Origin of the sequence: Blautia sp. OF09-25XD (genome assembly GCF_003482095.1) — a bacterium.
GTDB lineage: Bacteria > Bacillota > Clostridia > Lachnospirales > Lachnospiraceae > Fusicatenibacter > Fusicatenibacter saccharivorans.
The window spans coordinates 1-115,343 of sequence record NZ_QUMG01000008.1 but is presented as its reverse complement, the minus strand read 5'-3'; the positions used below and the strand labels follow the sequence as shown (position 1 = coordinate 115,343).

At 47.2% G+C, this 115,343-nt stretch carries 108 protein-coding genes and 7 pseudogenes (1 of these 115 running past the window's edge); 68 read left to right on the top strand and 47 right to left on the bottom strand.

Annotated elements, in window-relative coordinates:
- The 5 genes from holB to DXA93_RS08675 all read left to right on the top strand — a co-directional run.
- On the top strand, positions 1-335 hold the end of the coding sequence (holB, locus tag DXA93_RS08695; RefSeq protein ID WP_117762179.1) for a DNA polymerase III subunit delta'. The gene continues 655 nt to the left of window position 1, outside the view; only the last 335 of its 990 coding nucleotides appear in the window; its start codon lies beyond the left edge, outside the window; it ends in the stop codon at positions 333-335.
- Between the two features lie 4 nt (positions 336-339).
- Positions 340-1,242, top strand: coding sequence for a PSP1 domain-containing protein (locus DXA93_RS08690; RefSeq protein ID WP_055226011.1), 903 nt, complete (start codon positions 340-342; stop codon positions 1,240-1,242).
- Between the two features lie 169 nt (positions 1,243-1,411).
- Positions 1,412-2,095 (top strand): tRNA1(Val) (adenine(37)-N6)-methyltransferase, encoded by a 684-nt coding sequence (locus DXA93_RS08685; RefSeq protein ID WP_055226320.1) that lies wholly within the window; start codon positions 1,412-1,414, stop codon positions 2,093-2,095.
- Between the two features lie 4 nt (positions 2,096-2,099).
- Positions 2,100-2,945, top strand: a complete 846-nt coding sequence (gene rsmI, locus DXA93_RS08680; protein ID WP_055226013.1) for a 16S rRNA (cytidine(1402)-2'-O)-methyltransferase — start codon at positions 2,100-2,102, stop codon at positions 2,943-2,945.
- Positions 2,946-3,107: 162 nt separating this feature from the next.
- Positions 3,108-4,475 (top strand): MATE family efflux transporter, encoded by a 1,368-nt coding sequence (locus tag DXA93_RS08675; protein WP_119208089.1) that lies wholly within the window; start codon positions 3,108-3,110, stop codon positions 4,473-4,475.
- 114 nt (positions 4,476-4,589) lie between these two features.
- Here DXA93_RS08675 and DXA93_RS08670 read toward each other — a convergent pair whose 3' ends face one another.
- The 4 genes from DXA93_RS08670 to DXA93_RS08655 form a co-directional block, all read right to left on the bottom strand.
- The gene (locus tag DXA93_RS08670) at positions 4,590-5,834 is read right to left on the bottom strand and encodes an aminopeptidase (protein ID WP_119208101.1); all 1,245 of its coding nucleotides are present in this window, start codon (positions 5,832-5,834) and stop codon (positions 4,590-4,592) included.
- A gap of 25 nt (positions 5,835-5,859) precedes the next feature.
- Positions 5,860-6,576: a histidine phosphatase family protein gene (locus DXA93_RS08665; RefSeq protein ID WP_118666953.1), complete on the bottom strand. Its 717-nt coding sequence runs from the start codon at positions 6,574-6,576 to the stop codon at positions 5,860-5,862.
- A 153-nt stretch (positions 6,577-6,729) separates the two neighbouring features.
- Positions 6,730-6,924, bottom strand: a complete 195-nt coding sequence (locus DXA93_RS08660; RefSeq protein ID WP_119208087.1) for a hypothetical protein — start codon at positions 6,922-6,924, stop codon at positions 6,730-6,732.
- Positions 6,925-7,270: 346 nt separating this feature from the next.
- Entirely contained in the window at positions 7,271-7,645 is a 375-nt protein-coding gene (locus tag DXA93_RS08655; protein ID WP_147341994.1) for a hypothetical protein, read from the bottom strand.
- 351 nt (positions 7,646-7,996) lie between these two features.
- On the opposite strand from DXA93_RS08655, the gene DXA93_RS08650 reads away from it, so the two are divergent.
- Positions 7,997-9,340, top strand: a complete 1,344-nt coding sequence (locus DXA93_RS08650; RefSeq protein WP_147399537.1) for a hypothetical protein — start codon at positions 7,997-7,999, stop codon at positions 9,338-9,340.
- Positions 9,341-9,390: 50 nt separating this feature from the next.
- Here the strand turns inward: DXA93_RS08650 and DXA93_RS08645 are convergent, their stop codons facing one another.
- On the bottom strand, positions 9,391-11,019 hold the full coding sequence (locus DXA93_RS08645; protein WP_147397736.1) for a hypothetical protein: 1,629 nt from the start codon (positions 11,017-11,019) through the stop codon (positions 9,391-9,393).
- A 302-nt stretch (positions 11,020-11,321) separates the two neighbouring features.
- Positions 11,322-11,792, bottom strand: coding sequence for a hypothetical protein (locus tag DXA93_RS08640; protein ID WP_117510709.1), 471 nt, complete (start codon positions 11,790-11,792; stop codon positions 11,322-11,324).
- Positions 11,793-12,251: 459 nt separating this feature from the next.
- Between DXA93_RS08640 and DXA93_RS08635 the strand changes: the two genes are divergently transcribed.
- The 5 genes from DXA93_RS08635 (at position 12,252) to DXA93_RS08610 (ending at position 19,265) form a co-directional block, all read left to right on the top strand.
- Positions 12,252-12,860 (top strand): nucleoside recognition domain-containing protein, encoded by a 609-nt coding sequence (locus DXA93_RS08635; RefSeq protein WP_055267272.1) that lies wholly within the window; start codon positions 12,252-12,254, stop codon positions 12,858-12,860.
- 133 nt (positions 12,861-12,993) lie between these two features.
- A complete protein-coding gene (locus DXA93_RS08630) occupies positions 12,994-13,698 on the top strand; it encodes an ABC transporter ATP-binding protein (RefSeq protein WP_118666949.1) in 705 nt (234 codons plus the stop codon).
- A gap of 7 nt (positions 13,699-13,705) precedes the next feature.
- The gene (locus tag DXA93_RS08625) at positions 13,706-15,592 is read left to right on the top strand and encodes a hypothetical protein (protein ID WP_119208083.1); all 1,887 of its coding nucleotides are present in this window, start codon (positions 13,706-13,708) and stop codon (positions 15,590-15,592) included.
- Positions 15,547-17,877: an FtsX-like permease family protein gene (locus DXA93_RS19740; RefSeq protein ID WP_330427307.1), complete on the top strand. Its 2,331-nt coding sequence runs from the start codon at positions 15,547-15,549 to the stop codon at positions 17,875-17,877. Before DXA93_RS08625 ends, DXA93_RS19740 begins: the two co-directional genes overlap by 46 nt.
- A 275-nt stretch (positions 17,878-18,152) precedes the next feature.
- On the top strand, positions 18,153-19,265 hold the full coding sequence (locus DXA93_RS08610) for a Gfo/Idh/MocA family protein (protein ID WP_117762075.1): 1,113 nt from the start codon (positions 18,153-18,155) through the stop codon (positions 19,263-19,265).
- 1 nt (position 19,266) lies between these two features.
- Here DXA93_RS08610 and DXA93_RS08605 read toward each other — a convergent pair whose 3' ends face one another.
- Positions 19,267-20,139 (bottom strand): AraC family transcriptional regulator, encoded by an 873-nt coding sequence (locus DXA93_RS08605; RefSeq protein ID WP_117762074.1) that lies wholly within the window; start codon positions 20,137-20,139, stop codon positions 19,267-19,269.
- A gap of 253 nt (positions 20,140-20,392) precedes the next feature.
- Here DXA93_RS08605 and DXA93_RS08600 point away from each other — a divergent pair, with 253 nt between their 5' ends.
- Together DXA93_RS08600 and DXA93_RS08595 are read left to right on the top strand one after the other, a co-directional pair.
- Positions 20,393-22,417, top strand: a complete 2,025-nt coding sequence (locus DXA93_RS08600; RefSeq protein WP_117510719.1) for a right-handed parallel beta-helix repeat-containing protein — start codon at positions 20,393-20,395, stop codon at positions 22,415-22,417.
- A 125-nt stretch (positions 22,418-22,542) separates the two neighbouring features.
- Positions 22,543-24,531, top strand: coding sequence for a right-handed parallel beta-helix repeat-containing protein (locus DXA93_RS08595; protein ID WP_118640839.1), 1,989 nt, complete (start codon positions 22,543-22,545; stop codon positions 24,529-24,531).
- Between the two features lie 86 nt (positions 24,532-24,617).
- On the opposite strand, the gene DXA93_RS08590 is transcribed toward DXA93_RS08595, so the two are convergent.
- Positions 24,618-25,814, bottom strand: coding sequence for a cation:proton antiporter (locus DXA93_RS08590; RefSeq protein WP_118700630.1), 1,197 nt, complete (start codon positions 25,812-25,814; stop codon positions 24,618-24,620).
- A gap of 257 nt (positions 25,815-26,071) precedes the next feature.
- Between DXA93_RS08590 and DXA93_RS08585 the strand changes: the two genes are divergently transcribed.
- The 10 genes from DXA93_RS08585 (at position 26,072) to DXA93_RS08535 (ending at position 37,171) form a co-directional block, all read left to right on the top strand.
- Positions 26,072-27,910 (top strand): six-hairpin glycosidase, encoded by a 1,839-nt coding sequence (locus tag DXA93_RS08585; RefSeq protein WP_119208076.1) that lies wholly within the window; start codon positions 26,072-26,074, stop codon positions 27,908-27,910.
- A gap of 289 nt (positions 27,911-28,199) precedes the next feature.
- Positions 28,200-29,129 (top strand): calcium/sodium antiporter, encoded by a 930-nt coding sequence (locus tag DXA93_RS08580; RefSeq protein ID WP_117801807.1) that lies wholly within the window; start codon positions 28,200-28,202, stop codon positions 29,127-29,129.
- 372 nt (positions 29,130-29,501) lie between these two features.
- Positions 29,502-29,867: a BlaI/MecI/CopY family transcriptional regulator gene (locus DXA93_RS08570; RefSeq protein ID WP_055226132.1), complete on the top strand. Its 366-nt coding sequence runs from the start codon at positions 29,502-29,504 to the stop codon at positions 29,865-29,867.
- Positions 29,868-29,896: 29 nt separating this feature from the next.
- Positions 29,897-31,111, top strand: coding sequence for a M56 family metallopeptidase (locus DXA93_RS08565; protein WP_119208072.1), 1,215 nt, complete (start codon positions 29,897-29,899; stop codon positions 31,109-31,111).
- 554 nt (positions 31,112-31,665) lie between these two features.
- Entirely contained in the window at positions 31,666-32,397 is a 732-nt protein-coding gene (locus DXA93_RS08560) for a hypothetical protein (RefSeq protein WP_119208070.1), read from the top strand.
- Entirely contained in the window at positions 32,390-32,935 is a 546-nt protein-coding gene (locus DXA93_RS08555) for a hypothetical protein (protein WP_119208068.1), read from the top strand. Before DXA93_RS08560 ends, DXA93_RS08555 begins: the two co-directional genes overlap by 8 nt.
- Positions 32,936-33,320: 385 nt before the next feature.
- Positions 33,321-33,818 carry a family 43 glycosylhydrolase gene (locus DXA93_RS19735; RefSeq protein ID WP_330427302.1) on the top strand — a complete coding sequence of 166 codons (498 nt, stop codon included), beginning with the start codon at positions 33,321-33,323 and terminating at the stop codon, positions 33,816-33,818.
- Complete coding sequence (locus DXA93_RS08550) at positions 33,791-35,113, top strand: family 43 glycosylhydrolase (RefSeq protein ID WP_330427301.1); 1,323 nt, start codon at positions 33,791-33,793, stop codon at positions 35,111-35,113. The genes DXA93_RS19735 and DXA93_RS08550 overlap by 28 nt, the downstream gene beginning before the upstream one ends.
- A gap of 175 nt (positions 35,114-35,288) precedes the next feature.
- A complete protein-coding gene (locus DXA93_RS08540) occupies positions 35,289-35,483 on the top strand; it encodes an LPXTG cell wall anchor domain-containing protein (protein ID WP_117804477.1) in 195 nt (64 codons plus the stop codon).
- Between the two features lie 116 nt (positions 35,484-35,599).
- Positions 35,600-37,171, top strand: a complete 1,572-nt coding sequence (locus tag DXA93_RS08535) for an AAA family ATPase (RefSeq protein ID WP_117804476.1) — start codon at positions 35,600-35,602, stop codon at positions 37,169-37,171.
- A gap of 64 nt (positions 37,172-37,235) precedes the next feature.
- On the opposite strand, the gene DXA93_RS08530 is transcribed toward DXA93_RS08535, so the two are convergent.
- Entirely contained in the window at positions 37,236-38,693 is a 1,458-nt protein-coding gene (locus DXA93_RS08530; RefSeq protein WP_119208066.1) for an alpha-L-fucosidase, read from the bottom strand.
- A 505-nt stretch (positions 38,694-39,198) separates the two neighbouring features.
- On the opposite strand from DXA93_RS08530, the gene DXA93_RS08525 reads away from it, so the two are divergent.
- The 3 genes from DXA93_RS08525 to DXA93_RS08515 all read left to right on the top strand — a co-directional run bounded on the left by DXA93_RS08525 (position 39,199) and on the right by DXA93_RS08515 (position 41,834).
- Positions 39,199-40,191, top strand: a complete 993-nt coding sequence (locus DXA93_RS08525; protein WP_118660273.1) for an energy-coupling factor ABC transporter permease — start codon at positions 39,199-39,201, stop codon at positions 40,189-40,191.
- 21 nt (positions 40,192-40,212) lie between these two features.
- Positions 40,213-40,983, top strand: a complete 771-nt coding sequence (cbiQ, locus tag DXA93_RS08520; protein ID WP_117804473.1) for a cobalt ECF transporter T component CbiQ — start codon at positions 40,213-40,215, stop codon at positions 40,981-40,983.
- 110 nt (positions 40,984-41,093) lie between these two features.
- Positions 41,094-41,834, top strand: a complete 741-nt coding sequence (locus tag DXA93_RS08515) for an energy-coupling factor ABC transporter ATP-binding protein (RefSeq protein ID WP_117804472.1) — start codon at positions 41,094-41,096, stop codon at positions 41,832-41,834.
- Positions 41,835-42,044: 210 nt separating this feature from the next.
- Here the strand turns inward: DXA93_RS08515 and DXA93_RS08510 are convergent, their stop codons facing one another.
- Positions 42,045-43,385 (bottom strand): MATE family efflux transporter, encoded by a 1,341-nt coding sequence (locus DXA93_RS08510; RefSeq protein WP_117804471.1) that lies wholly within the window; start codon positions 43,383-43,385, stop codon positions 42,045-42,047.
- A 225-nt stretch (positions 43,386-43,610) separates the two neighbouring features.
- Between DXA93_RS08510 and DXA93_RS08505 the strand changes: the two genes are divergently transcribed.
- The 3 genes and pseudogenes from DXA93_RS08505 (at position 43,611) to DXA93_RS08495 (ending at position 45,735) form a co-directional block, all read left to right on the top strand.
- Positions 43,611-44,033, top strand: coding sequence for a MarR family winged helix-turn-helix transcriptional regulator (locus DXA93_RS08505; protein ID WP_055226165.1), 423 nt, complete (start codon positions 43,611-43,613; stop codon positions 44,031-44,033).
- Positions 44,034-44,173: 140 nt separating this feature from the next.
- Positions 44,174-44,934, top strand: a pseudogene (locus tag DXA93_RS08500) (sulfite exporter TauE/SafE family protein).
- 129 nt (positions 44,935-45,063) lie between these two features.
- The gene (locus DXA93_RS08495) at positions 45,064-45,735 is read left to right on the top strand and encodes a hypothetical protein (protein WP_227093800.1); all 672 of its coding nucleotides are present in this window, start codon (positions 45,064-45,066) and stop codon (positions 45,733-45,735) included.
- A 146-nt stretch (positions 45,736-45,881) separates the two neighbouring features.
- On the opposite strand, the gene DXA93_RS08490 is transcribed toward DXA93_RS08495, so the two are convergent.
- The 3 genes from DXA93_RS08490 to DXA93_RS08480 form a co-directional block, all read right to left on the bottom strand.
- Positions 45,882-46,538: a DUF1648 domain-containing protein gene (locus DXA93_RS08490; protein WP_117804470.1), complete on the bottom strand. Its 657-nt coding sequence runs from the start codon at positions 46,536-46,538 to the stop codon at positions 45,882-45,884.
- On the bottom strand, positions 46,535-46,804 hold the full coding sequence (locus DXA93_RS08485; RefSeq protein ID WP_055226169.1) for a metalloregulator ArsR/SmtB family transcription factor: 270 nt from the start codon (positions 46,802-46,804) through the stop codon (positions 46,535-46,537). The genes DXA93_RS08490 and DXA93_RS08485 overlap by 4 nt, the downstream gene beginning before the upstream one ends.
- A 224-nt stretch (positions 46,805-47,028) precedes the next feature.
- Entirely contained in the window at positions 47,029-47,391 is a 363-nt protein-coding gene (locus DXA93_RS08480; RefSeq protein ID WP_055226171.1) for a TnpV protein, read from the bottom strand.
- Here DXA93_RS08480 and DXA93_RS08475 point away from each other — a divergent pair.
- Positions 47,361-47,978, top strand: a complete 618-nt coding sequence (locus DXA93_RS08475; protein ID WP_330411409.1) for an RNA-guided endonuclease TnpB family protein — start codon at positions 47,361-47,363, stop codon at positions 47,976-47,978. The two genes, DXA93_RS08480 and DXA93_RS08475, sit on opposite strands and share 31 nt — an antisense overlap.
- Before the next feature lie 215 nt (positions 47,979-48,193).
- Here DXA93_RS08475 and DXA93_RS08470 read toward each other — a convergent pair.
- The 8 genes and pseudogenes from DXA93_RS08470 to DXA93_RS08435 all read right to left on the bottom strand — a co-directional run bounded on the left by DXA93_RS08470 (position 48,194) and on the right by DXA93_RS08435 (position 55,256).
- Positions 48,194-48,939 (bottom strand): annotated as a pseudogene (locus tag DXA93_RS08470) (SDR family NAD(P)-dependent oxidoreductase).
- A gap of 283 nt (positions 48,940-49,222) precedes the next feature.
- Positions 49,223-50,848, bottom strand: coding sequence for a recombinase family protein (locus tag DXA93_RS08465; protein ID WP_002594230.1), 1,626 nt, complete (start codon positions 50,846-50,848; stop codon positions 49,223-49,225).
- 127 nt (positions 50,849-50,975) lie between these two features.
- Complete coding sequence (locus DXA93_RS08460; protein WP_002594231.1) at positions 50,976-51,170, bottom strand: transposon-encoded TnpW family protein; 195 nt, start codon at positions 51,168-51,170, stop codon at positions 50,976-50,978.
- Positions 51,167-52,021, bottom strand: coding sequence for an ATP-binding protein (locus tag DXA93_RS08455; RefSeq protein WP_002594232.1), 855 nt, complete (start codon positions 52,019-52,021; stop codon positions 51,167-51,169). The genes DXA93_RS08460 and DXA93_RS08455 overlap by 4 nt, the downstream gene beginning before the upstream one ends.
- A complete protein-coding gene (locus DXA93_RS08450; RefSeq protein ID WP_002594233.1) occupies positions 52,018-52,758 on the bottom strand; it encodes a replication initiator protein A in 741 nt (246 codons plus the stop codon). Before DXA93_RS08450 ends, DXA93_RS08455 begins: the two co-directional genes overlap by 4 nt.
- A 130-nt stretch (positions 52,759-52,888) precedes the next feature.
- Positions 52,889-53,275, bottom strand: coding sequence for a cysteine-rich VLP domain-containing protein (locus DXA93_RS08445; RefSeq protein ID WP_002594234.1), 387 nt, complete (start codon positions 53,273-53,275; stop codon positions 52,889-52,891).
- Positions 53,265-54,889 (bottom strand): annotated as a pseudogene (locus tag DXA93_RS08440) (relaxase/mobilization nuclease domain-containing protein). The gene DXA93_RS08445 and the pseudogene DXA93_RS08440 overlap by 11 nt, the downstream one beginning before the upstream one ends.
- Entirely contained in the window at positions 54,861-55,256 is a 396-nt protein-coding gene (locus tag DXA93_RS08435) for a plasmid mobilization protein (protein WP_002594236.1), read from the bottom strand. The pseudogene DXA93_RS08440 and the gene DXA93_RS08435 overlap by 29 nt, the downstream one beginning before the upstream one ends.
- A 349-nt stretch (positions 55,257-55,605) precedes the next feature.
- On the opposite strand from DXA93_RS08435, the gene DXA93_RS18925 reads away from it, so the two are divergent.
- Positions 55,606-55,731: a hypothetical protein gene (locus DXA93_RS18925; RefSeq protein WP_007037420.1), complete on the top strand. Its 126-nt coding sequence runs from the start codon at positions 55,606-55,608 to the stop codon at positions 55,729-55,731.
- Between the two features lie 152 nt (positions 55,732-55,883).
- Here DXA93_RS18925 and DXA93_RS08425 read toward each other — a convergent pair whose 3' ends face one another.
- From DXA93_RS08425 to DXA93_RS18415, 3 genes are all read right to left on the bottom strand, one after another.
- The gene (locus DXA93_RS08425; protein WP_243105261.1) at positions 55,884-56,213 is read right to left on the bottom strand and encodes a hypothetical protein; all 330 of its coding nucleotides are present in this window, start codon (positions 56,211-56,213) and stop codon (positions 55,884-55,886) included.
- Positions 56,207-56,371, bottom strand: coding sequence for a hypothetical protein (locus DXA93_RS18420; protein WP_243107688.1), 165 nt, complete (start codon positions 56,369-56,371; stop codon positions 56,207-56,209). The genes DXA93_RS08425 and DXA93_RS18420 overlap by 7 nt, the downstream gene beginning before the upstream one ends.
- A gap of 231 nt (positions 56,372-56,602) precedes the next feature.
- Positions 56,603-56,791, bottom strand: a complete 189-nt coding sequence (locus DXA93_RS18415; protein ID WP_233430224.1) for a hypothetical protein — start codon at positions 56,789-56,791, stop codon at positions 56,603-56,605.
- A 429-nt stretch (positions 56,792-57,220) separates the two neighbouring features.
- On the opposite strand from DXA93_RS18415, the pseudogene DXA93_RS20895 reads away from it, so the two are divergent.
- Both DXA93_RS20895 and DXA93_RS08410 read left to right on the top strand, forming a co-directional pair.
- A pseudogene (locus DXA93_RS20895) lies at positions 57,221-57,544 on the top strand (helix-turn-helix domain-containing protein); the annotation flags it as partial.
- Positions 57,545-57,570: 26 nt separating this feature from the next.
- Complete coding sequence (locus tag DXA93_RS08410; protein WP_242998357.1) at positions 57,571-58,290, top strand: hypothetical protein; 720 nt, start codon at positions 57,571-57,573, stop codon at positions 58,288-58,290.
- A gap of 7 nt (positions 58,291-58,297) precedes the next feature.
- On the opposite strand, the gene DXA93_RS08405 is transcribed toward DXA93_RS08410, so the two are convergent.
- Positions 58,298-59,443, bottom strand: coding sequence for a substrate-binding domain-containing protein (locus DXA93_RS08405; protein ID WP_055226181.1), 1,146 nt, complete (start codon positions 59,441-59,443; stop codon positions 58,298-58,300).
- A gap of 290 nt (positions 59,444-59,733) precedes the next feature.
- On the opposite strand from DXA93_RS08405, the gene DXA93_RS18410 reads away from it, so the two are divergent.
- The 9 genes and pseudogenes from DXA93_RS18410 to DXA93_RS08375 all read left to right on the top strand — a co-directional run bounded on the left by DXA93_RS18410 (position 59,734) and on the right by DXA93_RS08375 (position 69,459).
- Positions 59,734-60,522 carry a hypothetical protein gene (locus DXA93_RS18410; protein WP_243109184.1) on the top strand — a complete coding sequence of 263 codons (789 nt, stop codon included), beginning with the start codon at positions 59,734-59,736 and terminating at the stop codon, positions 60,520-60,522.
- A 5-nt stretch (positions 60,523-60,527) separates the two neighbouring features.
- Positions 60,528-60,881, top strand: a complete 354-nt coding sequence (locus DXA93_RS18405) for a hypothetical protein (RefSeq protein WP_242998355.1) — start codon at positions 60,528-60,530, stop codon at positions 60,879-60,881.
- 17 nt (positions 60,882-60,898) lie between these two features.
- Complete coding sequence (locus DXA93_RS18400; protein ID WP_243109183.1) at positions 60,899-62,482, top strand: glycoside hydrolase family 38 C-terminal domain-containing protein; 1,584 nt, start codon at positions 60,899-60,901, stop codon at positions 62,480-62,482.
- A 178-nt stretch (positions 62,483-62,660) separates the two neighbouring features.
- Positions 62,661-63,509 (top strand): hypothetical protein, encoded by an 849-nt coding sequence (locus DXA93_RS19725; protein ID WP_242998352.1) that lies wholly within the window; start codon positions 62,661-62,663, stop codon positions 63,507-63,509.
- Entirely contained in the window at positions 63,506-64,870 is a 1,365-nt protein-coding gene (locus DXA93_RS19720; protein WP_330427300.1) for a glycoside hydrolase family 36 protein, read from the top strand. The genes DXA93_RS19725 and DXA93_RS19720 overlap by 4 nt, the downstream gene beginning before the upstream one ends.
- A gap of 76 nt (positions 64,871-64,946) precedes the next feature.
- Positions 64,947-65,470: pseudogene (locus DXA93_RS08390) on the top strand (spore maturation protein).
- Between the two features lie 140 nt (positions 65,471-65,610).
- Positions 65,611-66,543: a cysteine synthase A gene (cysK, locus tag DXA93_RS08385; RefSeq protein WP_117804466.1), complete on the top strand. Its 933-nt coding sequence runs from the start codon at positions 65,611-65,613 to the stop codon at positions 66,541-66,543.
- Positions 66,544-66,665: 122 nt separating this feature from the next.
- Positions 66,666-67,574, top strand: coding sequence for a LysR family transcriptional regulator (locus tag DXA93_RS08380; RefSeq protein ID WP_055226191.1), 909 nt, complete (start codon positions 66,666-66,668; stop codon positions 67,572-67,574).
- Between the two features lie 577 nt (positions 67,575-68,151).
- A complete protein-coding gene (locus DXA93_RS08375) occupies positions 68,152-69,459 on the top strand; it encodes an O-acetylhomoserine aminocarboxypropyltransferase/cysteine synthase family protein (RefSeq protein WP_117510022.1) in 1,308 nt (435 codons plus the stop codon).
- Between the two features lie 118 nt (positions 69,460-69,577).
- On the opposite strand, the pseudogene DXA93_RS20555 reads toward DXA93_RS08375, so the two are convergent.
- Both DXA93_RS20555 and DXA93_RS08365 read right to left on the bottom strand, forming a co-directional pair.
- Positions 69,578-69,832 (bottom strand): annotated as a pseudogene (locus DXA93_RS20555) (beta-galactosidase); the annotation flags it as partial.
- Positions 69,833-69,933: 101 nt separating this feature from the next.
- Positions 69,934-70,833: a LysR family transcriptional regulator gene (locus DXA93_RS08365; RefSeq protein WP_158583282.1), complete on the bottom strand. Its 900-nt coding sequence runs from the start codon at positions 70,831-70,833 to the stop codon at positions 69,934-69,936.
- A gap of 229 nt (positions 70,834-71,062) precedes the next feature.
- Here DXA93_RS08365 and DXA93_RS08360 point away from each other — a divergent pair, with 229 nt between their 5' ends.
- From DXA93_RS08360 to DXA93_RS08335, 7 genes are all read left to right on the top strand, one after another.
- On the top strand, positions 71,063-72,532 hold the full coding sequence (locus tag DXA93_RS08360; protein WP_055226200.1) for a UbiD family decarboxylase: 1,470 nt from the start codon (positions 71,063-71,065) through the stop codon (positions 72,530-72,532).
- Between the two features lie 75 nt (positions 72,533-72,607).
- Positions 72,608-73,117: a hypothetical protein gene (locus DXA93_RS18395; RefSeq protein WP_243109182.1), complete on the top strand. Its 510-nt coding sequence runs from the start codon at positions 72,608-72,610 to the stop codon at positions 73,115-73,117.
- On the top strand, positions 73,000-74,007 hold the full coding sequence (locus DXA93_RS08355) for a subtype B tannase (protein ID WP_243109181.1): 1,008 nt from the start codon (positions 73,000-73,002) through the stop codon (positions 74,005-74,007). The genes DXA93_RS18395 and DXA93_RS08355 overlap by 118 nt, the downstream gene beginning before the upstream one ends.
- Positions 74,008-74,025: 18 nt before the next feature.
- Positions 74,026-74,601 (top strand): UbiX family flavin prenyltransferase, encoded by a 576-nt coding sequence (locus tag DXA93_RS08350; RefSeq protein WP_055226203.1) that lies wholly within the window; start codon positions 74,026-74,028, stop codon positions 74,599-74,601.
- The gene (locus DXA93_RS08345) at positions 74,595-74,963 is read left to right on the top strand and encodes a prenylated flavin chaperone LpdD (RefSeq protein WP_082424856.1); all 369 of its coding nucleotides are present in this window, start codon (positions 74,595-74,597) and stop codon (positions 74,961-74,963) included. The genes DXA93_RS08350 and DXA93_RS08345 overlap by 7 nt, the downstream gene beginning before the upstream one ends.
- 147 nt (positions 74,964-75,110) lie before the next feature.
- Positions 75,111-75,542 (top strand): RrF2 family transcriptional regulator, encoded by a 432-nt coding sequence (locus tag DXA93_RS08340; RefSeq protein ID WP_055226207.1) that lies wholly within the window; start codon positions 75,111-75,113, stop codon positions 75,540-75,542.
- A 213-nt stretch (positions 75,543-75,755) separates the two neighbouring features.
- Positions 75,756-76,382: a GntR family transcriptional regulator gene (locus tag DXA93_RS08335; protein WP_055226212.1), complete on the top strand. Its 627-nt coding sequence runs from the start codon at positions 75,756-75,758 to the stop codon at positions 76,380-76,382.
- Between the two features lie 95 nt (positions 76,383-76,477).
- Here the strand turns inward: DXA93_RS08335 and DXA93_RS08330 are convergent, their stop codons facing one another.
- Both DXA93_RS08330 and DXA93_RS08325 read right to left on the bottom strand, forming a co-directional pair.
- Positions 76,478-77,236 (bottom strand): response regulator transcription factor, encoded by a 759-nt coding sequence (locus tag DXA93_RS08330; protein ID WP_055226214.1) that lies wholly within the window; start codon positions 77,234-77,236, stop codon positions 76,478-76,480.
- Between the two features lie 84 nt (positions 77,237-77,320).
- Positions 77,321-78,988 carry a sensor histidine kinase gene (locus tag DXA93_RS08325; RefSeq protein ID WP_158579605.1) on the bottom strand — a complete coding sequence of 556 codons (1,668 nt, stop codon included), beginning with the start codon at positions 78,986-78,988 and terminating at the stop codon, positions 77,321-77,323.
- Positions 78,989-79,392: 404 nt separating this feature from the next.
- Here DXA93_RS08325 and DXA93_RS08320 point away from each other — a divergent pair, with 404 nt between their 5' ends.
- From DXA93_RS08320 to DXA93_RS08300, 5 genes are all read left to right on the top strand, one after another.
- Positions 79,393-80,349 carry an ABC transporter permease gene (locus tag DXA93_RS08320; RefSeq protein ID WP_055226218.1) on the top strand — a complete coding sequence of 319 codons (957 nt, stop codon included), beginning with the start codon at positions 79,393-79,395 and terminating at the stop codon, positions 80,347-80,349.
- 11 nt (positions 80,350-80,360) lie between these two features.
- Positions 80,361-81,251 carry a carbohydrate ABC transporter permease gene (locus DXA93_RS08315; protein ID WP_055226220.1) on the top strand — a complete coding sequence of 297 codons (891 nt, stop codon included), beginning with the start codon at positions 80,361-80,363 and terminating at the stop codon, positions 81,249-81,251.
- Positions 81,252-81,324: 73 nt separating this feature from the next.
- On the top strand, positions 81,325-82,518 hold the full coding sequence (locus DXA93_RS08310; RefSeq protein ID WP_119188770.1) for an ABC transporter substrate-binding protein: 1,194 nt from the start codon (positions 81,325-81,327) through the stop codon (positions 82,516-82,518).
- Positions 82,470-83,024 carry a DUF3502 domain-containing protein gene (locus DXA93_RS08305; RefSeq protein WP_119188771.1) on the top strand — a complete coding sequence of 185 codons (555 nt, stop codon included), beginning with the start codon at positions 82,470-82,472 and terminating at the stop codon, positions 83,022-83,024. Before DXA93_RS08310 ends, DXA93_RS08305 begins: the two co-directional genes overlap by 49 nt.
- A gap of 122 nt (positions 83,025-83,146) precedes the next feature.
- Positions 83,147-84,076, top strand: coding sequence for a nucleoside hydrolase (locus DXA93_RS08300; protein WP_070103170.1), 930 nt, complete (start codon positions 83,147-83,149; stop codon positions 84,074-84,076).
- A gap of 9 nt (positions 84,077-84,085) precedes the next feature.
- Here the strand turns inward: DXA93_RS08300 and DXA93_RS20890 are convergent, their stop codons facing one another.
- Together DXA93_RS20890 and DXA93_RS08295 are read right to left on the bottom strand one after the other, a co-directional pair.
- Positions 84,086-84,205, bottom strand: coding sequence for a DUF6783 domain-containing protein (locus DXA93_RS20890; protein ID WP_368250375.1), 120 nt, complete (start codon positions 84,203-84,205; stop codon positions 84,086-84,088).
- Between the two features lie 57 nt (positions 84,206-84,262).
- The gene (locus DXA93_RS08295; protein ID WP_055267159.1) at positions 84,263-85,555 is read right to left on the bottom strand and encodes an L-cysteine desulfidase family protein; all 1,293 of its coding nucleotides are present in this window, start codon (positions 85,553-85,555) and stop codon (positions 84,263-84,265) included.
- Positions 85,556-85,754: 199 nt separating this feature from the next.
- On the opposite strand from DXA93_RS08295, the gene DXA93_RS08290 reads away from it, so the two are divergent.
- The 3 genes from DXA93_RS08290 (at position 85,755) to DXA93_RS08280 (ending at position 87,997) form a co-directional block, all read left to right on the top strand.
- Complete coding sequence (locus DXA93_RS08290) at positions 85,755-86,150, top strand: BrnT family toxin (RefSeq protein ID WP_330377069.1); 396 nt, start codon at positions 85,755-85,757, stop codon at positions 86,148-86,150.
- A complete protein-coding gene (locus DXA93_RS08285) occupies positions 86,137-86,331 on the top strand; it encodes a hypothetical protein (protein ID WP_055226225.1) in 195 nt (64 codons plus the stop codon). Before DXA93_RS08290 ends, DXA93_RS08285 begins: the two co-directional genes overlap by 14 nt.
- 136 nt (positions 86,332-86,467) lie before the next feature.
- Positions 86,468-87,997 carry an alpha-N-arabinofuranosidase gene (locus DXA93_RS08280; protein WP_119208055.1) on the top strand — a complete coding sequence of 510 codons (1,530 nt, stop codon included), beginning with the start codon at positions 86,468-86,470 and terminating at the stop codon, positions 87,995-87,997.
- Positions 87,998-88,057: 60 nt separating this feature from the next.
- Here the strand turns inward: DXA93_RS08280 and DXA93_RS08275 are convergent, their stop codons facing one another.
- Together DXA93_RS08275 and DXA93_RS08270 are read right to left on the bottom strand one after the other, a co-directional pair.
- Positions 88,058-88,360, bottom strand: coding sequence for an AzlD domain-containing protein (locus tag DXA93_RS08275; RefSeq protein WP_330410127.1), 303 nt, complete (start codon positions 88,358-88,360; stop codon positions 88,058-88,060).
- Positions 88,350-89,093: an AzlC family ABC transporter permease gene (locus DXA93_RS08270; RefSeq protein ID WP_119208053.1), complete on the bottom strand. Its 744-nt coding sequence runs from the start codon at positions 89,091-89,093 to the stop codon at positions 88,350-88,352. Before DXA93_RS08270 ends, DXA93_RS08275 begins: the two co-directional genes overlap by 11 nt.
- 407 nt (positions 89,094-89,500) lie before the next feature.
- Here DXA93_RS08270 and ispE point away from each other — a divergent pair, with 407 nt between their 5' ends.
- The 7 genes from ispE to DXA93_RS08235 all read left to right on the top strand — a co-directional run bounded on the left by ispE (position 89,501) and on the right by DXA93_RS08235 (position 96,857).
- Complete coding sequence (ispE, locus tag DXA93_RS08265; RefSeq protein ID WP_119208052.1) at positions 89,501-90,382, top strand: 4-(cytidine 5'-diphospho)-2-C-methyl-D-erythritol kinase; 882 nt, start codon at positions 89,501-89,503, stop codon at positions 90,380-90,382.
- Positions 90,369-91,082, top strand: a complete 714-nt coding sequence (locus DXA93_RS08260; RefSeq protein ID WP_243109180.1) for a GntR family transcriptional regulator — start codon at positions 90,369-90,371, stop codon at positions 91,080-91,082. Before ispE ends, DXA93_RS08260 begins: the two co-directional genes overlap by 14 nt.
- 145 nt (positions 91,083-91,227) lie before the next feature.
- Positions 91,228-92,760 carry a spore germination protein gene (locus tag DXA93_RS08255; RefSeq protein WP_119208050.1) on the top strand — a complete coding sequence of 511 codons (1,533 nt, stop codon included), beginning with the start codon at positions 91,228-91,230 and terminating at the stop codon, positions 92,758-92,760.
- Between the two features lie 3 nt (positions 92,761-92,763).
- On the top strand, positions 92,764-94,500 hold the full coding sequence (locus DXA93_RS08250; RefSeq protein ID WP_118595252.1) for a GerAB/ArcD/ProY family transporter: 1,737 nt from the start codon (positions 92,764-92,766) through the stop codon (positions 94,498-94,500).
- A 96-nt stretch (positions 94,501-94,596) separates the two neighbouring features.
- A complete protein-coding gene (spoIIR, locus tag DXA93_RS08245) occupies positions 94,597-95,343 on the top strand; it encodes a stage II sporulation protein R (protein WP_117510034.1) in 747 nt (248 codons plus the stop codon).
- Between the two features lie 197 nt (positions 95,344-95,540).
- Positions 95,541-96,365 carry a glutamate racemase gene (murI, locus tag DXA93_RS08240; RefSeq protein WP_055221779.1) on the top strand — a complete coding sequence of 275 codons (825 nt, stop codon included), beginning with the start codon at positions 95,541-95,543 and terminating at the stop codon, positions 96,363-96,365.
- Between the two features lie 39 nt (positions 96,366-96,404).
- A complete protein-coding gene (locus tag DXA93_RS08235) occupies positions 96,405-96,857 on the top strand; it encodes a DUF1934 domain-containing protein (protein WP_022462143.1) in 453 nt (150 codons plus the stop codon).
- Positions 96,858-97,005: 148 nt separating this feature from the next.
- On the opposite strand, the gene DXA93_RS08230 is transcribed toward DXA93_RS08235, so the two are convergent.
- Positions 97,006-97,461 (bottom strand): hypothetical protein, encoded by a 456-nt coding sequence (locus tag DXA93_RS08230; RefSeq protein WP_117510035.1) that lies wholly within the window; start codon positions 97,459-97,461, stop codon positions 97,006-97,008.
- A 243-nt stretch (positions 97,462-97,704) separates the two neighbouring features.
- Here DXA93_RS08230 and tig point away from each other — a divergent pair, with 243 nt between their 5' ends.
- Positions 97,705-98,940, top strand: coding sequence for a trigger factor (gene tig, locus DXA93_RS08225; RefSeq protein WP_158579604.1), 1,236 nt, complete (start codon positions 97,705-97,707; stop codon positions 98,938-98,940).
- Between the two features lie 236 nt (positions 98,941-99,176).
- On the opposite strand, the gene fucO is transcribed toward tig, so the two are convergent.
- The 5 genes from fucO to DXA93_RS08200 all read right to left on the bottom strand — a co-directional run bounded on the left by fucO (position 99,177) and on the right by DXA93_RS08200 (position 105,211).
- Positions 99,177-100,325, bottom strand: a complete 1,149-nt coding sequence (gene fucO / locus DXA93_RS08220; RefSeq protein ID WP_118660605.1) for a lactaldehyde reductase — start codon at positions 100,323-100,325, stop codon at positions 99,177-99,179.
- A gap of 223 nt (positions 100,326-100,548) precedes the next feature.
- Positions 100,549-101,130 carry a TetR/AcrR family transcriptional regulator C-terminal domain-containing protein gene (locus DXA93_RS08215; RefSeq protein ID WP_117813088.1) on the bottom strand — a complete coding sequence of 194 codons (582 nt, stop codon included), beginning with the start codon at positions 101,128-101,130 and terminating at the stop codon, positions 100,549-100,551.
- A gap of 136 nt (positions 101,131-101,266) precedes the next feature.
- Positions 101,267-102,511: a cytosine permease gene (gene codB, locus DXA93_RS08210; protein ID WP_118640879.1), complete on the bottom strand. Its 1,245-nt coding sequence runs from the start codon at positions 102,509-102,511 to the stop codon at positions 101,267-101,269.
- A 66-nt stretch (positions 102,512-102,577) separates the two neighbouring features.
- A complete protein-coding gene (locus DXA93_RS08205) occupies positions 102,578-103,666 on the bottom strand; it encodes a hypothetical protein (protein ID WP_117813086.1) in 1,089 nt (362 codons plus the stop codon).
- 147 nt (positions 103,667-103,813) lie between these two features.
- A complete protein-coding gene (locus DXA93_RS08200) occupies positions 103,814-105,211 on the bottom strand; it encodes an alanine/glycine:cation symporter family protein (RefSeq protein ID WP_118750204.1) in 1,398 nt (465 codons plus the stop codon).
- A gap of 285 nt (positions 105,212-105,496) precedes the next feature.
- On the opposite strand from DXA93_RS08200, the gene DXA93_RS08195 reads away from it, so the two are divergent.
- Positions 105,497-106,480 carry a dipeptidase gene (locus tag DXA93_RS08195; protein WP_118640885.1) on the top strand — a complete coding sequence of 328 codons (984 nt, stop codon included), beginning with the start codon at positions 105,497-105,499 and terminating at the stop codon, positions 106,478-106,480.
- A gap of 2 nt (positions 106,481-106,482) precedes the next feature.
- Here DXA93_RS08195 and DXA93_RS08190 read toward each other — a convergent pair whose 3' ends face one another.
- The 7 genes and pseudogenes from DXA93_RS08190 to DXA93_RS08155 all read right to left on the bottom strand — a co-directional run bounded on the left by DXA93_RS08190 (position 106,483) and on the right by DXA93_RS08155 (position 112,820).
- Positions 106,483-107,214 (bottom strand): ABC transporter ATP-binding protein, encoded by a 732-nt coding sequence (locus tag DXA93_RS08190; protein WP_117510043.1) that lies wholly within the window; start codon positions 107,212-107,214, stop codon positions 106,483-106,485.
- 3 nt (positions 107,215-107,217) lie between these two features.
- Positions 107,218-108,096 (bottom strand): ATP-binding cassette domain-containing protein, encoded by an 879-nt coding sequence (locus DXA93_RS08185; protein WP_118640887.1) that lies wholly within the window; start codon positions 108,094-108,096, stop codon positions 107,218-107,220.
- 1 nt (position 108,097) lies between these two features.
- Entirely contained in the window at positions 108,098-108,901 is an 804-nt protein-coding gene (locus DXA93_RS08180; RefSeq protein WP_022462692.1) for an ABC transporter permease, read from the bottom strand.
- A 77-nt stretch (positions 108,902-108,978) separates the two neighbouring features.
- Positions 108,979-109,922 (bottom strand): annotated as a pseudogene (locus DXA93_RS08175) (ABC transporter permease).
- 256 nt (positions 109,923-110,178) lie between these two features.
- Positions 110,179-110,730, bottom strand: a complete 552-nt coding sequence (locus tag DXA93_RS08165) for a stage V sporulation T C-terminal domain-containing protein (RefSeq protein ID WP_055221761.1) — start codon at positions 110,728-110,730, stop codon at positions 110,179-110,181.
- A 172-nt stretch (positions 110,731-110,902) separates the two neighbouring features.
- Positions 110,903-111,796, bottom strand: coding sequence for a DegV family protein (locus tag DXA93_RS08160; RefSeq protein WP_118601663.1), 894 nt, complete (start codon positions 111,794-111,796; stop codon positions 110,903-110,905).
- Positions 111,797-112,370: 574 nt separating this feature from the next.
- The gene (locus DXA93_RS08155) at positions 112,371-112,820 is read right to left on the bottom strand and encodes an Rrf2 family transcriptional regulator (protein WP_055221751.1); all 450 of its coding nucleotides are present in this window, start codon (positions 112,818-112,820) and stop codon (positions 112,371-112,373) included.
- A gap of 230 nt (positions 112,821-113,050) precedes the next feature.
- On the opposite strand from DXA93_RS08155, the gene DXA93_RS08150 reads away from it, so the two are divergent.
- Positions 113,051-113,677 (top strand): DUF3786 domain-containing protein, encoded by a 627-nt coding sequence (locus DXA93_RS08150; RefSeq protein WP_055226247.1) that lies wholly within the window; start codon positions 113,051-113,053, stop codon positions 113,675-113,677.
- Here DXA93_RS08150 and DXA93_RS08145 read toward each other — a convergent pair.
- On the bottom strand, positions 113,599-114,246 hold the full coding sequence (locus DXA93_RS08145; protein ID WP_019162593.1) for a TetR/AcrR family transcriptional regulator: 648 nt from the start codon (positions 114,244-114,246) through the stop codon (positions 113,599-113,601). The two genes, DXA93_RS08150 and DXA93_RS08145, sit on opposite strands and share 79 nt — an antisense overlap.
- Positions 114,247-114,414: 168 nt before the next feature.
- Here DXA93_RS08145 and DXA93_RS08140 point away from each other — a divergent pair, with 168 nt between their 5' ends.
- On the top strand, positions 114,415-115,185 hold the full coding sequence (locus DXA93_RS08140; protein WP_117762263.1) for an ATP-binding protein: 771 nt from the start codon (positions 114,415-114,417) through the stop codon (positions 115,183-115,185).
- Positions 115,186-115,343: the final 158 nt, after the last annotated feature.

Below are 115,343 nucleotides of genomic sequence, written 5' to 3'. Positions count from 1 at the left end.
CACTCCGCATGGCAAAGTACGCCGACAGTATGCCGCTGTATGAAATCGTGGAGACGATCAAAAAACTGACGGCCGAAAAAGACAATATTGATGATTATTTCGATATCTTTTCTTTATGGTTCCGCGATGTTCTGCTCTTTAAGGCGACAAAAGAGGTCGATTCCCTTGTGTTCAAGCAGGAGCTGAATGGAATCCGTGAGAGAGCAAATAAGAGCTCATACGAAGGCCTGGAGAAGATTATAGAGGCGATTCAGAAGGCGAGAGCCCGCCTGAACGCGAATGTTAATTTTGATTTAACCATGGAGCTTATGTTCCTGACAATGAAGGAAAACTGATAACATGATAACAATTATAGGAGTACGTTTTCGAAACGTAGGAAAAGTATATTATTTCTCGCCGAGAGAGCTGGACATCTGCGTGGGCGACCACGTTATCGTTGAGACGGCGCGCGGCGTAGAGTATGGTTTCGTTGTGCTGGGGCCAAAAGAAGTTGACGATTCCAAGGTGATCCAGCCGTTGAAAGAAGTCATCCGCATTGCAACGCCGAAGGATGATGCGCGGGAGGAGAGCAACCGCAAGAAAGAAAAAGAAGCGTTTGAAATCTGCCAGAAGAAGATCCGGGCGCACAACCTGGAGATGAAGCTGATCGATGCAGAGTATACGTTTGACAATAACAAGATGCTGTTTTACTTTACCGCCGACGGAAGAATTGATTTCCGTGAGCTGGTAAAGGATCTGGCGGCTGTCTTTAAGACGAGAATCGAGCTTCGCCAGATCGGTGTCCGCGATGAGACAAAGATCCTCGGCGGAATCGGCATCTGCGGCAGACCGCTTTGCTGCCATACGTATCTGTCCGAGTTTGCACCGGTTTCGATCAAGATGGCAAAAGAGCAGAACCTGTCCCTGAACCCGACGAAGATTTCGGGTGTCTGCGGACGACTGATGTGTTGCCTGAAAAACGAGCAGGAAACCTATGAATACCTGAACCGCAAGCTGCCGGGTGTCGGCGATATCGTAACGCTGCCGGACGGCATGAAAGGTGAGGTTTCCGGTGTGAATGTGCTTCGTCAGCTCGTAAAAGTGCTGGTGGATGTGAACGATGAGAAGGAAATGCGGGAGTGCCCGGTGGAAGAGCTCAAGTTCAAGCCGAAGCATAAGAAGGAAAAAGGCAAAGAGAAGAAAAAAGACAGAAACAGCTCCGGGGAGCAGGCTTCTTCGGAAGAGGCAAAACAGCCGGAATAAGATTGATTTGGAATGCATTTTGAAAAAAGTAAGCGCCGGGTAAAACTGACGCTTCTTTTTGTGTGATGCGGCGCTGGGCGGTCAGCAGGAGGAGGGATTTTCATTGGATAGAAAAGAAGAATTTTTGAAGCCGGGTGAGCGGCTCGATGATCTGCAGAACGGTTACTGGATGATACAAAATCCATCCCTTTTCTGCTATGGCATTGACGCGGTGCTGCTGGCGTCCTACGCGAAGGTGAAGCGCGGGGAGCGGGCGATGGATTTCTGCACGGGATCGGGAATTGTGCCGATTCTGCTGAAGGCGAAGACAAACGGAGAGCATTTTTCCGGGCTGGAAATTCAGGAGTACAGTGCCGAGATGGCACAGCGGAGTGTGCGGTACAATCATCTGGAAAATGATGTTGAGATTTTCCAGGGAGATGTGAAGACGGCATCGCAGCAGTTTGGAAAAGAAGTGTTTGATGTGGTAACGTGCAATCCGCCGTACATGACGGGGCAGCACGGGCTGACGAATGCGCTTGAGGCGAAGACGATTGCGCGGCATGAGGTGCTGTGCTCGTTTGATGATATTGCGAAAGAGGCATCGGCGGTTTTAAAGACGAAAGGACGGTTCTATCTGGTGCACCGGCCGTTCCGGCTGGCGGAGATTTTTTCGACGCTGAAAAAATATCATCTGGAACCAAAAAGGATGCAGCTCGTTTATCCGTTTGTGGACAAGGAGCCGAACATGGTGCTGATCGAGGCGATGAAAGGCGGGAATCCGAGAATTACCGTGGAGAAACCGCTGATTGTGTATGAGACGCCGGGCGTGTATACAAAGGACATCCGGGAATTATATGGAGACGGGAGATAAGAACATGGCAGGAAAATTATATTTGTGTGCAACACCAATTGGAAATCTGGAGGACATGACCTTCCGTGCAATCCGCATTCTGCAGGAGGTCGATCTGATCGCGGCGGAGGATACGAGAAACAGCATTAAGCTGCTGAACCATTTTGAGATTCATACGCCGATGACGAGTTACCATGAATACAACAAATACGACAAGGGCCGCGAGCTGGTGCAGAAGCTGCTGGCGGGAACGAACATTGCCCTTATCACCGATGCCGGAACACCGGGAATCTCAGACCCGGGGGAGGAGCTGGTGAAAATGGCATACGAAGCCGGAATCGAAGTGACGAGTCTGCCGGGGGCGTGTGCGTGTGTAACGGCACTGACGCTGTCGGGACTTTCGACGAGAAGATTTGTGTTTGAAGCGTTTCTTCCGCCGGATAAAAAAGAACATAAACTGGCGCTGGAGCGGCTGAAAAACGAGACACGAACCATGATCGTGTACGAGGCGCCGCATCATCTGCTGAAAACGCTGCGGGAACTGCTGGAAATCCTTGGCAACCGCCGCCTGACACTGTGTCGGGAACTGACGAAAAAGCATGAGACAGCATGGCAGACCACAATAGAAGATGCCATTACCCGCTACGAGCAGGAAGATCCGAAGGGCGAATGCGTTCTTGTGATCGAAGGCAGAAGCCAGAAAGAAATCGAGGACGAGGCGAAGGCTGCGTTTGAGGAAATTTCGATTGAGGAACATATGAAACGGTATGAAGACCAGGGAATTGCGCGGAAAGAAGCCATGAAACTCGTCGCAAAAGACCGCGGGGTGACGAAGAGAGATATTTATCAGTATTTACTGGGAAAAGAATAACGACACGCTCTAAGAGAAGGAAAGAGAGGAAGAAGTATGAAAATCTGTAAAATTTTGTGTTATTGTATTTGTTTTACAGATTTGGAGATATTCCTTGTCCGGTAGCTACTCCCGTCTGTTATAATAGGAATAATGAAGTATTTTTGAGGGAGGAAATTTTTTATGTCACAGTCACAAACCCAGCGGAGTTCCCGGGTTGATCTGCTTCACGGCTCGATTCTGAAATCTCTGCTTCTTTTTGCACTTCCGATCATGGCATCCCGTGTATTTCAGCAGATTTACAACACGATGGACACACTGATTGTCGGCCATACACTCGGCGATTCGTCGATTGCAGCTATGGGTGCCTGCTCGTCGATCTATGAAATGATGACCGGATTTACGTTCGGCGTCGGAAACGGGCTCGCGATCGTCACGGCGCGATGCTTTGGAAGACAGGAGACGGAACGGATGAAAAAATCCGTTGCATCCTGTATCGTTATTGGTATTACCGTTACACTGGTGGTCACCGTTCTTGCAACGATTTTCATGCATCCGCTGTTGCGGCTGCTGAAAACACCGGCAGAAATCCTCGAAGAATCCTACAGCTACATTTCAATTCTATCCGTTTTTCTGTTTGTCATGTTTGCCTACAACCTGTGCTCCGGCCTGTTGGGAGCAATCGGAAACAGCTTTATGCCGCTTGTTTTCCTGATTATTTCATCGTTGGTAAACATTGTACTGGATTTGCTGTTTATCCGTTCTTTCGGCATGGGTGTTCGCGGTGCTGCAATTGCAACCGTGATTGCGCAGGGAATTTCCGTCGTGCTCTGCCTGATTTATATTGTTACCAAAGCAAAAATTCTGCTTCCGGAAAAACGTCATTTTGAACCGGATCGCGGACTGTACATGGAGCTTCTGGCACAGGGATTTTCGATGGGATTTATGAGCAGTATTATCTATGTCGGTTCGATTGTCCTGCAGCCGGGCATCAACAGCCTTGGCTATGAAACAATTGCGGGACATACAGCTGCGAGAAAGCTGTTTTCCTTCTCGATGATGCCGCTTTCCTCGATGGCACAGGCAGTCAACACGTATGTGGCACAGAACCGCGGCGCGGACAACAGGGAGCGCGTGCGGAAAGGCATTCGCTATGCTTATATTTTCTGCTTCAGCGTGACCGCATGCCTGATTCTCCTTGTCACTCCGCTTGCACCGACGATGGTTCATCTGATTTCCGGATCTTCCGACCCGACCGTCCTCGGAAACGGAGCCCGCTACCTTCGTGTAGCCATTCCGTTCTTCTTTGCGCTCGGCCTCGTCAACTGCAGCCGCCTTGCACTGCAGGCACTCGGAGAAAAGATTCTTCCGCTGCTGTCGAGTTTTATTGAGCTTTTCGGAAAAATTATTTTTGCGATGGTGTTTATCCCGCGCTACCACTACAGTGCCGTGATCTGGTGCGAACCGATCATCTGGTGCTTCATGGCAGCAGAACTTGTGATTTCGCTGTATCGAAATCCTTATATGAGAAAAGGGAAGTCTGGAAACTGATTTTTTTCAAAAACAGAACCCGGGGCAGTCTACAAAAAACGGTAGATTGCCCCGGGTCTGTTTTTTTGACTAAATAAAGGAAGTCCCCTGCTTCTATTGCGAAAAACAGCAGATTTACTCTGCCCAGGTACCATTTACAAAAATATCGGTTTCGCTTCCATCTTCGTGGATACCTACGATGTGCAGGTCATCCGATCCAACCATAAAGTCAACGTGGATTAGAGAATCATTCACACCTTTTTCCAGAATTTCCTCGTTGCTCATCTCCAGAAATCCATCGAGCACCTCAGGGAAACCGGCGCCAGCGGCAACGTGGCAGCATGCGTTTTCATCGAAAAGGGTATTAAAGAACATCAGCCCGGACTGGTTAATCGGAGATTCTTTCGGAACGAGTGCAACCTCGCCGAGCATTGAAGCACCGTCGTCCATGGCGAACATTTTTTTCAAAACCTCTTCGCCCTGCTCTGCGTGGCAGTCAACGACTTTTCCATCCTTGAAATCGACGGTAAAGTTGTTGATGATCTGTCCCGACCAGCTTAAAGGTTTTGTGGAAACGAGACGGCCTTCACATTTTCCTCTCATCGGGCTGGTGAAGACTTCTTCGGTCGGCATGTTTGGAACGTAGAAGGTGTTGTTCATATGGTTGATATCACCGGCGCCGCTCCATTTTGCGCCCGGAATCAGCTCAACGGTGAAATCCGTACCGTTTTTGCTGGTGTAATGCAGCTTGTGGAATGCCTGCTCATTCAGCCAGCTGGCTTTCTGGGTCATGAGGTCGCAGTGTGCCTGCCAGATCCTTTCTGCATCTTCGCCGTCTTTTAAGTAAACACAGTCGAAAATAGCATCCCACAGTTTTTCAACAGCAATATCCTCCGGCTCGCCCGGGAATACTTTTTCTGCCCATTTTGGAGAAGCGGCGGCAACGATCAGCCACTGATGCTTTCCATCGAGCTGGTCACGGTATTTTTTAATGACCTTTCCACGCATCTGACGAACGGTGGAGAGCAGGTCCGCAGGAATGCCGGCGAGCTCGTCCGGATCGGAGGAGTCGATGAAAATGCGAACCGGCAGATCAACCGTCATCTGTTTGAAACGCTCTTCTTCCCAGTGCGGAACCGCGCCAAGCGTTTCTGCGGTGGCATACTGATAATGCATTTTGTTGATCTCACCGCATTCCCAGATCACTTCCACATAGCTTGCGCCCGCCTGATAGCACTCCTCTGTCACCATCTGGGTAAGCAGAACCTGATCGACGCCGGCCTGGAGGCGGACACGCTGTCCTTTCTGTACATTTGCGCCGATTTTTACGATCAGCTTTGCATATTCTCTTAATTTTGCCTGAAATTTTGCTTCATTCATGATAAAAGACTCCTTTTTGTGATTTTTAAAACTGAAATGGATCATTAAAGGCTCCATAGTACGAAACCGGTTCGCCCGCGGAAAGCAGATGATGGACATCGCCGACGGTCTGGCAGCGGAAGTATACTTCACCCGGCTTGCGTTCCTCGCTTCCGACGATTGTGACGGAAGTCGGTGCCAGGAACATGCCCTGCCAGAGCTGTACCGGCGTCATATTCAGCAGATGCGACAGTGCCACACAGGTGACGCCGAGATGGCAGAAGCAGACGATGACGGCTTCGCGGTTTGTTTCATCCGAAGCGTGATAGCGGTAACCGTCGCGTACATAGCCGTAGCGCGCAAGCAGTGCATCGAGTCCGTCGGTCACAAAATGGTAATTCTCGTCCATGTTTCCGGTCTGCATAATCGGATTTTTCGTCCAGAGATCCTGGTCATAGAGATCCCGGTTTGCATCGAGCACATCCGGCAGAAAATCCCATGGAATCCGGCGTTTTCCAGTCTCCGGGTCCAGGACGGGTGCATCAAATTCCCGCAGCCATGGGAGAATTTCAGCTTCACGGCCCGCATTTTTCAGCGTAAAAGAAGCCGTATCTTTCGCACGGCCAAGCGGAGAACAGTAAAAATCGGTGACATTCCATTTTGCTGTGCGTTTCGAAAGCAGCTCGGCCTCGCGCCAGCCTTTTTCGGTCAGAGAATCAATTTCATAATTTGGTTCGCCGTGGCGGATAAAAATAATTTTCATAACGTTCCTTTCTTCGTATGTCGAAAAAATGGTGGATTTCGACATAGAAAAGTAAAATTTCGTCCCGAAAGATCTGTGCCGGAGCATAAAAGAATTCAGAACTAAGAGCATTTCATTCAGTATATCATAAATAGTCAGATTTGTGTGAATTTCTTATCGGCCTCTCCCCCAGTTCAGCTCCCCGTTGGTAAACTCAGCCCAGTTGTACTGCGCCATGTATTCGCCATGGTACTGGTTGATCGCGGAAAGTTTTCCCCCGCACCAGTCAAAATAGTCACAGGAGACTTCTTCCGGGCAGATCCGCAGGCTTCCTCTGGCGGACGCAACGAGCGTTTCACAATGATACACTTTTAACGAATAAAAATTCGTGAAGCGGAAGCTCCCTTTTTGATACGCTGCATCTTGAGAGAGTAGCTAGTAGCAGTCCTGTAGGTAGGTGCAAACAGGAGAAAAATATGCTATAGTAAAAACAGCGTAAGGGGAAACAAAAAGTAATGCAGCAAGAGGAAAGAGGATGATAAACTGTCGGTCATCATGGCCTGTCTGAACGCTCAAAAAGAAACCCATGATGTATTTCTTCAGATGATGAAGACACTATTTGGTGTTGAAATGCCGGAGAATGAATTTTTGAAATTGATGCATACGTAAAAAAACAGGCACGATTCCCGAAAAAGGTGATTCGTGCCTGCTTTTTTTACTTTTCTACTTCTTCATACTGGTTGCCTTCCGGGTCACGCAGGTTATCATCTACATAAATTTTTCTTCCTTTGGTATCCAGTCTTTCTTTGTAGTCCATAGAGAAGGCACCCAGTGAAGCGGCCAGAAAGCTAAAAACAATCGTCGCTTTAGAAAGGTTCTGTAAAAATTTGAGGGCGCCATAAATAATCAGATTTTTGTAATACTCCAGCCGCAGTCCTTTTTCAACACCCCGTGCAGTGAGGCGGCAGATAAGCAGAACAACGGCCAGCATAAATGCACCGATAACCAGAAGAAAAATTCCGGCTTCATGATATTTTCCAGGTAAATAGCAGGCACCGATTACGATCATGATCGGGGCAATTAAGGACATAGTAAAAACCATTTCGGCACGAAAGGTAAAAAATCGATACATCAAAAAGATTAAGATTAGGATAGCGATGAAAAGCATATTAGTTTTCTCCTTCGTAATGTTATAAATGATATAAAGCTTTTTTGCAGAAAAAGCAGATGAATTTGTGTGAAAAAATTTTTGCGTATTTTGGCTTTTTCCTGTATAATTAGATCAATGTCGACAGGAAAACAGCATTCTGCCCAAGCCATCGGATATTTGCTGTTGTCCGGAAAGGAACTTTGATACTACATGAGCGATTTTTCACAAAGGCTTGAAAAGGAAATAAAAAATACAGGAAAAACTTTATATTATCTGTCTGAGGCCAGTGGTATGCAGCTGGATTACATTTCTAAAATGAGTAAAGGAAAACGTATTCCAAAAGAAGAAGAGCGCCTGACCTGTCTTCTTGATGCGATGGAATGCACCGGAAATACAAGAGCAGATCTCCTGTTCCTTTATCGCCAGGAAAAAATGGGAAAGAGCCAGTGGCAATGTATGGAAGAACTGATCCGTATTATCCAGCAGGATGTGGTTGAATTTCCTCAAGTCTCTGTTTCTCCAAGTGTTTCAGAAATTCCGGATACGGATATGACGCTGGACAATATCTTTGCAATTTATGCGTGTATTCGAAAAGCAATGATAAATGCTTCCGATTCCACGATTTGCTTATGTACTCCGGAAATTTCACTGGAACATTTACGATATCTTGTTCAGATTATTCATGAAGTGCCCTATCGCAGATTAGAGCATCTTTTTCCTTTGCTGCAGAATCAGACAACGGAAAATACACTGGATAACCTTCGGAAAATATGCAGTCTGAAACCGGCGATGAACTATGAAAACTACAAACCATTTTATTATTACGTTTCTTCTGCTGAGTCCGAGGCGAAAAAAGCAGGCTTACTTCCCAACTGGCTGATCACAGACCATATTGCAATTGGAATCAATTTTCATACGGCGAAAGGAATTATTCTCAGAGATGCGCAACAAATACAATTACTGAAGAATTCCTTTATTCAGGAAAGAAAAATAGCAAAGGAAATGTTGTTTTGCTCTGATTTAAATGCTTATGTAAAAGATGTCAATGTTATGATGAATGAAGGTTATGTAACGCATAACTATTATATTGAATATTCACCATGTCTTCTGCATCTGATTCCGTTAAATGTACTGAAACAGCAGATCATCCTGGATGGAGTGGAAAAAGAACAGCTCTTATCTTCTCTCTTTCAGCGGATCCGGCACATGGAAACGGAAAGTATGGTACATATTTTCTGCATATCTGGCTTACGACAATTAATGGAGCAGGGACGCATTGCAGGCTATCCGGATATGCTTTATAAGCCTCTTGATCCTGCGATGCGCCTGTGGCTGTTGAAAAGTTATTATCAATATATGCTGCACACACCTCATTCCTGCATTTGTGTAAAAGAAAATTTCGTCCAGCTGCCGAAACATATCTCCATTGTATGTAGCTCTAATGTTCATAATGGAATTGCATTTTGGAACAATACAAGTCATGGATTGCAATATTACATTTTAAAAGAATCCGGCTTCTCACAAAAACTATATGAATTTTGCCAGTTTCTGGAGAATGGAAACATGGCATGGTCACAGGAGGAGACGCTGGATATTATTCGAAACATGATTGTGGAATATGGAGGCACCTTATAAACCGCGCTTCCAGGAAAATAAAGGATTCTTTCGGGACAGCTTTTCTCCTGCTATCTCTGGAAGAGCCGGGAGAAAAGCCCCTTCTTTTTTGCCGGGCGGGATGCAGCAGGTACATTTTGATTGATATATTGCTGAAACATGTTTTTTGAATCCTGAATGAGACCATTTAATTGCGCATTCTGACCAGCAGAAAACAGATCACACAATACAACTCCTTTTTGGGCATAGTACAATGCATTTTCCTTTCGCTCCAGTCTCATATTTGCAATTTGGAGCGTTTGATAGATAGGGATTTGATAGACCGGCATTTCTTCCGGAAGCAAAAGATCGCTGTAATGATACAGAAGTAATGAGATTTCTTCCGCTGCTTCCTGGATCTGCTCGGGATTTATATGTTCTTCCTGTACATTCTGAAGATACATAGATCCACATCCGATACAAATGCGGATGAATGCTTTGGACACAGTTTCTCTGATTTGTGGATTTAGAATTTCTGCATTCCATATATATTCGATACTTTCTGCCAGACGCCAGCTCTTCTCGGCCAATTCGGTGCATTTGTGTCCCTGTATTTTTTCTGCTGTTACGACGGAAATGCATGCCAGCATACATTTCAGTTCATTCATCAATAAAATTTCAGCAGTTTTTTCTTTTGGGATTTTTAACTGCATTTCCTGTTCCAGCTTTTCTTGCTGGTGTTCTGTAAAATCCTGTAATTCTTTGATGCTCTCCGGATCGCTGAACTGAGATTCCTCCAAAGTTATTTTGCAGATCATTACCCGGAGCAGATTCTGATAGGTTTCTTTCCAGATTCCCGGTTCTTCTGATTGATTACTGATGGCCATGCATCTTCTGAAAAGATCTGTTTTATCAAAGGCCGACAGATATGGATTGTTGGAAAATTGCAGAATCTGAAAGGCTGTACAATGAAAATTTTCTTTTGCAGCTGCCTGCATCAGGAGCTCGGGATATTTTCGGGCATTCATAGACGCAACAGAAAATTCCTCTGCCTGTTTTTGAGCAGAAAGCAGCATTTTCTTTGGGGCTTTCTGTAGCAAAAATCCATTTTCCGGAAAGAGATTTCCAAAGATATTTTTAAAAATAGCTTGTTGTACTGCTGCTTTCAGTGTCATTGCATGAGAATGCATCTGCGGGCAATCCAGATTTCCGGCGACTGCTGTAATTTCATATTTTTCTTTGAGTGAAAGCAGCGCCGGAACAAGCAGATATTCTGTATCTGTCAGAATTTCCAGACGATGATAGACATCATGGTACGGCGCACCCGCGAGATCTCCCTTGGAAAACAGGAGCTTCGGGAAAAAATTCCAGCAGATACCTTCTAAGGTATGGTCTGTTACCTTTGCCTGCGCCAGCTCATAGATAGAATCATATCCTTCCTGATTGCTTTTTACTGTAACATGGGTATCGGATTGCACAGAATATAATTGACGTTCATAATAATTGGACAGAAAAATTCTGTCGCCCAAGTGATCCCAGGAATACATATAGTCCATATAGGATTCATACACATGATTTCCAAACATACTTGTCGTTGGTCCGACAAACAGAGAGTTCCACGCTTCGTAAGTATCAAGTTTTTGATTAAAAGCATTTACCATTTTTGCCTGTTCTTCTTTTGTATATTTGGAAATTTCCGTTCGTTCATTTGTCTTTTGCACAGAAGTTCCGCCTTTGCGGCGTCCGTGCTCAACCAGGAGAAGAAAGATGATTTCTTCTTTTTCCAGAAATTCTATTTCAAAAGAAATATCCCATGATTTTTCATCACAATAGGTTCTGTAATTACTACCTGAATTTATCGCTTTTTGTAATATTTCGGGATCAAGAGTTTCCCATGGAATCGAAACAGGAAAGTCCATATTTTATTTCCTCCAGGTGTCTGCTGATAAAATGATGTTGGAGGCAAAAAATATTTTGCCTCCCTTGTCATCCGATTGCTTTGCATGATATGCTTTGGCAATTCTTATTTTAATACTTTGATAGATACTTTTCCGCCAATTCCGGCCTGACACTGAACTTTTAAGATATCTCCGTCTTTTAAATCCAGATCCAGGTAACCATCACCAGTTTTAAACATGGCACCGGCTAAGGATTTTCCTATTTCGCCGACGGATATTTGTTCTGCGAGGCCGCTGCCTGCAGAAAATCCAATGATGGACCCCATCAGATTGACATTCCCTTTTTTGCTGTCTTTTGCCGGATCTATCATAGAAATACGATGAACGCCAGGAGTTAAGCTGATTTCATATGGAGTCTTAGATGCCTCATATAAAGTTCCTTCTTTTTCGTCATCAATAAAGATGCCTATTTTTGCTTTGGAATTCATCATTTTATTGTACTTGAGTGGATGAAACATTTTGTCCATGACGCTCATGGAAAGATCTTTTGCCATTCGATTGGAATCTTTTACTGTTAATACTAATCTTGCACTCATATTTTCCCTCCTGAAGTCAAGCGTTTCAAGTGATGCGCTTTTGTATTTTGGGTATCGGATTGTTGTTTTGGTATGGAATAGAATGATCCGATTCCGGCTAAAATTTGTGTTTATTATACTATTATTTGAAAAACTATATGAAATAGGCATAAAAATTAGACAAAAAATCAGATGAAAACATAAATTAAACTTTTAATGATTCCTATGATCCGATTTTTTTAAAAGAAAATTGATTTTATGGGAAAACAAAACTTATTTTGGAATGGAGAGAAGCGCAGGAGGCTGTGAACGACAGAACAAAAGAAAGAAATGACAGAAAACAGATACCGCGGTGGCAAAGCTGTTCACAAAGCTGGCGGGCGTGACAACGGCGTCTTATCTGTGGGTTGAAACAAAATATCATGAAAAACAGAAAAGAAGCATATCGTATAAAGATAACGGATGAACGCAGGTGAATCCATGAACAGACTCTGGAGCGGTATGCTTCTTCTTGGCATTGCCTACGGTGCTTTTTGCGGAAAACTGCCGGAGGTGACAGACGGTGCGCTGCGCGCTTCAAAAGAGGCAGTTGTGCTGGCAATTTCTCTTCTGGGTGTGACGGGCCTTTGGAGCGGGCTGATGGAGATTGCAAGGAAAGCGGGAATGATCGACAGCCTGGTAAAAAAGATGGGACCGGTCATGCGCTTTTTGTTTCCAAAGGTACCATCGGATCACCCGGCCATCCAATCGGCTGCCACAAATATGATCTGTAATGTATTCGGTCTTGGCGCAGCGGCAACGCCGCCGGGCCTTCTTGCCATGGAACAGTTCGAAGAGCTGGAAGAGGAACGGCGGAAAAACAAAAACCCGGCTGCTGTTCCGAAAGGCACTGCAAACCGGGAAATGTGCACCTTTCTGATTTTAAATATTTCTTCCCTGCAGCTGATACCGGTCAACGTGATTGCATACCGCAGCCAGTATGGCAGCGTGCATCCAACGGCCATTGTCGGACCGGCACTGGCAGCGACGGCAGCAAGCACGGTAGCGGCTGTTTTATTCTGCAAATGTATGGAAAAATGCAAAAGCTGAGAATGCGGTCTGCCCAGGAATATTTATAAAAAAACAGTAAATTCGCCTTCTTAGGACTAGCCGCCGCGGCAACGGCTTGGTACAATAAAAGAAATGAGGGATATTGAATTTTACATAGGAGGAACACAAGAGCATGGCAGGATATGTGAGTCTTCAGGATGTAACCAAGACATACAAAATGGGTGAAGTCACCATCAAGGCCGCGGATGGAATCAGTTTTGATGTGGAAAAAGGTGAGTTTGTGATCGTTGTCGGTCCGAGCGGTGCGGGCAAGACGACCGTTCTGAATATCTTAGGAGGCATGGACACGGCGACTTCCGGAAAGGTGCTGGTGGACGGCGCGGAAATCAGCAAATACCGCGGTAAGAAACTGATCCAGTACCGGCGGGAGGATATTGGATTTGTCTTTCAGTTTTATAATCTGATGCAGAATCTGACGGCACTTGAAAACGTGGAGCTGGCGATGCAGATCTGCCGGCATCCGCTGGATGCGTCGGAGGTGCTTGCGGAGGTTGGGCTGGAAGAGCGAAAGAATAACTTCCCGGCGCAGCTTTCCGGCGGAGAACAGCAGCGTGTGGCGATTGCGCGTGCGCTGGCAAAGAATCCGAAACTGCTGCTCTGCGATGAACCGACCGGAGCGCTCGATTACGTGACGGGAAAAGCGATCTTAAAACTGCTGCAGGATACCTGCCGGGAAAAGGGGATGACGGTCATTGTCATCACTCACAACTCGGCGCTGACACCGATGGCGGACCGCGTGATTAAAATCCGAAACGGAAAAGTGGCGGGAATGAAAACAAATGAGAACCCGACGCCGGTGGAAGAGATAGAATGGTAGGTGGACGATGAGAGCATTTCGAAAAGACTTTATCCGGGAAATCACAAAGAACAAGGGGCGGTTTCTGTCAGTCTTTTTCATCGTGCTTCTTGGCGCGGCGTTTTTCTCGGGCATTCGGTCGGCGGAAGGAGATATGAAGGTTTCGGCGGACCGGTATTATGATGAAGTAAATTATATGGATTTGAAAGTCCTTGGAACGCTGGGGCTGACAGACGATGATCTGGCGGATATCGCGAAGACGGATGGCGTGAAAGCGGTCTACGGCGGAAAAACGGTGGAAGTGCTGCATGACATCGGCGAGAGCGAGCAGGTTGTGAAGCTGATTGCGCTGACGGACGGTGTGAATGAGCCGCGCGTGGTCGAGGGACGGATGCCGGAGAAAGAGGATGAAATTCTTGTTGATACGCAGTTTCTGAAAAGTTCCGGCTGTGAGATCGGAGATCAGGTAACGTTCACTTCCGGAACGGAGGATCCGCTCTCAGATTCGCTGACCGGGGACACGTTTACGATTGTTGGTTCGGCGACACTCCCTTATTATATGGATCTGAACCGGGGAACGGGCTCGATTGGAAACGGAAGCATCAACAGTTTTGCACTGCTGCTTCCGGAGACATTTACCTCGGATCTCTATACAGAGATTTACGTCCAGGCGGACGGCGCACAGGAAGAGGCGAGCTACAGCGATGCGTATGATGAGACGGTGAAGGCTGTACAGACGAAGATTGAAGCGCTCGAGGATGCGGCGTGCGACCGGCGGTATACGGCAGTCAAAACCGAAGGACAGGAAAAGATTGATGATGCAAAACAGCAGGTCGCTGATGCAGAGCAGAAATTAGCGGACGCAAAAACAGAGCTGGATGACGGTGCACAGCAGCTTGCCGACGCGAAAGTGACGATTGCGGACAAAGAGCAGGAACTTCTCGACGGCGAACAGACGTTAAAGGACAAAGAACAGGAGCTTCTTGACGGAAAGCAGACGATTGCTGAGAAAGAACAGGAACTCCTTGACGGAAAACAGACCATTGCAGACAAAGAGCAGGAACTTCTCAGTGCGAAAGCAACCATCGCCGATAAAGAGCAGGAACTGGCATCCGGCAAGGCAACGCTGAAAGATAAAGAGGCGGAACTTGCGAGCGGAAAAGCGACGCTGGAAGCAAAGGCGGCAGAGCTGGAAAGCGGAAAAGCGGAGCTGAATCAGAAAGCCGATGAACTTGCAAGTGGAAAAACCACACTTGAGGCAAAAGCGAAAGAACTTTCCGACGGAAAAGCACAGCTTGCAGAGAAAGAAACAGAACTGGCATCCGGCAAAAAAGAGTTAGAGGAAAAAATGACGCAGCTTTCGGTGGCAAAAACCGAACTGACTCGGAAGCAGACGGAGCTGAATACTGCAAAAGAGCAGCTTTCCAAAAAAGAAACGGAATTGAATATTGCAAAGGAACAGCTTTCCGCTGCACGCGAGGAACTGGACAACAAGAAAGCAGAAACCGCTGCAGGACGCACACAGTATGAAGCGCAGAAGGCAGCGTATGAAGAACAGAAGAGTCAGTATGAGACAGCCAGGGATCAGTTAGCCCAGATTTCCAGGCAGCTTCCGATGGTGGAGGCTGCGCAGACAGAAGTGACTGGTCAGATCGAGGTGATTGAGGCTCAGCTTGACGGACTGACAGAGGAAGATGAAGCATATGTATCCCTGTTGGAACAGAAAACTGCGCTGGAAGCAAAACAGACAGAGTTAGCACAGCAGCTTTTCACGATGCAGGAGCAGAAAACATTTCTGGAACAAAACATCGCAGCGTTTGAAGCAGCAAGCGCTGATGCGGAAGCCCGGCTTGCGGCTGCAGAGCTCAGATTACCGACGCAGAAAGTCAGCTTGCCGCTGCAGATGCACAATTAACAGAAAAAGAGCAGGAATGCGCCGCAGGCGAGGCACAGATTGCTTCTGCAAAAGAAGAACTGGAAAGCGGCGAAGCTCAGATTACAGAGGCTCTTGCCCAGCTTCAGGATGGAGAAGCACAGGCAGAAGCTTATCAGAAACAGATTGAGGATGGCGAAGCCCAGCTTGCATCCGCCAAAGCAGCGATTGCCGACGGAGAAGCTCAGATTGAGACGAACCGCAGTAAATTAAAAGACGGAGAAACTCAGCTTGCGGCTGCCAGAGCCCAGCTTGCTGATGGGGAACAGCAGATTGCATCGTACCGACAGACGATTCAGTCGGGTGAGGCCCAGCTTGCCGCTGCAAAGCAGACAATTTCCAGTGGAGAAAGTCAGCTCGCCGACGCGAAACAGACGATCGCCGATGGCGAAACCCAGTTAGCAGAAGCAAAGCAGACGATCGCCGATGGAGAAAGTCAGCTCGCCGAAGCCAAGCAGACGATTGCCGACGGAGAAACCCAGCTTGCCGACGCGAAACAGGAAATCGCCAACGGAAAAATCTCCCTTGCGGATGCGAAACAGGAAATTGCCGATAAAGAAAAGGAACTTGAGGACGGCAAAGCCGAATATGAAAAAGCAAAAGCCGACGCCGAACCAGAAATCGCGGATGCGAAGCAGGAAATTGCGGACGGTGAGAAAACACTCGCAGACCTGAAAAAACCAACGTGGTACGTCTGGGGACGGAATAAGGTAACGTCAACTGAGAGCTTCGGTCAGGATGCCGGCCGTATCTCGAATATCGGAAAATTCTTCCCGGTTATCTTCTTCCTCGTGGCTGCTCTCGTCAGCCTGACGACGATGACACGAATGATCGAGGAACAGCGTCAGCAGATCGGAACGTTAAAAGCCCTCGGCTATTCCGACGGCGTGATCGCCTTTAAATATTTCGCATACGCGATGCTCTCCACCGTATCCGGCGCTCTCGCGGGCGTGGTGGTTGGAGAAAAAATCCTGCCCTGGGTTATTATGAATGCCTACGGCATGCTGTATACCGGACTCCCGTATTACATGACCCCGCTGAACTGGGAGCAGGGAGGCCTTGCGATTCTGGCGAGTGCAGCCTGCACCGGCGTGGCGACGATCGCGGCATGCTACAAAGAACTCGCCGCAGGTCCGGCAGAGCTGATGCGGCCGGAAGCACCGAAAAACGGCAAACGGATTTTCCTGGAACGCATCGGCGTACTCTGGAAACATCTGAACTTTACGCAGAAATCAACCGTGCGGAATCTGGTGCGGTATAAAAAACGATTCTTCATGACCGTTATCGGAATCGGCGGATGCATGGGTCTGATCCTCGTCGGTTTCGGCCTTCAGGATTCCATCACCGCGATTGCGAAAAACCAGTTCGTCAGCCTCTTCACCTATCAGGCGAATGCTGTGCTGAATTCAGATGTGGATGAATCCGAAAAAGAAGCATTGCAGACCGATCTGGAAAACTACAGCGGCATCGATGAGCTGCTGGAAATGTACTGCCAGAACATCGAACTGCAGACCGACAAAAAGACCGTGGATGCAGTGCTTGAAGTGCCGAAAGAACTGACGAATTTCAATGACTTCTATGCCTTCCGAGACCGGAAAAGCGGAGAAGTTTACGAATTCCCGACCGACGGCGGCGCAGCCATCAGCGAAAAGACAGCAACGATGCTCGGCGTAAAAGCAGGCGACACGGTTCAGCTGAAAAAAGGCGATGATATTGTGGACGTAAAGATTTCGATCATCGTCGAAAACTACGTGCGCCATTACCTGTATTTGGCCCCGGATCTCTACGAGGAGCTGTTCGGCGGAGCGCCGGACTACAACCAGCTTCTGATGAAATATCAGGACATGTCGGGCAATTATGAGACAGCACTCGGAGAAAAAATCATGACGTACGACGGTGTAGCGGCAATCTCGTTCACATCCGACCTGATTGATCAGATTGACAACATGCTTCGTTCCCTCGACATCGTCATCGTGGTGCTGATCGTATCGGCGGGCCTGTTGGCGTTTGTGGTGCTGTACAACCTGAACAACATCAACATCACCGAACGACAGAGAGAGCTGGCAACGCTGAAAGTGCTCGGCTTCTTCGACGGCGAGGTGGCATCGTACGTGTACCGGGAAAACATGGTGCTGACACTGTTCGGCGTTATCGCGGGCATGGGAATTGGAACGTTTTTACATCATTGCGTAATTCAGACCGTCGAGGTCGATATGATGATGTTCGGACGAAACGTGTTCCCGCGGAGCTACGGCTGGAGCGCCTGATTACCCTGGCGTTTGCTCTGTTCGTCAATTTTATGATGTTCTACCGGTTAAGAAAAATTGATATGATTGAATCGCTGAAAAGCGTGGAGTAAACAACAGAAAAAGGCCGTCCGCGGTGATGCAGAGAATCTGCAGAAACCGTGGGTGGTTTTTTCATTTTGAAAGTGAAATATGAGCCGGAATGCTTGTTTTTTCAGACATTTCGTTGTATAAAAAAAATAAGGGTTTTTATTAGAACAGAATCAAAAAACAAAGAGTAAAGGGGATTTTTACAAATGGGAACAACAGAAACGAAAAAAATGAGAGTCGGCGTTGTCGGCTGCGGAGCGATCAGTGATATTTATCTGACGAACATGATTCATAACTTTGAGAATCTTGAGGTAGCAGCATGCTGCGCAGGCCATCTTGAACATGCGAAAAAGAAAGCAGAGCAGTATGGCATCAAGGGCTGTACCTACGAGGAAATTCTGGCAGATCCGTCGATTGAAATGGTAGTCATTCTGACACCGGCACCGACCCACGAGGGGCTGATCCGTCAGGCACTGGAAGCCGGAAAACACGTTTACACTGAAAAAACAATGACCCTCGCACCGGAAACGGCAGCGAAACTGATCGAGCTGGCAGAGGAGAAACATCTCTATCTCGGTTCCGCACCGGACACCTTCCTTGGATCGGCACTGCAGACCGCAAGAAAAGCGATCGACGACGGGCTGATCGGCGAGGTGACATCTTTCGAAGCATGCGCAAACCGCGATCTTGATTTGCTGGCGAGCATCTTCCGTTTTCTGCGGATGCCGGGCGGCGGTATCTGCTACGATTTCGGTGTTTATTATCTGACGGCAATTGTGAGTCTTTTTGGTCCGGTGGATCGCGTTGTATCGTCCGTGCGAAACCTTGCGGCGAAGCGTGTGAACATCATTCCGGGCAGCCCGGAATACGGACAGGAATTTGACTATACAAACGAAAGTCAGGTCTTTACCATTCTGGAAATGAAAAACGGTGTGACCGGTACATTCTGCGTCAATGGTGACAGCGTCATCAATGATCAGGCGGTATTCACCATTTACGGTAAAAAAGGTATCTTAAAGCTTGTTGATCCGAACAATTTCGGCGGCGATGTTGTCTATATTCCGGGTGTAAAAGACTGGACACAGCAGACTGTTCCGGAAGTTTTACATTATGGCTTTGATTACAGCGAAAACAGCCGTGGTCTTGGCCCGTCTGAGATGGCAGAAGCAATTGCCGAGGGCAGACCAAACCGTGCGAGTGCCAAAATGGCATATCACGTACTCGATACGATCGATCAGATTATGAAGAGTGCGGAAACGGGTGCATTTGAGAAGGTTCCATCCACCTGCGAAAGACCAGAGGCCATGCCGAATTCATAGCCTATTTCTGATAGGATTGCAGGTACATCTGACGGAAGTCGGTAGGGCTTACATTTTTTGATTTCAAAAAGACTCTGTTAAACGTAGAAATACTGTTAAAACCGGATTCGAGCGACACTTCGGTGATCGTGAGATCCGGTTTTTTTAACAGGTTTTCGGCGATATGGAGCCGTTCCCTGGTGACAAAATCCGTGAAGGAGAGACCGGTGTATGCGCGGAACAGCTTGGAAAAATGGCAGCGGGAGAATCCGGCGACCTTTGATGCTTCTTCCAGGGAAACCGGTTCGGTGCAGTGACTCGAGATCCAGGTACATGCAGCAATCATCTGGCGGTGTACCTGTGCGGAATGGCCTGTTTTTTGCGGTGTGGCAGTTTCGGTCGGCACGGAGAGATTTTCGCCGAGCAGAATAAAAAACTGATACAGCAGAACGCATCCGCGCAGCTCGGAAAAACTGATACCGGAGAGGGAGAGCCTGCGCAGTTCTGTCAGAAATCCGCGGAGCTTTTCGATTTCCGGGAAGTTGTTCTGATTCAGAAGACGGATCTGATAAAAAAGATAAGCAACAGACTGGAAATCCACGCGTTTTTCCAGAAAATCTGCATCGAGCTGAAGCATGATCAGGCGATGTTCTTTGTTGGTTGTGGAAACAGCGTGCAGCTCGCCGGGCCAGATAAAAAGAAGATCACCGGGCTTTAGCGGAAAGGTTTCTCCATTTACTTCATAGATAATGCCGTTATCCTGTGCAAGCACAATTTCGATATAGTGATGCCAGTGCAGACCGAAATAGGCGGGGACATGCGAAATAGAGATATCGTAAACATAGCTGTTAGCAAAATGATTGTTTTCGAAAAAAGAAGTCGAATCGTTTTTCATGGCAAAAGAATCCTCCGTATCTGATAAACGGTATTATACAACAGAAGAGAGAAAAAATATAGAAAAAATCGAAACATCTGGGCAATGATCGGCAATATATAAGTAGTGTTTTACGAGGATCTGTATTATGGTTAAGATATGAAAATTGTGAAGAACGGCAGAAATTGAAAAAAGAGTGATGCGGTTTTGGCGAAAATTCACAAAAAAACAATAAAAATTTATGAAAAGTGAAGAAGTGGGAGGTAAGCAAAAAATGCAGATTTATGTAGATGGAAATGCTGTGCGAAGCGGAAATGGGCAGAAGGAATATCCATTTCAGACGATTTCCGAGGCGGCAAAAATTGCAATGCCCGGCGACGAGGTGCTTGTAGCGCCTGGCGTATATCGGGAATATGTAGATCCGGCGAATGCGGGATGTGAGGATGCAAGAATTGTGTACCGTTCTGTGGAACCGGGAAAAGCTGTGATTACCGGTGCGGAAATTGTGGATAACTGGGAGCATTTGGAAGGTGATGTGTGGACAGCGCGCGTTTCGAACGGATTGTTTGGGGATTACAATCCATATACGACACTGGTCAGCGGTGACTGGTTTATCGCATCCTACACGGCACACACCGGAGAAGTGTATCTGAATGGAAAATCTATGTATGAGGTGACAAGTCTGGATCAGGTGAAAAAGCCGGAGATCTATAAAAAATCCTGGGATCAGGCATTCACGGTTTACACCTGGTATGTGGAGCAGGACGAAGAGAAGAATGAGACCGTTTTCTATGTGAATTTCCAGGGGAAAAACCCGAATGAGGAAACGGTGGAAATTAATGTGCGCGAGAATTGCTTTTATCCATCGAAGGAGGGCATTGGTTATATCACGCTGTCCGGCTTTGTTGTAAAACAGGCGGCAACCCAGTGGGCTCCGCCGACGGCATATCAGGAAGGAATGGTCGGCCCGCACTGGTCAAAGGGATGGATCATCGAGGATTGTGAGATTTCAGATTCGAAGTGCTCGGGCATTTCACTTGGAAAATACAGACAGCCGAACAATGACAATAAATGGCTCAAATGGAAATTCAAAGATGGCACACAGACGGAGCGTGACTGTATCTGCCAGGCGCAGCGGGAGGGATGGACAAAGGAAAACATCGGAAGCCACATCATCCGCCGGTGCAACATCCATGACTGTGGACAGACGGGTATTGTAGGCCACTTAGGTGGTGTGTTCTCGATCATTGAGGATAACCACATTCACCATATCAATAATAAACAGAACCTTGCGGGTGCGGAGATCGGCGGCATCAAGATGCATGCAGCAATCGATGTGATCATTCGAAGAAACCATTTCCATCACTGTACGAGAGGCCTCTGGCTCGACTGGCAGGCACAGGGCACACGTGTTACGCAGAACCTGTTCCATGACAATACGCTGCCGAACGAGGAAAATGCAAATCCAGAAGGTATGGACGGTATCGGCGAGGATATCTTTATTGAAATTTCCCACGGACCGACACTGGTGGACAATAACGTACTGCTTTCGGACCGCGCGATGAAGCTGGCAACGCAGGGTGTTGCGGTAGTACATAACCTGATCGCGGGATCGTTTACTGCTGTCGGCCGCGGTGTCAACAATGGCTCCGAAAAGCTGCCGTCGCCACGCTACACACCGTACCATGTGCCGCATCGCACGGAGATCAACGGATTTATGACGGTTCTTCACGGTGACTGCCGGTTCTACAATAATATCTTCATCCAGAAGCCGGTTCGTGCGGGAATGGAAGAAATCCGTAAACTGACCGGAGATAATGAGTGGGATGACGGAAATCTGACAGCAGGAACCGCACCGTACAGCGGATATCCGACATTGGAGGAGTACGTGGCAAGATTTGAGGGCTACTGCGGAATGGGCTCCGGAAAGTCACCGGATCTGTATTACGAGAAGCTGCCGGTATGGCTTGGCGGCAACGTTTACTTCAATGGGGCGAAGCCGGCAGAGCAGGAACAGGACGCTGTAGTGGATACCGAGCATGAAATCACCATCGGTGTAAAAGAAGAGAACGGAAAATGGAAACTGGAGACCAATGTTTACGATTATCTGCCGCAGAATGCCTGTGCAGTGATCTCAACGGAGACGCTTGGCATGGCATTTGAGCCGGAACAGAAATATGAGAATCCGGATGGAACGCCGATCGTGTTCCGATATGACTACTTCGGAAACCGTCAGGGCATTCATCCGCTGCCGGGCCCGTTTGCATCAAAAGAGGCTGCGGAAGAAGCATTATCATAAAGAAATTCTATAGACCCGCAAAAAAATAGCGTAAAAAATTCAGCGCCGCAGAGAGTGAATGATTGCGTCACAGCCTTTTTTGCAGTGTTTTCGGGTTTTACTATAACAAAAAGGAGTATAGAGAAATGATTTACTATGTCAATAATTCCGCTCCGAAGAATGGAAACGGAACAAAAGAGATGCCGTTCAAGTTCATCAACGATGCGGCAAAAATTGCAAAGGCAGGAGATGAAGTTCTGGTTGCACCTGGTATTTACCATGAATATGTTGATCCGGTCAACGGCGGAACCGAGGATGCGAGAATCGTCTATAAGAGTGAGAAGCCGCTCGGCGCAAAGATCACCGGTGCGGAAACGATGAATGACTGGGAGCATTACAAAGATAATGTGTGGGTATGCCGTGTAGACAACGGAGTTTTTGGCAATTATAACCCATACACGACAATGGTCGGCGGTGACTGGTATTTTGCACCGGTGGTACGCCATACCGGCGCGGTTTATCTGAATGACCGCCAGTTATACGAGACAGAGACGCTCGAGGAGTGTATCAAGGGCGAGGTTTATGCGCCGTCCTGGGAGCCGGAGTGGTCGGTTTACAAATGGTATACCGAGCAGGACAAAGAGAAAAATCAGACGGTCATCTACGCAAACTTCCAGGGTAAAAACCCGACGGAGGAAAAAGTAGAAATCAACGTGCGCCGGAACTGCTTTATGCCGTCGAAAACAGGCGTAAATTACATTACGTTCAGTGGATTTGATGTCAGCAAGGCAGCAACGACATGGGCGCCGCCGGCTGCTTATCAGGATGGTATGATCGGTCCGCACTGGTCGAAGGGATGGATTATTGAGGACTGTGAGGTCAGCAACAGCAAGTGCTGCGGTATTTCGCTCGGAAAATATTACGATCCGGAGAACGACCATTACTTTACCAGAAAACACGTAAAAAGCCCGACCCAGATGGAGCGTGATGCTGTGTGCCGCGGCCAGTATCACGGCTGGACGAAGGAGAACATCGGAAGCCATATCATCCGCCGCTGCCACATCCATCACTGTGAGCAGACCGGTATTGTCGGACGGATGGGCGGTGTGTTCAGTATTATCGAGGACAACCACATTCACAACATCAACAATATGCAGCAGCTTGGCGGAGCCGAGATTTCCGGTATCAAGATGCATGCAGCGATCGATGTTGTGATGAGAAGAAATCATATTCATCATTGCACGATGGGCATCTGGTGCGACTGGGAGGCACAGGGAACACGCCTGACCCAGAACCTGCTGCACGACAACTGCCCGCCGGAGGGAACACCAAAGGCAGAGGGCGCAATGATGAGTCAGGATATTTTCATCGAGGTTGGCCATGGTCCGACACTGATCGATAACAACATTATGCTCTCACCGGTCAGCGTTCGTATGGCGACCGATGGTATTGCCTGCGTACACAATCTGATGCTTGGCTCATTAACTGCAGTTGGCGGCGGAACAGGAGACCGTTACACGCCGTATCACATCCGTCACCGTACCGAGGTTGCCGGATTCATGACATTCCTGCATGGCGATGACCGGTTCTACAACAACATCTTTATCCAGAATTACCCGGTTGAGGAAACAGAAACGGTTGAGGACATGGGCTTCAAGATGGAGGATAACCAGGAGGTCGGAACGCATGTGTTCGACGAGTATCCGACCTATGACGAGTGGATCAGCCACTTTGAGCTGGATAAACCGGCCGACATGAGCAAGCTGGAGCCGTATCACAACAAGTGCCATCTGCCGGTTTGGGTAAACGGAAACGCTTACTTTAACGGAGCAAAGGCGTGTGTGAATGAAAAAGAGAATCTTATGGATAACGAGAACCAGGTTAAGGTGGAACTTGTGGAAAAAGACGGCCACTATTCCATCAAGACGAACGTGTATGAGTTCCTGAAGGATTTCCGGACGGGAATTATCAACAGTGATATTTTAGGATACGCCTTCGAGCCGGAGCAGAGATTCGAAGATCCGGACGGAAGCACGATTATCTTCGATCAGGACTATCTTGGCGAGCACCGCGGCGTGGCAGCAATGCCGGGACCGTTTGCGGATGGAGCTGAGGCAGAGAAGATTCTGTGGTAGAAAAAATCAGAACTTACCGGTTGATATGAAAAAAACAGGGCGCTGTGCAGGAAATGGCACAGCGCCCTGTTTTGGTAAAAGGAAAGTCAGGATGCCTTTGCAGAATCTTTTGCCGTCGGCATTTTCTCGTATAAGATTTTCAGCATAATCGGTGTTGCAATACTCGAGAAAAGAATCAGCAGAATCACGGCACTGAAGAAATCGCCGGATAAAAAGCCTGCATTCAGACCCTTTTGCGCAACGATCAGACAGACTTCACCACGGGTCATCATACCGACACCGATTTTCAGGCTGTCGCCCCAGGTAAAGCCGCATCCCTTTGACATCAGGCCACAGCCGATAATTTTTGCGGCAAGGCCGACGATGACGAAACAGATGGCAAAGAGTACGAATTTCTCGTTCATGCCGCTGAGCGTTGTTTTGAGTCCGATACTTGCAAAGAAAATCGGTCCGAAAATCATATAGGAGCTGATATCCATTTTTTCTTCGATGTAATCGGAAGAATCGAGGGAACACAGGATAACGCCCGCAACGTATGCACCGGTAATATCGGCGATGCCGAAATATTTTTCGGAAATGTAGGACAGTCCGAAGCAGAGTGCAAGACCCAGAATCGGGAGACGGCGGGTGTGCGGAAATATGGAGTTCATGCGGTTGAACAGCTTAAAGCAGAGAAAACCGAGCACAATCGCAAGGGCAAAAAACAGAATGGTGGAGGCTGCTACTTTCAGCGGATTGGATGTCGGATCTTTAAAACCGATGACAACAGTCAGCACAATGATACCAATGACATCGTCGATGATGGCTGCATTTAAGATGGTTGTTCCAACCTCTGTTTTCAGCTTGCCGAGTTCTTTCAAGGCCTGTACGGTGATGCTGACCGATGTCGCAGTCAGAATAACACCGATAAAAACAGCGTGGTAAAATTCTTCCGTTCCGACAGCAGAGAAGCCATAAAAGCTCATGTATAAGATGGCTCCAAGAACGAGAGGAACAAAAACACCGGCACAGGCGATCAGCAGGGATTTCACTCCGGTGCGGAGCAGATCCTTCAGGCTGGTGCCAAGACCTGCGGAGAACATCAGCAAAATGACACCGATCTCCGCCATCTGTGCGAGAAAGTCAGATTGCTGAACGAGTCCCAGCACACTGGGTCCAAGGACAATACCGGCAATCAGCTCGCCCACAACCTGCGGAGCCTTGCATTTTCTGGCAAGAATACCAAACAATTTTGCGAATACGATAATGATTGCCAGGTCTTTTAAAATGACATACGTATCCATGAAAAAGATACCCCCTTTTATGAAGTTTATGTATGTGTCGGCAGCTTGAAAGAGCAATGCCGGAGTTTGATACGCATACATTTTCAGTATAACAAAAATTGAGAAAAAATACTATCGGCAAGAAAGAAAAAATAAAGTAAAACGGAAAAAGAGATATAGAAAAGAGCATGTAGATATAGTATGATCAAAGCAGCAAATAAATTTTACATGGAGTTCAAAAAGCGGGATCAAAGAAAAAACGAAAGGGGAAATAAAAAATGAGAGTTGGGAACGTGAAAGAAATTGTATTTTCCAAAGATCCAAAACAGATGAACTGGCTGCGGGAGGATTTCCCATACGCCGAGGTGAAATGCCCGCCGGAGTTTTCGGCTGAGGTGCAGAATGAGAAAGACGGAGATGTGCTGACAACGAAGATTGTGGTTTCTTACAACGGTGCGCATCCGTATTTTACAAATGCCGGAAGTATTGGGGTTTCATTTCCGTTGCAGGACCGCTACACGGACAGTGTGACCTGCCGTGACTATCGGTGTCATGCACATGTTTTCTGTGGGGAGAATACCAGTTATATTATGGCGCTCCGCATGGGCGGTGCGGCTCCGCATCTGGGAATGGTGCTCACAAAAGGCAGTCTTTCTGCTTACAGTATTGAGCGCGATCTGAAACTGCAGAGCAATGACAGAGGCTGCTTCTGGCTGCACCCGTCCGCACAGGAATTTGCGCCGGGAGACACGATGACGCTGGAGTGGAAAGTATTTCCGCATCAGGGACGCGAAGATTTCCGGGAGAAATTAAGAGCATTTTCCCAGGTGATTCTGGTGGATGCGGAGCAGTATGTGATTTATCCGGGAGAGACGAGTAAGGTAACCATTGAACCGGTATTTCCGGCGGAAAAAGTGACGGTAAACGGAGTATCGCTGGAAAAGACGGAAAAAGGTGTTTATGAATATCTGTTTGAAAATGAAAAAACAGGGGAGTATGTACTTTCAATTTGTGCCGATGAGGTGAAAACTATTTGCCGTCTTCTCGTACAGGAGCGGCCGGAAACACTGGCTGCAAAACGGTGTGCGTTTATTGTCGATCACCAGCAGTATCATGGAAAGATCAAAGAACTGCAGGGTGCCTATCTGCCGTATGATAACGAAGAAAAAATTCTCGTCTGCACGCCGGAAAACGATTTCAATGCCGGACGGGAGCGTACCGGTATGGGTGTGCTGATTGCACGGGCACTGCAGCAGAATCTTTTAAAAGACCGGGAAAAAGCGGAGCAAAGCCTTCGTGAGTACCATGCATTCTATCTTCGCGAGCTGGTAAATGCAGCAACAGGTCTTGTTTGCAACTGCTCAGGAAAAGACAACAGCTATTTCCGGCTTTACAACTACCCATGGGCAGTGACATTCTTTCTTGAATGCTGGAAGCTGTGGGGAGAAAAAGAAGATTTGAAGACAGCAGTTCATATCACAGAGAAATTTTATGAACAGGATGGATTCCGTTTTTATCCGATTGAAATGCCGATTGTGATGCTCTGTCAAGAGCTGGAAAAAGCAGGAGAACAGGAGGATCTGAAAACAGTAAGAGATCTGTTCCGACGTCATGCTGATCAACTGATTGAGATTGGAACGGCTTATCCGGCTTCGGAAGTAAATTACGAGCAATCGATCGTACAGCCGGCGGCTGAAGTCATTCTTCAGGTTTATGAAGTGACCGGGGAAGAAAAATACCTGCGCGGAGCCGAGCAGCAGATCGCCGTCCTCGAACTCTTCGACGGCCAGCAGCCGGACTACCATCTGCATGAAATTGCAATCCGTCATTGGGACGGCTACTGGTTCGGAAAACGCAGAGTCTTCGGAGACACTTTCCCGCACTACTGGAGTGCAGAAAACGGTCGAACCTTCAAGCGCTACGCCCGCCTGACCGGAAACGAAGAATATAATATTCGCGGTGAGCATTCCCTGCGCGGCGTGCTGTCCATGTTCTTTGAGGATGGAACAGCGACCTGTGCGTACCTGTATCCGTATTCCGTCAACGGCCAGAAAACCGATTTTGCCGATCCGTATGCCAATGACCAGGATTGGGGTCTGTGCATGAATCTGGAATAAAACCAGAACCGGACAAAGGAGTTGTGAGAATCAAAAGTGGCTGTAAAACATTTCCAGGAGCTGAGAAATAAAAAAACGTTGACGTAAAAAAAGAAATTTGATAAACTGGAAAAATAAAAGGGAGTAGCTAGCCAACCGTGTTCACTTCTTCGTCAGTACAGCTATTGACATTCAATAACTCGGAAAGTGATTAAATAGCGAGACTTTTACTGTAGATGCAGTAGGAGTCTCTTTTTTATGCCTATAACACCTGCTGCAAAGAATGCAAAAGAAAGAGAGGAAGATACGTATGATGTTACAGGCAGGGATTTTGATAGTGGGTTTCCTTTTTCTGGTAAAAGGAGCAGACTGGTTTGTGGAAGGGTCTGCAAGCATAGCAAGAAAGTTTGGAATTCCCCAGCTGATTATCGGACTTACCATTGTTGCAATGGGAACGAGTATGCCGGAGGCTGCTGTAAGTATTACCGCAGCGATGCAGCAGAACGCAGGAATTACGATAGGAAATGTGGTTGGAAGCAATATTTTGAATATTTTTATTATTCTCGGACTTACGGCATTAATAACAAATGTGGCAATACAAAGGTCTACCTTGTTTTATGAAATACCGTTTATGATGTTTGTTACGGTAGTTTTAATGATATGCGGAATGACAGGAGGAAAAGTAACGTTTGCCGAGGGCATAGTCTTATGGGCACTGTTTCTTGTATATCTTGGCTATTTGTTTGTAATGTCGAAAAAAGGGGAAAATCCGGAAGAGGAGGAAGCGAAAAATTATCCTGTCTGGAAATGTCTTCTTTTGATGGTGGCAGGCGGCGTCCTGGTTGTAAAAGGAAGTGATTTTGCCGTCAGCGGGGCAACCGAGATTGCCCGATACTTTGGAATGAGTGAGCGTTTTATCGGACTGACGATTGTTGCTCTCGGAACATCTCTTCCAGAGCTGGTAACATCTGTGACAGCGGCAAAAAGAGGAAATGCAGGGATTGCAATCGGAAATATTGTCGGAAGCAATATTTTTAACATTTTATTTGTAATTGGAACAGCCGCACTGATCTGTCCTGTGCCATTTGAAACTAAATTTATTGTAGACACAGGAATCGCAATTCTGGCAGGTCTGGTTTTATGGATTGGGACGTACAAGAATAGGGAATTACGGAAAACGTGTGGTGTCGTTATGCTTTTATGCTATGCAGGATATTTTGCATATTTATGTGTGGTATAGGATGAACCATTTTTGATGAAACCATTATTTAAGCACCGACCATTTGGCCGGTGCTTTTGAAGTGCATTCAAAGCTATGCGAAACGGAAGAAAAAATCAAGAATCATGCTAGAATCTAGTACATCGTTTTGTAAATAACTATACCAATCACGCAGGATGCAGATTCGAGTGTGCAGGTATAAAAATGTAGGCGTAGTGGGCTACGCCGAGGCTTTTATGCCTGTGCAATCAGATTTGCAGACAAGTGAGTGGTATAGTTATTTCGAAAACGATGTACTAGCTTCGGAAGGCGGAAAACAGTCCCAAAAAGTGCAACAATTTTCTGGAAAATATGCTATAATCTGATCAAAGTAGAGAAAAGCGGAGAGTAGAAATGAAAAAATTACCAGAATCAGAACAGGAAATTATGATGATTGTATGGGAATATGCGGAACCTGTCAGCCGATTTCAAATTGAAGAGAAATTGAATGTAGAGAAAAACATTGCACCGAGTACCATTTTAACATTGCTTACTCGTTTGGAAAAAAAAGGATTTATTCAAAAAGTGAGGAATGGGAAATCAAATCTTTATGTACCATTAGTAGAAAAAGAAAACTATATAGGCACAGTTGGAAAAAACATGTTAGATAAAATGTTTCAAGGGTCATTAGCAAAATTCGCATCGTCATTGTATGATGGAGAAAAACTTAGCTCAAAAGAGGTTAAGCAATTGCAGGAATTTATTGACAGACAAAAATAGAAAAAGTGGTGTAGAGGACATAGTTACAGATGGCATTTATCATAAAGTGGAATCTTTTCATAGGCATAGTCGCATTTATGGCATATGTTGTACAAAAAATAATGGGGAAAAGACTCGGTCATTACTGGAGAAAGGTAGTCTGGATACTTCTGACACTTAAAATGTGCTTTCCATTTTGGAGTGTGACAGAGAAATTTCGGCAACATCCTTTTATGATTTCTATGCCGGCATATTATATCGGGGAACAAAATCAAAAGACCGCGATCATGACGAAAATGGGAAACGTTTCAATTCGAAGGTGGATGTCAGGCGAAAAATTTTTGCTGTATATATGGATTGCAGGGATGATTTTATGTCTTTTGTTTCACGCAATACAATATAGAATATGGAAAAAAAGAATATTTGCAGAATGTAAAAAGATGCAAAAAAATTCCGTATTAGAAGCTCTAAAAAAAGCAAGCGAAGTTTGTAAAATAAAAAAAACAGAAATATGGGTCTGTGAAAATCAAGATTTTTATTCTCCTATGTTGTTTGGTGTACGAAATACAAAAGTATTGATTCCACAAGAAATGCTGGAAACGGAAAATTACTCCTATGAAGAATGGTATTTGATTTTTTTACATGAATTGACACATCAGAAAAAACACGATTTATGGTATAAAAGGTTTCTTCAAATTATAAGGGATGTTTATTGGTTTTGTATCCCAATGCTGTGGGTGCAAAAAATGGCAAATATAGATATCGAATGTGTCTGTGATGAGACTGTTACAAAACATATGAATCTGACGCAACGGAAAGATTATTGCAATGTTATTTTAAAAGTGGCTTCAAAACAAACGAAAAAAGAATTGTCTGGAGTTGTTTCAATGGTATCAGAAACAGAGATACTGAAAGAACGATTTTACAATGTGTTTTTAGCAAGAAAAAAACTTCGAATATACGTCACTGTTTTTCTTTTTGGAATAATTATTTTGAGTTTTTCGGAAATGCAAATAGCGCGACAAATATGGTCATCATCGCATATAGAAAATTGTCCCAAATGCAAAGCTGCGGTACAAGGAGAAGTGGTTTGGAATGCATGGGAAAATGAAAAAAATGTAGTATGTACACATCAATATGCATGGGGAGATGACTTACAGAAAGCCAGATATGGAGTAGAAAAAATCAGGTGTAATGAATGTGAAAATTTTTTTGAGATAAAGATCAGGCAAGAAAAAATAGTCTGCCATGGGTATAATGATTAATTAGACAAATGTAGAAAAAGATTGACAAAAAGTAGGAAGTATGGTATTTTTGTTATACAAATGTAGAACGTATGTTGACAGGTATAATAAATTTTTAAGGAGAAAAGTATGAAAGCGGTAAAGAAAAAATTTCCATTTTTCTAATGACCTTAATGTTGGCCAGTACATTTTCTGCCAATGTAACAAAAGCGGATGTTATCGAAAGTAAGAATATTTTTGCGTATGAAGAAATTATGCTGTATGCTGCAGTTTGCCCGAGATGTGGAGGAAGAATAACATCGTCAACCGTATGGGGAAGCTGGATAAGCAGTGGTACAGTTACATGTACCCATGGTCACGCATGGGGGACTGATTTGAAGCAGTATAGAACAGGAATAAAAACTACAAAATGTTTAAATTGTAATGCAGGAAATACTGCTAATGTGAAAGAAACAAGAACAATTTGTCACGGATATGATAATTAATGGTTAAAACACAAGGCTGTTGTATGATATGTAAAAAAACAGAAGTCATGCAATAGCCTTGTGCTATATAGAAACATAGGGGGTAGCATAATGATGGGAAAAAGGTTGAAAGAAATTTTTGGTTTGATTCTGATTAACATCACATTAGTCAGTGGGAGCTTAAATGCAGAAACGGTATATGCAGATACGCAAGCCAAGATTGAAATTGAGAAAACGGAAATGCCATTAAAAATTTGTGTTGATGAAGAAAATAAAAAAACGGTACTTCAAATAGTGGCAGCCTGGAAGAAAATATATAAAAATAATGGAGTGGAATTAATGGTAATCCCATCAGGGCAAAAGGCTTCGGAAGAAAAAGTACAGGAGATCCAGAATGAAATTACGACAGGAGAAGGGCCGGATGTATTTTTGGCAGAGGGGCCGAATCCGACCTGGAGTGAGCAAAGAGCAGTTGTTTTTGAGGACCCCAAAAAAGAAATGTATCAGGGAACCTTTCTTTCGTTGAAACCATACATGAAATATTTTGATATAGATATTTTAGAAGAGAGGATTTTGTCTGCAGGTATGGCTAATGAGGAACAAATACTGCTTCCTATGACATACGATTATTTTCTATATGCATTTACAACACAGGATTTACCGGAAAACACAGAAATATCAAGAAACTGGCTGGAATTAGCCAGACAAAAAGAAAAAGCAATTCAACAGATTGTAGGGCAAAGAAGTGGGGTTCAATTTTTTGATACATTTAGTGAGGTAGTTGATTATAAGAAAAAAACACTTCTATATTCGGAAGAGCAGATAAAAAAAAGTTTTGGATGAAACAGTAGCATTAAAAACAAGATCATTAGCTTTAAACTGGAAAATAAAAGATACAGGAGTAGTAAGTCTAAATGATTTGGAAGAACTTGGAGGTGAAAAAACAGTTCATACGGTATTTGCAATGCCGAATCAGGAAGGCGGATTCACTGCAAATGTTACACTTTATGCAGGAATTAATAAGAACACAAAGCAACCTTTAAAAGCAGTCTCCTTTTTACAAATGCTATACAGTGAAGAAGTTTTATCAGGAAAAGGAATAGAGTTAGAAGATAGAAGAGAGGCAAGCAATATAAGATTTCCGCAAGGGGTTTCTATTTACAAAAAGGAACTGGAAAAACGAATGCGGAGTCTTTCAAGACAAGATCAAAAACAAATCAAAACGATACAGGAAGAAGTAAAAACCGTTCGATTTTATTCGATATGGGACAGGGAACTTAATTCCTTACTATCTAAGTATGAGGCGCAGGAAGATGAAAAGCAAAAAGAGCATGTCTTTACAGAAACAATACAGAAATGGAAGGAAAAGATACAAAAATGACATAAAAAATCAGTTCTGTGGAGTGAGAGTTGCAAGAAACAGATTTTCCGGAATACTGTGGAACAGTCTGTAAATGAAATCGTTGTTCTATGATATTCAAGGGTGAGAGCTCAAAAAATAGGCTTTTCACCCTTGCTTTAGAGATCAGTTAATGATCTGCGCTGTTTAAATGCTAAGCAACATATATAAAGATGCATATCAAAGAGTATTATTTTTGACAGGAATTTGTCCAATACATGAGACAAAAAACAGTCCAAAAAGTGCAACAAAAAAGTCAAATCAGAACATTTCCTTTCCGCGCAGGATATGCTAAACTTTTTTTATAATGAGAAAAAAGGATGTACGAACAGGGGTTTTTACGTACGGTCCGGAAAGAGGAAACTTCATGAAAAAACAGTATTTCTGCAATCCATTAAACATGGATTACCGTTACCAGTTTATCGAGGATATGAGAAGCGGCGAGGACAAGATTTCCCGCGAGGCCGCCGATCCGTCGATGATTTTATTTCAGGGAAAATATTATATTTTTGCATCCATGACGTTGAGCGTCTGGGTTTCGGAGGATATGGTTCACTGGGAGAGCCACCGTCTGCCGGACAGCCTGCCGCTGTATGACTATGCGCCGGATGTGCGCGTGGTCGGCGATTACGTCTATTTCAGCGCATCCCGCCGCGGCACGATCTGTGATTTTTACCGCACAAAAGATATCCTGAACGGTCCGTTCGAGCGCATCCCGGGAACTTTCGATTTCTGGGATCCGAACCTGTTTCTCGATGATGATGGAAAACTCTATTTTTACTGGGGCTGCAACAACGTGACGCCGATCTGGGGCGCGAGCTCGACAAAGAGACAATGGTGCCGAAGACCGAGCGGATCGAGCTGATTTACGGAAATCCGGAAAGAATCGGATATGAGCGTGTGGGAGAAAACCATTCCAAAATGCCGCTCAGCGAAGAGGAAGCTGTAGAAAAATTTAAAGAATTTCTGAAAGCACAGGGAAAACCGGTCGATGAACTGACGGAGGAGCAGATTGGATTTGCCAAAATCATGTTCAGCCAGAGACCATTCATCGAGGGCGCATGGATGACGAAGCATGACGGAACCTATTACCTCCAGTATGCCGGCCCGGGAACGGAATACAACGTTTACGGTGACGGTGTTTACGAGAGTGATTCCCCGCTTGGCCCGTTCCGTCTGGCAAAGAACAATCCATATTCCTATAAACCGGGCGGATTCCTGCGCGGTGCAGGCCACGGTTCGACGATGGAAGACCGCTATGGAAACTGGTGGCACACCGCGACGATGCAGATCAGCAAAAACCACGATATGGAGCGCCGCGTCGGCATTTGGCGGGCTGGCTTCGACAAAGATGGTGTCCTGTTCTGCAATCAGCAGTTCGGCGACTGGCCGATGGCGGTGGAGCAGGCAAAAGAAGACCCGTGGGCAGAACCGGAGTGGTATCTCTTAAGCTATCAGAAAGCAATGACGGCATCGTCCTCGGAAGAAGGCAGAGAACCGTCGTTTGCGACAGATGAAAATATCCAGACCTGGTGGCGCGCAGCCGGAAATCAGCCGGGTGAGTGGATTTCGATGGATCTTGGTGAGGTAAAAGATGTCCGCGCCGTACAGATCAATTTTGCAGATGACAAAATCGATGCACCTCTGCCGGGCGAGCGTCAGGGGGAACGATATATCGACCCGAGCCAGCATAAGACCAGATGGCTCCTTGAGGCATCCGCCGATGGCACGAACTATTTTGTATTAGAAGACAAATCCAACGCAGAGACAAACCTGCCGCATGATTTCGTTGTAAAAGAAGAAGGCGTACAGATCCGCTATCTGAAACTCACCGTCTTTGAAGTACCGTACAGCCAGAATCCATGCGTTTCCGGTCTCCGCGTCTTCGGCCTTGGAAACGGCGAAAAACCAACCGAGCCGCAGTACCAGGCAGAGCGCGTTGGAACAATGGATATGCGCATCACCATCGAGCCGCAGGCAGATGCCGTCGGATACAACGTCCTCTGGGGATTTGCGCCGGATAAACTGTATCACAGCTGCATGACCTTTACGGCAGAGCAGAACATCGGTGCACTGGTAGAAGGGGAGACGGTGTATGTGAGAGTGGATGCATTTAATGAGAATGGAATTACCGAAGGAACGAAAGTCATCAAATTATAAAAACGATTCGAACATGGGAAGAATCCTCAGCAGCTGAGAACTACTGAGGGTTCTTTTCGTCTCCATATAATAATACCGAGGCATAAAACACCCCGTTCACGCACCGGAACTGCGCTGTTCCGTGGTATCGTTCGGCTGTGCTCTGCACCGATGAGGTTCCCGTTCCAAAGCCTTCGTGTTTGGTGGAAAGAAAGCATCTGTCTCACCAACCCTGTCTCCAACCAAGACCCCAGACAGCCAGACCGGAAAAGACAATCCATCCACCGGCGACCAGACCTCCCCGGGAAAATGGATCTTCGGTGTAATCGCATCAGGCATTGGAATCGCGGCGGCATACAGGAAAAAGAAAGAAGATAAGCAGGAATCATAAACATAAAATACCGGAACAATGTCAAAAGAAAATGATATTGTTTTGGTATTTTCTTGATAAAGTTCGTGTGGAAGAATATACTATAACTATTAAACAGGAGAAGGAGGAGCAGCAGATTGGGAACCTATTTTAATCCGGATGGGGAAGCGTTTCGAAAGATGATTCAGTCCGAAATTTATGTTGATAAAACAGGGCTGCTGAATTACACGAACAGCGTTCTGAATACGATGCAGGGATACTTATGCATCAGCAGACCGCGTCGTTTTGGAAAATCAATGGCTGCCAATATGCTGGCTGCCTATTACAGTCGTGAGAGCAGGGCGGAGGAACTGTTTTCGGGGTTTAAAATTTCCGAAAGTCCAGATTTTCAGAAGTACGCCAATCAATATAACACGATATTTCTGAATATGCAGGATTTCCTGAGCCAGAGCGGGAATGTCACGGAGATGATTGCATTGCTGCAGAAAAGCGTTCTGTGGGAGCTGCTGGGCGAGTATCCGGATTTTCGATATTTTGACGAGACCAACCTGGCACGGACAATGCAGGATGTGTATCAGCAGACGAAAATACCGTATGTAATCATTATCGATGAATGGGACTGCGTGTTCCGGGAATTTAAAACAGACCGGGAAGCGCAGGAAAAATATCTGGATTTTCTGCGGAATCTGATGAAGGACAAGAGCTATATTCATCTGGCATATATGACAGGAATCCTGCCGATTAAAAAATATGGAACGCATTCTGCTTTAAACATGTTTGATGAATTCTCCATGATCAGCCCGGGACCGCTGGCGGAATATGTAGGGTTTACGGAAGCGGAAGTGAAACAGCTCTGCGAAAAGTATCAGATGGATCTGGAAGAAGTCAAAAATTGGTACGACGGATATTCTTTCGAACAAGTGCCGTCTGTTTACAGCCCGCGATCTGTCGTAAACTGCATGCGCTTCCGCAAAATCGAAAATTACTGGAATCAGACGGAAACATTTGAAGCACTGCAGGTCTATATTGATCTCAACTTCGATGGCCTGAAAGACGACGTACTGAGCATGATCGCCGGCGAAACCGTACCAGTCAATACCGGCAGCTTCACAAACGATATGACGACGTTTCGGACAGAAGATGATGTGTTTACACTGCTGATTCATCTTGGTTATCTGGGATATGACGAGAAAAATAAATGTGTTTTCATTCCGAATGCGGAAGTGCGGGCGGAATATATCAACGCAGTCTCAGTTTCAGATTGGGGTGAGATTTCAAAAGCACTTAAAAACTCAGCAGACACCCTGCAGGCAATCTGGCAAATACGCCCGGAGCAGGTAGCAGAAGGAATCAAAGAGGCACATTTTGAGACGTCAATGCTTCAGTATAATGATGAAAATGCATTAAGTTATACCGTTTCCCTTGCACTTTATGCCGCAAGAAATTTCTATCAGGTATACCGGGAACTGCCGGGCGGAAAAGGATTCGCCGATCTGGTCTTTGTCCCGAGAAAAAAATTCGCAGATAAACCAGCATTGGTTGTAGAACTGAAATGGGATAAATCAGCAGAAGGTGCGATTCAGCAGATCAAGAAAAAAGAATACTGCCGAAGCCTGGAAGAATACCAGGGAAATTTGCTGCTCGTGGCGGTTAATTATGATAAGGCTACGAAAGAGCATGAATGCAGGATAGAAAGATATCAAAAGTAGAATATTGGGAAATTATTGAAGCCCCAGAGTACACAAAAATAAGTGTCTATGGGGCTTCTGTCGTTTATTTCGCTTTCTTCATCTCAAACACCAGCGCAATCGGTGCTGAGCCTCTTCGGTATCCTGCCGGAACGGTGATGCAAAGTCCGCTTTCCACTTCTCTGAAAGCAACCGTTTCCCCATTCTCCACCATGCAGATCTCCGAAATCTTCTCTTCTGTATACGGCACGAAAATCTCAGCCTCTACCGATTCCTGCACCGTCGGATACAGCCGGAATACATACACGGAGTCACCCTTCTGTGTGAACGAAAGGTTTCCGCTCTGGTACGGTGCGCAGATGCGGGTTCCGTAGATGGCGTCGCCGTATGTTTTCATCCACTGTCCAAAGCCGTTCAGGCTGTCCCAGGCGTCGACCGGGATACGGCCGTCTGGCTGCGGGCTGACGTTCAGTGCCATGTTTCCGCCTTTGGCAACGATGTTGACAAGCAGGCCGACAAGTTCACGTGGAGATTTGTAGTGATCGCCGTATTCGTACGTAAAGTCTACGCCGAGTGTCAGGCAGCTCTCCCACGGAACACCGAGCGGCTCTTCCGGAATGCAGAGCTCCGGGGTAACGTAGTTCTCATAAGCGCCGCCGATCGTACGGTCAACGGAGAGAACCCATGGCTGAATCTTACGCGCTTCGTCAACGATGTCGCCAAGATCAATATCCTGTCCGTTATGCTCGCACACCCAGCCGGCATCGAACCAGAGAATATCCAGCTTGCCGTAATTCTCGCAGAGCTCCAGCACCTGATTCTTTGTATATTCTTTAAAACGGTTCCACACTTCCGGGTACTCCTTCGGATCGTAGGATGGTCCGCGGGATGTCATGCCGTCTTTTCTAAGCTCCTCATTCCAGTAGTCCGGGCAGTGCCAGTCTGCTTTGGAAAAGTAAGCGCCGATGCCGATGCCTTTCTCACGGAATGCATCAAACATGGATTTCACGATATCCGCATTCTTGTGCTCATGGAACGGGCAGTCCTCTGCGGTTGTCTTATAATCGGTATATTTCGTATCCCAGAGGCAGAATCCGTCGTGATGCTTTGTGGTCAGAATCAGATAGCGGAACCCGCAGTCCTCTGCCATCTGTGCCCACTCCTCCGGCTGGAAGCGGACTGGGTTGAACGAACGGTTCAGATTAAAATACTGTTTTTTGAACGTTTCTCCGTCTGCCCAGTTTACCTGGTGGCGGGACCAGTCAGAATCCTTGTCACTTAATGCCCAGGAAGCAACCATACCCGGCTGGCAGTACAGACCGAAATGCATCATCAGTGCCAGTTTTTGGTCCTGGAACCACTCAAGCTGCTGCAGAATGGCCGGATCGGTCGGACGCACATACGTTTCAGCGGCGCTGTAGTTGTGAACACCCTGGGAAACAATTTCCTGTTCCGGATCAGCGGGTGCTTCATTGCTCCGGATATCAATGGTCGGTTCTGGTGTTCTGTTTTGATCTTCGTGTTCTAAGTTCTCTGTGCTCATAAGAGAGTCTCCTTCTCATCAAGATAAAATTCACACCAATACTCGAAAATACAGCCAGAACCCGTAAAGAACCGGTTTTGGCACTACAATTAAGAAAGAATCCTGCTTTATGGGATTCTTTGGCTGCAGCGGGTTGAAAAAGCGACATAATTCCTCGCTTCCGCAGTGCGATCCTGCCCGGAGGGCTTTTTTCTATAGAAAAAACCGCGGCGACCCGATGACGTGCAGGCGGCCGCGGATCGGACAGGAATCCTGTCCTCGAGATAGTGTGTGTACGGACTCCCGACACCGGGGTATCCGTCTGTGTTGTCTATAGAATACCATATAAATGTTAAAAAGTCACCCTTTAATTTTAAACAAAATGTTCATAAAAAATCGGTAAAAGTGAACAAAAAGGATCGTGGAAAAATCTGAAAAAATAACCCCCACGGGGGCTTGCAGGACGAATTTTAGCGTAGTAAAGTAAAAAAAGAAAAAAACAGAAAACGAAAAGGAGGAGAACATTATGCATATGGCTGATGCGCTGGTTGCGCCTGCAGTGGCTGCAACAATGTATGTCTGTTCCGGCGGAGCAGCTGGTTTTTCTGTAAAAAAAGTACGCCTGGAGAGCGACCCGAAAAAGATCCCAGTGATGGGAGTGATGGGTGCGTTTGTCTTTGCGGCGCAGATGATTAACTTTACAATTCCGGGCACAGGATCGAGTGGTCATCTCTGCGGAGGGATGATGCTGACTGCATTACTCGGACCGTACGCCGCATTTTTAACAATGATCGGTGTGCTGCTGATCCAGTGTCTGCTGTTTGCGGACGGCGGTCTTCTGGCGCTTGGGTGCAACATCTGGAATATGGCGTTTTATGGGTGCTTTCTCGGCTATTTCCTGTTCTGGTGTCCGATGATGAAAAAGGGAATGTCGCGCGGAAAGATTGTAGGTGCTTCCATCCTTGGGTGCGTGGTGACGCTGCAGCTTGGTGCTTTCAGTGTGGCGCTGGAAACACTTGCATCCGGTATTACGGATCTGCCGTTTTCTGTATTTGTGGCAACAATGCAGCCGATTCATCTCGCGATTGGTCTTGTAGAAGGCCTGATTACAGCGGCCGTTCTGCTGTTCGTCTATGAAGCGCGTCCGGAGATGCTTTCGTGCAGCGAAGAAAGGGCAAAGAGCCGCTTTTCTTTCAAGAAGACAATTGCGATTTTAGGCATCGCAGCACTGGTGATCGGCGGAGCTGTTTCTCTTGCGGCATCCTCCAATCCGGATGGACTTGAGTGGTCCATGGAGCGTCTGACTGGCTCGACGGAACTGGAAAACGACGGAACCGGCGCACATGCAACGGCGGAAGAAATTCAGGAAAAAACGGCACTTCTGCCGGACTATGGATTTAAAAATTCCGATTCCACATTTGGAACCAGCTTTTCCGGAATTGCGGGATCCGCAGTCGTTCTTGTTGTCTGTGTCGGTGCATGCTATGCATTCCGCTTCTTTAAAAAGAAAAAGTCATAAGCTGCACGGAACAGGAGAAAAATGAATAAACTTGGCAATGCATTATATGAAATTCATCATATGGACATGCTTGCGGCGAAAGACCAGTGGGTGAACAAAATTCATCCACTGGTTAAACTCGTTTTGACGATTGTTTTTCTGACCGTAACGATGTCCTTTCCAAAGTACGATCTGACCGGCCTGCTGCGCATGGGAATTTATCCGATTGTGCTCTTTATTGTCGGCGAAATTTCGTTAAGCGACAGCATCCGGCGGCTTCGGATTGTTCTGCCGCTTGTCTGCTTTGTGGGGCTGTTTAATCCGATTTTTGACCGTCAGGTAATCGGGTATATTGGTACCGTTCCGCTGACAGCAGGGATGCTTTCCATGGTGACGCTGATGATCAAAGGCATTTACAGCGTACTGGCGGCGTATCTTCTGATTGCGACAACATCCATCGAAAAAATCTGTTATGCACTGCGTCTGCTTCACATCCCTGCCATTCTGGTGACACAGGTGCTGCTGACGTACCGCTATGTTACAGTGCTTCTCGAGGAGGCAAACCGCATGACCCAGGCGTACAGTCTGCGCGCGCCGAATCAGAAGGGTGTTCAGTTCAAGGTATGGGGAACACTGGCCGGCCAGCTGCTTCTGCGCAGCATGGACCGCGCAAATGAGGTGTATGAAAGCATGACTTTGCGCGGCTATCGGGGAGAATTTTACTATACAGCGAAGGAGCCGTGCAAAGCGAAGGACTGGCTGTATCTGGGTGTGTGGCTTGCACTTTTTGCCGTGCTGAAGGTAACGGGATGAAATGCTATGTGGGGAGACATCTATTTGCAACGAGTCGGAAGATGTAGAAAAGCAACCCGGTGCAGTGGCCTGCATGCGGAAGAGGAAAGAATTGTCGGGAGATATCAAAAATGAGCCATATTCACATCAATTTTGAACATGTTAATTATTCTTACGAAAAAACAGTCCCGATTCTGCAGGATATCACATTTACTGCACACGAGAATGACAGCATCGGGCTGATTGGAGCGAATGGTGTCGGGAAATCCACGCTGCTGAAATTGCTGGTCGGGCTGAATCCGGATTACGAAGGCAGTATCCGTGTAGAGGAGATGCCGGTTGTAAAGGAGATGCTTCCGAAGGTGCGCGAGAAAATAGGCTACGTCTTTCAGGATTCGGACAGTCAGCTGTTTATGTCGACGGTATTCGAGGACGTGGCATTTGCACCACGCAATTACGGACTGCTGGAAACAGAAGTGGAACAGCGTGTCAGCCATGCATTGGAACAGATTCATATCGGGCATTTACGGGATAAGCAGATTTATAAGCTGTCGGGCGGTGAGAAAAAGATGGCATCGATCGCCACGATCCTCGCAATGACACCGGATATCATTCTGATGGATGAACCATCGATTGCACTCGATCCAAAAAACCGTAGAACGTTAATTCATATACTGAACGATTTTGAACATCTGAAAATCATCGCATCGCATGATCTTGATATGATTCTGGAAACCTGCAATCGCGTGATTCTGATGGCCGGTGGACGGATTGTCTGCGACGGGGATACGAAAGAAATATTGACAAACAAAGAGCTTCTTGAGGCAAACGGACTGGAACTGCCGTTCTGCCTGCAGAAGCCGGTGTGGTAGAAAAGGCCGAAAAAAACAAAAGAAAACAACACCCGGGGATATCTGAAATCAAAAAATCAGATATTCCCGGTTGTTGTTTTTAAAAAGAATCCGAAGGTCGAATCGGGATTCGGATTTCTGTTACAAATTTTTCTGGATCGCTTGTCATTCCGTTGTCAATTAAGGTGATTTCCTGCGATCGTCTGTCATAAAGATATCTCCAAAGAAAATTTATACAGCAGTACGAATCGGTTTCTTCTTTAAGTACCGAAACACCAGCAGGCAGAGGATAATAGAGGTCAGAGATCCACATGCCGTTGTAATGCCCATCGGGAACAGCGTGTCCGGGAACCAGATGGAAGTCAGATACACACCGGGGATTCTAACAAGCAGAATGGCAATGATATTGTGCAGGAAGGAAAATTCCGACCGTCCGCAGGCACAGAAATAGCCGCTGAAGGTGAAGTGGACTCCAGCAAAAATGCAGTCCCAGATATAACCGCGGATATACTGACCGCCGAGGCGTGCAACCTCCGCATCTGTTGTGAAAAGACCGACCACAGGAACGGAAATAAACTGAATCGTAATAGCGACGATCAGTCCGAAAACGACAGCAATCAGTGCAGCACACCACATGGTCTGTTCGGCACGCTTCTGCTTTCCAGCACCGATGTTCTGCGCGCCGAGCGCCGAAACAGTGGAAAGCATGGAAGATGGAATCAGGAACAGGAAGCTGATGATTTTCTCTACAATACCGACTGCAGCCGCTGCTTCCAGACCGCGCCGGTTAGCGATGATGGTAATGATGATAAAGGCGATCTGAATAAAACCATCCTGCAGGGCGATCGGAACACCGATTTTAAGAATCTGTCCCATCACAGCTGTCTGAGGGGAGAGATCCGACCGGGTAAGACGGATGCCAGTATCACGTTTGCGGATCGCAATCAGTGCCAGAATGACGCTGAGTGTCTGGGAAAGCGTGGTTCCAAGCGCGGCACCGGATGGACCAAGATGCAGGGCGCCCATAAAGAGATAGTCGAGTGCGATATTGGCCGCACATGCGACTGCGATGAAGTACATCGGGCTTTTCGAATCACCAAGTCCACGGAAGATGGAACTGATGATATTATACGCGGTGATGAATGGAATACCAATGAAACAGATCGTCAGATAAGCGACGGTGCCGGAAACGGCTTCGGATGGTGTGGACATCACAAGTACGATCGGCTTTACCAGAAGAAGCAGGATTACCATCAGCACGACGGAAACACCGAGAAATAAAGTGATGGTATTTCCTGTGCAGCGTGATGCCTGCTTTTTATCTTTTGCGCCGACGGCCTGCGCGATGCTGACAGTCGTTCCCATGGCAAGTCCCACGATGATAACGGTAATCATATGCATAACCTGACTGCCGATGGAAACGGCTGTTGTACCGGCCGCACCGTCAAACTGACCGATGATGAAAAGATCTGCCATGCCGTAGAGCGTCTGCAGAAAATACGATAAGAGATAAGGCAGCGAAAAATAGAAAATATTTTTCCAGATACTGCCGGTTGTTAAGTTTCGTTCCATGATAGGGAAACCTCCTGTTGTAGAATGTTACGATTATAGTAAACCCTACAATAATTATAGAGTCAAGAATATAATTTTCTGCACTTTATAAAAATACTTTAGATTTATAAGTTCGAACGTTTTCCGTGTACACTCCTTGACAAATGTTCAAAAAAGAACTATTATACAAAAAAGTTCAAAATAGAACAAATAAGAATATCAAGTTAAAAAAGAAGGTGAAAAAGTATGTTTGATGAACAATGGCAATTTGCAGTGGAGGTAGAACGAAAATACAACCAGTACCGAAAAAAGGTCATGGTGCGTTATGATCTGTCAGCTGCGGAAGTGGATGTTCTGCTGTTTCTTGCGAATAACAGCCAGTTTGATCTTGCAGTGGATATTGTGCGTGTGCGGAAAATGCAGAAATCGCATGTTTCACTGGCAGTGAACAAGCTGTGTGAAAAAGGATACATTCAAAAAGAAACAGATGCGGCGGATCGCAAGAAAGTGCATTTGAAGCTAGAAGAAAGTGCATCAGAAATTATCCGCTTTGGACAGGATTGCCAGAGAGCGTTTGGAGAATCGTTGTTTTCCGGAATTTCCAGAGAAGACAGGGAAGAATTTCTCAGATTATGCGAGCTGATTCGGAGGAACGTGACGGAAAAATAAAAACGCTGAAAGCCAGAGAGAAGAACATAATAGAAAAATAAGACAAAACAAAAACAGAAAGAGGAGGAAAACAGTCATCTGCCCCTAAATGGCAAAGTACAGGAAAAGTGCAACGGATCTAAGCGGATGACAGAAAAACTATGACAATAACACAACTTATCGTATGTATTGTGGCTGGTCTTGGCGCCGGCCTTGGCACGGGACTTGCGGGACTCTCCGCAGCGGCCGTTGTTTCACCGATGCTGATTACCTTTTTACACATGCCGGCTTATCAGGCGATTGGCATTGCGCTGGCATCGGATGTGCTGGCATCAGGAGTAAGTGCCTGGACTTATAAAAAGAATAAAAACATTGATATCCGCCACGGCGTGATTATGCTGATATCTGTTCTGATTTTTACACTGGTCGGCAGCTTCGTATCTTCGCTTGTGCCAAATGGAACCATGGGCGGATTTTCGAAAGTGATGACACTGTTTGTCGGACTGAAATTTATCATCCGTCCGATCATGACGACGAAAGAAGTACAGGCAAACAAATCAGAAAAACAGAAAATCCAGCAGTCGATTCTCTGCGGTGTTGTGATTGGATTTATCTGTGGATTTGTCGGAGCAGGCGGTGGCATGATGCTGCTTCTGGTGCTGACAAGCGTGCTCGGATATGAGCTGAAAACAGCAGTTGGAACGAGCGTCTTTATTATGACCTTTACAGCTCTGACCGGTGCAATCTCTCATTTTTATATCGGCGCGCGCCGGACATTCCAATTCTGATTGCCTGTGTCATCAGTACCCTGGTCTTTGCACAGATTGGAGCGAAATGGGCCAACGGGGCAAATGTGAAAATGTTGAACCGCGTGACGGGAATTTTGCTTTGTGCGCTGGGAGTGGTGATGTTGTTTTTCTAACTACGTCAGAAAGTGTTTGATAAGAACAGCGTGTATCTCCCCACAAAAAAGATAGGTAAGAACAATCCCAAGGCTGCCGAAATCGAAGCAGATAACACCGCAAGGCAGGAATGGAACAGAACAGCGGATTTGGCTCTCATATCGGGCATTGAAGAAGCAAAGATACTGGAAATCAAGCAGACCGAAATCCACGACAAAGCCGGTCAGTCCATCCGTGAAAACGGTTGGCTTCCAAACCTGTTCCGAGGTATCGTAGGCAAGGCAAAGGAATTTCTGCAAGCCATCATCCGTGAAAAGGATATGCCACCCAAGCCAGTCCTCAATATGGATATGGACGAGTTCCGCACAATGCAGACCCTTATGCTAAAGGTACAGAAACAGGCGAAAGCAATCAAGAAGATACAGGAGGTCACACTCCCGAATCTGCGACAGCAGCTTGCGGAAACAACGGGTATTTTCAAGGGTAAGGAACGAAAAGCTCTGGAAAAACAGATACAGCAGATCGAAGCCGAACTTGATGAAAAACTGGATAAACTCCCCGATATTCTGACCGATGACGGTTATCCTGATGTACAGGCATTTATGAAAACTTACCGCAAAGCAGAGGCTATTGTGACACAGTATAACCAAGACCTTGCAGAATGGGAGCAGGCAGTTAAGAACGGACAGAAACCTGCCGAGAAACAGCACAGACCGCCCGAAAGACAAAGTGTGCGAAACAGGCTCAGACAGCTTCAGGAAGAGGGGAAACAGAACTCTCAGCCGAAGCAGAGAAAGAAATCCCAAGACAGGGACAGATAATCACGACATAGGAAACATCACCGCAGGGCGACCTGCCTTGCGGTCTTACATATATTTTGACAGTAGAACACCCTGCAAGATTTTTACATTTTGCAGGGTGTTTGATAAATACATATAAAAGTTTTCAATAAACACGTATTACTATATCAATATTTTTTGGATAATGTGTAGGTATAGTAGGTGTCAATAATCAAAAGAATTGCTACGATGCCCATTGTCCACCAGAAACAAGAAAAGCCTTTCGTTAAAAAGCATACTATGATTATAATAACCCCGCCTACAATAAATGAAATACCGCCAAAGCGTTGGCTTTTTTTCCACGTTGTTTCATTTTTCATACTCCATACTGTTCTCAGTCCTGCGATTGAGTTCATTCGTAGTTTTGGCATAATATTGCCTAATATAATCATTGCAACACCAAGCAGTCCAAATAAAAGTTGATTAATATCAAGTGCAATTGAAGAAAGATTTTCAATCGAATTGAAATCAGCATACAAGAAATAACCTGTCATAGCGTTAAAAAGTGTAAGAGATACAATTCCTGCCACAATACATACATTTTCGTTGTTACTCCCATTTTCTTCTTGTTTTGAAGAGAATTTAGCCATACCAAGCATAAAGTAGCCAAATAAAACTGTGATCACAGGGAAAATTAATGTTTCGTATTTACTGCCCCAACGTGTTACTTGATTATTAAAATCATAATGAGCTGGAATTCGCTCTGGTAAGAAATGTAAGGCAATCAAAACAACTATCAATGGCAAAAACATAAGACTATAAAAAATGATTTTTTTCTTTTTCATTGTTGACCTCCACGTAATTTACTTATCCACATAATTGTTTCATCAAGGATAGACAAATTTAATTCATAGTAAATAAAATTTTTATATCGAGTTTCGTAAATCAAGTCTGCCTTTTTTAGCTTTGATAAATGATAGGACAATGCCTGTGGTGTCATATCCAATGCGATAGCTAAATCGCCTGAGCTTATTTTTCCTTCCTGTAACTTTAGCAGAATTTTTCGACGAGTATCGTCTGCTAAAGCAGCTAACACTTCATTTATAGCCAATCTTCCACGCCCTAATCTATTTCAAATAATTTTTAAATAGATTATATCAGTTTAGCATTTGTTTTTCAATGGCTATTTCAAAATATTTTTAAATAGCAAAACAAGAAATACCGTCAATGGTCTTGATGAACAGTGCAAACACTGCCATTGACGGTATTTCTTTATTTTGCTTATGAGCAGACAAGGGCAGTAAGCCAAAAGCTGGCTTACCGCCCTAATTCTTACTATGCGTAGATAATCTCGTTGTAAATGATTTCTCTAACTCTGGACTGAATTTCATTCATTTTCTGCACCCACAACATAGCATTGTCGGCTTTCAGTTGTTCGGTAACATTTTCCTGCTCTGCAATTTGCTTTGTCAGCAGGAGCAAGCGTTCCTGTGCCTGTTTGTCAATGTCGGCAAGGTAAGAGTTCAATGTACCCTCAATAAGCATTGTAGTGTAAAGGAGGTGTTTATGTTCCTTTAGGTACTGCTTGTGGCGTTGTCCCCACAGTCCGATAGGCTGCGTTTCTTCTTCGGAAAGTATCAGACAAGGGATATAATAATCGTCCTGCAATTCATACCATTGACTTTGAACCGGAACCACGCCCCAATCAGGGTGGAACGATTGGGATTGATGTTGGAATCAAAACATTCTATTCTGACAGTAACGGAAATACCGTATCGAATCCAAAATATCTGGAACGCGCGATGCAAAAACTTGTAAGAGAACAGCGCAGACTTTCCCGAAAACAGAAAGATTCCCATAACCGCAATAAGCAGCGGATCCGGGTTGCCCGGGTACATGAGAAAGTAACGGATCAAAGGAATGATTTCCTGCAGAAGCAGTCAACGATGCTGGTGCGTGAAAACCAAACCATCTGCATCGAAGACCTGCATGTGAAGGGAATGATCCGGAATCATAAACTGGCAAAATCCATAGCCAGTGTTTCGTGGGCAAAGTTTTTTGAAATGCTGGAATACAAAGCTGCCTGGTATGGAAATGAAATCCGCAGAGTGCCAACCATGTATCCGAGCAGCCAGACCTGCAGTGCATGCGGATATCAGAATCCGCTGGTGAAAAATCTGCACATTCGTATCTGGGAGTGTCCAATCTGTCATGCAGTTCATGACCGGGATACGAATGCAGGCATCAATATTTTAAAGAAAGGACTGCAGGTGCAGTCTGCATGAAGATAAAAAACTGTACCGCAGGGCATGCGGGAACAGGATAAATATAGCTTGTGGACACTGTGTAAGACATTGCAGTACCGTAAGGTATTTGCCAATGCAGTAGTGGAAGAAACAAGAATCCCCCTGCTTTAGCTGTGGGAAGTGTCAAAAAACTATAGATTTTACGCAGATAATCCCAAAATCAGAAAATGGTGTACAACTGGATGAAAAATAAATCAGGATCTCATCGCCCCATCCACAGAAAGAATTTCTCCGGTTACATACGAAGCCATATCGCTTGCCAGGAAGAGGAAAGCGTTTGCAATGTCTTCTGCCTCACCAATTCTTCGAAGAGGAATGCGGTTGATGAGTGGATCGATCATTTCTTTTGGAAGTGCGGCAACCATATCGGTACGGGTGATGCCAGGCGCAACCGCGTTTACACGGATATGGAAAGGACCAAGTTCCCGTGCGAGGGACCAGGTCAGACCGTTGACCGCATATTTACTGGATGGATAGGCAACGCCGCCCGGCTGGCCGCAGATGCTGACCATTGAGCTGGTATTTAAAATACAGCCGCCGCCCTGTTCTTTCATAATAGCAACGGTTGGAAGGATGCCGTTCATCATGGCGTTGACATTTAGATCCATGACACTGGCAAAGCGCTCTGCGGTATACTTGTCAATTGGCGTACTGTCTGAGACACCGGCGTTGTTCACAAGAATATCGATTTTGCCGTATTTTTCTTTGACTTTGTTGATCTCATCTACCATGCAGCTGCATCGGTCAGCTTTGGCCATGCACCGGAAACTTCCCAGTCCGGGTTTTCTTCTTTTAAAGATGCAACCGCTTTTGCAACGGTCTCTTCCCGGGATCCGAACAGGACGACTTTCGCGCCGTTCTGCAGAAATTTGTGCACAATGGCATAGCCGATTCCTCTGGTTCCGCCGGTAACAATTGCAACTTTATCTTTTAACATCATACCATTCACCCGATCCCGTTTTTTTATATCAATGAAAACTGATTATGCAGGCTGTAGTTTTTATTTTTTTAACGATTCGGAGAAAAATGAATTTTGCATGAAAAATCATTTGACTCTGAATGACGATTCGTTTTGGAGAATACAAAAAACGGGATATTTCCTTTCTCTTAAATTTTGTTGCAAATCTTTTCCTTTTGCTTATGTGTGATAAAGAAGTAATAGAAGTGTAAAAAATTTTGCCGTTCCTATCCGGCACATGAGGTATGTCGGATAGGTCGGGCGGTTAGGTGTCGGGCAGTTCTACCTTGCCGACAAAAGAATAATAGATTTCGATTTCCTGTCTGCGTAACTTGCCCCGGCGTTTCCCGTCAAGGGCAACGCTTTCATGGACAACGATTTTCTCCACAAACTCCCGCAGCAGAGTAGGGGTAAGTTCTTCAATGGTAGTGTGCCTGCGTACCACATTCATAAACTTTTCAGCGTTTGCGGTGGCTTCCTGCGCTTTGGAAAGTTCTTCCCGCAGTCTGGCGGCACGTTCTTTCAGTTCTTTCTGCTCGGCTTCATAGTCTGCCGACAGCTCTGTGAAACGCTCGTCCGATATGCGCCCGGTTACGCTGTCCTCATACAGCCGCTTGAAGATAGCAGATAACTCGGCTATGCGTTTCTCGGCGGCTTCCAGCTCCTTTTTCTTGGCGGCGTTCCTGCGTCTGTCCCCGTCCTCATTCTGCTCGATTAAAAGCTTCATAAACCGGGCTTCATGCTTTGCCGCATAGCTGGTAACTTTCCGCAGATTGGAGAGTACGCCAGCGGTCAAGAGGTCAGTGCGGATAAAGTGCGCTGTGCAGTCGGCGGTGCGTTTCTTGTAGCTTCCGCAGATATAACAGTCCTGCTTGCGCTTGTCCGTCTGGTATCGCTGCTGGTACATGACGCTGCCGCAGTCGGCACAAAAGAGTATGCCGGAGAACAAGCCCACTTCGTCATAACGGTTGGGGCGTTTGCGCTGCTTGCGTAACTCCTGCACCCGTTCCCACGTTTCCCGGTCAATGATAGGCTCATGGTGGTTCTCAAAAACCGCCTGCTTTTCCGGGGGATTTTCTATGCTGTGTTTCAGCTTGTAGGACGGCTTCTCGGTCTTAAAGTTTACCAGACAGCCCGTATATTCCCGGTTTTCCAGCAGATGAACCACGGTATTGGTCGCCCACTTGCACTCATAGCCGGGGTGGTAGCGGCGGGTGCTGCCCGTCCTGCGGTATTCCAGCGTCCCCGGCGTGGGGATTTGCTGCTCGGTCAGCATACGGGCTATCTTGGTCGGACCGTTCCCGGCAAGGCAAAGGCTGTAAATCTGCCGTACCACCGGGGCGGCTTCCTCGTCAATGATAAAGTTTTCGTCCTCGTCCATGAGGTAGCCATAGACGGGCTTGCTTGTGATGGGCTTTCCGCTCATGCCCTTAGAGCGTTTTACTGCCTTGATTTTCTTGCTCGTATCTCTCACCAGCCATTCGTTAAAAATGTTCCGCAGCGGGGCAAAATCATTTTCCCCCTGTGCGCTGTCCACTCCGTCATTGATAGCGATGAAGCGGACACCTTTCTGTGGGAAAATCATTTCTGTGTACATTCCCACCTGTAAGTAGTTTCGCCCTAACCTCGACATATCCTTGACGATAACTGTCCCGACTTTCCCTGCTTCAATGTCTGCAAGCATGGCTTGAAATCCGGGTCTTTGAAAGTTCGCACCGGAATAACCGTCGTCGGTGTACCAGCGCAGATTAGAAAATCCATTCTGTTTGGCATAGGTTTCCAAAATCCTCTTTTGGTTGGAAATGGAATTGCTCTCGCCTTGCAGCTCGTCCTCATGGGACAGTCTTGGGTAAAGGGCGGTAATGAGTTGCTGGGTGGTCTGTCTTAACATAAATTCCTCCGTTTCCGACAGCCAGCCCCACTATTCCGTACCTTGATTGTACCACATGGGGCGGCTGTCTGTATAGCGGCAAAAGCGTCAAATCTGCTTCTTTACGGTCGGTAAAAATGACGGTTTTTCAATCAGGCTTATCACAGGTCAAATATCCGGCGGCGGCTTCTGCTTCCAGCACTTTCATCATCTTGTCAGCGGCGGTGTCGGTCGCCCCCTCCTTGAAAAAGCCAGACACCACAAGGATTGTGTTGCCTATCCTCGTTTCGGTCACGCAGTCCGGGCGGCGGGCAGGGCGTTTGTTTCTCTGGGTGTCGGTCATAGGCAAATCTCCTTTCCGGCAAGCAGCCGTTTCAGCTGTTCCATTTTTCCCTGTGCGGCGGCTTTCCTCAAATTCTCCCCGGTAAAGCAGAGAGGGGAACACATTTCAAGCAGGCGGTCATAAATCCGGGCGTGGGCGGTGTCCTCCGGGTGCTGCAATTCCTCCAGCGTGAGGTTGGTCGTCACAATCAGCGGCTTCCTGCTCCGGTAGCGGCTGTCAATCACATTGTAGACCTGTTCCAGACCGTATTCTGTGCCACGCTCCATTCCAAAATCGTCAATGATGAGCAGGGGGAAGCTGCAAAGGCGGGAAATATATTCGTTCCTGCCCGCAAAGCTGGCGGCAAGGTCGTTTAATATTGCTGCAAAGTTTGTCATGCACACCGGGACTTCCTGCTCCATGAGGGCGTTTGCAATACACCCGGCAAAATAGCTTTTCCCAGTGCCTACCCTGCCCCACAAGAGCAGCCCGTAGTTCCCGTCCTTTATCTGTTCCCAGCGTGCCACATATCCGGCGGCGTTCTTCATCTGCGGGCAGCTGCCGTTATCGTTGGCAAATGTCCAGTCCTGCATGGTCTTGTCTGTAAAGCCCTGCCGTTTCAGCCGTTCCACCGTTTCAAGGTGGCTGCGCCGCTTCTCGGCGGCTTCCCGTTCCTTACGGGCTGCCCGCTGGCAGTCGCACTCTGACGGGTGGCGGTCACGCCCGAAAAAGGTCTTGCCCTCCGGGAAATAGGCTTCTTTGGGTTTCCGGCATTTGCCGCAGTATAAAAGCCCGTCCTCCCCGGTGTAATCCTCCGGCTCGGCTGTGGTGTCGGTCATAGGCAGTATGGTGTTGTGGATTGTATCGGTCATAGGCTTTCTCCCTCCTTGAATGAATAGTCCGGTATGCCTTTCTTTGGCTTCTCTTTGGCAGCGTCCTCCTGCGCCCACTTGTAAATGGTGGCTGCATGGCTCTGGTACTGCTTCCCGGTGGAAGCGATGTGGCAGGAAAGGCGGTCAAGGTAATACTCCCACTTGCCGGGGAAGTCCTGTTCCAGCTCCAAAAGTTCTGTGTCAGAAAGAAATACATTTTTATATCTGCCATAAGCGGCGGGGGGCTGCCCCTCACTCGCTCCTTTTGTTTGGCTCTCTATTAGGTTGTTTATATTAGTTTGGTTAGGGGACGGTTTTCCGACCGTCATAAGGTCAGTTTTCCGGCTGTCAGTTGGTCGGTTTCCCGCCCTTATGAGGGGCGGTTTTCCGTCCGTCAGTTGGTCGGAAAACTGTACCACTGGGATAGGCGGCACTTTCACATACAGACGGTTGGCGGCAGAAAAGCCCGTCCGTCTGCGTTCCAGCAGCCCGGCAGCGTCCAGTTCGTTCAGTGCGCCCTTTATGGTGGTGCAGCCTTTATCCAGCATTTCCGCTATCTCTGCTATGGGGTAGACAATGTATGTCCGTCCCTCGCTGTCCTGCCAGCCGTTCTTCTGCGAAAGGGTGGAACGGTCTAACAGCAGCGCATATAACTCTCTTGCGGTGTGGGATAGGTCTGTTTCCAGCAGGAAACGGGGGTAAGGCAGGTAAGCGGGCAGCTCCGTTCCTGCGGTCATATAATCAGCGATAGGGTTCACCTCCTTGTGGTGTCTGTCTGTGGGTTCTGTTACGCTTTTAGGGGGCGTTTTTAAGGGAAAAGGATAAATGTATCACGCACCCTTTGACACCCTCCAAAAAAGCCTTGATTTATGCGGGTTTGAAATGCCCTAAAGCGTGACATTTCTCCCTTTGTTTCCGCTTCCGTTTGGCGGCGTTTATCCGCTTCATGCGTCCGGCGCAGTCCGGGCAGTATTTCCCCCGGTTGGATTTTGGGAAGAAGAACGCCCCGCAGACAGCGCAGCGTTTCCGGCTTCCCCGGCGCAAGAGGGCGGCTTCCAGTGCTTCATCAAGGGGCAGGACAGCGGCGGTAAACCAGCGGCAGAGCAGCGAATAGCTGATACTCTGTACACACACGCAAGGCTCGCCGTCCTCCAACAGCAGGCAGTTCCCGCTGTCATAGTTGCAGCACTCATGCACAAGGCGGCGGGCTGCCCGGTACTGGCGGTAGTCCATGCGGGGGATATTACCGTTCATGGCTCTGCTCCTTTCTGCGCTGCGGCTCGCTCCGGCGTAAAATCTGGTCGATATTGCCCTTGACAGTCTGCAAGCGGCGGTACTCCTCCCGTTTTGCCCGGTAATCGTTGTAGCCGCTGTTTTTCTCTTTGATAAGGCTTTCAATCTCTGCTTGCAGGGATTTATAGCTCGGCAGCTTGGAAATGCCGTTCTCCCTGAAATAGCGGGCGGCTGCGTCTGCTATGATAAAGTCACTTTCATGCTTCTGACGGTAGGCTGCTTTTGCTTTGGCGTTTTTCTGCTGTTTCAGCCCGTCCCGGACAGGGCGGGTCTTGGAATAGGCAAGCACCTGCCGTTGCAGCTCCTTTTTCCCGTTCAGCGTCTTTTCCACCTGCTTCAACCACGCAAGGCTTTCCTGCATGGCGGCATAGGCGGCAGAACAGGCTTCGTCCAGTTCCTCCGGGGAGGAAAAGCCGTACTGCTGATAGGCGGTAACGGTAGCTGCCATTTGCTTTAGGTTGTGCTTTGCCGCCCAGCGGTCATAGCCCACGCCCTTGCCCTCGGCTCGCTTGGCTTCCCGGTCAACCATGCGCTGCAAGGTGTTGTCTGCCGGGGTGGTTTTTGCAGCTTTTTCCCCTTGTAACGGCTTTTTAACTGCGGCAGGGTATTCGGGTATGGCTTTGGTCTGTTCGGCAGCTCTGTGGGCGTTCTGCGTGAGCAGGGCAAGGACAGCAGCCTTGTCAAAATCGTCCCCCAGCTTTCGGGCTGTGATAGGCTTTGTCCTGTCCGGCGTGAGGTAGGAAAGCCGCCCCCGGCTCTCCTTGACGGTCACACCCTCCCGCAGCAAAAGGGAAGAAAACTCGTCAAAGCTGCCAGCTTGGGAAAGTGCCTGCCGTATCGTCCGGCGCAGCTTCGCCTTGTCCGTTTCAAACTTGGTGGGCTTGGTCGGCTGTCCGGCGGCTTCTCTGGCGGCGTTCTCTTTGTCAAGGGCAAGCTGCCCTTTCTTTGCCGCCCAGTATTCCCGTTCGGTTATCCGTTCCTTGCTGCCGTTCAAGAGGTCGATTTGGTAAAGCCCCTCCCGGTGGCACATTTCCATGACTTCGCTCTTGAAATATTCCATAGCGGCGTTGGTGCAGCGGTGCTTGCAGCCCTCCAGCGTGTCGGCTGGTCTGTCCATGTAGGGCAGAAGCGGGACTTCGTAAATCCGCAGGGAGTTGATGACGATATGCACATGGATATTCCCGCTGTGGTTATGCCCGTCCGGGTGGGTGCAGATTAGGCTTGGTGTCCGGGGAAATGCTCCTTGCAGAACTGCTCGCCCAGCTCCTGCGCCCGGTCTACGGTCAAGCCGTTGTCTGTCCCGTCCCGTGGGTCAAAGCTGATGATATAGTGGTGGCTTTTCACATCTTCCCGTTTTTGGTTTTTCTCATAGCGGAGATTGGCTCGCATACAGGCAACAGCGAAATCCTCGCCCCCGCAGTTGAGGGAAGAAATGCGGTAATCCTCCCTCGGTATCAGCCGCCCGTTTTCATCAAGGGTGGCTTTCATGGTAAACTCGTCATGCTCAAATGTGAGATAGGCTTCCGCTGCGCCATAGTCGGCGTTTTTAGAGCTGATATGTTTGAATGTTGCCAACAGCGTCACCCACTTTCTGCAAGACTTCAAACTTTAGGGCAGCAAGGTCGGAAACCGCCGCCCGTACCTCCCCGGCAAGCTGCGGATAGGGACTGTGCCACTCGTTCAGCGTCCGGGCTATCTGGTTTAAGTTGCCGCCGATCCTCCCGTATTCGGCGGTCAGCTTCCCGACAGCGGCAAGCAGCTCGTCATTGATGGGGGAAACGGTTATGATGGGGCGTATGGCTGCCCCGGTTATGGCTTGCCGGATAAACTCGGCTTGGCTCATGTGGTAAGCAGAAAGCCGCTGGGCAAACTCGGCGTATTCTTCCTCGGTCATGCGTGTTTTGACTACCCGGCTGCGGTGCGGCGTGTTGTATCGTTTCATAGGTGGTTGACCTCCTTTCTGTGCGTGGTGTCCTCTCACTAATAGGAGAAAAACAGGGTGTGAAGCGGAACTGTTTTTGAAAAATCCGAAAAATATTTTGAGGGGTTTTTCAGCGGCGCAAGCCGCATAAGCAGGGTTTGGGGAAGGCACTCCCCAACAAGATTCCCGCAGGGGCAAAATGAGCGATAAGCGAATTTTGGCACCTCGGTAGAATCTTGCTCTAAGAAACTGCCGGCCTGCCGTTCACTTGCTACTGCCACTTTTTCAGAAAATCTATAACCAGCTTTTTTTATAAAAGGCTGCGGGCTGGCGTTTTTCCCTTACTCCCTACAAACCACAAAAGAGCAGAATGGACGGACTTTCCGGCAAGAACTTTTCCGGCGGCTCGGTCTTTCCCGACAATAAGGCGTTTCGGAAGCTGCGTTTTGCCCGCTGTCTGAAAAAAATGGCAGCCTTTTTTGGTTTCACTGTCTAATACGGAACTTTTGGAAATTTGCCAAAAATGGACGCAAAAAAAGCAGCAAATCTTTTTCGGATTTACTGCTTCATGTGCCGCTGCGGTGCGGCGGGATGGATATTCAGTTGAAATAAAAGAGGATGGTGGTACTTTAGTCTATCGACTCTTTACTAACTATTAGGTAATCTTGAAAGATTTTCCTTGAATTTATCTAAAGAATGTTCATTGTTTCCCGCAAAAATAAGTGGAATTGTATATTCATATGATATGCCATTTTCATAGTCCGATAATTGTATTTTTATAGTATCATCCCTCTCATCTTTAGGTGCTATATATATGAATGAATTTTTATTTATATCAGATATTTTCCCTTTTTCAGAAGAAACAGTATAACCCCAGTCTGTTAAATTTGTCTTTATTGTAACTTCTGTTTCTGTTTCTTTTCTAGTCTGCAATGCTGTTTTATCGATTTGGATATCAAAAGGAGTCGAACCTAACAATTCACTGTTATATTTACAAGTTCTTCTCCATTTGTTTTAGAAATATTAGATTCATCTTCATAATTTTGTTGAGATTCATCTTTTGGTGTTTCTCTGTTACATCCTAATAAAAAGCATAAAATAATTAGTACTAATACAGAAAGTTGTTTTTTTTGCATTTATTTCTCCTTTCATATTATCAAAGAAAGCACTGAGAGTACTTTCAAGAAATTTTGAAATATTCTCAATGCTTTCTATTTTTTGATCATAAACTTGCCGGTAATGATACTATGTTAATTTATCTCTTTCGCGTAACCTTTGTTGCAATATACACATGCACCATTCACCCATTTGTGAGACATTTCAATCGTCTCAACTTCATAAATGCTTACTTCTCCACAAATTAAACATTATTTGTAATTATATACATGACGTGTCGCACATTTATCCCAGTCATCATATATACCAGGCATTTCATCTTCATATCCATAGTACTGGGGAGAACCCCAACTATGAGTATGAGCGGCAAATACAGTCATTGGAGCAGCTACAATTCCAGCTACTACTGAAAGTGCTAAAATAGATTTTCTTAAATTCATAAGTTCCTCCCTTTCCTTAAAAATACATAGCTCTTTGTTACATTGTCATTTTAACATAATAATTGGTAAAATGCAATAATTTATTTTCTATTTACGAGAAAATACTGTGCATATTATCTTATTTAGGAATAGTTAAGGCGGCTACCTAAATCTTTTTATTACTTTACCGCACATGAGCATTATTATACGGGATATCGTTGGTGGACAGTCAATGCAAATTTTTTCAGAAATAAACAGCATTCTTTTCTCAAAAGCAGAAGATTTCTATGGAAAAAGAGAATTGTTACGTGGCTTTTTGAGGGAAAACAGGATATAATAGGAAACAAAAGTATACACCAGGTGTATGCTTTTATAAAATCAAAACGAAAAAAGCGGAAAAACAGAAAGAAAAAGAGTGAAAAAAAAGAGAAACAGTCAGAATGCGGGGGAATGACTGGACAAAAGGAAAAACGGGGTGCAACGATGAGAATTCAGGAAGTAATCAAAAAAACAGGATTGTCCAGGAGGACGGTTTATTATTATATCGATCAGAAGATGATCTCGCCCGTTGTTGATGAACATAACGGTTACCATGATTTTTCAGAAGCAGATATTCAAAAACTTTTTATCATCCGCAAGCTGCGCGAGGCAGGACTTTCACTGGCGGATATCCGCGCGATTCTTCACAAGCCGCGCACAACACCATTTTATCTGCATAAACAGCTGAATGCACTCCAGTCGCAGATGCTTACCATTCAGCAGACGATCAGCGAAATGGATCGTCTGAGCGGACAGCTCCTGTGTGCCAGTCGCTTGACCAGCTTGCGGGGATGCTTGCAGATACCGATTTTTGCCCGGAAGATCCTACCCGGAATCAGATGGAATCCCGGGATGCCCGGCTGCTGGCACAGTATTTGTGGATGGCATATCTGGATACGCCGGTTACGGAATATCAGCAGTTTTTGTGGCAGAAAATCACACAGCATACGATTGAGCACGCAGGTACGGATTTGAAAATGATGTCCCGTTATTTACAGTACATTTCTCCGGAGCAGATTGATGCGACGAATATCAACCAGTATCTGCGCAATCAGAAAATTATCTCTCTGACGGAGGAAGATTATCCGGGTTTTGTGGAAGAGCTGAAAGTTTCTTTGCTTGCATTTGCGGCAGATCCGGTACAGCAGGAAAAATGGCGTCTTTTTTATCAGCCGGTGATCCATCCGACGGCGTTGTTCTGTGTATCCGTGAGCGGATGGATGCGGGAATTTCATCCGGCATACCGCCGCTATTATGAAAACACGCACACCTGCTGCCGGATGCTGAAAGATTTTATGGACAGTGATGAGGGAGCAGCGCTGAATGCGACACTGCGGGAGGCATTCCAGGGAAATTGTGATGTGCGTACAGGATATTACGGAGAACTGGAAGTGGCGGCAACATTCCATAAAAGTATTTATGCATTGCTGCCGCCAGAGAAGATCCGAAAATTTCTGGAAGAAAATTCAGATGAAAAATGATCTGGTTTTAGGATTCTGTTTTTATCATTCGAAGCGAGGATGCCCGGGGAACAAGTGTCACCGGCAGTACAATTTTTTCCGGTTCCGCCGCAGGGTTTTCCAGTGTGGAAAGGAGAATCCGGCTGGCTTCCCGTCCGATGCTTTCAAAGTCCTGATGAATAGAGGTAATTTCAAGACTCCGGCTGAGACTCGTGTCATCAAAACCACAGAGGCAGAGATCTTCCGGAATCCTAAGGCCAATGGTACGGCAGGCGAGAAAGATGAGTTCGGCAACCTGATCATTTTCTGCGAGAAGTGCAGTAATTCCATTTTGCCGCAGGGTAAGGAGCTGCTGTTGAAAAGGTGTGATTTCTGTTGAAAGGGCATCTTCTGTAGAAAGTGCATGTGGCCAGGTGATAAGCTGCCGGGAATCGGGCATGATTCCGGCGGCTTTTATTTCGTGCAAAAATCCGCCGAAACGATCACGGACCGACGAGGTTTCGGAAAGGGGAGCTGTTGTGAAAAAGGCGATGTTGCGATGCCCTTGTTCCAGAAGGTGGCGGGTGAGCTGCCGTCCGCCATCGTAATTGTCGCAGACAACATTGTTTAAATACGGACAGTCGGTCTGCTTGTCGATGATGACAACCGGGCGGTTTGCAAACAGGAAATCGTTTAACTGTTCCAGGTGGATATTGTCACGCTTGGGATAGTAGACAAGTCCGGCGATATTCTGAGAACGGAGCAGTTCCAGTGTGGCACGTTCCTTCGGAGAGGAAGAGCCGGTGATATGAATGCTTAAAAAGTATCCTTTTTCCGCCAGTGCGGCACTTAAGGAACCAATCGTTTCCGAAATGTTTCCCTGTGTTGTGGCAAAGGGAAGTAGCAGGGAAACCATTTTTGATTTGCTGTCGGTTTCTGATGCGGAGGAGGAAACCGGTGGGATTTTCTGCGAGACAAAGCTTCCAACGCCGCGTTTTCGATACAGGATTCCCTGCTGTTCCAGATCTTCAATCGCCCGCTTTGCTGTGATGCGGCTTACCTCATATTGCTCCGAGAGCATTTTTTCCGTGCAGAACACGGCATCGGAAGAAAACTGTCCGGTGCGGATGCGCTCTAAAAGAGCTTCTTTGATGATTTCATATTTGGGTTTCGTTATTCTTTTATTTCTATCCATGTCTATAAAATTCCTCAAATAGTATGATTGGTGACAACTGTATTTGTAAAAGTGTGATATCGACTTGCTTTGTATTATAATCTCGGGAAAAAGATAAGTCAAACTAAAAATAATATATCAAATAAAAAGAAAATGATATAAAATCATGGAAAAACGTAGAAATACTTGACAGAAGCATTGCGTTTTTTATGATATGATATATCAAATCAACACGGCAATACAGGAACAAGACTTAATATAGAAAGAGTTTTAAGTTTGAAAATCATTTTTATAACAGGAGGAAACACATCATGAAAACAACTGTTCATATTATTTCCCATTCCCACTGGGACAGAGAGTGGTATCAGTCTTTTGAAAAACACAGAATGAAACTGATTGAGCTGGTAGACAATATTTTGGAAAAAGCAGAGAACGATCCGGAATTTGGTGGATTTTTCCTGGATGGACAGACGATTGCCCTGGACGATTACCTGGAAGTGCGCCCGGAAAAACGCGAGCAGGTGGAAAAATGCGTCCGTGAAGGAAAAATCCAGACTGGCCCGTGGTACATTCTGCAGGATGAGTTTCTGACCAGCGGTGAGGCATGTGTCCGCAATCTTCAGGTCGGCATGCAGGAAGCAGCGCGTTACGGAGCGATCGGAAATGTCGGTTATTTCCCGGATGCATTCGGAAATGCGGGACAGATGCCGCAGGTGCTGAAGCAGGCGGGCATGGATGCGGTTGTGTTCGGACGCGGTGTAAAACCGATCGGACCGAATAATGAGGTAACCGGAGGACAGTATGAGTCCACGTATTCCGAAATGATGTGGGCATCCCCGGACGGAACGAAACTGCCGGGTATTCTGTTTGCAAACTGGTATAACAACGGAGTGGAGATTCCGGTGGATGAGGCAGAAGCAAAAGTTTACTGGGACAAAAAACTGGCCGATGCGAGAAAATTTGCGGCAACACATCAGCTTCTGATGATGAACGGATGCGACCATCAGCATTGCAGAAGGACATTACCGAGGCAATCCGTGTCGCACGGAAACTATACCCGGACATTGAATTTATTCATTCGGATTTCAAAACCTATGTAAAGGCAATGGAAAAAGAAATTTCCGAGAATTTCTCTACGGTAAAGGGCGAGCTGACAAGTCAGGAAACAGACGGAAGATGGACTCTGGCAAACACCGCTTCTTCCTGGATGGGACTGAAAGTGGACAACCGTGCCGGCGAAACAGCGCTGGAGCGGAAAGCAGAACCGGCGGCAGCCATGGCAGAGGTGCTTGGCAAAGCATACCCGGAAGACCAGATGATTTACAGCTGGAAAAAGCTGATGCAGAATCATCCGCATGACAGCATCTGCGGCTGCAGCGTCGATGAAGTAAATGAAGAAATGAAAACCCGCTTTGCGAAGAGCAGACAGGTGCGGATGCGATTTACGATGAGAGTGTAGAATACCTGACCGATCAGGTGAATACCGCGGCACTTCCTGGAAACAGTGAAAAGATTCCGTTCGTTGTATGGAATACTTCTGGCACCGCGAAAAAACAGGTCATTGCAAAAGAACTGCATCTGTTCCGCGATTACAATCTGTTTGTATGGGATGGTTATGAGGCGGCCGAGGCGGTAGAAATGCCAAATCTGGTGCTTCGCGATGCAAACGGAAATGCAGTTCCGGCAAAAATCGAAAATGCAGGAATTTCCTTCGGGTACGATCTGCCGGATGACCGGTTCCGTCAGCCATATATGGCAAAGAAGGTGCTGGTAACGTTTGAGGCAGAAGTTCCGGCGATGGGATATGCAACATATTATCTGGAGCAGGCAGAGCCGGATCAGAACCAGGAAACCTCTGCAGATTTTGCGAATGAGCGCGTTCTGGAAAATGAAAACCTGAAAGTTACGGTCAATGAGGACGGTTCCTACCAGATTCTGAATAAGGAAACCGGAAGAACGTATGAAAATCTGGGACTCTATGAAGATACCGGAGATATGGGAAATGAATATATTTATATTCAGGACTCTGGAAAACAGACAATCACAACGAAAGGCATGAAAGCTGAGATTCGCTGTGTGGAGAAAAATGCATTCCGCACGGTAGTTGAGATCTGTCACGAAATGATGATTCCGTCCGGTATGGGAGAGGAACTGCAGAGACAGCGTGAGATGTGTATTGACCCATATACGCGTGTGGCAAACCGTTCGAAGGAACTGGTTCCGATGGAAGTAAAGACGGTTCTGACACTGGAAAAATCGGGAAAAGGCCTGCACGTTGCAACGACAATCTGCAATCAGGCAAAGGATCACAGAGTCCGCGTTGTAATGCCGACGGGTCTGAATACGTCTACGCATCTGGCAGATTCTGCCTTTGAGGTTGTAAAGAGAAATAACCGTCATAATGATACCTGGACGAATCCCTGCGGATGTGAAAGACAGCAGTGTTTTGCTGCAATGGAAGATGAGACAAATGGTCTTCTTGTGGCAAACCGCGGATTGTATGAATATGAGGTTCTGGCGGATGAGGAGAATGCGATTGCGGTAACGCTGCTTCGCTCCGTTGCGGAGATGGGTGACTGGGGTTATTTCCCGACGCCAAAGGCGCAGCAGATCGGAACGTTTACCCTGGAGTTTGAAGTTGTGCCGTATGCAGCCGGTAAGACGGGCGAGGCATTTACCGAGGGTTACGCATTCCAGCAGGATCTGACAGCAGCACAGGCCGGTCTTTCAAAGGCATGGCTCAGAAAGCCGGGTCAGGTAAAACCGGAACTCGTATCGGGCGAGATGCCGCTGGAAATGAGCTTCCTCCGCTTTGAAGGGGAAGGAATTCATCTGACGGCGTTTAAGAAGGGACTTGCAAAGGACGATCTGTTTGTGCGGTTTGTGAACAATATGCCGCAGGATGAGGTACTTTCCTTCCGAAAGGAGAGCTGGATGAAAGAGGTTTACCGCAGTAATGTAGTGGAAGAGAAGGGTGAGGTACTTTGCCCGGATGAGAACGGGGTGTATCATGTGACACTCCTAGAGTTTGAGATTGCGACGTTTGGGGTTGTGAAATAATGGCTGGCGCGTGAGCTGGGAGTGAGAACGGGAGGAAAGTCTGGATCCGCCTGAAGGGCGGATCGGCGCAAGATGGTTGAAAAGAATAGGATGGAAAAAGCAAGAATGTGCTGGACTTTAAAGGGGACAAGTTATATGCTGGAAATATGAGAAAAATTTCCAAAGGAGGGTTTTTAAGATGCAGAAATGGACGAGCAGGATTGAGACCCCGATCAAGGCAGAGCTGATTTGTTATGATGTGAATGGAATTCATATTGTGTTTGGGGTGACGGAAGAGAATCAGCTGAAGCTGTTTCATTTTTCACATGCACCGTTTGACGCGGAGAATCTTTGCCGGAAGCCGGATGGAGTGTGGATGATGGAAGGAATGCGGGAAGCTCAGATTAAGGAGAGCTTCCAGCTGGTGCAGGTGAATTTTTCGGGGTATAACCGGCCGTATGAGAAGCATGGAAATAAGTATATTGTGACGGCTCCGGGCTTTATGCTGAAGTTTGATTCGATTTCGGAGGAGAGAAATGAGAACGGGGATCTGCTTCGGATTGTGCAGTCGGATGATGTGACGGGCGCGAAGGTGGAGTCTGTGATGCAGTTTTTTGATGGGATTCCGGTTGCGAGAATGTACAATACAGTGACGAACGAAGGAAAGGAAGACCAGACACTGGAGTACATTTCGAGTTTTAGTTACTGGGGTATTGAGAAGGAACAGAAAGAGGGAATTCCAGAGCTTGTCAGCTCGGATGACAAGATGTCGATGGTTGTGGTTCACAATGGATGGCAGAAGGAGCTGACGGTGAAGAAGTACCGGTTTGCAGATCTTGGCATGGCGCAGACGCAGCCGCATAATTATCAGAGAACTTCGAAGACGATTGAGATTACGAATACGGGCAACTGGTCGGCGAAGGAATATGTGCCGATGGGATATATTGGAAACAGTGCGGCAGATTCGAGTCTGTTTTTTGAAATTGACACAGTGGTTCCTGGCATTATGAGATCGGAGATCAGAACTGCCATTTTTATCTGGCGGTGAGCGGTCCGACAGAGATTCAGTCACACTGGTCGAAGAACCTGAAGCCGGGAGATTCCTTTACAACGGTTCCGGTGGCTGTCGGCGTAGGTCATGATGATTTCGAGGAAGCGATTGGTACTTTGACGAAGTACCGCAGAAAGATCCGCCGTCCGAACAAAGATAATGAAAATCTGCCGGTTATTTTCAATGATTATATGAATTGTCTGTTTGGAGATCCGACCACAGAAAAAGAGTTCCCACTGGTGGATGCGGCAGAGAAGGCCGGATGTGAGTATTTTGTCATTGATGCCGGCTGGTATGCGGACGGCAACTGGTGGGACAGTGTCGGTGAGTGGCAGGAGAGTAAAAAGCGCTTTCCGAATGGAGTGCGTGAGGTGACGGATTATATTCGTTCGAAGGGCATGATTCCTGGTGTCTGGCTGGAGCTGGAGGTTATGGATATCAACTGTAAGAAGGCTTCCATTCTGCCGGATGAGTGCTTCTTCCTGCGCCACGGCAAGCGTGTGTATGACAGAAGCCGTTATCAGCTGGATTTCCGTCATCCGCTTGTGATTGAGCATGTGACCGAAGTCATCGACCGTGTGGTACGGGACTACGGTGTCGGCTATATCAAGATGGACTACAATATTGAGCCTGGTATTGGTACGGAAGTGGATGCAGACAGTTTTGGAGACGGTCTTCTGGAGCATGAGAGAGCGTATCTGGCATGGCTGGATGGCATCTACAAAAAGTATCCGGATCTTGTCATTGAGAACTGCTCGAGCGGCGGTCTTCGGATGGACTATGCGATGCTGGCGCGAAACAGCATTCAGTCGACGAGCGATCAGGAGGATTACCGCAATTATGCGACGATCTCGGCGAATGCAGCCATCGGCGTGACGCCGGAGCAGGCGGCGATCTGGTCATATCCGCTGCGGGACGGCACAAAAGAGGAAGTTATTTTCAATATGGTTAATGCGCTGCTGCTTCGTATTCACCAAAGCGGCCATCTCGCAGAAATTTCGCCGGAGCGGTTTGAACTTGTAAAAGAGGGAATTGACTGCTACAAAGAGATCCGCAGCGGCATCAAGGACGGCGTTCCGTTCTGGCCGATGGGATGGGCAGACAATGAAGAAAAACACCTCGCAGCCGGAATCCGTGTGCCGGGAGATGTAATTTATCTTGGTGTGTGGAGACGCGGCGGAGAGGCCGGTTTTGAGGTTCCGCTTGACCGTGCATTCCCGGGAAAAGAGCTGGAGGTTTCCTGCATTTACCCGAAAGCATGCGGTGATGTGTTCCATTACGATGACTACAGCAAGACGCTGCAGATTCACTTCCCGGAGACGTATATGGCGCGTCTGTTTCAGATTAAAGTGAAATAAAATTACATAAATCCCCGCCCGCGGAATAAATTGTATCGGAGTGTATCTGATAGGATTTTTCTGGGGAGGGGATTTTTTGCGTTTTCTTTCGGCGCTTTCAGATCTGATGGTTCCCGTGCTGATTTTTTATGTGGTCGGACTGGGGCTTTTGATGAAACAGGATGTGTTCGGCGATTTTCTGAACGGGGCGAAGGACGGCATGCGGACAGTGATCGGTATTGTGCCGACTCTGATCGGGCTGATGGCAGCGGTCGGTGTTCTGCGGTCATCGGGATTTCTGGAGGAATTTGGAAAACTGCTTGGAACCGTGCTGGAACCGGCGGGAATCCCGTCTGCGCTGGTACCGCTCGGTGTTGTGCGTCTCTTTTCCAACAGCGCGGCGGTGGGTCTTCTGCTGGATCTCTACAAAGAGGCGGGCTGTGACTCCTTGCCGGACGGGCGGCTTCGATTATGATGTCGTGCACGGAGACGGTTTTTTATACGATGGCGGTCTATTTCGGAGCGGTCCACATCAAAAAAACGCGGTATACACTGGCGGGTGCATTGCTCTCTTCCCTGGTCGGAATGGCGGTCAGTATTGCCCTGGCAAAGGGAGTGTAAGGATTTTTTCTAATCATACCAGTGAAATGTGTTGACATTTCCATCCAACTGGAATAAGATGGAACCAACTTAAAACATACAAACTCAATAGGAAATAAGGAAATAGAGAAAAGAGCGCAAAAGTAAGGAGGAAATCAACGATGGCAAAGGTATATGACAGCATTCTGGATCTTGTAGGAAAAACTCCGCTGGTAGAACTGAAACGAATTGAAGAAAAAGAAGGACTGCAGGCGAAACTGATCGCAAAAGTAGAATCCTTCAATCCGGCAGGAAGCGTCAAAGACCGTATTGCAAAAGCGATGATTGAGGATGCTGAAGCAAAAGGTCTCTTAAAAGAAGGTTCCGTTATCATTGAGCCGACTTCCGGAAACACCGGAATCGGACTGGCAGCGGCAGCAACCGTAAAAGGCTATCGCATGATCCTTACCATGCCGGAGACAATGAGTGTGGAGCGCCGCAATATTGTAAAAGCATACGGCGCAGAAGTTGTTCTGACCGATGGAACGAAGGGAATGAAGGGTGCAATCGAGAAAGCCGATGAGCTTGCCAAAGAGATTCCGAACAGCTTTATCGCAGGCCAGTTTGTGAACCCGGCAAACCCGGCAACCCACAAAAAGACAACAGGACCGGAGATCTGGGAAGACACCGACGGAGAGGTTGATATCTTTGTTGCAGGTGTCGGCACCGGCGGAACCATCACCGGAACGGGTGAATATTTAAAAGAGAAAAAACCGGAAGTAAAAATCGTAGCAGTAGAACCGGCATCCTCCCCGGTACTGTCCGACGGCGTTTCCGGACCGCACAAAATCCAGGGAATTGGCGCAGGCTTTGTGCCGGATACACTGAACACCAGCATTTACGATGAAATCATCAAAGTAGAAAATGAGGACGCTTTCGAGACCGGAAGATATCTGGCAGCCGAGGAAGCGATTCTCGCAGGAATTTCCTCCGGAGCAGCTCTGTATGCGGCGATCCAGCTCGCAAAACGAGAGGAAAATAAAGGCAAAACCATCGTTGTGCTCCTGCCGGATAACGGAGACAGATACTATTCCACAGCCCTGTTTGCCAAATAAAAGGGAACAGCTTCAGATTTTAAAATAATAGATATCAGCGAACACTGCCATCCGCGGCATTTTCTCTCCACCGCGAATGGCAGTTTCGCATATTAATTTATACCAGAAAGGGAACTTTACTTATGACATTACAACAGCTTCGCTACGTAATTCGGGCCGCAGATTCCAGATCCATGAATGAGGCGGCAAAGGCACTCTATATTTCACAGCCGAGTCTCTCCGGAGCAATCAAGGAGCTGGAAAAAGAGATTGGAATTGAGCTGTTCAAGCGCAGCAGCCACGGAACAGTACTGACCCCGGAGGGCGAGGAGTTTCTGGGTTACGCACGTCAGGTCACAGACCAGTATCAGCTTCTCGAGAACCGCTATATTTATCGCACCAAGGGAAAGAAAAAATTCAGCGTGTCGATGCAGCATTACAGTTTTGCCGTAAAGGCGTTTGTGGAGCTGGTGAAGCAGTTTGGTATGGATGAGTACGAGTTTGCGGTTTATGAGACGAGAACGTACGATGTGCTGATGGATGTAAAAAACTTCAAGAGTGAGCTTGGGATTTTGTATCGGAATGACTTTAATGCGAAGGTGCTGAACAAGCTGCTGAAGGACAATAACCTTGAGTTCCACGACCTGTTTTCCTGTGGAACGTACGTCTATCTCTGGAAGGATCATCCGCTTGCAGATCAGGCAGAGATCACTATGGAGGAGCTAAAGGAATATCCGTGCCTGTCCTTTGATCAGGGAAGCAACAATTCGTTCTTCCTGGCAGAGGAAGTGCTTTCGACGTATGAATATAAGAGAATCATTAAGGCAAATGACCGTGCGACCATGCTGAATCTGATGGTCGGACTGAATGGCTATACGCTCTGCTCCGGCATTATCTGTGAGGAATTAAACGGCAGTGATTACCGCGCGGTGCCGCTTCATGCAGAGGAAAACATGATGATCGGTTATGTTTCCAGGAAGGGTATGTCGATCAGCGCACTGGGACAGCAGTATTTGGAAGAAATTCGGAAATATAAGGAGCTTGTGCTGTAAGAAAAGGGAGAAACAAGAAGACTTTAACCGAATCAAGTAAGTCCCCTGCTTCCATTGCGAAAAGCAATAAGCAGTGGTGGGGACTTGCTTGTATCAGGAGTGGTACAAGCCACTCCTGATAAGCTGCGAAGCAGCTATTCGGTTATGAGCAAGCTGCGAGTCCCAGCCTGTGGGAGATGAATTGCGTTTGTTACCTTGTTTTATGCAGCGTGATTGGATATAGGAATTTTAGAAGAAAAAAGAGTAGAGATAAAGAATGGTTATAGGAAAAACCTATAACTGGCCATCAATTTTCTATATTGGACAAAGCAGAAGACTGTCGCTATAATAATCCTTGTAAACAGATAGGAAATATCACAAAAACGAGAGGAAGCGAAGAGAATGAGAGCAGTTTTCGCAGAGAATCGAATCGTGATCTATGATGTCATGTGTTGCAGCGTAAGCAGATAAGACCGAAAGAAAACGGAGCCGCATTGCAGCATAGACAGAACAGGATGACAACCGGTTCCGATAGATAATAGAAAATCGAACATGAAAAGAAATAGAAAAACGAAAAACAGAACAGGAGAATACAATCATGAGCAAAAAAACAAGAGCAGAAAGAAATCTTAAATTTGAAACCTTACAGCTTCACGTAGGACAGGAAAATCCGGATCCGGCAACCGGAGCAAGAGCAGTGCCGATCTATCAGACCTCTTCTTTCGTATTCAACAACTCCGATCACGCGGCAGCAAGATTCGGACTCCAGGATGCAGGAAACATCTACGGTCGTCTGACCAACCCGACAGAGGATGTTTTCGAGCAGAGAATGGCAGCACTGGAGGGCGGCGTTGCGGCACTTGCAGTAGCTTCCGGAGCAGCAGCTATCAACTACACCATCATCAACCTGGCTCAGAAGGGCGACCACATCGTATCCGCAAAGAACATCTATGGCGGTTCCTACAACCTGCTGGCACACACCCTTCCACAGTACGGCATCAGCACCACATTTGTTGATGTATTCGATCTGGATGAGGTTCGCGCAGCTGTTCAGGAGAACACAAAAGCCATTTATATCGAGACCCTCGGAAATCCGAACTCTGATGTTGTCGATATCGAAGCACTTGCAAAAATTGCACATGAGAACAAAATTCCGCTGGTTGTCGATAATACCTTCGCAACTCCATACCTCGTTCGTCCGATCGAGTACGGCGCAGACATCGTTGTTCATTCCGCAACTAAATTTATCGGCGGTCACGGAACTACCCTTGGCGGTGTGATCGTAGACAGCGGTAAATTCGACTGGGAGGGATCCGGCAAATTCGCATCCCTGACCGAGCCAAACCCGAGCTACCACGGCATCAGCTTTACAAAAGCAGTTGGACCTGCTGCATTCGTTACAAAAGTACGTGCGATCCTTCTTCGTGATACCGGAGCTACGCTTTCTCCGTTCAATTCCTTCCTGCTTCTGCAGGGACTTGAGACACTGTCTCTCCGTGTAGAGCGTCATGTAGAGAACGCGCTGAAGGTTGTAAAATATCTGGAGAGCCAGCCACAGGTAGAAAAAGTACATCATCCGTCTGTATCCGATGATCCGGAGCAGCAGGCACTGTACGCAAAATACTTCCCGAACGGCGGCGGTTCCATCTTCACCTTCGAAATCAAAGGCGATGCACAGAAAGCAAAAGATTTCATCGACAATCTGGAGCTGTTCTCCCTGCTGGCTAACGTTGCTGATGTAAAATCTCTGGTGATCCATCCGGCAACCACTACACACAGCCAGTGCACCGAGGAAGAACTGCTGGATCAGGGAATCAAACCAAACACCATCCGTCTTTCCATCGGTACCGAGAACATCGACGATATCATCGAGGATCTGGATGAGGCATTTGAGGCAGTTCAGTAAAAAGGATACAAAGTAAAAGAGAATATAAAAAAGCATACAAAAAAAAGAAGCGTGTTTGAAAAAACAAACATGCTTCTTTTTTGGGCTTAGATAAACCGCATGGGAAATTATGATGCCAGAGCGTATTATGAATCGAATGCCAGTGCCAGTACATGACGCTGTTTGCACCGGAGGCAAGATGGCTGTAAGCCTGCTGGCGGAGCTGGCCCTTGTATGGCGTCCATCCTGGAAATCCCTGTGCCTCGGTTTTCATAACAAGATAGTTGTCGTTTTTCAGAGAACGAATCATATCACCGCCAAACGCGATTTCCGCACCGGTCAGATCATCCTGGGTCGGATAGTAAATATCGGTTCCGGCGATCGTCAGACATTTTACCAGCTATTTTTGTTTTTGCCTGCTATTAACCATAGGTCTGTCTCATGCTGCGTCAGCGTTACGCCGCTGGCATGTTTGAAAGCACCAGAAGCGTGTTTTTATACGGGATTTTGAATAAAAAAGACAAATGATTTCAGCGTCTGTGCAGAGATATTTCCCGGCTTTTTTGATGCTTTCATTTTGAGCGGATACGCGGCACCGATCACAAGAGGCGGTGCGTCGCGCAGAGGAACGGCGGTGACGTTTGGGTGGTGGAACAATGCAAAGTTACTCCAGGCAAACAGGCTTAAGGCTTCGCCGACTTCCACGGAGCTTATTATGGATTCCAGGCGGGCAGTGCGCAGGATGTGCGGTTTTTGGTCTGCCTTTTCAAATAGTTGCATACAGAGCTGATAAATCGAGGTATAGGGATGCATAAGAATCAGAGGTTCTCTGGCAATGTCAGCGATTGTCAGGGAAGATTTTTCTGCAAGCGGATGATCGATGGGGAGCATCACACAGAGACGATCCTTTGCGAGAGGTACAAAGTGATATTTCTGCGGTGAGATCATGGAATCCCGTGCAATGACAAGATCAAAACGACCGGACTGCAGACCGTCCATCAGCTCGTTTTCTTCACACTCTTCCAGCATCAGTTCAACCTCCGGATGCGTATGTGCGAAAGCGCGGATGCGGGAGGTGAGATGATACTGCGTCAGAAACGGAAGAGAGCCGACGCGGAGCGGCTGGCGTTCCGACTCTTTAAAGTGGCGCATTTTCTGCAGCATCTGATGATACTGGCGGGAGAGCTCTGAGGCTTCCTGGCAGAACAGCTCGCCTGCCGGAGTCAGAACCGCCTGGCGGCGGGTGCGGTCGAAGAGGGTGAGATTCAGTTCGGATTCCAGCTTCTGGATCTGCTTCGAGAGCGTGGACTGTGCGATATGAAGATTTTCTGCAGCTTCTAAAAAAGTGTCGCATCGGACGGTCATCAGAAAAAAGTCGATCTGTTCCATGGTCATAAGAGAGAACCTCCTTTTGAAAATCATTCTATTTCATTCATTCCATTCTGGAAACAATTGTACCACAGATCGAATTGATTCCACAAAGGTTTCTTTTTAAAATAAAAAAGGATAAAACATGCAGCAGGGAAAGTGGATGGAGAGGATCCGATGGATTTGCTGGCTGAATGGAGTACAAAAAAGAACATTCTATGAGACAGTTTTGATTTGGGGAATAAGGAGAATGATTATGGCTGAAAAAGTAAGAGATCTGCGCAGTGCGCTGGAACGATTGAAAAATATGCCGGGACAGCTTGCCGAGACGGATGTTGCAGTTGATCCGATGGCGGAGCTTGCCGGAGTTTACCGCTATGTCGGCGCGGGCGGAACGGTAAAACGTCCGACGAAAGAAGGACCGGCAATGATTTTCCGCAATATCAAAGGCCACCCGGACGCAAGTGTTGCGATCGGTGTCCTGGCGAGCCGGAAGCGTGTGGCTGCACTTCTGGACTGTGAGCCGGAGAATCTTGGGAAAATGCTGTATCACAGCGTGGAAAAGCCGGTTGCACCGGTGGAATTTCAGGGTGCGCCGCCGTGTCAGGAGGTTGTGCATCTGGCGACGGATCCCGATTTTGATCTGAACCGCCTCGTCCCGGCACCGACCAACACGCCGGATGACGCAGGCCCGTACATCACGCTTGGCATGTGTTACGCTTCCCACCCGGATACCGGGCTGCACGATGTGACGATTCACCGTCTCTGTATTCAGGGAAAAGACGAACTTTCGATTTTCTTCACGCCGGGTGCACGCCATATCGGCGCGATGGCAGACCGTGCGGAGGAGCTTGGCCAGAAACTGCCGATTTCCATCAGCATCGGCGTCGATCCTGCGATTGAGATCGGTTCCTGCTTTGAGCCGCCGACAACACCGCTTGGTTACGATGAGCTTTCGGTTGCAGGTGCGCTGCGGAAAGAGCCGGTGGAACTGTGCCATTGCGTTTCGGTAAATGAGATGGCAATTGCGAATGCAGAGTATGTGATCGAGGGCGAGGTTATCCCGGGCGTGCGTGTGCAGGAAGATCAGAACAGCCACACCGGTTACGCCATGCCGGAATTTCCGGGTTATACCGGTCCGGCGAGCGATCAGTGCCGCCTGATTAAAGTAAAAGCGGTAACACACCGGCGAAATCCGATCATGCAGACCTGCATCGGACCAAGCGAGGAACATGTTTCCATGGCGGGCATTCCGACGGAAGCGAGTATCTATGGCATGGTAGAAAAAGCAATGCCGGGACGACTCCGGAATGTGTACTGTGGTTCTGCGGGCGGCGGAAAATATATGGCTGTTCTTCAATTTAAAAAGCTTGGTCCAAGTGATGAGGGAAGACAGCGTCAGGCGGCGCTGCTGGCTTTTTCTGCATTCAGTGAACTGAAACATGTATTTCTCGTGGATGAGGACGTGGACTGCTTCGATATGAACGATGTCCTTTGGGCAATGAACACACGATTCCAGGGCGATGCGGATATCATCACGATCCCAGGTGTCCGGTGTCATCCGCTCGATCCGTCAAACGATCCGACGTGTTCGCCATCGATCCGCGATCACGGAATTGCATGCAAGACAATTTTTGACTGTACCGTGCCGTATGATCAGAAGAAAAGATTTGTGCGGGCGAGGTTTCTGGAAGTTGATCCGAAACACTGGCTGGACGAGGAATAAAAGCATGTTTTGCAAAAAAAATGTTATATTGTGTTCTAAAAAGTATATTTTGTCAAAAAAGGAGAGTAGCCTGGTATGCTGAAATTTGAGAAAAATGATTATACAATAGAAGAAGTAACACTGTGTGGCGAGACGATCCGGTTTCGGGCGTTCCGCGACCTGATTTATGTGGAAAAACCGGTTAATGAAGAGTTTCAGAAGATGAATCTTTTTGTGCCGGAATGCTATTATGAGGGAGCATCCCTGCATGGCTATGATTTAGGGAGCGCGCCGGTTTTCATGCCGAATACGGTCGGCGGCTACATGCCGGGTCCGGCGGATGAGCCTGGAACGAATCCATTTTTACAGGGCAGACCCAACACGATTTTTCGTGCACTGCAGCACGGCTATGTTGTGGCATCCCCGGCAATCCGCGGCAGAGTGCAGAAGGGGGCAGATGGCCGGTACAACGGAAAAGCACCATCTGCGTGGTTGATTATAAAGCGGCCGTGCGATATCTCCACTTCTTCGCGGATGAGCTGCCTGGCGATGCGAGCAAAATTATCACCAATGGAACGAGTGCCGGAGGTGCGCTGTCATCCCTGATGGGAAGCACGGGAAATCACCCGGACTATGAGCCGTATCTGCAGGCACTTGGCGCGGCGGATGCCGGAGATAACGTGTTTGCGGCTTCCTGCTACTGCCCGATCACAAACCTTGAACACGCAGACATGGCGTATGAATGGGAATTTTGCGGAGTAAATGATTTTCACCGTGCCAACATGAAAATGGATGAGGGCGGCCGCCCGGTTTTCACACCGGTGGATGGCGAGATGACGAAAGAACAGATCCTTGTTTCAGCAGAGGAAAAAGCAATGTTTCCGGCATATGTAAACAGCCTTGGATTGAAGGATGAAAACGGAGATCCACTGACACTTGATGCAGATGGAGAAGGATCCCTGAAGGAATATGTAAAACGCGTTGTGATGGAATCTGCGCAGAGAGCGTCTGACCAGGGTGTGGATTTATCAGATAAACCATGGCTGATCGTCGAGAACGGCAAAGTGCAGGGCATGGATTTTACCGCTTATGTCAAAGACATCACCCGGATGAAAACGGCACCTGCTTTTGATGCGCTGGATCTGGAAAGCCCGGAGAATGATCTGTTTGGAAACGAGACGACAAACTGCCGTCACTTCACGGAATACAGCACAGCACACACGAAAGCACAGGGCGCGTGTGCGGAAGCAGAAGTTGTGAAAATGATGAATCCAATGGAATACATTCTGGATGAAAAAGCAGAAAAAGCACAGCATTTCCGCATCCGCCACGGCGAGTGCGACCGCGACACCTCTCTGGTGATCTCGGCAATGCTGACGGCAAAACTGCGCGAGGCGGGCTGTGAGGTTGATTACCATTCCCCATGGAATACGCCGCATGCAGGCGACTACGACCTCGACGAGTTATTCGCATGGATCGATGGAATCTGTGGATAAAAGGAAGGAACGAGACGGATGGCTGTGGAAAAACGGATTGTAGTTGGCGCTTCCGGGGCGAGTGGAATGCCGCTGCTGATGAAGTGCCTTGAAATTCTGCGGGATAGTGAGGAATACCGTTCCCTTCTGGTGATGAGCCGCAGTGCAAAGCTGACGCTGGAACAGGAGACAGACTGGAGTGTTTCGCAGGTGGAAGCGCTGGCAGATGAAGTGCTCGAGCAGGACAACATCGGTGCAGGCCCGGCGAGCGGGTCGTACCGGACAGAAGGCATGGTGATTGTGCCGTGCAGCATGAAAACAGCGGCAGGAATTGTAAGCGGATACACCGACAATCTGCTGCTGCGTGCGGCGGATGTGACGATCAAGGAGAAACGCCCGCTTGTACTGGCAGCACGGGAGACACCGATGAGTGAAATTCATCTGCGGAATCTGTACGAACTGTCGAGATTGTCAAATGTATGGATTGTTCCGCCGATGATGACCTTTTATCAGAAACCGGAGTCCATCGACGATATGGTGACACATCTTGCGGCCAAACTGCTTTTGCCGTTCGGCGTGGAAGTAAAGGAGTACCGGAGATGGAAAGGATGCTGACAAAAAAGACAACAGCTACAGGATGCACGATGGAAGTGACGGTAATGAAGATCGGTGAAGATTTTCAGATCTGTCTCGCCGGAGGAGAAAAGCCGCATATCGGCTGTGTGGTGCAGGCCGTACCACGGGAATCGCTGACCGGAGACGGGAGCTGGAGTGCGACTTCCTCGGTATGGAACCGCACCGGACATAAAGATGAGGTACTGTGCCGGATGCTGGCGGAAAAAATCTGTTGTGCCTGCCGTACCGTGACCGTCTGCACCGGTGGCGTGCATATCGATGGAATTACCGGAGAGCAGATCCGGGAGATTGTGGATGCGGTAGAGAAGATGGGAGAAGAGATTGCGCAGGATTTGAGATGATAAGTAAGCATGGAAAGCGGATAAAAAGTTATTGCATTTTTCGGACATGCTTTGGGTTTGTGTTATATTTCCTATTGAATATGTAGAGAATATGGAATAAAATAAAAGAAGGTATTTTTATCATGACATATATTCGGAGGAAATAAAATGAAAGTTTCGACAAGAGGACGGTATGCGCTTCGTCTGATGCTGGATCTGGCACTCAACAATACCGGCGAACCGGTGCGATTGAAAGATGTGGCAAAGCGGCAGGAGATTTCGGAAAAATATCTGGAACAGATCATCTCGATTTTGAATAAAGCTGGTTTCGTAAAAAGTGTGCGCGGCCCGGCGGGCGGTTATTCCCTGAAACGAAAGCCGGAAGAATATACCGTGGGCATGATCCTGCGTCTGACCGAGGGCAGCCTTGCGCCGGTGGACTGTGTAGAAGACGGCGCCGACTGCGGCAGGGAAGATCAGTGCGTTACGGTGATGCTCTGGAAAAAACTGAACGATGCCATCAACAGTGTGGTGGACAATATTACGCTGGCAGATCTGGTGGAATGGCAGATGCAGAAGTCGAATGAGTATGTAATCTGACGGCAGACAGAATAAGCGATAACGTCCAATGAGGGAACAGAAGAGGGAAAATGGTGAAAACATCATTTTCCTTTTTTTACCGGTAAAAATCTGGGAGCACGGCATTTACAAGCAAAAAAAAATTTGTTAAGATAAAAAACAGGGCGCATTTGGAGAAGAAAAAAATCAGGATGCGCAAAAGTGAAGAAAATAAAAGATAAGGAGTTTCCCCTTATGAAAAAACAACAGGAAAGCCTTAAAAATATGGTATATCAGGCCATTTTGAACGGCATTTTTACCGATGAATATAAACCCAATCAAATTATCAACGAGCAGGAGCTGGTACAGAAATTCGGCTGCAGCAAGACACCGATCCGTGAAGCCCTTGTGACGCTCTGCAATGAGGGAATCCTCCGCAGCTTCCCGCGCTTCGGCTACCAGGTTGTCAGCGTGTCCCGCGAAGAGGCACAGAATATTCTGGATTTCCGCCTTGTTCTCGAGGGCGGATATCTTCGTCAGTCGATCGGACATATCACCGAAGAAAATCTGGCGGAGCTTGCCGAGATTGATGAGAGATGCAAACAGAGCACCGACAGCGTATGGGATCACTGGGAGGCAAATACAGCATTCCATCTGAAGCTGATTTCCTTCTCCGGCAACGCTTACGCATATCAGGAGCTTGAACGCACCATGAACGTCTTAAAACGCGCTTACGCCCAGTTTTACTGGCAGACCTGGTCCAACGTAAACCCGGCACTGGACATTGCGCATCATAACGATATTATGCAGAGTATCCGGGAGAAAGATCTGGAGAAGACGCAGAACTATCTGAAAGAGGATCTGGCGGATTTTTGTGGGTAAGAAATGAGACAGAGTGTATGGAAACGAAGAATTCCAATACACTCTGTTTTTTTGTGCGCTGGAGACCTTTTCCAGGCACGCTCCAGGGCTCGTGATTATCCATGAAAATGCTTCTCCCGATACTGCTGCGGTGTCACTCCACTGCTTTTCTTGAACTGCCGGTAAAAGTAGGAAACGTTTGCGATTCCGATCTGGTCACAGATTTGCTGGGGGGAGAAGCTGGTGGTGGCAAGCAGACGTTTTGCGGTTGTCATACGTTCGTCCATGATGTAGCTACTGAGCGACGCTCCTGTTTTCGTACTGAAAATGTGGGACAGGTAGTCCGGGTTCATGTGGATTTTCTCGGCGATGGAGGTGCGGCCCAGTTCAGGATCGGAAAGATGCGAACGGATATAGTCCTTGATGACGCTGATCGGGTCCGAGGCATCGGTGGAGAGGTGCTCTTCCATATTCAGCCGCTCTTTCTCATACCATGCATTTTTTTTTACCTCCTGCACAGCCGCCGCCAGCTTTTCCATAAGCTGATCCGGGTCGATTGGTTTTAACAGGTAGGAGAAAATATGTAAATTCAGCGCTTCCTGCGCATAATCAAATCGCTGATGGCCGGTCAGAACGAGTACGATGGGATGAAAATTGTTCTCATGCAGCCATTCCACTAACTGCAGACCGGTTTCGCGCGGCATTTCGATGTCAGTCAAAAGAATATCAATATCCTGGGAACCCTCAAAAATTCGTTTTGCCTGGCTGGCACTGTAGGCAGGAAACGCCTGCTCAATCCCGAGCGCCGACCAGTCTGTCGTTTCGATAATGTTTTTCACAATATAATATTCATCATCCACTACTAAAATGTTCATTGTAAAAGCCCTGTTCCTTTCTTCCGTTTCGCATGGATTTGAATCGTTACAAAAAGCAAGCCGAAAGCCTTTTTCAAACAAGCTTTAGCTCTCGTTTCTTTTGCCGGGGACCTGAGGTGTGTCGGAAGCATGTGAAAAAAGAGGTTCCGATGTTTCAATTTTGTTTTCCGGCGGATTGCCATCCTCCCGGTATGGAATGTATGGAATCGTAACCTCTGATCTTGCACCCCATCCGGGTTCGTTGGAAAAATGCGCATGGGCTTTTTCTCCATAAACAAGATAAAGCCGTTTGAGCAGATTGTAGGTTCCGATTTTTTTTCCATCAAAGTCATGAACCTGCTGGGAAACTGGCCGGTTCAGGTATTCCAGATCCTCTTTAAAATAACCACTGCCGGAGTCGAGATGAGTGAGAACCACATATTTTTCACCATTGCGCTCCACAAGGCTGCCGGTGATACGGACACGGAGCTCTTCGCCCATGATCATGTTGTGCTTGATGGTATTTTCTGTAAACATCAGCAGAATGATCGGAAAAACAGAAGCATTCCTGCATTTCTCATCCACATGGATTTCCCAGTTCAGACAGCCTGGAAACCGCAGTTCTGTCATCTCCAGAAAATTTTCTACGTATTTCAGTTCTTCTTTCAAAGGAACGGCTGTCTTATCCTGCAGGGTGTACCGCAAATGATTCGAAAGTGTGCGGACGAATTCATTTGTGAGCCGCCTTCCTTCTTCCGTGAATGGCATTGATGCGATTGCGGAGAGACAGTTGATCAGAGAGTGCGGCGCTACCTGGGATTTCAGATACTGAATCTCCAGTGCCTTCAGATTTAATTTATCCTCATAAACATTGATTTTTAACTTCTCAATTCGATTCATCAGCTTATTCAGTGTTTCACCGATTTCCAGAACCTCCTCACACCGCTCATTGGAAAGATCCGGGTGCGGCACCTGTTGTTCCTCTTTGACCTGTGATGCCATTTTCCGGATCAGATCAAGAGGCTTTGAAATCAGGTGTTCATAGGAAACGGTCCATAAAAGAGAAACCACGAAAATCAGCAGAGCACCCCCGAGCAGAAGCTTGAGCATATTGTAAATAGGAGTGTTGACTTCTTCGGAGGGGATGAGTGCATTTAAGGAGCAGGTAGAAGAAGGAAGCTTTTCAGCGACCTGTAAATATTGTATACCGTCCTTTCCGCGGATCCGATGAGGTTTCTGGGTAGAAAAGTCGGTAGACAGTTTAAAATCGGACCAGCTTTCGTTGTCGTATGGAATACCATTTTCATCAGCAAACAGAAAAATGGTATTTGAATCATCGAATGGAGTATTCAGTTCATCCAGACGGATCCAGGCACCAAGATAGCCATGGAGATCATTGATAATTCGGATCAGATAGGTATGGCGTTCCAGCTCTATATAATACCAACTCTTGAAGTTGAGAGCGGAGGCGTCCTCTCCCGACTGACGTAAAAGCTTTTTCATGTAGGAACTACAGTCATTGGAGCCCCCGTTTTTATAGCGGCAGACAAAATGGTCGTTTGCTTTTCCATAAACAAACATACCGTCAATGTCTGTCATGTAACTTAAAGTATTATCCAAAAGCCTGGAGGCTTTAATCTGGGAAATTGCTGCGTTTGGGTTGTTTTTGGAAGTGATGGTATCGACAACATCGGTATTGTTGTTGGCGAATTCCCAGAGACAGTTTTCTGCGATTTCCATACTTTTATTTAATTGCTGTACATAAAGATCCATTGTCTGATGAATTCCCTGGTAGGTTTCATGCTGAAGCTGTTTGGAAATATAAAAAATTAAAAACAGCAATAAAATACTGAATATTATTAAAATACGCATCCAATACCAAAATGCTTTTTTCTTTAGGGAATATATTTTGTGTTTGTGCATAGTGTGGTCAAAAAAAATTGAAGTTTAGTGAAAAAGTACGATGTTTTGATGAATTCAAGAAGGATGCCTCCGTAATTATATATAATTTGCACATAGATTCTAAGAAAAGTGCAATAAAACCTAAGCAATGTGAATTGCTAAAAAGTTTATTAAAATTATATAATAACAACAGTTGATAGTCAAAGCAATTTTGTTCGAACATACTTGCAACGACAAAAAAACGAGAAAACAAAGAGGAAACGAGGAGGAAAAACATGGCATCTTTAAAAAAATCCCATGCATCATCCGGGAGCAGCCACAGCAAAGCAGCAAAATTCAAACGATACCTTCCGCTGTATCTGATGTTCCTTCCAGGCGCGATCTATCTGCTCATTAACAATTATATTCCGATGGCAGGCATTATCGTAGCATTTAAGAAGTACAATGCCCGTTTGGGAATCTGGAAGAGCCCGTTCTGCGGACTGGCGAACTTTGAATTTCTGTTTGCATCATCGGATGCATGGACTATTACAAGAAATACGTTACTTTACAATCTGGCGTTTATTGTTCTGAACACGGTAGTCGGAATTATTTTTGCAATCTTTATCTGCGATACGTTTAATAAAAAATTAAAGAAAATTTATCAGAGTGCAATCTTGTTTCCATATCTGATGTCGGCTGTTATTCTTGGCTACATTGTATATGCATTTTTAAGTCAGAGTACAGGTATTGTAAACAATTCGATTTTAAGTGCACTTGGAAAAGATGCTGTGAACTGGTATGCAGAACCGAAATACTGGCCGTTCATTCTGATTTTTGTAAATACCTGGAAGGGTGTAGGATATGGATGTCTGATCTACATATCTACCATCAATGGCATTGATCCGTCTCTGTATGAGGCAGCTTCTCTGGATGGCGCAACCAAATGGCAGCAGATCAAAAACATTACGCTTCCATTCCTGAAACCAACCGTAATCACCCTGACATTGATGAGTGTCGGCCGTATCTTCTATTCCGATTTCGGTCTGTTCTATCAGGTACCACGTGATTCAGGACTTCTGTACTCGGCAACCAATGTTATTGATACCTACGTATACCGCGGCCTGATGAAATCCGGAAATGTCGGAATGTCTGCAGCAGCCGGCTTCTATCAGTCCATCATCGGATTTATCATTGTCCTTACCGCAAACGGAATCGTACGTAAAGTCAGCAAAGAAAACGCAATGTTCTAAGGAGATCACGTATGAAAGAAAAACCATTTTCCAAATATCAGATTTTAGCAAACGCTGTCATGATTATCTGGACGCTTGCCATTATCTTACCGTTTATTCTGTTATTTATGTCTTCTATTACAGATGAAAACACACTGGTAGCGAATGGATACTCCTTCTTTCCGAAGAAGTTCTCCCTCGCGTCCTATTCCTACATCATCAAATCCGGAGGTCAGATTTTGAAGGCCTATGGAGTAAGTATTGGTGTCACGGTAGTCGGAACTCTGTTGAATGTCCTTCTGTCTGCTCTGATGGCCTATCCTTTGTCAGTAAAAAATCTTCCGGGCAGAAATGTGATGATGTTCTTCGTGTTCTTTACCATGCTGTTCAACGGCGGTATCGTTCCATCTTACATTATGTGGACAGGTACCTTCCATATCAAAGATACGATTTTTGCACAGCTGCTTCCAAACTTCCTGCTTTCTGCATGGAATGTTATGATGATTCGAACTTATTTTACCACAAGCATTCCGGATGGATTATACGAGGCGGCAGAGATTGACGGTGCAAGCCAGTTTACCATCTTCTGGAAAATCGTACTTCCGCTTGGAAAACCGATCTTGGTAACAATGGGCACCTTTGCAGGCCTTGCTTACTGGAATGACTGGACCAATGGTCTGTACTATATCGTTAAGAATACAGGTCTGTACAACGTACAGAACCTTCTGAACCAGATGGTACAGAATATTCAGTTCCTGACACAGAGCTCCAACTCGAATGTGACAGCAGCTGCATCGACCATTCCGGCAACGGGAATCCAGATGGCAATTGCATTCGTAGCAATTCTGCCGATTATGCTGATTTTCCCGTCTTTCCAGAAATATTATGCAAAAGGTATCGCTCTTGGCGCAGTCAAAGGCTGATACAGATGGAATGAATCATTAGCAGCGAAAAGGGCTGCTTCGTGATAAACTTATTTTAAGGAGGAATTTTCATATGAAAAGAAAAATGCTTGCTGCTTTTCTGGCAGCGACAATGGTGGGCGGCCTGCTTGTCGGCTGCGGAAACAGTGGAGACACTTCCGGCTCATCCAAGAGCTCTTCTGGAACAACATCAACAGCATCGGCATCTGGCGAGGTAGATGCTTCCGTAACAAAAACAGAGCTTGGTGAGTACACGGAAGAAAATCCTTATCATCTCGTGTTTGCCTTCGTCGAGTTCTACGAGCAGGATGACGCAGCACGTACCGCAGTGCAGGATGCATTGAATGAATACATGATTCCGAAATATCATATTGAAGTGGAATTTCTTCCATTGCAGTATGCAGAATATCAGCAGACGATTCAGCTGATGATTTCCGGTGGTGATGAGCTGGATGTTATGCCAATTTATTACAGCAATGCTTCCAGTTGGATTGCAATGAATGGTATTGTCGATATGAACCAGTATATGGATACTCCGGAGGGACAGGCTATTAAAGATGTGCTTGGTGAAGCAAATGCAACGGTAGGTTCCATGAATGGTATTCTGTTCGGTTTTCCGGCACAGAAGGAATCGGTTGAACTTGGTGGTCTGACTATGAGAGCAGATATCTGTGATGAACTTGGTATCGCAGAGGAATACGGACTGGAGCTGAATCAGGATGAATACACCGGAAAAGTGTATGACTGGTCTGTTGCAACTGAAATTTTCAAGAAAGTAAAAGAAGCACATCCGGAAATGACACCTCTGTATCTGCAGGGAAGTGCAAGCCCGATGAGACGTCTTGCATTTTTCGACGAGTTAGCGGATCAGTTCGGTGTTCTGGATTGGGAGGCTGATCATGACTCCACAACCGTAGTGAACGAGTTTGAAACCGATACTTACAAAGAAGCAGTAACCCAGCTGGCGGAATGGTTTGATGCAGGATACATTTATCCGGATGCGTTGACGGATACACAGGGAGCTGCAGTTATGATGAAGGCTGGAAATACGTTCTCTTATATGTCAGCAATTAAGCCGGGCTATCTTGTTGAGGCAAAGGCATCTACAGGAACAGACTGCTATGCAATGTATTTTGGACAGGATGTAGAAGGTGGATATTCAACTACAAACGTAAGTTTTATGATACTGGCATCGCAACCAACAGTGCGGATCCGGAAATGGCCTTTAAGTTTATCTCCGCGCTGTATACAGATCCGGAGGTTATGAATCTGTGGCAGAATGGTATTCAGGATGTAAACTATAAAGTTTTGGATGATGGTACTGCTTATTATGTAGATGGTGAAGATGCTTCTAACTTTAAATATCATCAGAATACAGGATGGTTTATGGGCAATCAGTTTAACACATACGTATGGAATGATGGTTCCAAGGATGCAAATTACTGGGATAAACTGCAGCACCATAACGACTGGGCACAGTATTCACCGGCATACGGATTTATGTGGGATTCTTCTGAATACTCTACACAGATCACAGCTCTGCAGAATGCACTGAATACGTATCGTCCAGCACTTGAGACAGGCTCTGTCGGAGTTGCTGGTGTAGAAGAAACACTCCAGAAACTGAATGATGCGCTGTATGCAGCCGGACTGCAGACTGTTATGGATGCAAAACAGGAGCAGCTGGATAAATGGCTGGATGAAAACGGAGGAGCTACAGAAACTCCGCAGTCTAACCTTGATACGATTGCAGCAGCAAAAGAAGCAAACTAACGAAAGATCAACATTAGGTATAATTAGATCTAAGGCAAATCCGCCCGGAAACCGTAAAGCTGTGCGGTCTTCGGGCGGATTGCTTTGTATGTTTTTGGCTTTTACAGCAGAAAGGATTTACTATGAAAAAAATGAATTACACATTTTCCGTGCCGGACAACAAACGCGTGCGTATGATTGTCAGCACAGACTGCAAAAATGAGGCGGACGACCAGTTCGCACTGGCACATCACCTGATGACACCGATGTTTATTCTGAAAGGCATCGTTCCGTGTCACTTCAACATGTTCTCCCGCGATTACGGCGATGGCCACACAGCACAGGCGAGCATGGACGAGGTCAATAAAGTGCTGGATCTGATGGATCGGCAGGGCGTATGCCCGGTCTGCAAAGGATCGGAATTTCCGATGAAGGACGAGCAGACTCCGGCCGTGTCGGATGGCGCAAAGCTGATCGCCGAAGAAGCCATGAAAGATGATCCGCATCCGCTGTTCATCGCCTGCCAGGGAGCACTGACCGACGTTGCCTCCGCACTTCTGATGAAACCGGAAATCGCAGACCGCATGACCGCCATCTGGATCGGCGGAGCACCGTATCCGGAAGGGGGAGAAGAGTTCAACCTCCGCCAGGATATCGCAGCTGCAAACGTTGTGATGAAATCCGGCATGAAGGTATGGCAGGTTCCGTCTACCGTATACAAGAAAGTAACAGTTTCTCTTGCCGAGCTGCAGCTTAATGTTCAGCCATGTGGAGAAATTGGAAATTATCTGTATCAGCAGATGGTAGACTTTAACAACACCTTCTATCAGTTCCAGGAATGGCCGCACGGCGAAATCTGGGGTCTCGGCGATTCTCCGACAGTTGGGTTGCTGCTGGCAGAGGTACAGCGTACCGACCTCTATGAAATGGTAGAAGCGCCGGAAATCAGCTATGAGGACATGAGCTATCACTTCACCGGAAAGAACCGCAAAATTCGCGTTTACCATGATCCGAATGCGGAGCTGACGTTGAGAGACTTTTTTGCGAAACTGAAATTGAATTATGGGATGTGACAGGGACTGCTAATCAAAATCAGAGCCTGTTTGAAAAAAGCTTTCCACAAGATGTGTGTCACAATTTATCGGAAATTTTGTTCGACAGAGGGCGTCGCAGCGGGTTTTTGTATGGACAGAAAGAGCAATATAAAAACAGCCATCTGTGCAAGTTTGTCCAGATGGCTGTCTATCGTAATACTTTCGTTATTTACACACTTCGTCAATATCCACACGGTCGATCATAATATTCAGGATCTCCGTATCGGTATCTTTCATGCCGACTCTTCCGATGTATCCCATACTCTTGATCGTATCCTCGACATCTTCCCGCACGATACCTTCGCCCGGCTGGAAACTTCTGTGATGCTGGCCCATGTAGTGGGCGAGAATAGCAGCGTCAACAGCGGATGCAATTTTCGCCGCACAGGAGGATTTTGCGCCGTCGCAGACAATACCGCCGACGTTTCCAATGGTGTTGACGATCGTCAGACTGACATCTTCATAAGTTCCGCCAGAAAGATAGGTAATGGCGGCACCGGCTCCACAGCCTGCGCTGACGGCGCCGCAGTAAGCGGAAAGACTTCCAATATATTTTTTCTGATGAACCGCAATCAGGTTGCTGACAACGAGTGCGCGGTACAGTTTTTCCTGGGAAACGTTCCATTCTTTTGCAAACTCAATGACAGGAAGGGAAACGGTCATGCCCTGGTTTCCGCTGCCGGAATTGATGACGACCGGAAGAGAGCAGCCGCTCATACGCGCATCGGAGCCTGCCGCTGCACGGGCGCGGGCGCGGATTTTTACGTCATTGCCGTATTCATTCAGCAGCGTGCGGCCAACCTGTGCACCGTATGGATGACGGAGACCTTCATCGGAAATGGCAGAGTTCATGGTGATCTGACGGTCAAGAATTTCTTTGATGTCTTCGATCTTCACAGTATCGGCAAATTCAAGAATATCCTTGACGTTCAGCACACTTTTATCAACGTATTCAGGGGAATCCTCATGAGCCGCAATCTGATAAAGTATCTCACCATCTTTTACGATGCGTGAAATCAGAGTATGACGGTTTACAATTGTTACTTCTGCACTGTGCTCTCCGGCAATGACTTTTGCAACAATGTAGAGATTTTCTACGCCTTCTTTTAAAGTACAGGTACAGAATCCCTGCTGTACCAGCTTTTTTGTATTTTCAATATCTGCTTCGGTCACATCTTCAAGTACTTCAAGTTCACGTTCGGCACAGCCTCCGACGACGCCAAGCGTTGCCGCAACATCAATTCCCTTCAGGCCATTGGAGTTTGGAACTTTAACACCCTTTACGTTTTTGATGATGTTTCCACTGCAGCAAAGCTCGATCGATTCCGGCATCTGTCCGAGTACTTCGCGTGCTTTTGCTGCCGCATATGCAATGGCAATCGGCTCTGTACAGCCAAGCGCCGGAACAAGCTCGTTTTTTAAAATCTTTACATAACTGTCATATAATTTCTGATCCATGAAAATTCTCCTGTATAGTTTTTTATGCGTTATCAACTGGTAAATCTTGCATTTCTTTCTGATTATACTATTGATATATCACTGATAATATCAGATGTCAAGTAGAGAATTGCAATTTGTGAATTAACATCATGCATTGACGCAGAAAAGAAAAGATGATACGATAAAAACAGTAAAATACTGAAATCGGAGGTAATCATTGGAGAATAGCAAAACTGTAACATTTTCACTTGGTGGAATGATTTTCGAATATGATGAGAAAAAGAATAAAATTAATATAGAAAAACATGGAATTTCATTTAAAAGTGCTGCCCGTGTATTTTTTGATTATGATCGAATAGAATATTATGATGAGGAAAATAGTAATGTTGAAGATCGATATGATATCATAGGTGATTTATCTGCAGGGACAGCGCAAATAGAGCGTAATACAGAGATTATGATCGGAAATATAAAAAGTGATGATGTTTTGTTTGTAGTGTATACGGAAAGAATACGGAAAAATGAAAATGGGGCAGAAATAGATGTGACAAGATTAATCTCCGCAAGATATGCAACCAATTTTGAAAGGGGGCTTTATTATGGTAAATACTAAAGAAATGACAGAAAGCCTGATAAAAGAACTCGCTTTTTCAGAAGAAGAATTAAGGGAACTAAAAGCAGCAAAAGAAAAACCTATTGTATTTGATGAAGATTGTCCGGAAACGACTCCAGAACGGGCGCTAAAATTTCGACGGGTAAATCCGCCGAGGGGAGCAGGCAAAAAAAGAGCATAAAAATTTGTGATCTCCGTAAAACCAGAAAATCCTAGTTTTACGGAGATCTTTTCAGAATAAATTGTATTTTCCTTTAAAGTGTCCTATACTGAAAAGTAGCAAAAATACACACCACCCTTTCATTTGGAGGATTTTTATGCAGAAGATTACGTTTCGAAAATTAGCTGGAGAAAAATATATTTACCCGGAACTGCAGGGACACTTTATCGAGTTTCTTGGCTCCTGTATTTATGATGGAATCTGGGTTGGAGAGGATTCGGAAATTCCGAATTATCATGGAATCCGAAAAGACCTTGTGGATGCATTTCAGAAGCTGCACCCGCCGGTGATCCGCTGGCCGGGCGGATGTTTTGCGGATGTATATCACTGGCGGAACGGCATAGGTCCGCGGGAGCAGCGGCCGGTTACATACAATGAAAACTTCGGTACTTTCGAGACGGATCCCAATCAGTTCGGTACGCACGAGATGATGGAATTCTGCGAGATGATCGGCGCGAAGCCATGGTTTAATATCAATATGATGACCGGCTCTCCATCCGAGATGCGAGAGTGGATGGAGTACTGTAACCGCAAAGAGCCGACGGCACTTTCGCAGGAACGAAAAACAAACGGCCATGAAAAACCGTTCGAGATTGAATACTGGGGTATCGGAAATGAAGTATGGGACGGCGGCGGAAAAATGACGCCGCAGATGTATGCGAACGAATACCGGAAATTCAGTTCCTCCTGTCCGTCGTTTGGAGGCGGCGATCAGACATTTTCCATGAAATGCATCGCCAGCGGCCCGGATGGAAATAAGCCGAAAGAACGTGCTGCGTGGACAAAAGATTTCTTTAAGGAAATGGGAAAATACCGGATGCCGTCTCTCTATGGCTACGATCTCCATTTTTACAACTGGAATCTGAAACAGCTTCAGACAGAGAAAAAGTTTGATGAAAAACAGTGGTATGATGTGATCAATGGATGCAAAGAGCTGGAAAATGTCATTCACGAGCAGCGCCGCCTGATAGATGACGGTCTTGAAGCACTTCCGAAACCGGAGGGGCCGTTCCGGGCGGCACCGAGAAAATGTGAACTGATTGTCGGTGAGTGGGGAAACTGGCACAGCAGTGCGTTTAATGCACGCCCGGCGCTGTATCAGCAGTGCACGATGCGCGATGCCGTTACAACCGCACTGACACTCGACATCTTCCACCGCAATACCGGGGATGTGCGCATGGCATGTGTAGCACAGTCTGTCAATGTCCTGAATTCCCTGTTCCTGACGGATGGCGAGCATTGCATTCTGACACCAAACTACGATGTGTTCGATATGTATCAGGTGCATCAGGGTGCGTATACGCTTGGCTTTGAGGAAAAGAACAAAGATCCTGAGGTCTGCATTTTTGCCTCGATCAAAAATGATGATATCTACGTCAATCTCGTAAATACAAGCTACAGCGAATCAAAGAAAATCGAATTGAAATTCAAACAGTGTCCGGAATTTGTTGAGGCCAAAACACTGTACTCCCAAGATCCGCAGAACTACAACGATGCGAAACATCCGAACCGAGTCCGCTGCAAAGAAGGAAAAGCACCTGCACGGGAAAAAGACTCCTTCCAGATTGCACTGCCGGCGGCTTCGGTCAGCGTTTATCATTTCAGAAAAACAGAAACAGAAAAGTAATACATACAAAACGGGCCGCCCCGGGGAAAAGGATTGTTCCCACAGGGCGGCTCATTTCTATTACAAAAATAATTCAATCACAAACACCACGGCACAGCATGCCACCGAAACCTGAAACAGGCTTGCACCGAACCATGCGGCTGCGATGCCGACGACAAGCGCGAGTGCGCCGGAAACAGGGCTCTGTGTTGCATGGACAATCGCCGGGAAGGTCATGACGGACAGCGTCACGTATGGAACGTAGTACAGAAACGACTGAATAAACTGATTTTTAATCGGCTTCCGAATCAGCGTCAGCGGCAGAATCCGGATTGTGTAGGAAACCAGAGCCATGACGGCGATATAGATATAATTATTGTACATCAGCATTTTCCTCCTCTGTCTTTACCGGGAACAGGATAGCTCCGGCGCAGGAAATCAGAACGGTGAGCAGAATCGTTCTGGTTCCGTCGGAGAGAGTGGAGATGCCCGGGAGATAGCTGCAGATAAAGCTTAAGAAAAAGCTGACGGCAACAAGACCCGCTACCACACGGCTCTTTCTCGCCGGGGGAATGATGATTGCAAGGAACATGCCGTACAGCGCCACGCTTAAGGCACTGACAGCGCGCAGCGGCAGCAGATTTCCGGCAATAATGCCAAGAGCCGTGCCGATCGACCACGCGGGAGCAGCGACGAGAATGGCACCGTATGTATAATACGGATTCAGCCAGCCCGGGCGCGCGATTGTGATGCCAAACAGTTCATCCGTTACATCGTAACCAATGAGAAAACGGTGGAAAAACGGCGTGTCCGGTGAAAAACGCTGGGCAAGCGCACAGCTCATCAGCAGATACCGCGCATTGGCGATGAGCGTAATGATGGCGACCTGCAGATAGCCTGCATTGGCGGCAATCAGTGTAAAGGCGGCGTATTCTCCGGCGGAAGCATTGTTAAAAAGACTGGCGAGAAAGCCCTGAAAAGGACTAAGACCTGCCTTACGCGCCGCAATGCCGAGCGAAAACGAGACCGCAAAATAGCCAAGCCCGATCGGAATGCCATCGCGGATTCCGTTGACCAGAGCCTGGCGGGAAAATGAATAAGATCTTTGTGAACTCATAAAAAGCTACTTCCTTTTCTTTCGCAGAAGCTAGAGCATGTCTGAAAAAATCATTTCCGTAATCTGAGATTCGCAGCTTACGAAAAGTTTTTTTCAGACATGCTCTGGCTTCTGACAAAAATGTTGGGGTCAAGAGATCAAAAATCCTCTTGCAAGCGAGCTTGCACCGGCTTTTTGATCTTTTGCCCTGATATCTGATGAAAATTATAGCAAGTTTCGACAGGTTCGTAAACTCTTATTTTGCTCTTGTTCGTTTCCATTAGCCACCGCTTACGCCTGCGTTTCTAAGTCTGTTGAACTGAATTGTATAAAATTATGTACAAAAACAGAAGATAAAGCTTGAAAATAGAAGAAAAATCCATTAATATCTATGTATACAAAAAACATTACCGAAGGTGGTGCCTACGATGAAACTGCGTGCGCTTGCAAAAATAAATCTTGGTCTTGATGTGACCGGAAAAAGAGAGGATGGTTACCATGAAGTCCGCATGGTAATGCAGACGATCCAGATGTACGATCAGCTGGAAATAAAGGAGAGCAAAGAACCCGGAATAAGGCTTACAACCAATCTGCCGTTCCTTCCGTGTAATGACGGAAATCTCGTATACAAAGCGGCCAAGCTTCTGATGGATGAATTTGATATCCGTCAGGGCGTTGATATGAACCTGACAAAATTTATCCCGGTAGCGGCCGGCATGGCGGGCGGAAGCTCGGATGCGGCAGCAGCACTGGTAGGAATTAACCGCATGTTTCAGCTTGGTCTGACAAAACGCCAGCTGATGGAGCGGGGTGTGCAGATCGGTGCGGATGTTCCGTACTGTGTGATGCGCGGTACAGCGCTGGCAGAAGGAATCGGCGAAAAGCTGACATCCCTTCCCGGCGTACCGATGTGCTACGTGCTGATCGGAAAACCGGGTATCAATGTTTCGACGAAATTTGTCTATGGAAACCTGCATCTTGACGAGGTGACGGAGCATCCGGATATCGACGGCATGGTAGAGGCGATCCGAAATCATGACCTGTACGGCATCACGGACCGCATGGGAAATGTGCTGGAATCCGTGACGTGTCCGGCGTATCCGGTGATCGATGAGATCAAGGCACAGATGATGAAAAACGGTGCGGTCAATGCGATGATGAGCGGCAGCGGCCCGACCGTATTCGGCATTTTCGACGATCCGGACAAGGCAGAATTTGCCCGCGCTCAGTTAAAAATAAGCGGACTGTCGAAACAGACATTCCTGACTACAGTATCAAAACCGGGAGGTACAAAGTATGGTAAAAAATGAGTTAGACCTGCAGATGGAGGATTATCAGTACCTTCCGCTCCGTGATGTCGTGTTCCGCACGCTGCGCCAGGCGATTCTGCGCGGGGAGTTAAAGCCGGGAGAGCGGCTTATGGAAATCCGGCTGGCAAATCAGCTCGGCGTTTCACGTACGCCGATCCGTGAAGCGATTCGCATGCTGGAACTGGATGGCCTTGTAATCATGGTGCCGCGCAAGGGTGCACAGGTGGCGCAGATCACGGAAAAAGATCTGAACGATGTGCTGGAGGTGCGGCTCGGACTCGAGGAGCTGGCGGTAAAACTGGCGTGTCAGCGGATTACAGAGAGCGAACTGCAGAAGCTTTATCAGGCATCGCGCAGCTTTGAACAAATGCTGGAGACAACAGAGACGGATGATCTGCAGAAGCTTGCACAGGCAGATGTGGCATTCCATGATGTGATTTATCAGGCGACGAACAACGAGCGCCTGATTCAGCTGCTGAACAATCTGCGGGAGCAAATGTACCGTTACCGGATTGAATATTTAAAGGATGTAAAATCCCGACGTTCCCTGGTCGAGGAGCACGATGCCCTCTATGAACGTATGAAAAATCGGGATCTTGCAGGCGCACAGAAGATGATCCGCGAGCATATCGAGCGACAGCAGGAGAGTATTATGCAGACCGTACATCACCAGAGCATGACGGGTGTAGAAGAAAAATAAAAGCGTATAAAATTTCGAAAAAGGAACATTCTGTTACAGAGTAAAAAAATCGTGACAGAATGTTTTTTTATGGAATTTTGCAGAGTATATTTCTCCAGATGGTTTTTCGGAAGCTTTCAAAAGGAGGAGAAGGAGGGACGCAGGCATGGAAGAAGAGAAGACGCAGATTTCACTCACACTGGCGGAAAATGAAAGCGTGATCCGTACATGGTGTGAAAATTGCGATGATATTCAGATCCGCCCGATGAAACTCGGCAAAACGGGCGGAACCGGTGCGCTGCTGATCTACGTAGAAGTGGCGGTGAGCTGCGTTATGTTGAAGGATTCCGTGATCGGGAAGCTGTTGAACCGTCTGATGGAGGTTCCCGAGGCAGATATCCCGGGGGTTCTCTCGGAAAATCAGCTCGGAATTTCGGACACGCTGGAATTTGACACCCTCGAGGATGCCTTTGCCTCGATGCTGGCGGGAAACGCCGTTCTCTTTGTGGACGGTTACGACTGCGCCGTCAAAATCGGTTCGAAGGGATATCCAAATATGGGAGTCCAGAAAGCCGAGTCCGAGAAAGTGCTGCGCGGCTCAAACGAGGGCTTTTCCGATTCCGTCAAAACCAATACGGCACTCGTCCGCAAGCGTCTGCGGACCACCGATCTGAAAGTGGAGGAGATACATTTTGGTGCGCATTCTGATACGGTTCTGGCTCTGGTGTATGAGAAAGAGCTGATTTATCCGAAATTTCTGGAAGAGGTAAAACAGCAGATTGCCGGCTGGGAGGTGGACGGCGTTTTTGACAGCGGCATGGTCGAGCAGCTCTGCGGACCGCAGTGGAAATCGCCGTTCCCGCGCTTCGAGACGACTGAACGGCCGGACCGCGCGGCGATGGAGATTCTGGACGGAAGAATCCTGCTTTTATGTGATAATTCCCCGGTCGGGATTCTCTTCCCGGCATCATTTGACAGCTTTTTAAAGGTCAGTGAGGACCGGTATCATCATTTTCTGATCGTCTCATTTGAGCGGCTGCTGCGGTATGCGGCGGTCTTTCTCGCCCTGTGGATTTCGGGCGGATACCTGGCTGTCACGGGCTTTCACACACAGGTGCTTCCGACCAAACTCCTGCTGGCGTTCGCCGAAGCGCGGAAAGGCGTTCCGTTCCCCGGCATTCTGGAAATTCTTCTGATGGAATTTGCTTTTGAACTGATCCGCGAGGCCGGTGTGCGCATGCCGGGGCCGCTTGGCGGGACGATCGGAATTGTGGGCGGGCTGATCATCGGAGATGCAGCGGTTTCCGCCAATCTGGTGAGCCCGATGACCGTCGTTGTGGTTGCGGTTTCGGCGCTCTGTTCGCTGGCGATTCCGAACGAAGAGTTTGGTGCGCCGTTCCGGCTGCTGAAGTTCGGCTTCATTTTGCTCGGCGGATGGATCGGCATTTTCGGCATGGTGCTCGGCACGTTTCTTCTCGCGGGTCATCTTGCCGGGCTTACGAGTTTTGGCATTCCCTATCTGATGCCGTTCGTCGGGAAAGGACTTGCGGGCTACCATGCGCCGAAGGATTCCGTATGGCGGCCGCCGCTGCATCAGATGCGGGAGCGGCCGGTCTTTACAAAGCGCAATCAGAGAGTGCGGCTGCGGAAAAACAGAAAAGCTGCGGAGCCGGAAGAAAAACAGGAAAGGGGAGAGTGACGCATGTTTTCGGAAAATGACAGAATTTCACAGCGCCAGATGGAACGCCAGATCGTGCTCGTTCTGCTCTGCCCGGCGTTCTGGCAGCTCGCAGCGTACGGCGCATCGGACGGCCTGCCCGGTATGGCAGGGATTTTCGTTGGATATGGGCTGCTGGCGGTGTGGTGCATTTATCTCGTGCGCCTTGGCGGGCTTTACTGCCGCCTGGAAAGCGTGATGGGAAAGGCTGGGAAACTCCTTCTGGCAGTGATGTATCTGTGTTATCTGCTTTTCCTCGGCGGAACACTGCTTCGCAGAATGGCAGAGCTTGCCGCCGCGTATCTGACAGCGGGTGTACCGCAGGAGCTCTGCGGACTGTTTCTGCTCGCGGCGGCCGGGTTTGGTGTCGGCAGTGAAGTACAGAAAAGAGGACGGCTGGCGGAAGCACTCTATCCGTGGATTGTGGGCGGGATTTTGATTCTGCTTCTGCTGACGGTTCCGCAGATGCATTTTTCCTCGTTTGAGGATGCCTGGAAGACAGCAAAGTCTGTTGAAATTGTGGATAACGGAATACTTTTTGGGTGGAATGTGTGGAGAACACTGGAAAATGGAACACCGATTGCGCTGCTGCCGTTTTTACTGGGGCATGTGCAGAAAGAGCACAGGAGTGTCATTCTTCCGGTGACGCAGAGTATCTGGAAAACGGGGCTTCTTGTAATTGCAGGAAGCATGGCGCTGCTCGGCGTTTTCGGCCGGCGCGGCACGGCTGCGGCGCAGGACCCGCTCTTACTGTTAATGGCAGGAACGAGCCTGCCAGGTGGATTTCTGGAGCGGTTTGATATTCTGTGGATGGCATTTCTTTTGATGGGACTGCTGTTCACACTGGGAAGTCTGCTGTTTTACGTATCGCTGATCGGAGAGAAGACGGGACTGTGGAAACCGCAGAATCTCTATGTACAGATCGGTACAGTGCTTTTTATATGGCTGCTGTCATGCGCGGAAAGCGGCTGGTCGGTCCGATACGGTTACTTTCCGTTTTTCCTTGCCATCACGGTGCTGCTCGGCTTCTGCCAGAAGCATATGAAAAAACTGCGGCTTGTGTGTCTGGCGCTGGGCAGTATGATTTTCCTGTCATCCTGCGGGGCAGTAGAGCCGGAAAAGCGGCTGTATCCACTGGCGGTTGCCTTTGATTATATGTCGGAAGAGGCGACTGCGCCGGAAAACAGTGAAACTGGGGAAGAAACCGGGACGGCGGTCAGTGAGAGCGGCGGAGAAAAGGAGACGGCTGGCGGTAAATGGCGCGTCTGGTATGCGCCTGCGAATCTTGCGGTGGTGACCGGCCAGGGAAAGGATGAGCAGGAGGAGGGAACCGACGAGGACCCCGCATCGCTGTTCTTTGAAGCGGAGACGTTTGAGGAGATTGCGCAGCAATATGACAGCACAGAGGAATATGATCTCGACACCGGACACGTCCAGGCGATTGTATTTTCCGATGCACTGCTCAGTGACCGGGGACGGATGGAAGAACTGTTGAAGTACCTGGAACAGGACCGTGCGCTTGGGCACAGTGCCTATCTGTTTCACGCAGAAAAACCAGAAGATATCATGGAGCAGAACGGAAAACAGGTGGAGTCCGTCGGTGAGTACCTGTGCGGAATTTATGACAACCGGGTGAAAAGAAAAGAGGCGGTGACACTGGCGGACTTGTGCTATGCGTTGGAAAACGAAAGGAGCATTCCGTGGATTCCGAAAGCGCCGTAAAAGGTTTAAAGTGTATGGAATATCGGAGCGGGTAGTGAGTGTCTGTGTATAAAAGTTTTGAAATCCGGCAAAACTGGAAAAAACAGGAGGCAGCATATGAATGAGAAAAAAGTACAGAGCCGGAAACGGAATCAAAATCAGACACAGAAGAAATCCAGGGACAGGCAGGCGCAGCCCCGAAATACATTTGGGAACCAGCATAGAAGTCAATTCCAGGCGGCATTTCAAATTTTCTGCCGCCGCTGGCTCCCCGTCTGCATTGCGGCGCTGATCCTTTCCGGAACCGCCAATCTTCTCCGCGAGTCCCGTCTGCAGCAGGAAGTCGCTGCAAAGATCGTGCGCTTTCACGTAAGAGCCAACAGCGACTGCGCCTCCGACCAGCAGATCAAGCTTCAGGTACGCGATGCCGTTGCCGAAGAACTGCAGACGATCCTGCACGGAGCCGAAACAAAAGCAGAAACCGAAGAAATCCTGCGTGAAAACGAGCCCTCCATCCGTGCCGCCGCCCTTCAGACGCTGCGCGCAGGAGGCAGTACTGACGATATCACCGTAACGTACGGAAAAGCCAGTTTTGAGGAAAAAGAAACGGGCAATTATATTCTCCCCGCCGGAACGTACGACGCTCTTCAGATCAACATCGGCAGAGCCAAAGGGCACAACTGGTGGTGCATGCTGTACCCGTCCATCTGCTTTTCGGATGCCCTGCGCCCCGTAAACGAGGATGGCGAAAGTGCAGAAAAAGTCGAAAAAAGCCGGATTCCGCTGCAGAATCTGTTGAGTGACGCCGCCTACCGCGAAATTCTGAAAAGTGACCGGATTTCGTTCCGGTTTTTCTGGCGTTAGGCGGATTTTTCGAAAGACTTTCAAGAGAAATGATTGCAATATTCCTCCATTCGGGTTAAAATAATGTATCAGCGACCTATTTTAACCAGGGTCGTGAAATGAAAAAAGAAATGTAAAAATTCAGATATATTAAATATAGAAATGAACCCCATTCGGCATGACAAAAAAGTAATGCCGGATGAAAAATGGAGGAAAGTATGAAAGCAGACAGACAGGCGCCGATCGGCGTCTTTGATTCCGGTGTCGGCGGACTGACCGTAGTGCGTGAGATTATGCGAAACCTGCCCGACGAACGAATCGTATATTTTGGAGATACCGCGCGTGTGCCGTACGGTTCCAAATCGAAAAATACCGTCATCCGTTATTCCCGCCAGATCGTACACTTTCTGGAAACCCAGCAGGTCAAGGCAATCGTCATCGCCTGCAACACCGCAAGTGCGCTGGCACTCGATACGATCGAAAAAGAGATTGATCTCCCGATCATCGGCGTGGTAAAACCGGGCGCACAGATGGCCGTCGAGACGACGCAGAACAAGCGCGTCGGCGTCATCGCAACCGAGAGCACTATTCAGAGCGGCCTCTACCAGCAGCTCATTACCGAGGCAGATCCGGCGATCACCGTTTACGGAAAACCGTGTCCGCTGTTTGTGCCGCTCGTGGAAGAGGGCTGGACAAAAGATCCGATCACCGAGGAAGTGGCGCGCCGCTATCTGGCAGAGATTCTGGATAAAGACATCGACACGCTGATTATGGGATGCACCCACTATCCGCTGCTGCGTTCTCTGCTGCGGAAAGTAGTCGGAGAAAAAGTAACACTCGTCAACCCGGCATACGAAACCTCACAGGCACTGCGCAGACTGCTGCGGGAGCTGGATCTGGAGAATCCGGGAAACGATGAGCTGGGCCGTCAAAAATACCAGTTCTTCGCAAGCGACGGCGTGGAGCGGTTCAATGCCTTCGCACATTCCGTTCTGCCGGAGCAGATCAGCGATACGAAACAGGTACAGATTGAAAACTATTAAAAACGACATACAGAAAAGAGAGAGGAACATCAGAAAAGGATGGAAAAAGACGTACTCATCAGCATCCGCGGACTGCAGTATCTGATGGATGAGGAATCCGGCGAACAAGAACCGGTGGAGGTTATGACGACGGGTTCGTACTACAAGAAAAATGGCCATCACTTTCTGATCTACGACGAGGCAACCGAAGGCTTTGACATGATGACGCACAACATGATCAAATTTACGGAAAACGCCCTCGAGGTGCGCAAGCGCGGCCTCATTGATGTCCATATGATTTTTGAGGAGGATAAAAAGAACATTTCGTTTTATCACACGCCATATGGCATGATCAACATGGGAGTTGCGGCGACGAAGGTCAGAATGAAAGAGACGCCGGATCAGATTTTACTGAAGGCAGAATACGCGCTCGACATCAACGACAGCTACGTGGGGGACTGCGTAATCGATATCGAGGTAAGACCGCGGGAAGGCGGAAAACTGAATTTATAAAAAAATACCCGGGAAGAATGAAAATCATTCAACTCGGGTATTTTCGCGAGCAACGAGCCAAAGTCCGGGCTTGCACGAGACCTTGGAGACTGCCGCGAAAGCAAAAAGAAACACGCAAAGCGTGTTTCTTTTTGTTTCAGATGAAATTTTATTTCTCCTCGCCGCGTGCCTTGCGGAGCATTTTCTGCCAGAAGCCGTTTTTCTTTGCCGGCTGCTCTAAAGAACCGCGGATGCCGCGAACTCCGGTGATATAGATACCGCTTACGGTAGCCTTGACTTCTTTTTTTACCGGGATCTGATCGAAGATAGCAGCGTCGCAGATCAGGGTCATGATTCTCGGACCGACTTTTGCTTTGACGATCGGCAGTTTTGCGCGACGCATCATTTTCGGTGTCTGGTCAATGACCATCTGTGGGAGTCCGGAATCTTTCATGCGAAGCTTTTTCTTATCTATGATCAACATGGAGACAGTCTGTTTCATGGCCTCCATTTGTTCCTGCTGTGCGGCCTGTTTTGTCTGTGCTTTTTTACCGAAGTAATACAGCAGACCAAGGATGACAGCGATGACAGCTAATACGATTAATACGATAATCCAGGGTTTCATCCCTCTATTCCTCCTCTGCAAAAAATAATGTGGGCATCGGAACATACAATGCCAGTCTATGAACATTCTAACATTGATTTCGGCAAAACGCAAACACATTTTAGCGCAATCCAGGCGATTTTACGGTTGAAAATCATAAGAATTTCTAAAATCGGAGCCCCAGCCTTTTTTTTACCAGACAAGTATGGTAAAATGAGATTTACAACGCGCCGGGAACGGCGTAGTATGGAGGAAAATTCAAGAATGAAAAGAAAAGCAGCAGTCATGCTTCTGCTCATGACACTGGGAGCAGCCAGTGTGAGCGGATGTGGAAAAAACAATACAACAAGCAGCAGTTCCGTATCAAGCGCAAGCAGCACAAGCGCTTCCTCAGCATCCGATGCGTCGAGCGCAGGCAGCACATCGTCCGACAGCACAGCTTCTGAGGAATACGCTTCCCCAAGTGATGTAGACGGGATTCCGGTTGTCGATGAGGAAGTTGATCCGGCAGAGTGTGTAACGCTTGGAGATTACAAAAAGCTGACACTGGAAAAGAAAGTAGAGCAGGTAACGGATGATGACGTACAGACGGCCATTATGGCAGAGACAGCTGTCACCATGGACGATCCGGACGCCACCGTACAAAAAGGCGACACCGCCGATATTGCCTATGTTGGAAAAGTTGACGGCAAGGAGTTTGACGGCGGAAGCAGTGATTCCTACAATCTGGTGATCGGATCCGGTACCTTCATCGATGGATTTGAGGATGGTGTCATTGGAATGAAAACAGGGGAGACAAAGGATCTGAACCTGAAATTCCCGGACAGCTATCAGAGTACCGATCTGGCAGGAAAAGACGTTGTGTTTACCGTTACGGTAAATGCGTTTACCCGCCCGGCAGAAAACATTGACGGATGGGAACTCGACGATGCATGGGTAGCAGAGAATACAGATTACAGCACTGTGGAGGAATACCGTGCCGGAAAACGCGCAGAGCTGGAGGCTGCAAATGAGACGACAGCGGAAAATAATCTGCAGAATGACGCGATGCAGCAGGTGGCAGACGGCTGTACGTTTCACAAAATTCCGAAATCCTATATCACCCTTGGCGAAGAGGATTACGATAAACGGTATACCACTTATCTTCAGAATTACGGCATTTCCCTGGACGACTATCTGGAGCAGTATGCGGACAGAGCAACCTACAATCAGGAGAAAGCAACGTATGCAGGAACGATGGCAAAAAGTGCCCTTCTTCTGGATGCCGTAAAAGAGGCAGAAGGCTGGACGACAGATGACCAGGATTACCAGCAGATCTTAAACGACGAGGCAGCCAATGCCAATATGTCGCAGGAAGATTTCCTGAAAGCGGCCAATGATTATTACGGGGAAGATACGGTAGTGCGCAATATCATGATGGAGCGCATGATCAATATGGTTCTCGACAATGCAACAGTCAATACTGTGACTGTGGATGCAGACGGAAATACAGTAGAATAAAAAGAAAAATCACCCCGAAACAGGATGAAAATTTCTGTTTTCCGGGGTGATTTAACCGAATCAAGTAAGTCCCCTGCTTCCATTGCGAAAAGCAATAAGCAGTGGGTGGGGACTTGCTTGTATCAGGAGGAGTGCAAGCTCCTTCTGATAAACTGCGGAGCAGTTATTCGGTTATGAGCAAGTAGCGAAGCGGATTGCGAATATCCGCTTGACATGTGGGAGACGAACTGTGTTCGTTATGCCATGATTTTGCGGAACAGATCCTTCAGATCTTCTACGCTTGCATCCTTCGGGTTGCCCGGTGCGCAGGCATCTGCGTGTGCGGAATCTGCAAGGAACTGCAGGTCCTCTTCTTTGACTGCCTCGAGAACAGACGGGATTCCAACGTCTGCGGACAGCTTCTTAACAGCATCAATCGCTGCTTTTCTGTACTCTTCCTGAGACATTTCGTCTACACCTGCAACGCCCATGGCACGTGCGATTTCACGGTATTTCTCACCGGTGCACTCCTGGTTGTATTCCATAACGATCGGAAGCATCATGGCACATGCAACACCGTGTGGGGTATCATAAACAGCACCAAGGGTGTGTGCCATGGAGTGAGCGATTCCAAGACCCACGTTGGAGAAGCCCATACCTGCGATGTACTGGCCAAGAGCCATTCCTTCGCGTCCCTCTTTGGTGTTTGCGACAGCACCGCGCAGAGATTTGGAGATGAGTTCGATGGCTTTGAGATGGAACATGTCAGTCATTTCCCATGCAGCTTTTGTGGTGTAACCCTCGATTGCGTGGGTCAGAGCGTCCATACCGGTAGAAGCGGTCAGTCCTTTTGGCATGGAGGACATCATATCCGGGTCAACAACTGCGATGATTGGCATATCGTGCGGGTCAACGCATACGAATTTACGTTTTCTTTCAACGTCTGTGATAACGTAGTTGATGGTAACCTCTGCAGCAGTACCGGCTGTGGTCGGAACAGCGATGATCGGTACGCATGGATTTTTGGTCGGTGCAGTGCCTTCAAGGCTTCTGACATCCTCAAACTCCGGGTTTGCGATGATGATACCGATTGCTTTGGAGGTATCCATAGAAGAACCGCCGCCGATGGCGATCAGATAGTCAGCGCCGGATGCCTTGAAAGCTTCTACGCCGTGTTTTACGTTTTCGATGGTCGGGTTTGGCTTGATATCGCTGTAAAGCTCATAGTCGAGTCCGTTTGCGGTCAGAATATCGGTTACTTTGGAAGTAACGTTGAATTTAATCAGATCCGGGTCAGAGCATACGAAAGCTTTCTTGAAGCCGTGTGCCTTTGCTTCATTTGCGACCTCGGCAATAGCGCCTGCTCCGTGATAAGAGGTTGCATTTAAATTAATACGATTTGCCATGATTGAAAAACTCCCTTCTAAAATGAATAAATGGTTTTACTGAACTTGTTATTATATTAACAAATCCGGAAGGGAAAAAGAAAGTGACAGAAGAAGCGAAGTGTAACACTTTAAAAAAAATCGCCATTGTGACAAAAACAACAGAACAAAATTTGTGAAAAATAACCAGAGAGTGTCTGAAAAACCATTTCCGCAATCTGCAAGCCCCACTTTGACACGCGCTCTAAGAGAGCAGCTGCAGATTCCGGAACAGTTTTTTTAAGTCTTCCGGCATTGCCCGGACGAGAAGAGCTGCAAACTCGGAAGGTGTCAGATCCATGCCGGTAAGCACCCATTTTACGGTCATGGTGATGGAACCCTGACAGTACATTTCGAGAAGAAAATGCATTTCCGGTGAAACCGGGCTGCCGCTTTTTTCGTGAATCAGATTTTCGTAGAACGCGAGAATCAGGTCAAAATCGTGCTCACGCAGAGAATTCTGCTTGTCGTAGCGGAAGGCAGCGGCGAAAAAAGCTTTTTCTTTCTGAATATAGGTAAATTTCTTTTCCAGACTGTCAAAAACGGTCGTTCCGCGACCCATATGTTCGAAGGATTTTGTCAGTAATTTATCAAAATACCAGTTGATCAGATCGTATTTGTCGAGAAAATTGCGGTAGAAGGTCTGGCGGGTAACACCACAGATTTCACAGATCTGGCGCACGGTGATCTCTTCGACAGGGGTTGATTTCATGCACTCCTTCATGGATTCGGCAAGACGGTATTTTGTTTTTTCTCCTTTGGGAGCAGATACGGTGGAATGGATCATCCGGGCAGTTTCCTTTCGCTTCGAAAATTGTAACTATGCAGAGTTATGCATATATTATAACGCGAATCCGAAAAAATAAAAAGCCCTGAACATGTTCCGGAGATAAGATACAGGAACATATTCAGGACGATTTTGCCTATTTTCTTTTGTTTACGGCCTGTCCGACACAGTAGCATACAGCGGCAACAACCATGCCGTTGATGGAAGCGATGCCCCAGTGTAAGAGGTTCGCAACAATGGCACCGAGAATGACACCGGCAACCGCAAACCAGTCTACGGTTTTAAGCTTCGGCTGATCGGTTTCAAAGTCCTTTTTGTTCATGAAGTAGGCGAGCACCAGAATCATGCCGACCGGCGGCAGGGTACAATTCAGAATGTTGAGCCAGCCGCAGAAGTTGTAGTACAGCCATACGGAGGCAACCGTTCCGATGATACCGGAAAGGAGAACCATCGGTTTTTTCCTCTGATGGAAGATGTTGGCAAGACCAAGACCTGCGGTATACAGAGCGTTGTCGTTTGTAGTCCAGATATTAAGACCGAGAACGAGAACAGCCAGGTAGAACAGGTTCAGGCGGACCATAACCTCGAAGATATCGTTTCCGCCGACAAAGATCGAGGAAACGGCACCGAAGAAGAACATCAGGGAGTTTCCGATGAAGAAGGCCACAACCGTGGTGATGGCACCCGCTTTTCCGTCCTTTGCAAAACGTGCGAAGTTCGGGGTTGCGGTTCCGCCGGAAACGAAGGAGCCGATGACAAGACCGGCACCGCCGATGATAGTCAGAGATCCGCTGGATTTGGCAAACTGATCGATGATCGTTCCGTCGCCTCTCATTACGGCCATGACCATGGCGATCGTTCCGAGAATGGCAACACTTGGTACAGCGATATAGCTGACGATGGTCAGAGATTCAATACCAAAATAGGCAGAGGCGGTCATGCAGACGCCGGCAAGAATAACAAGTCCCCACTGTGCCGCAGTGCTTCCGCCGAGCAGCTCCTTGGAAACCGGAATTGCAAACATGGCAAGACCGACACCAAACCATCCGATCTGCGTAAAGCTGGTCATGGCTGACGGCAGATAGGAACCTTTTTCGCCAAAGGCTCTCTGGGACAAAAGATCAAGTGACAGACCGGTTTTTGCACCGACGTAGCCGAGCAGACCGGTATAAATACCAAGAATGATTCCACCAAGGATCAGTGATCCCAAAAAGCCCCAGAAATCGAGGCCGTCAGCGAGCTGCTGGCCGACCCACATGCTTGCCGAGAAGAAGGTGAAGCCAAGCATGATCATAAACATGGTTACTACATTTTTCCGGGCAGAAGACGGAACCGCGCTGTCCGCGAAGTCAACATCTTTTACTTTCTTTTCTTTTTCCATAATATCTCCTGAAAACTGTGATTACGGTTCGCCGAAATTCAGCGAACCGTAAGAAATGGTTTTTTGTTACAGCATGTATTTGCGAAGTGCTGCGGTAAATTCTTCGATTCGTTCAGCCGCAATTTCTTTCAGGGTAGCATCGCCAAGGCTTGCAATGTAACCTTTTTCCTGGCGGTACAGCCATTTGGCCACGCGTTCATCGATTTCTTCGTAGTGATTGATGTGAATCCACTCTTCGTAGGATGCGTCAAGCGGGCAGCCGAGCTTCTCCTCGAGCAGTCTGGTAAAGTCGATCCGGTCGGCCCTCTCCAACATTTTATTCCAGAAGTCGAGAACCTCCTCGACATGCTCATGGATTTCATAGCGTCTTGCACCGCCGTCGTAGATGATGCATTTTTCAAACAGCGGATCACGCATGGAAAGAGTTTCTCTTCGGAACTCCGGTGCAATGATACCGTCTTTCCAGTAGAAATCGACATCCGGCAGATTGATTCCGGATACGCCCTTGTCCTGATAGGTGCTGAAGATTCCTTCGTAATATACTGTGATAAAGCCTTCAAACTCCGGCCAGAACTCACGGATTTCTTTGGTGAGACGTTCCAGAATCTTGATTCCGGTTGTGCCGCCGATCGTAAAGATGATAATGTTGCGAAGGGAAGCACCATGCTCACGATAGAAATCGGTTACGTAGCGCAGGCAGTGGATCAGCGTCTCACCCGTTGCGATGATATCGCCGATCAGAAGTGTGCTTCCCGGAACCATCGTCAGCTTGCTGTACTTGATTTCCAGTCCTGCGATTTCTTCCTCTTTAAAGACACGCTCACTTGACAGAAAGCTGATGTCATGTACACGAATGTGTTCGCGGTAGCAGCTTTCCTCCAGCGGATAATTCAAAGCACCGCGCAGGATGGAAAGGATGTTGGCTGCGGTTACTTTTCCCTGCTCTTTAAAATAATAAAGCATCTGTGAAGTGGACGGGATCAGGCAGTGATAAACCTCATACCCGACAACCTCCGGTGTGTTCAGAAGTTTTCTTGTCTCTGCTTCGGAAACGACATAGTATTCGTTTTCATAATCGCCGCCTGCGAGGCGGTAGCAGTCCACGCCCTGTTCCGAAAACTCCGGCACCAGTTTTACTTCATTCCATTTTTCCATTCAAAAGTTCCTCCCGGTTTTCCCTCTTTGGTAAACATGTTATAAACTTTTAACAGTGTAAGGAGTAGCAACCTGATTGTCAAGGGAAAAGGCGAATTTACATGATTTTCTTACAGAAGAAGGGAATGCGCCGCGAGAAAAGAAATTTTACCGGGTTTTGCCTTCTCCGCAAAAGTATTCCTTTGTAAGCTCCACAACCTTGCCCGAAAGCAGGAAGAGCGCAATCAGGTTCGGGATTGCCATGAGGCCGTTGAAGGTCTCGGCAATGCTCCACATCAGGCCGAGGTTTGCAGTGGCGCCAAGGATGGCAACCAGCGCATAGGCGGCCATAAAATATTTTGTGATTCTTTCGGAGAATAAAAACTCGATGCAGCGTGCACCGTAAAGTCCCCATCCGAGAATCGTGGAAAAGGCGAAGCAGCACATCGCGAACGCGGTGAGCAGCGAAACCCAGTTTCCGTATGTAAGGGTAAAACCGCTGATGGTCAGCTCTGCGCCGGCAGCCTGTCCGTAGGTGATGGAAGTACCGCTGCAGAGAATAACAAGTGCAGTTAAGGTACAAATCACGATCGTATCAGTAAATACCTCAAAGATACCGAACATACCCTGTTTGACCGGCTTTTTTGTGTCGGCACAGGCGTGCGCGATCGAACCGGTACCAAGACCTGCCTCGTTTGAGAAAATACCGCGGGACACACCTTTTTTCACACTCATGAGCATGCTTCCGACGATACCGCCTGTAACAGCAGAGGGACGGAAGGCGCCCTCAAGGATCGATACGAAAACAGACGGAATCCGGTTGAGATTCAGCAAAATTACACCGATGGCAAGGACAATATAAAACAGAGCCATAAACGGAACGAGCTTTTCTGTTACCTGTGCGATCCGTTTGACACCGCCGAGCAGAATCAGCGCTACGAGTGCCGCAATAATGATACCCTGAATCAGGTTGGAGGTCGGGATCGCGTCCTTTGAGATCACATGGTAATTCATCAGTGCGGAGTTGACTGCGGTTGTGATGGTGTTGACCTGCGTTGCATTTCCGGTTCCGAACACAGTCAGTACACCGAAAGCAGCGAAAAGATAGGCCAGAAAATGCCATTTTTTGCTGAGACCGTTTTTGATGTAATACATCGGTCCGCCGACGAGTTCCCCGTTGGCATTTTTCTCGTGATAGAAAACAGCCAGTGTTACCTCGGCAAATTTCGTACACATGCCGAGCAGAGCGGAAATCCACATCCAGAATACGGCGCCGGGTCCGCCGATAGCGATAGCGCCGGCAACACCGGCAATATTACCGGTACCAACCGTGGCAGCAAGTGCTGTACAGACCGCCTGGAACGGTGTAATTGCGCCATCGGAAGCATCTCTTTTGCGGAACATTCTTCCAAGCGTTGTGCGGATCGCATACGGGAATTTTCGAATCTGGAGAAAACGGGTGCGCAGACTCAGGTAAAGGCCGACACCGAAAATACAGATCATAGCCGGAACACCCCAGATAAAATTGTTCACGGCATTGTTGATGGTTTCAATCAGTTGGAGCATAGATACCTCTTTCTTTTTCATAAGCAGAAGCACTTTCTTGGAAGATCAGTGCTTTCATAAAGTAACACAATGCAAAAAGTATATCATCTCAGACGAGATTTGCAAGTTTTTTTCGAGAAAAAACGCGAACCCCCAAATTTTTTGCGATTCCGGAAAGATATATTTTCTCTAGCCTTATGGGTTTACCATGAGCCAGGCGGTTTTTTCCGTTTTCTTCCAGTTTTTGTGAAGGAATGCAGCGAAATATGATAGAATAGAAAAAAAACAGAAAAGAGGATTATTGCCATGTTTCAGGTAATTGATATGCACTGCGACACCATCCCGGCGCTGCAGTGGAAGGAAAAACAGGAGCATCTTGCGGATGCGGATCTTCAGATCAATCTGGATAAGCTGGAAAAGGGCGGCAGCCTCTGCCAGTGCTTTTCTTTGTTTACGTTCCTGAAGGGACTGAAAGACGAAACGCCGTTTGAGCATGTGAGAAAGCTGGCTGATCTCTGGAAATCAGAGGTGGAACGGTATCCGGACCGCATTTGTCAGATCAAAACGTATGCGGATCTGATGCAGGTACAGAAGGAAGGAAAAATAGGCGCGGTGATGACCGTCGAAGAGGGTGGTGTTTACGAGGGAAGTATTGAAAAACTGCATACGATGTACGATCTCGGCGTGCGGATTTCCACACTGACCTGGAACTTCCCGAATGAACTCGGATTCCCAAACCCGGCGCAGGAAGAGGGAAAGCCATATCTTCCGGATCTTGAAAACGGGCTGACGCCGACCGGTATTACCTTTGTCGAGGAGATGGAGCGGCTCGGCATAGTGATCGATTTATCACACTTAAATGATGCCGGAATCCGCGACGTTTTTGCGCATACGAGAGGTCCGGTCATTGCGTCCCATTCCAATGCGCGCGGCGCGTGCTTCCATCTGAGAAACCTTTCGGATGAAATGATTCGTCAGCTCGCAGAGCGTGGCGGCGTCACTGGTATCAATTTCTGTCCGTCGTTTCTGCGCGAGGAGGAGCCGGCAGCGAAAAAGGCATCGACGATGGATATGGTACGCCATATGAAATATCTGCGAAACGTCGGCGGCATCGACATCATCGGCCTTGGAACCGATTTTGACGGTTTCAGCGGTGAAACGGATGTGCCGGACACCGCGCATATGCAGCATCTCGCAGATGTGATGAGCCACGACGGTTTCACCGATGAAGAGATCGAGAAGGTCTTTTCCAAGAATGTACTTCGGGTGTTTAGAGAATGCTGGAAATAAAACTACAGCTCTGGTGATGCCGCCAGAAGCTCCTTTGTATAATCATTCTGCGGATGCGCAAACAGTTCTTCCGTCTCCGCGTTCTCCACAATCCGGCCTTCTTTCATCACGAGAACCCGGTCGCACATCTGATAGATCACGTTGAGGTCATGCGAGATAAAGAGAATCGAGAGCTGAAGCTCCTCCTGAAGCTGAACCATCAGCTCCATGATCTGCTTCTGAATCGTCACATCGAGAGCGGAAACCGGTTCGTCGGCAAGGATCAGACGTGAGCCCTGGATCAGTGCGGCCGCGATGCTGACTCTCTGGCGCTGGCCGCCGGAGAGCTCATGCGGGCGGCGTTTCAGGTGCTCTGCGGAGAGGCCGACTCTTTCGGCCATCGCAAGAACCCGTTTTTTTCGTTCTTCTTTTGGAACCTTCTGCATCCGAAGCGGCTCCTCTAAAATCCAGGAGATTTTCTTCGCAGGATTCAGGGAAGAAAACGGATCCTGGAAAATCATCTGCGGATGGTCGACCTGCGAAATTATTTCGCCCTCATCTGGGCGGATAAATCCTAAGATCACTTTGGAGAGTGTCGATTTTCCGCATCCGCTCTCTCCGACGAGACCGAGAATTTCATTTTCATGAAGCTCGAAAGAGATATCATGAAGCACCGTTTTTCTCTGCTTTCCCTCCTGATAGGAGGCAGAAATATGGCTGACTTTCAGAATGTTGTTCGGACTGATTTCTTCCATGGGTTATTTCTCCTTTTCCGCCGGCGGAGCAGCTTTTTTGTCAGAGCCTGTCGGCCATTGAGCTGTTGGAGCGATTTTGATTCGCTTTCGCAGCGATGTTCGTCGGTTCGGAATTGCATCGAGCAGGCGGCGGGTGTAGTCTTCCTTCGGGTGGAAAAAGACATCGTCCACACTGCCGGATTCCACAATCGTCCCATGATTCATGACGATGACCCGGTCACAGAGCGAACGGATGACGCCGAGGTCGTGTGAGATAAAAAGAATCGCCGTGTGATGGCGTTCATTGATTTTTTTCAGCAGCTTTAAGATCTGCGACTGAATCGTCACATCAAGAGCTGTTGTCGGCTCGTCTGCAATCAGAAGCTTCGGTTCTGTAATGAGTGCCGCAGCGATCATCACCCTCTGGCGCTGACCGCCGGAGAGCTGGTGAGGGTATTTTTTGCAAAGCTTTTCCGGGTCGGGAAGCTCGACCTCATGCATTATGGCAAGAACCTTTTCATGACGTTCTGCCGGTGTGCAGCTCTCATGGATCAGCAGTCCTTCTGCAATCTGTTCTTCAATGGTCAGAACCGGATTTAAAGAGGTCATCGGTTCCTGAAAAATCATGCTGATTTCTTTTCCGCGGATGCGCTGCAGATCCTGGCTGGAAGCGTGCGCAACGGAAGAATCTTCGTAGAGAATTTCTCCGCCGGATACGGCAGAATTTTCCTTTAAAAGGTGCAGAATGGAGAGCGCCGTCTGGGTTTTGCCGGAACCGGATTCCCCGACAATGCCAAGCGTCTCACCTTCTTCTAAGGAAAAGGAGATGCCTTTTACCACTTCGGTCGGTGGCGTGGTATCGTAAAATGCAATTTTTAAGTCACGTACATCGAGAAGTGCCATATCAGTTACCGCCTTTCTTCTGTAATCCGTCACCGAGGAGCGATACGCCAAGCGCCAGTAAAATGACGGCAAGACCGGGGAAAACAGAGCCCCAGGGAGCAGTCATCAGATACGTCTGGGATTCTGAGAGCATCCGTCCAAGCGAGGCATCGGGCGGCTGGACACCGATGCCGAGAAAGCTCATGCCGGCCTCGGAGAGAACGGCGTTGTTGAAACCGATTGCTGCCATCGAAAGAAGGGACGGGACCGTATTTGGCAGGATATGTACAAATATGATCCGAAGATGGGAAACACCCATCAGACGGGCACTTTTGACATAGTCCATATCTTTGCGTGCGAGAAATTCGCTTCTGGTGATACGTGCAAAGCTCGGAATGAATACGATACCGAGTGCAAGGATCACGTTGTATTTGCCGGGACCCAGCAGCGCGATAAATACCAGCGCCAGCAGGATTCCCGGAAAGGAAACAATGACATCGTTTATGCGCATCAGGATTTCGTCAATCCATCCGCCAAAATACCCGGTGAACGCACCGACGAGGACGCCAATGGTTCCGCCGAGCAGCAGAGTAGCGAAAGCGACGAAGAAGGTTGTACCGGTTCCTTTTAAGACGCGGCTGAAAATATCGCGTCCAAAGTGATCGCAGCCGAACGGGTGCGACAGAGAGGGAGCAGCAAACTTGGCTGCGCCGTTCATTGCATCCGGGTCGTACGGTGTGTAGAAAAAGCCGATCAGAAGAAACAGAAGCATAAAAGCGGTGAGAACAGCTCCGATGATCAGCGTGAGATTGCGTTTCTTTTTCATAATGAAAACCCTTTCCTTTGTCGTGGGCGGCTCCCCATGACCTTTCGGTCGCGGGAGCTGATGATCGAAAGCTCCCGTCAGTCTTTTACGCGGATACGCGGATCAATTCTGCCATACAGCAGATCTACCACGAAATTGATGATAATAATGAGGGCGGCGATCAGTACAAGGATGCCCTGAACCACGGGGTAATCGCGGTTGGAGATCGAAGTGATCAGAAGATTGCCCATGCCCGGAATCGAAAAAACCTGTTCCAGAATAATGCTGTTTGCCACAATATCTGCGATTGTCATGCCCCAGAAGGTCAGTACCGGAATCAGGCGTTTTTCAGCACATGGTGATACATAACACGGCGTGTACTGTTTCCGCGGGAATAGGCGGTGCGCACATAGTCGGCATCGAGCTGCGAGAGCACAGAGCTGCGCAGCATTTTGACAGCCATGGAACAGCGCGGAAGTGCAATGGCGGCAGACGGTGCAACAAGATAACCGATAAAACCGGAAAAATTTTCAGAAATCGGCACATAGGCGCCCGGCTGAAACCATTTGAGAATCAGACCGAAAAGATACGTGATCAGAATACCGATGAAAAATCCCGGCACAGACATGATCACCTGATTGATCGTCATGATCAGCCGGTCCAGATGGCCTCCGGCGTGCTGTGCTGTGAAAATGCCGATGGGAATCGAGACAACAAGGATCATCAGGAATGCGATAACGGTGATAGCGATGGTAATCGGAACTTTATCGCGGATCAGTTCTCCGACCGGCATCGAGTACGAATACGAGGTGCCGAGATCTCCATGAAAAAAGCCGGTTACCCACGAAGCATACCGTTCCAGAACCGGCCGATCCAGTCCCATTTCCTTTTGCAGAGCCTCAATCCGCTCCGGCGTCGCCTCCGTGCCAAGCTGCGATTTTGCCGCATCTCCGGGTATGACGGAAAAGGCAAAGAACGATAAAAAGGATACAAGAAGCAGCGTAAGAAGGAGAGAGCCGAATTTCTTTGCAATGTATTTCATGAATGGAAATTCCTCCTTGTGTAATGTAGGATACTCCGGGAATTTTTCCCGGCTTATAAAAGCAGGCACAGAAAAGCTTCGGGCGTATCGGCTGAAGGTTTTCGTGCACGTCATTTTTATTGTAGACAATGCAGGTGTAAATAGCAAGATAAAATTGGAATATCTCGAATTACAGAATAACAGGAAAAGGCCTCTTGCATAACCGGTGTGGATGATGCAAAAAGCCTTTGATAAATGCCTTCGATAAATCCCCTGTTTAGTTTTCCATTTCCCGTCCGAGATACGTTGCCGCTACCTGGAGGAGCTTTTTTTCCGTGTCGCCCGGCAGGGACTCCCTGTCTTTGCCGCAGAGAATGACCGAACCGATGGCATCACCGGAGGAGAGAATCGGAAAAATGAGCTCCGGCAGAGGAGTAGTATTGTCTGTGTTTTCCAAAATTGAAAAATAAGCCTTTTCACCGGGACGCGCAAGTACTGTTTTCCGGTTCAGAATCGCCTCCTCCAGCCGGCTGCTGATGGACTTGCCAAGATAATTTTTCTGTTCCGGCCCGTTTGCCGCCACAATCTGTTCCTGATCCGAAACACAGACGAGACATCCGGTCACCGTTGAAATTGATTTTGTAAACCCTGCTGCGCATTCCGCCAGCTCTTCGATCGGTGAGTATTTCTTCAGGATAATCTCACCCTCCCGTCCGGTATAAATTTCCATGGCCTGTCCTTCCCGGATCCGCATCGTGCGCCGGATTTCCTTGGGAACTACCACACGCCCCAGATCATCAATCCTTCGAACAATTCCCGTCGCTTTCATATGAAAAATTCCTCCTGTTTCCGCAATGTACTTTCCATAATTTGTGCTGTATGGGTAGTATGTGGAAAAACAGGTGGAATTATGCATGGAAAAAAGAAACAGTATTTCCGCTGTTTGCAGCAATTTCGGAAAAAATACAGTGGAACAGCAGTGGTTAGTCTGGTTGCTCCTTTTACAGAAGACTGCGGTCTTTTCCGAGATAGAACAAAGCGATCGTATCCGGTCCGACGTGGCTTCCGGTGCAGTAATCGTAGGAAGTATTGATAAACTCACGCACCTTCACTCTTTTCTGGATTTCTTCCATCATATAAAGAGATTCCTCATAGGCATCTGCATGTGCGATTCCGACGATCTGCTTTTCCGGTTCTTCGATCGTTTCACAGAAAAGACGGATCAGTTCATTTAAAACGGCTTTGCGTCCGCGGACATTCTTGTAGGAAACAATATAGCCATCTTCACTTCCACGCAGAATCGGTTTGATTTTCAGCATATTTCCGACCACAGCGACACTTCCCTTGATTCTTCCGGTACGGGAAAGATATTTCAGATCGCCGACGGTGAAAACACCGTTCATTTTGCCGACGTAGGTTTCCAGAAGATCTGCCGCTTCGTCTACGTTCATGCCCCGATCGCGCATTTCGCTGGCATAGATGGCGAGGATGCCCTGTGCAAGAGAGGCATTCAGGGAATCGACGAGGCGGATTTTACGTTTTCCGCCGTATTCCTCAAGAAGCTCCTCGGCAGCAAGTCTTGCGGAGTTATAAGTTCCGCTGATGTTTTTGCTTAAGGAAAGATAGATGACATCCTGATCTGCCTCAAGAGCGGTGCGGAACGCATCCGCAAAATTTGCGGTGCTGATCAGTCCGGTCTTGATTTCACAGCCGGTGCGCATGGCATTGTAATATTCTTTTCCTTTTGCAAGCTCCTCTTCCGGTGACAGATCCGGGTCGAAGCAGACCAGCTCTTTTCCATTCACAAGATTGACGAAAGAAACGACATGGATATCGTATTTTTTCGCAGTAACAGCAGGCAGATTTGCTGCTGAATCAACAAAAACCTGAAACATACATAAATTCTCCTTTGTAGTGTAAATGTCCCCCAAAATGATGTAACTTTTGATAAGCATTGTAGCACATTGTATCACCAAAGAAGAGAGATTTCAATGGAAGATAGACAACATACTACAAAGGAGTGTGCCGACAAGTTGATTCCTGAAATCATCTGTTTTCGGAAGAAATTTGACCAGGTATCAATGCATAGTAATAATGACCAAAAACGGCAGACGTATTTTTAGTAAAAACCGCTTTTGAAATAAAATCGTTTTATCTATAAATGAGCAAGTTCGTGATTTTGCATAAAAGAAAGACACCTTGATTCTTGATGTTGTATAATGAAAGTGACGAAACAAACATTTACAACATTTACGAAAGAAGGTGCCTCTTGCAAATACTATACATCATTCTTTATTCATATACAACCAGCTTAAGCAATTAAGGATAGAGTAAACTTACTGTCAGTTGGAGAGTTGCAGAAGATTCCCTGCTATGAACTTGACCAGATTGTTTTCTCATAGTCTACTTCTCCCACAGTGTTTTGGTAGCATTTCGTATTTGCTGAAGGTACATGAAAGTGTTCTCCTGTTAAATAATATTCTGTAAGTTATTTTCTATAGATATCCGCTGATAGTAGGTATCTATGATATCCTGCAAAGTAATCGTATTCATTTTTTCTTCGGCAGCCTTTTGAATTTCATTATAAAATCCCTGCAAAGATAACTGAATGTTAATACCAACGCCACAATCTGGATTGGTATGAGTATCTAAATGAAGCAATGGTTTATCACCTTCAACTGCTTTATAAATATCCAGCAATGTAATCTGATCGGCTGGTTTTGAAAGAGAAGGACGGGCATGTCCGGCTACACTGGTCATAAGTTCAGCTTTTTTTAGTTTTAACATAAGCTGGCGTACAAAGCCGGGATTTGTATGGACACTTTCTGCAATTGAGGCACTGGAGAGGGATTTTTCCTGGTTGATAGCAATCAGAACCATCACATGAACAGTATCACTTAATTTCGTTGAATATTTCATGATAAGAAACTCCTTGTAGTATGATATAATGATCTTGTTTTCACGTTTTTGGGATGAAAATATTTCTGGTTTGTTTAAAACATCCTAAGTTCTCAACAGTTCTTTTTAATGTGTTGATAAACTGTACATTTTTTAATGCTTTGATGATTGTAAATAATATAATTACAACTATAATGGAGATTAAAGGAAAAGTCAACACAGATACTATAAATGCTCACAAAGGAGAACTTATGGAATACAAAAATCAAACAGAAAATCGTGCATTTCAGGAAATGTTGCAGGCAGCAGTAAAACGGCTGCAAAATCGTTCCGGAGAGGAGATTGCTGCAAAAAGCGGGGCTGTTTTTCATAGCAGCCGGAATGTGCTTGAAGTACTGAGTTTTTATGAAACAATTGAAATTCAACTCCCTGAGTTTCGTATTAACTCAAACGTGGACGAATGGCATTATCTGACATTGCTGCATTATCTGGATATGGCCGATGGCACAGAAGGCTCACAGAAGCTCATTACTTTTGGTAACCTGAAAGATGGATTGATACGGGGAACCAAGTTTGACCGGACTGCAGAGCAGAAACTGGAAAAGCTTTTGCAGGATAAAGATCCTGAGAAAATTCAGAAAGCATGTAAAAACCTGGGTGCAGAATTCACAGAGACAAAGGCGGATCTGTGTGCTGTTTTTCCAGTTCTGCCAAGATATCCGGTAACTTTAAAGATATGGTTTGCAGATGAAGAATTTCCTGCATCTGGCAAAATATTTCTTCAGGATCATGCCGATCATTATCTGAGTGTAGAAGATGCGGTAACAGTTGGAGAAATTTTGCTGCAAAAATTATCGGAAGCCTTTTCTTCTCTCTGATCATGAATCAGAAAACTTTCCAACCCGGCTTTGATAAATTTGTCGATTACTGTCTGAATCTGTTTCCAGTCATTACAGTGATTGCGGAGCATCAGTCTGTTGATGGAAAGGCAGCCATTCATTTGAAAATAAAAAACCGATTCTGCCTGTTCAAAGGTCAGGAGGCTGTGTGACATAAGCCAGGTCACATAGCCTTCTTTTGTATTTTCTGCTATTTTTTCCAGAAGAATAGGGGCAATTGCATCATCCAGAAACAGTGCCCTGTATTGTGATTCCATCTGTATTTTCTGACAGAACGGATAGGAACAGCTTTTTTGATTTAGACAGAATAAATGATCTACAGTTGTTAACATATCCTGAGTCATATCATTAAAAATATCTGATAATACATCATGGATATCGTAGTAATGAAGATAAAAAGTGCCACGGTTGATTTCAGCATTTTTGCAGATCTCTGTAACTGTAATTTTCGTAAAACTTTTCTGATTTAACAACTCTAAGAACGTATCTTTTATGGTTTGCCTGGTATAGCGGGTACGGCGATCTTGTTTTCTCGTTTTTTCTGACATTATATACTCCTGTATTAGTTAGTATCATATAATTTCTCAACAATTTTTCTGATGTGTTGAGTAACCATACAAATCTCACAGATTGATTATTGTAATTTATATAGTAACAACTATAATGAGGTTTAAAGAAAAAGTCAACAGATTGTTCAGAATTTTAGGAGGAAAAACATGGGACATGTAATTGCAGTATCAGGAAAAGGCGGCGTAGGAAAAACAACTCTTTGTGGATTGTTGATCCAGTATTTATGTGAAAGCGGAAAACGTCCGGTCCTAGCGGTGGATGCAGATGCAAATGCAAATTTGAACGAAGTGCTCGGTGTTGAGCCGGAGGTCACACTTGGGGAGCTGAGAGAAGAAATTGAGCGGGCAGGCATAGACCCACGATATCAGATTCCCTCCGGTATGACAAAACAGGCATATCTGGAAATGCGTCTTTCTGATGCGATTGCAGAAGAAGACGATTATGATTTGATGGTAATGGGACGAACCCAGGGACAGGGCTGCTATTGTTTTGTAAATGGCCTTGTGCAGACCCAGGTTCAGAAACTGCAAAGCCATTATCCATATATTGTGGTTGATAACGAAGCGGGTATGGAACACATCAGCAGAGGAATTCTGCCAATGATGGAAGTTGCGATTCTTGTGAGTGACTGTTCCAGAAGAGGTGTTCAGGCAGCCGGACGTATTGCAAAGCTGATGAATGAATTAAACTTTAAACCACAGAAAACTGGATTAATCGTGAATCGTGTTCCGGATGGAAAACTGGATGCCGGAACTCTGGAAGAAATCCGAAATCAGGGATTGGAACTGTTAGGCGTTGTACCACATGATGACCAGGTATATCAGTATGACTGTGATGGAAAGCCGATCATACGGCTTCCGAAAGATTCTCCTGTAAGAAGTGCACTGGGAGAAATTGTAAAGAAGTTAGGATTGTGAGTTGGAGGATTGAAAGTTTGAAAACTGCGCGTCGCATTCTCGTTACTTCAGCCTGCAAATAAAAAGTCAATACTAAAATTGAAGAAAGTTAAAAAACTTTACAGGTTAAAAATTAGGCATTAAAATAAGGCCACCACAACCAGTGCTGGTCTGAAAGT

Excerpts from the sequence above, each read along its gene's own strand:
- rsmI (WP_055226013.1), top strand. The coding sequence starts at position 2,100 with ATGGCAGGAAAATTATATTTGTGTGCAACACCAATTGGAAATCTGGAG.
- DXA93_RS08200 (WP_118750204.1), bottom strand. The coding sequence starts at position 105,211 with ATGCTCCAACTGATTGAAACCATCAACAATGCCGTGAACAATTTTATC.
- DXA93_RS08465 (WP_002594230.1), bottom strand. The coding sequence starts at position 50,848 with ATGTTAAGACAGACCACCCAGCAACTCATTACCGCCCTTTACCCAAGA.
- DXA93_RS08250 (WP_118595252.1), top strand. The coding sequence starts at position 92,764 with ATGTTTTCGGAAAATGACAGAATTTCACAGCGCCAGATGGAACGCCAG.
- DXA93_RS08230 (WP_117510035.1), bottom strand. The coding sequence starts at position 97,461 with ATGAAACCCTGGATTATCGTATTAATCGTATTAGCTGTCATCGCTGTC.
- DXA93_RS08180 (WP_022462692.1), bottom strand. The coding sequence starts at position 108,901 with ATGAAAAAGAAACGCAATCTCACGCTGATCATCGGAGCTGTTCTCACC.
- DXA93_RS08270 (WP_119208053.1), bottom strand. The coding sequence starts at position 89,093 with ATGAGTTCACAAAGATCTTATTCATTTTCCCGCCAGGCTCTGGTCAAC.
- DXA93_RS08345 (WP_082424856.1), top strand. The coding sequence starts at position 74,595 with ATGCTGACAAAAAAGACAACAGCTACAGGATGCACGATGGAAGTGACG.
- DXA93_RS08150 (WP_055226247.1), top strand. The coding sequence starts at position 113,051 with ATGGAATACAAAAATCAAACAGAAAATCGTGCATTTCAGGAAATGTTG.
- DXA93_RS08160 (WP_118601663.1), bottom strand. The coding sequence starts at position 111,796 with ATGTTTCAGGTTTTTGTTGATTCAGCAGCAAATCTGCCTGCTGTTACT.
- DXA93_RS08310 (WP_119188770.1), top strand. The coding sequence starts at position 81,325 with ATGAAAAGAAAAATGCTTGCTGCTTTTCTGGCAGCGACAATGGTGGGC.
- DXA93_RS08260 (WP_243109180.1), top strand. The coding sequence starts at position 90,369 with ATGGTAAAAAATGAGTTAGACCTGCAGATGGAGGATTATCAGTACCTT.
- DXA93_RS08560 (WP_119208070.1), top strand. The coding sequence starts at position 31,666 with ATGATGGGAAAAAGGTTGAAAGAAATTTTTGGTTTGATTCTGATTAAC.
- DXA93_RS08350 (WP_055226203.1), top strand. The coding sequence starts at position 74,026 with ATGGCTGTGGAAAAACGGATTGTAGTTGGCGCTTCCGGGGCGAGTGGA.
- DXA93_RS18410 (WP_243109184.1), top strand. The coding sequence starts at position 59,734 with ATGAAAACAACTGTTCATATTATTTCCCATTCCCACTGGGACAGAGAG.
- DXA93_RS08190 (WP_117510043.1), bottom strand. The coding sequence starts at position 107,214 with ATGGAAGAAATCAGTCCGAACAACATTCTGAAAGTCAGCCATATTTCT.
- DXA93_RS08525 (WP_118660273.1), top strand. The coding sequence starts at position 39,199 with ATGCATATGGCTGATGCGCTGGTTGCGCCTGCAGTGGCTGCAACAATG.
- DXA93_RS08445 (WP_002594234.1), bottom strand. The coding sequence starts at position 53,275 with ATGAACGGTAATATCCCCCGCATGGACTACCGCCAGTACCGGGCAGCC.
- DXA93_RS08650 (WP_147399537.1), top strand. The coding sequence starts at position 7,997 with ATGCAGCTGGATTACATTTCTAAAATGAGTAAAGGAAAACGTATTCCA.
- DXA93_RS08450 (WP_002594233.1), bottom strand. The coding sequence starts at position 52,758 with ATGACCGCAGGAACGGAGCTGCCCGCTTACCTGCCTTACCCCCGTTTC.
- DXA93_RS19735 (WP_330427302.1), top strand. The coding sequence starts at position 33,321 with ATGAAAAAACAGTATTTCTGCAATCCATTAAACATGGATTACCGTTAC.
- DXA93_RS08585 (WP_119208076.1), top strand. The coding sequence starts at position 26,072 with ATGAGAGTTGGGAACGTGAAAGAAATTGTATTTTCCAAAGATCCAAAA.
- DXA93_RS08365 (WP_158583282.1), bottom strand. The coding sequence starts at position 70,833 with ATGACCATGGAACAGATCGACTTTTTTCTGATGACCGTCCGATGCGAC.
- DXA93_RS08405 (WP_055226181.1), bottom strand. The coding sequence starts at position 59,443 with ATGGATAGAAATAAAAGAATAACGAAACCCAAATATGAAATCATCAAA.
- DXA93_RS08655 (WP_147341994.1), bottom strand. The coding sequence starts at position 7,645 with ATGTCCTTAATTGCCCCGATCATGATCGTAATCGGTGCCTGCTATTTA.
- DXA93_RS08280 (WP_119208055.1), top strand. The coding sequence starts at position 86,468 with ATGCAGAAGATTACGTTTCGAAAATTAGCTGGAGAAAAATATATTTAC.
- DXA93_RS08140 (WP_117762263.1), top strand. The coding sequence starts at position 114,415 with ATGGGACATGTAATTGCAGTATCAGGAAAAGGCGGCGTAGGAAAAACA.
- DXA93_RS08690 (WP_055226011.1), top strand. The coding sequence starts at position 340 with ATGATAACAATTATAGGAGTACGTTTTCGAAACGTAGGAAAAGTATAT.
- DXA93_RS08625 (WP_119208083.1), top strand. The coding sequence starts at position 13,706 with ATGAGAGCATTTCGAAAAGACTTTATCCGGGAAATCACAAAGAACAAG.
- spoIIR (WP_117510034.1), top strand. The coding sequence starts at position 94,597 with ATGAATGAGAAAAAAGTACAGAGCCGGAAACGGAATCAAAATCAGACA.
- DXA93_RS08600 (WP_117510719.1), top strand. The coding sequence starts at position 20,393 with ATGCAGATTTATGTAGATGGAAATGCTGTGCGAAGCGGAAATGGGCAG.
- ispE (WP_119208052.1), top strand. The coding sequence starts at position 89,501 with ATGAAACTGCGTGCGCTTGCAAAAATAAATCTTGGTCTTGATGTGACC.
- DXA93_RS08305 (WP_119188771.1), top strand. The coding sequence starts at position 82,470 with ATGGCCTTTAAGTTTATCTCCGCGCTGTATACAGATCCGGAGGTTATG.
- DXA93_RS08460 (WP_002594231.1), bottom strand. The coding sequence starts at position 51,170 with ATGACCGACACCCAGAGAAACAAACGCCCTGCCCGCCGCCCGGACTGC.
- codB (WP_118640879.1), bottom strand. The coding sequence starts at position 102,511 with ATGGAAAAAGAAAAGAAAGTAAAAGATGTTGACTTCGCGGACAGCGCG.
- DXA93_RS08635 (WP_055267272.1), top strand. The coding sequence starts at position 12,252 with ATGAACAGACTCTGGAGCGGTATGCTTCTTCTTGGCATTGCCTACGGT.
- DXA93_RS08360 (WP_055226200.1), top strand. The coding sequence starts at position 71,063 with ATGGCTGAAAAAGTAAGAGATCTGCGCAGTGCGCTGGAACGATTGAAA.
- DXA93_RS08330 (WP_055226214.1), bottom strand. The coding sequence starts at position 77,236 with ATGAACATTTTAGTAGTGGATGATGAATATTATATTGTGAAAAACATT.
- DXA93_RS08505 (WP_055226165.1), top strand. The coding sequence starts at position 43,611 with ATGTTTGATGAACAATGGCAATTTGCAGTGGAGGTAGAACGAAAATAC.
- DXA93_RS08195 (WP_118640885.1), top strand. The coding sequence starts at position 105,497 with ATGTTTCAGGTAATTGATATGCACTGCGACACCATCCCGGCGCTGCAG.
- DXA93_RS08255 (WP_119208050.1), top strand. The coding sequence starts at position 91,228 with ATGGAAGAAGAGAAGACGCAGATTTCACTCACACTGGCGGAAAATGAA.
- DXA93_RS08580 (WP_117801807.1), top strand. The coding sequence starts at position 28,200 with ATGATGTTACAGGCAGGGATTTTGATAGTGGGTTTCCTTTTTCTGGTA.
- DXA93_RS18415 (WP_233430224.1), bottom strand. The coding sequence starts at position 56,791 with ATGAATTTAAGAAAATCTATTTTAGCACTTTCAGTAGTAGCTGGAATT.
- cysK (WP_117804466.1), top strand. The coding sequence starts at position 65,611 with ATGGCAAAGGTATATGACAGCATTCTGGATCTTGTAGGAAAAACTCCG.
- DXA93_RS08235 (WP_022462143.1), top strand. The coding sequence starts at position 96,405 with ATGGAAAAAGACGTACTCATCAGCATCCGCGGACTGCAGTATCTGATG.
- DXA93_RS08530 (WP_119208066.1), bottom strand. The coding sequence starts at position 38,693 with ATGAGCACAGAGAACTTAGAACACGAAGATCAAAACAGAACACCAGAA.
- DXA93_RS08300 (WP_070103170.1), top strand. The coding sequence starts at position 83,147 with ATGAAAAAAATGAATTACACATTTTCCGTGCCGGACAACAAACGCGTG.
- murI (WP_055221779.1), top strand. The coding sequence starts at position 95,541 with ATGAAAGCAGACAGACAGGCGCCGATCGGCGTCTTTGATTCCGGTGTC.
- DXA93_RS08155 (WP_055221751.1), bottom strand. The coding sequence starts at position 112,820 with ATGAAATATTCAACGAAATTAAGTGATACTGTTCATGTGATGGTTCTG.
- DXA93_RS08685 (WP_055226320.1), top strand. The coding sequence starts at position 1,412 with ATGATACAAAATCCATCCCTTTTCTGCTATGGCATTGACGCGGTGCTG.
- DXA93_RS18405 (WP_242998355.1), top strand. The coding sequence starts at position 60,528 with ATGGAAAAAGAAATTTCCGAGAATTTCTCTACGGTAAAGGGCGAGCTG.
- fucO (WP_118660605.1), bottom strand. The coding sequence starts at position 100,325 with ATGGCAAATCGTATTAATTTAAATGCAACCTCTTATCACGGAGCAGGC.
- DXA93_RS08315 (WP_055226220.1), top strand. The coding sequence starts at position 80,361 with ATGAAAGAAAAACCATTTTCCAAATATCAGATTTTAGCAAACGCTGTC.
- DXA93_RS08455 (WP_002594232.1), bottom strand. The coding sequence starts at position 52,021 with ATGACCGATACAATCCACAACACCATACTGCCTATGACCGACACCACA.
- DXA93_RS08595 (WP_118640839.1), top strand. The coding sequence starts at position 22,543 with ATGATTTACTATGTCAATAATTCCGCTCCGAAGAATGGAAACGGAACA.
- DXA93_RS08325 (WP_158579605.1), bottom strand. The coding sequence starts at position 78,988 with ATGGATCTTTATGTACAGCAATTAAATAAAAGTATGGAAATCGCAGAA.
- DXA93_RS18395 (WP_243109182.1), top strand. The coding sequence starts at position 72,608 with ATGCTGAAATTTGAGAAAAATGATTATACAATAGAAGAAGTAACACTG.
- DXA93_RS08275 (WP_330410127.1), bottom strand. The coding sequence starts at position 88,360 with ATGTACAATAATTATATCTATATCGCCGTCATGGCTCTGGTTTCCTAC.
- cbiQ (WP_117804473.1), top strand. The coding sequence starts at position 40,213 with ATGAATAAACTTGGCAATGCATTATATGAAATTCATCATATGGACATG.
- DXA93_RS08295 (WP_055267159.1), bottom strand. The coding sequence starts at position 85,555 with ATGGATCAGAAATTATATGACAGTTATGTAAAGATTTTAAAAAACGAG.
- DXA93_RS08610 (WP_117762075.1), top strand. The coding sequence starts at position 18,153 with ATGGGAACAACAGAAACGAAAAAAATGAGAGTCGGCGTTGTCGGCTGC.
- DXA93_RS08670 (WP_119208101.1), bottom strand. The coding sequence starts at position 5,834 with ATGAATGAAGCAAAATTTCAGGCAAAATTAAGAGAATATGCAAAGCTG.
- DXA93_RS08630 (WP_118666949.1), top strand. The coding sequence starts at position 12,994 with ATGGCAGGATATGTGAGTCTTCAGGATGTAACCAAGACATACAAAATG.
- DXA93_RS08510 (WP_117804471.1), bottom strand. The coding sequence starts at position 43,385 with ATGGAACGAAACTTAACAACCGGCAGTATCTGGAAAAATATTTTCTAT.
- DXA93_RS08490 (WP_117804470.1), bottom strand. The coding sequence starts at position 46,538 with ATGAAAAAGAAAAAAATCATTTTTTATAGTCTTATGTTTTTGCCATTG.
- DXA93_RS08285 (WP_055226225.1), top strand. The coding sequence starts at position 86,137 with ATGGTAAATACTAAAGAAATGACAGAAAGCCTGATAAAAGAACTCGCT.
- DXA93_RS08145 (WP_019162593.1), bottom strand. The coding sequence starts at position 114,246 with ATGTCAGAAAAAACGAGAAAACAAGATCGCCGTACCCGCTATACCAGG.
- DXA93_RS08570 (WP_055226132.1), top strand. The coding sequence starts at position 29,502 with ATGAAAAAATTACCAGAATCAGAACAGGAAATTATGATGATTGTATGG.
- DXA93_RS08320 (WP_055226218.1), top strand. The coding sequence starts at position 79,393 with ATGGCATCTTTAAAAAAATCCCATGCATCATCCGGGAGCAGCCACAGC.
- DXA93_RS08665 (WP_118666953.1), bottom strand. The coding sequence starts at position 6,576 with ATGAAAATTATTTTTATCCGCCACGGCGAACCAAATTATGAAATTGAT.
- DXA93_RS08380 (WP_055226191.1), top strand. The coding sequence starts at position 66,666 with ATGACATTACAACAGCTTCGCTACGTAATTCGGGCCGCAGATTCCAGA.
- DXA93_RS08215 (WP_117813088.1), bottom strand. The coding sequence starts at position 101,130 with ATGATCCATTCCACCGTATCTGCTCCCAAAGGAGAAAAAACAAAATAC.
- DXA93_RS08335 (WP_055226212.1), top strand. The coding sequence starts at position 75,756 with ATGAAAAAACAACAGGAAAGCCTTAAAAATATGGTATATCAGGCCATT.
- tig (WP_158579604.1), top strand. The coding sequence starts at position 97,705 with ATGAAAAGAAAAGCAGCAGTCATGCTTCTGCTCATGACACTGGGAGCA.
- DXA93_RS08605 (WP_117762074.1), bottom strand. The coding sequence starts at position 20,139 with ATGAAAAACGATTCGACTTCTTTTTTCGAAAACAATCATTTTGCTAAC.
- DXA93_RS08375 (WP_117510022.1), top strand. The coding sequence starts at position 68,152 with ATGAGCAAAAAAACAAGAGCAGAAAGAAATCTTAAATTTGAAACCTTA.
- DXA93_RS08340 (WP_055226207.1), top strand. The coding sequence starts at position 75,111 with ATGAAAGTTTCGACAAGAGGACGGTATGCGCTTCGTCTGATGCTGGAT.
- DXA93_RS08675 (WP_119208089.1), top strand. The coding sequence starts at position 3,108 with ATGTCACAGTCACAAACCCAGCGGAGTTCCCGGGTTGATCTGCTTCAC.
- DXA93_RS08515 (WP_117804472.1), top strand. The coding sequence starts at position 41,094 with ATGAGCCATATTCACATCAATTTTGAACATGTTAATTATTCTTACGAA.
- DXA93_RS08565 (WP_119208072.1), top strand. The coding sequence starts at position 29,897 with ATGGCATTTATCATAAAGTGGAATCTTTTCATAGGCATAGTCGCATTT.
- DXA93_RS19725 (WP_242998352.1), top strand. The coding sequence starts at position 62,661 with ATGCAGAAATGGACGAGCAGGATTGAGACCCCGATCAAGGCAGAGCTG.
- DXA93_RS08590 (WP_118700630.1), bottom strand. The coding sequence starts at position 25,814 with ATGGATACGTATGTCATTTTAAAAGACCTGGCAATCATTATCGTATTC.
- DXA93_RS18420 (WP_243107688.1), bottom strand. The coding sequence starts at position 56,371 with ATGCAAAAAAAACAACTTTCTGTATTAGTACTAATTATTTTATGCTTT.
- DXA93_RS08640 (WP_117510709.1), bottom strand. The coding sequence starts at position 11,792 with ATGAGTGCAAGATTAGTATTAACAGTAAAAGATTCCAATCGAATGGCA.
- DXA93_RS08435 (WP_002594236.1), bottom strand. The coding sequence starts at position 55,256 with ATGAAACGATACAACACGCCGCACCGCAGCCGGGTAGTCAAAACACGC.
- DXA93_RS18925 (WP_007037420.1), top strand. The coding sequence starts at position 55,606 with ATGGACGGACTTTCCGGCAAGAACTTTTCCGGCGGCTCGGTCTTTCCC.
- DXA93_RS08165 (WP_055221761.1), bottom strand. The coding sequence starts at position 110,730 with ATGAAAGCGACGGGAATTGTTCGAAGGATTGATGATCTGGGGCGTGTG.
- DXA93_RS08205 (WP_117813086.1), bottom strand. The coding sequence starts at position 103,666 with ATGGAAAAATGGAATGAAGTAAAACTGGTGCCGGAGTTTTCGGAACAG.
- DXA93_RS08185 (WP_118640887.1), bottom strand. The coding sequence starts at position 108,096 with ATGGCACTTCTCGATGTACGTGACTTAAAAATTGCATTTTACGATACC.